Raw genomic sequence first — 114,389 nt, forward strand, 5'->3', positions numbered from 1 at the left:
AAACTCTGGAGTTAATGCGTGAAGCTGCAACTTGTCGCCGTGGGAACGAAAATGCCGGACTGGGTACAAACCGGTTTTACCGAGTACCTGCGTCGTTTTCCGAAAGATATGCCTTTTGAACTGATTGAAATTCCGGCGGGAAAACGCGGCAAGAACGCGGATATCAAGCGCATACTCGACAAAGAGGGTGAGCAAATGCTGGCTGCCGCAGGTAAAAACCGCATTGTCACCCTAGATATCCCAGGCAAGCCCTGGGACACGCCGCAGTTAGCCGCTGAACTGGAACGCTGGAAGCTGGATGGCCGCGATGTCAGCTTGCTGATTGGCGGGCCGGAAGGGTTATCGCCTGCCTGTAAAGCGGCGGCAGAACAAAGCTGGTCACTTTCGGCGCTTACCCTCCCCCATCCGCTGGTTCGCGTACTGGTCGCAGAGAGTCTGTACCGGGCGTGGAGCATTACCACCAACCATCCTTATCACCGTGAGTGATATGGTAGCCTTAAGTAGAAAACGCAGCGGATGAAATTACAGAACTCTTTTCGCGACTATTCGGCAGAGTCCGCGCTGTTTGTGCGCCGGGCGCTGGTCGCCTTTTTGGGGATTTTGCTGCTAACCGGCGTGCTCATCGCCAACTTGTATAATCTACAAATTGTTCGCTTTACCGATTACCAGACCCGTTCTAATGAAAACCGCATTAAGCTGGTGCCTATCGCCCCCAGCCGCGGCATTATCTACGACCGTAACGGTATCCCTCTGGCGCTCAACCGAACTATCTATCAGATAGAGATGATGCCGGAGAAAGTCGATAACGTGCAGCAGACTCTGGACGCCCTGCGCAGCGTGGTTGACCTGACCGATGACGATATCGCCGCGTTTCGAAAGGAGCGTGCACGTTCGCACCGTTTTACCTCTATTCCGGTAAAAACCAACCTGACTGAAGTTCAGGTGGCGCGTTTCGCCGTTAACCAGTACCGTTTTCCTGGTGTGGAAGTTAAAGGCTATAAACGTCGTTACTATCCCTATGGCTCAGCGCTGACCCACGTTATCGGTTATGTCTCGAAAATTAACGATAAAGACGTCGAGCGACTGAATAATGACGGCAAACTAGCCAACTATGCCGCAACACATGATATCGGCAAGCTGGGGATTGAACGTTACTACGAAGATGTTCTGCACGGCCAGACGGGTTATGAAGAAGTTGAAGTTAACAACCGCGGTCGCGTCATCCGCCAGTTAAAAGAAGTATCGCCGCAGGCCGGGCATGATATTTACCTGACGATTGATCTCAAGCTCCAGCAGTACATTGAAACACTGCTGGCGGGCAGTCGTGCCGCTGTTGTGGTCACCGATCCGCGTACAGGTGGCGTGCTGGCGCTGGTTTCCACGCCAAGTTACGACCCTAACCTGTTTGTTGACGGTATCTCCAGCAAAGATTATTCCGCGTTGCTGAACGACCCGAACACACCACTGGTGAACCGTGCCACGCAGGGGGTTTATCCGCCAGCGTCGACGGTTAAACCTTATGTGGCGGTTTCGGCATTAAGTGCAGGGGTAATCACCCGTAATACCAGCCTGTTTGATCCTGGATGGTGGCAATTGCCGGGGTCTGAAAAGCGTTATCGTGACTGGAAAAAATGGGGCCACGGTCGCCTGAATGTCACTAAATCGCTGGAAGAGTCAGCAGATACCTTCTTCTATCAGGTTGCCTACGATATGGGCATCGACCGCCTTTCTGAATGGATGGGTAAATTTGGCTACGGTCATTACACCGGTATCGATCTGTCGGAAGAACGTTCCGGTAATATGCCGACCCGCGAATGGAAACAGAAACGCTTTAAAAAACCGTGGTATCAGGGTGACACCATTCCGGTCGGTATCGGTCAGGGGTACTGGACAGCGACCCCTATCCAGATGAACAAAGCACTGATGATCCTGATTAACGACGGTATTGTGAAGGTTCCGCATTTGCTGATGAGCACCGCCGAAAATGGCAAACAAGTGCCATGGGTACAGCCGCATGAACCGCCGGTAGGCGATATTCATTCTGGTTACTGGGAACTGGCGAAAGACGGCATGTTTGGTGTTGCTAACCGTCCTAACGGTACGGCACATAAATACTTTGCCAGCGCGCCCTACAAAATTGCGGCGAAATCCGGTACCGCGCAGGTCTTCGGCCTGAAGGCGAACGAAACCTATAATGCGCACAAAATTGCCGAGCGTCTGCGCGACCACAAACTGATGACCGCGTTTGCGCCGTATAACAATCCGCAAGTCGCTGTCGCTATGATTCTGGAAAACGGCGGGGCTGGCCCGGCGGTCGGTACGCTGATGCGCCAGATCCTCGACCATATTATGCTTGGTGACAACAACACCGATCTGCCTGCAGAAAACCCGGCGGTTACTGCTGCGGAGGACCATTAATCATGACGGATAATCCGAATAAAAAAACATTCTGGGATAAAGTCCATCTTGATCCCACAATGCTACTGATCTTACTGGCATTACTGGTCTACAGCGCCCTGGTAATCTGGAGCGCCAGCGGCCAGGACATCGGCATGATGGAGCGTAAAATCGGCCAGATCGCGATGGGGCTGGTCATTATGGTGGTGATGGCCCAAATTCCGCCGCGCGTTTATGAAGGCTGGGCGCCCTATCTCTATATCATCTGTATTATTTTGCTGGTAGCGGTAGATGCCTTTGGGGCCATCTCCAAAGGCGCTCAACGTTGGCTGGATCTCGGTATCGTTCGTTTCCAGCCCTCGGAAATCGCCAAAATAGCTGTGCCGCTCATGGTGGCTCGCTTTATCAACCGTGACGTTTGCCCGCCGTCGTTAAAAAATACCGCCATCGCGCTGGTGCTGATTTTTATGCCCACGTTGCTGGTGGCAGCGCAGCCTGACCTGGGAACGTCAATCCTCGTTGCGCTTTCCGGTCTGTTTGTACTGTTTCTCTCCGGACTTAGCTGGCGCCTGATTGGCGTTGCAGTGGTACTGGTGGCAGCATTTATCCCAATCTTGTGGTTCTTCCTGATGCATGATTACCAGCGCCAGCGCGTAATGATGCTACTCGACCCGGAATCAGACCCACTTGGCGCGGGCTATCACATTATTCAGTCTAAAATTGCTATTGGCTCCGGCGGATTACGCGGTAAAGGCTGGCTGCACGGTACCCAGTCACAGCTTGAATTTCTGCCCGAACGCCATACCGATTTTATCTTCGCGGTACTGGCGGAAGAATTGGGATTAGTGGGTATTTTGATTCTGCTTGCTCTCTATATTCTGCTCATCATGCGCGGACTGTGGATTGCAGCCAGAGCACAAACTACCTTTGGTCGCGTCATGGCTGGCGGCTTAATGCTGATATTATTCGTTTATGTCTTCGTAAATATTGGTATGGTAAGCGGTATTCTGCCGGTTGTAGGGGTTCCACTCCCGCTGGTCAGTTATGGAGGATCGGCGCTCATAGTGCTGATGGCTGGGTTTGGGATTGTGATGTCAATCCACACCCACAGGAAAATGTTGTCGAAAAGCGTGTAAGAGGTGCGAATGCGTAAGCAGTGGCTCGGGATCTGCATCGCGGCAGGAATGCTCGCGGCATGTACTAGCGATGATGGTCAGCAACAGACGGTAAGTGTGCCGCAGCCTGCGGTATGTAACGGCCCTATAGTTGAAATTAGCGGGGCGGAACCACGTTTCGAACCACTGAACGCGACGGCAAATCAGGATTATCAACGCGACGGCAGAAGCTACAAAATCGTGCAGGACCCTTCACGCTTTAGTCAGGCGGGCCTTGCAGCCATTTATGATGCCGAACCTGGCAGCAATCTGACAGCATCTGGCGAAGCATTTGATCCAACGCAGCTGACGGCGGCGCATCCAACGCTCCCCATCCCCAGCTACGCCAGAATCACCAACCTGGCTAATGGGCGGATGATCGTGGTGCGCATTAACGATCGCGGTCCCTACGGCAACGACCGTGTGATTTCACTTTCACGCGCGGCAGCTGACCGTCTTAACACCTCGAACAATACAAAAGTTCGTATCGATCCTATTATCGTCGCCCAGGATGGTTCATTTTCTGGCCCAGGCATGGCTTGTACTACCATTGCCAAACAGACTTACGCCCTGCCTGCGCCGCCCGATTTAAACGGCGGCAGCGGAACAAACTCTATGTCTGTCCCGCAGGGTGATATTCTCCCGGTCAGCAACTCAACGCTGAAAAGCGAAGATCCGACCGGCGCGCCGGTAACCAGCAGCGGCTTCCTCGGCGCGCCGACTACCCTGGCGCCCGGCGTACTGGAAGGCAGCGAACCGACGCCTGCACCACAGCCCGTTGTCACCGCTCCTGCAACAACATCTGCAATGGTGACACCGCAAGCCGCTTCGCAAAGCGCCAGCGGTAACTTTATGGTGCAAGTGGGGGCCGTTAGCGATCAGGCACGCGCGCAACAGTATCAACAGCAACTGGGACAACAGTTCGGCGTACCCGGTCGCGTGACCCAAAACGGCGCGGTCTGGCGTATTCAGCTTGGTCCATTCGCCAACAAAGCTGAAGCCAGTGCCTTGCAGCAACGTTTACAAACCGAAGCCCAATTACAGTCATTTATTACCACCGCGCAATAACGTAAAGCAGGCATCTGAAATGTCAATTTCTGTAAATGACGTTAACAAAGTCACGCGGAAAGTCAGATGCCTGGCGGTAGTGCATTTGCTATAGTAGGGCACTTATTTTAAATTCCATCACGGATGTCGTAGTTCAGACCATGAATACCATTTTTTCCGCTCGTATCATGAAGCGCCTGGCGCTCACCACGGCTCTTTGCACAGCCTTTATCTCTGCTGCACATGCCGATGACCTGAATATCAAAACCATGATCCCGGGTGTACCGCAGATCGACGCGGAGTCTTACATCCTGATCGACTATAACTCCGGCAAAGTGCTCGCCGAGCAAAATGCGGATGTCCGTCGCGACCCTGCAAGTCTGACCAAAATGATGACCAGCTACGTTATCGGTCAGGCAATGAAAGCAGGTAAATTCAAAGAATCTGATTTAGTGACCATCGGCAATGACGCCTGGGCCACCGGTAACCCGGTGTTCAGAGGTTCTTCGCTGATGTTCCTCAAACCTGGCATGCAGGTACCGGTTTCTCAGCTTATCCGTGGTATCAACCTGCAATCTGGTAACGATGCTTGTGTTGCCATGGCTGACTTCGCCGCCGGTAGCCAGGATGCTTTCGTTGGTCTGATGAACAGTTACGTTAACGCCCTGGGCCTGAAAAATACCCACTTCCAGACTGTACACGGTCTGGACGCTGACGGTCAGTACAGCTCCGCGCGTGATATGGCGCTGATCGGTCAGGCCCTGATTCGTGATGTCCCTAACGAATACGCTATCTATAAAGAGAAAGAGTTTACCTTTAACGGTATTCGCCAGCTCAACCGTAACGGCCTGCTATGGGATAACAGCCTGAATGTCGACGGAATCAAAACTGGCCATACTGACAAGGCGGGCTACAACCTTGTCGCCTCCGCAACGGAAGGTCAGATGCGTCTGATCTCCGCAGTCATGGGCGGACGCACGTTCAAAGGCCGTGAAACCGAAAGTAAAAAACTGCTGACCTGGGGCTTCCGTTTCTTCGAAACGGTTAACCCACTGAAAGTTGGCAAAGAGTTCGCCTCTGAACCGGTTTGGTTTGGTAATACTGACCGCGCTTCGTTAGGGGTTGATAAAGACGTTTACCTGACCATTCCGCGTGGCCGCATGAAAGACCTGAAAGCCAGCTACGTGCTGAACAGCAGTGAACTGCATGCGCCGCTGCAAAAGAACCAGGTCGTTGGCACCATCAACTTCCAGCTTGATGGCAAAACTATCGAACAACGCCCGCTGGTGGTGTTACAGGAAATTCCGGAAGGTAACTTCTTCGGCAAAATCATTGATTACATTAAATTAATGTTCCATCACTGGTTCGGCTAAAAATTGAACACTTGAAAGTGTAATTTCCGCCCCCATATACTAAGCATCAGTAAAAAACTCCCGCCCTCTGGCGGGAGTTGCTATTTAATTACGTTACGCCGGAGCTGACATGAAAACCAAACTTAACGAACTGCTTGAATTCCCTACTCCTTTTACCTACAAAGTAATGGGGCAGGCGTTACCTGAGCTGGTTGATCAGGTGGTTGAAGTGGTACAGCGCCATGCGCCAGGTGACTACAACCCAACGGTAAAACCAAGCAGCAAAGGCAACTACCACTCGGTATCTATCACTATCAACGCCACTCATATCGAGCAGGTTGAAACTCTGTACGAAGAACTGGGCAAAATCGATATCGTCCGTATGGTTCTGTAATTCGCTTCTCCGTTACCCGGCCTCTGGTCGGGTAACTCCCCTCCCCTCGCTGTGATATAATTTTCCCCACTTTTACTCATTCTCCACGGAGATGCCGTTTTGTATCAGGATAAAATTCTTGTCCGCCAGCTCGGCCTTCAGCCTTACGAGCCTATTTCTCAGGCTATGCATGAATTCACCGATACCCGTGATGAAAATACCCTTGATGAAATCTGGTTGGTTGAACACCATCCTGTATTCACCCAGGGACAAGCAGGTAAAGCGGAACATATTTTAATGCCGGGTGATATTCCGGTGATCCAGAGCGATCGCGGCGGCCAGGTAACTTATCACGGGCCGGGGCAACAGGTGATGTATGTATTGCTTAACCTCAAACGCAGGAAGTTGGGCGTGCGTGAACTGGTGACCTTGCTCGAACAAACGGTAGTGAATACCCTGGCCGAGCTGGATATTGAAGCGCACCCTCGGGCTGATGCTCCAGGTGTCTACGTTGGGGAAAAGAAAATTTGTTCGCTCGGATTGCGTATTCGCCGCGGCTGTTCATTCCACGGTCTGGCATTAAACGTCAATATGGATCTTTCGCCATTTTTACGTATCAACCCTTGTGGTTATGCCGGGATGGAAATGGCAAAAATATCGCAATGGAAACCTGATGCGACCACCGATAATATTGCACCACGCTTACTGGCAAATATTTTAGCGCTACTCAAAAATCCTGACGTAGAATATATCCCTGCTTAATTCTCCCTCATAAATGACCCAAATCATATTGGGTCATTGTAGTCAGCGTGTTCCAATACTTCGCGGGAACTGATGCTATCGAATGTGTTTTGAAAAAGTATCGTTACATAGAGTTCACAGCGCCGAACGATAAAATGGCACAAACCAACAACAATTTTACATTTTCGCGACCGCTTTGGCTGCTTTCTGGGCCGTTTCAATGATATACTGCCAGTCGTTAATTCAAAAATAGTTGATAATTACAACAATCTATTGAATTGAAACGCTTTCCTTCGTAATTCGCAACTGGAACACGCACGCTATGAGTAAACCCATTGTGATGGAACGCGGTGTTAAATACCGCGATGCCGATAAGATGGCCCTTATCCCGGTTAAAAACGTGGCAACAGAGCGCGAAGCCCTGCTGCGCAAGCCGGAATGGATGAAAATCAAGCTTCCCGCGGACTCTACACGTATCCAGGGCATCAAAGCCGCAATGCGCAAAAATGGCCTGCATTCTGTCTGTGAGGAAGCCTCCTGCCCTAACCTGGCAGAATGCTTCAACCACGGCACAGCAACGTTTATGATCCTCGGCGCCATTTGTACCCGCCGTTGTCCATTCTGTGACGTTGCCCACGGTCGCCCGGTCGCCCCGGATGCCAACGAGCCGGTAAAACTGGCACAGACCATTGCTGATATGGCGCTGCGTTATGTGGTTATCACCTCCGTTGACCGCGATGACCTGCGCGATGGCGGAGCCCAGCACTTTGCGGATTGCATTACTGCCATCCGGGAAAAAAGCCCGGAAATCAAAATTGAAACTCTGGTGCCGGATTTCCGTGGTCGTATGGATCGTGCGCTGGATATTCTGACCGCCACGCCGCCAGATGTATTCAACCACAACCTGGAAAACGTACCGCGTATTTACCGTCAGGTACGCCCGGGCGCAGATTACAACTGGTCGCTAAAACTATTGGAACGCTTTAAAGAAGCGCATCCGGAGATCCCGACCAAATCCGGTTTGATGGTGGGACTGGGTGAAACCAATGAAGAGATTATTGAAGTCATGCGCGATCTGCGCCGCCATGGTGTAACCATGTTGACGCTGGGGCAATATCTGCAGCCAAGCCGCCATCACCTGCCGGTACAACGCTACGTTAGCCCGGATGAGTTTGATGAAATGAAGGCCGAAGCGCTGGCGATGGGCTTTACCCATGCTGCATGCGGTCCGTTTGTCCGCTCTTCGTATCACGCCGACTTGCAGGCGAAAGGGATGGAAGTTAAGTAATCGTGTAATAATTGCTTACATCTGTCTGATAAAAAACCCGCTATCTGAAGCGGGTTTTTTTATCGAACAAGATATTGAGGGAGCGTCCTGCTCGCCACGTCACTCTTTATGAGAGAGCTTTTCAGCCTGAATATCAACGTCTGCGCCTTTTTTAGCCGCAGCGTCATCATCATTCATCGCTTTCTTGAACCCTTTAATGGCCGCTCCCAGGTCTCCGCCCAGCGTACGTAACTTCTTAGTCCCAAACAGCAGAACGACCAGCGCCGCAACTACCAGCAGTTTGGTAATACTAATCTCACCCATAGATACCTTCTTGACATAAAACTGGCAACAGAACGCGCCTTAAAAACCAGAGAATATTAACGGTCATTCGACGCGCGCACACAATAGCAATCTGTAACAAGGTGAATCAAGCGCCGAGTAAAAAAACATCATAATAATTGCGGCGGCGCAAAGCGACGGTTGTTTAAGACGGGAAGTTGCGCGCGCACCTGACGCACACGTTCGGGCGTCACTTCCGCCATAATGAGCGCAGGCATTTCTGCCGCTGCCGCAATGGTGATGCCAAAGGGATCTATAATCCGGCTTTGCCCGATATTTTTGTTCCCGCACTCCCCCGCTGCCACCATATAACAGGTGGTATCCAGAGCACGAGCGGCTAGCAAGGTTGACCAGTGGTGCTCTTTGAGTGGCCCGCGAACCCAGGCCGCTGGCAGGATCAGGATTTCCGCGCCCTGTAATGCCAGGGCTAATGCCAACTCTGGAAAACGTAAATCATAGCAGGTCATCAGCCCCACTTTCATGCCTTCAACCTCCAGTAAAGGGGCTATTTCATCACCTGCATCCACATGGCGCGATTCCTGAATGGCAAACGCATCATAGAGATGCAATTTGGCATAATGGGCGACAATTTTCCCCGCCTGCAGCGCCACCAGCATATTCCACGCGCGCCCAGGGGTTGAGGGAACATGAATCGTCAGAATCGTCGTCATCATGTTACGTTTACTTTCCCGCAGTAAACGTCCGAGGAATTCCCCTTCCAGCAACTGTGCCGATTTAACTGACAAATTCGGGTCAAGATCGTCGCGCGCCAGAAGCGCTTCCGGCAGGACAAACAGCGATACGTCGTTTTCCGCCGCCTGTGCCATTAACGAAGCGCAAATCTCAGCGTTCTTTTCCCATATTGATGTAACAGCAAATTGTCCTGCGGCAACCAGCATTGCCACCTCCTGTCAGAGTTGTAAAATTCGCCAACGACGAATATTCGGCGTTAAACTTATCACTCATACAAATCAAATAGCAGGATTTAGCTGTGTTACAACTCCTTTTAGCAGTTTTTATTGGTGGTGGTACGGGAAGCGTGGCGAGATGGATGTTAAGTATGCGGTTTAACCCACTGCACCAGGCTATTCCACTCGGAACTCTGGCAGCAAACCTGATTGGGGCATTTATCATAGGAATGGGGTTTGCCTGGTTTAGCCGCATGACTAATATCGATCCGGTGTGGAAAGTATTAATCACCACTGGTTTTTGTGGCGGGCTAACGACCTTCTCAACATTTTCGGCAGAAGTGGTGTTTTTATTGCAGGAGGGGCGTTTTGGCTGGGCGCTACTGAACGTCTTCGTTAACCTGTTAGGTTCCTTTGCCATGACCGCACTGGCTTTTTGGCTATTTTCAGCATCAACCGCACACTGAAGACCAAAAAAAACCCGCTGAATAAGCGGGTTTTGAATTCTTGCTGACGTATCTTACAGAGCGATTACGTTTGCAGCAGAAGGGCCTTTGGCACCGTTAGTGATTTCGAACTCTACGCGCTGACCTTCAGCAAGAGTTTTAAAACCATTAGTCTGGATTGCAGAGAAGTGTACGAACACATCTTTGCTGCCGTCTTCCGGAGTAATGAAACCGAATCCTTTGGACTCATTAAACCACTTAACGTTACCTTTAATCTTAGACATCAAAATTACCTTTACATGAAAAATAGACACAAATGCTGTGTCGGTTATCAGTACACCAATTGTGGTACGCTTTGTCCAGTGCAACTTTACTAAAAAGTGATAAAAGTCGCGTTATTTTTGATGTTGATTTCATTACATGCTGATTTTTAAGGCTTTTGTTAAAACGTGACTTGTCTAAAACTGAAACCGTATCCAGGCAAAGTAAACATTGCCATTGTTGTAAGTGCCAGGGATATAGGTCATCTGAAAAGTTGCAGGGCCATAGCCCACAGAAGCCAATGGCAGTATCAGCGGAACAGGTATGTAGTTCCAGTTATCACGCGCCGTCACACCAGCGGTGAATCCCAGACCGACATGAAAGTTTTCATCGGCAAGCGGTCGCCAGGTACTTTCCCAACCGTATCCGGCAATGGGCTCCCATTTATTCCACGAATCCTTAAACGCCATCGCGTACAAACCGTGCCAGTTGCCTTTCTCATCCCAACGTGACTGACCAAAACCGCCACCCCACGGTCTTTCGTTATAGCGATCGGTTTTTTCTTTGTCATAAGCGAAACGTGCATGCCAGGTAATGGCGGGAATATACAGATCATAATGTTCTGGCCGCTGCCAGGTTTCTGCGACATTATCTTTAAATGTCGCAATCCATTGCTCTGCACTAGCAGAAACTTCTTCAATGCTGATTAACTGAATAAAAGTAAAGGAAAATACGGTAACACATTTACTAGCGCCCATTAGCAACCACAGGAAACTTATCAAAAATATATTACCAGCATAGCCAAAGAAAAATAAATACAACCTTAACAAGGCAAACATAAAGAATAATCCGAGCGTCTGAAAAATTTATTTCATGAAATTTACTAATAAAACCATCGGATTATTCCGGAGACTAAGAAATATTTTCAGCTAAAGAACAACTCATACAAATAAAAATCACACCCATAAAAACATTTATCATTCACTTATTTTTCAATTAGATACAATAAAGCCATCAATAAAATCATTGTTTGCATTGCCACATGATACGCATACAAGATTATTTTTTGGACGTACAAAATACCATAAAACAATTAACAAAATTGCATCAATTACTCATCGGTTTATAAACATCATTATGTTGTATTTACTCCCCCTAAAATAAATTTTGTTATCCAGGTATAAAAACAGCAACATCAATGTCTTAATGACAGCTTTCTTGATTTCAATCAGCACCTGATGTCAATTTATTCGGCATATTTTTTTCTTATTTTAGGATTTTTTTATTATTTATTGTAGATTCTGGAGACAGGAAAGAATATGCAGACATTTATTGAACTCCTTATTGGGGTTGTCGTTATTGTGGGTGTAGCTCGCTACATCATTAAAGGGTATTCCGCCACCGGGGTGCTATTTGTTGGCGGCCTGCTACTGCTGATCATCAGCGCTATAATGGGACACAAAGTTTTACCTTCCAGCCAGACTTCCACTGGCTACAGCGCCACAGATATCGTTGAATACATTAAAATATTACTGATGAGCCGTGGCGGCGATCTCGGCATGATGATCATGATGCTGTGTGGCTTTGCCGCTTATATGACCCACATCGGCGCGAACGATATGGTTGTCAAACTGGCATCAAAACCGCTGCAGTACATTAACTCCCCTTACCTGCTGATGATTGCCGCCTACTTTGTCGCCTGTCTGATGTCACTGGCAGTCTCTTCCGCAACCGGTCTTGGCGTTTTACTGATGGCAACGTTGTTCCCGGTGATGGTGAACGTTGGTATCAGTCGCGGCGCGGCAGCTGCCATTTGTGCCTCACCAGCAGCAATTATTCTCGCACCAACATCTGGTGATGTGGTGCTGGCAGCACAGGCTTCTGAAATGCCGCTGATTGATTTCGCCTTCAAAACAACACTTCCTATCTCAATTGCCGCGATTATCGGCATGGCGATTGCCCACTTTTTCTGGCAGCGTTATCTGGACAAAAAAGAGCACATCTCTCATGAAATGTTAGATGTCAGCGAAATCACAACCACCGCGCCTGCGTTTTACGCCATTCTGCCGTTTACACCGATCATTGGCGTGCTATTTTTTGACGGTAAATGGGGTCCGCAATTGCACATCATCACCATTCTGGTGATCTGTATGCTGATTGCCTCTGTTCTGGAATTTCTTCGCGGCTTTAATACGCAAAAAGTCTTTTCGGGCCTCGAGGTGGCTTACCGCGGCATGGCTGATGCCTTCGCTAACGTAGTAATGTTATTAGTTGCCGCAGGGGTTTTCGCTCAGGGCCTTAGCACCATCGGCTTTATCCAGAGCCTGATCTCAATCGCCACCTCGTTCGGTTCGGCGAGCATAATCCTGATGCTGGTGCTGGTTATCCTGACAATGCTGGCAGCAGTCACCACGGGTTCCGGCAATGCGCCTTTCTATGCCTTTGTTGAGATGATCCCGAAACTGGCACACTCTTCCGGCATTAACCCGGCGTACCTGACAATCCCGATGCTGCAGGCATCAAACCTGGGGCGCACGCTTTCGCCAGTCTCTGGCGTGGTGGTTGCCGTTGCCGGGATGGCTAAAATATCACCTTTTGAAGTGGTTAAACGCACCTCGGTGCCGGTGCTTGTTGGGCTGGTGATTGTCATTGTGGCAACAGAGTTGATGGTGCCCGGTACTACCGCCGCGGTTGCTGGTAAGTAATTTCCCAAGCCGGAGGAGCGCGTCCTCCGGCACTCTCTTCATCCGCTGTGGTAAATGCGCTGCGGCCGACCGACTTTGCCGTGAACAATCTCGGCGATGATCAGATGTCGGCTGGCGCAATATTCAAGATAACGTCTCGCGGTGGTGCGGCTTATGGTCAAAGCCTGCGCTACTGTCTCAGCCGTATGTTGCACACCAGGCTCCTTGAACAGTTTTCTCACTGCGTTTAGCGTCAACGCGTCAATGCCAGTTGGCAGCTCATCCTTTGGTTCACCGCGAGCGTAAGCGTTGAACATCTCATCAATTTGCTTCTGACTGGCGCTATCAATACTTTCCAGCATGTGTCTACGCTGGCGATAACGAGTTAATGTCTGCCCCAGACGCTCATAAGCGATTGGCTTGATTAAATAATCAAACACACCGCAGCGCACAGCCTCAGATACCGTTTCCATATCGCTGGCGGCAGTGGTAAACACCACATCGCCGGGGTAATGCGTCTGCACCAACTCATGCAACAAATTAATGCCTCTACCATCAGGGAGATAGTTATCCAGCAAGATAAGCCCCGGCTTAAAACGCTCGATCATCATTCGGGCCTGCGCCAGGTTTCCCGCCAGCAATATCTGACTGAAGCCGGGAATGTGACGAATATATTCCGCATGCATTTCTGCCAACGGTGTTTCGTCCTCAACGATCAATAGGGTTAATGGAGCTGTCATCAGGTTTCACTTTCGGAATATAGATTGAAAATAAAGTACCGCAGGGATCATTCTCTTCGAGAGTGATAACACCACCGCAGCGCGTTACATAGCTGGCAATAAGATACAACCCAATGCCATGCTCACCGGGTTCATCAGCACGCGTACTGACGCCCTGCTCAAATATTTTGTCGCGAAGAGACTCTGGAATGCCGCAGCCCTGATCGGCCACTTCAATTACCACGTCGTCGCCTTCATCGCTCAGGTATAATTCGACTGTCTTATTCCCTTCATCACTATGCAGACTGGCTTCGAAGGCATTATCGAGTAAGTTGCCCACTATCGCCGCAAATTCAGTGCTGTCCAGCCCTTGCGGCAGTTGTGAAAGTTGGCTGCCTGGAACAATCGTCATTTTTAGCCCCAGCTCCCGGGCGCGCTGCACTTTACCAAAAAGAAGCCCCGCCACCTGGCGGTCGGCAAATGCTTCACGCAGACTATCAATAAGTTGCTGCTGAGCCCGGGACTCCCCCTGAACCATCGCCAGCACACGATCATACTCTTTCATCTGCAACAGACCATTGAGCGTAGACATCCAATTGAGATGTTCATGACGTAGTGTGCGCAGGCTTTCGACATATTGTTTAATTTGCGTCAGTTGCGCATTAAGGGTAGATATTTCGTCTTTACTACGAAAACTAATAATTGCACCTAGCAAATCATCACCAGAACGAATAGCTTCGCGGTTAGCAATAACGCTCAGACCATTAAAATTCGCCACCACATCCTGACGTTTTTCATCAATTTGTTCGGTAAAAAAATCAGCCGGTCTGACAACCTCTGCAATAGGTCTGCCCAGCCACTGCCGTCCGGGGGAACTCAGCCCCAACATTTTTCTTGCGTTGCGGTTGATGGCAGTAATATGCCCATACGGGTCCACCGCAATCAGCCCTTCATAAACCGAACTAAAAAGCGCCTCTTGCTGGCGGACCACGCGCGCAATCTGCTTTGGTTCCATCCCCATCATCTGGCGGCGGATATGCGCAGCTAAGAACCACGACAGCAGCATCAGAATGCCTAACAGCACGACAAACACGCCCACCATCGGTAATAAAAACTCTGCCCGCCAGCTATCGATTTTACTTACCAGATACCCCACCGACACCACGCCAATGACTTTGCCATCGTCATCAAAGATCGGCGTTTTGGCGCGCATTGCCATACCTATCGACCCTTTGCCGGTGATGAAGTAACTCTCCCCTCTTTCCAGCGCTCCCGGTTTGGTAAACTGCATGGGGTAACCAATCTTTTCCGGATTAGGATGGTAAAGGCGGATCGAATCCCGGTCACCAATCACCACATAATCGAAGTCGGTGTCTCTTTGCAATTTGTTGGCGATAGTCGCCAGCCGTTTGTAGTCACGCATTTTCACTGCGGTGATGATACTGTCATTGGAGGCAATAATTTTCGCCTGATTCATTGCCATGTCACGAACATGAAGCGTTAAATAGTCCTCAAAGCTGGCCGTAAAATATTGCGCCAACGCAGCGATGACAAATATCGAGAACACCAAAATCAGCAAAAAAATACGCAACGGGAACGCCAGTCGTTGGAAAAAAGCAAACTGTTTATTCTCATTAAACTGCAACATTGTTTTCCTTGCGGGGTAAGCCCTGTTTTTTGGCGGATGTAATTAAAATGTTGAATCTCGATTTATAAATATCAAATATGATCGTGACAAATTTCATTCATTAAATCAATTAAATCAATTAAACCTACGGGTCAATTCGTAATTACATTAATTAAAAAACTTAAAACCATTAAATAAATAAAAAACCACTAACTCTATGTGAAATAAATCAAAATTTCACGATGCAATACTCCTTAGGATGTATGGCGAAAGGAGAAACAGAAATACCTCACTCACAACCCTTTCTCTCAACTGAAAATAAAAGGTTATCAATTTGCTACATCGAACAACATTTGTTGCAAATCGATAACAACATGCACCTTCAGGATACTATTTATTATGTTCGGCAATGATATTTTCACCCGGGTAAAACGTTCAGAAAATAAAAAGATGGCGGAAATTACCCACTTTCTGCATGAAAATGATTTGAGTGTTGACACCACGGTCGAAGTATTTATTACCGTAACCCGTAACGACCGCCTTATTGCCTGCGGCGGAATTGCCGGAAATATCATTAAGTGCGTCGCTATTAGTGAATCAGTTCGTGGTGAAGGACTGGCGCTGACATTAGCCACCGAACTGATAAACCTCGCCTATGAACGGCACAGCACGCATCTGTTTATTTATACCAAAACCGAATACGAGGCGCTGTTCCGTCAGTGCGGTTTCTATACGTTAACCAGCGTACCTGGCGTGATGGTGTTGATGGAAAATAGCGCCACACGTCTGAAACGCTATGCCGAATCGCTGAAGAAATTCCGTCATGAAGGGAAGAAGATTGGCTGTATCGTCATGAACGCCAATCCCTTTACTAACGGCCACCGTTATCTGATTCAACAAGCTGCGGCACAGTGCGACTGGCTGCATCTGTTTTTAGTCAAAGAAGACTCTTCACGCTTTCCCTATGACGACCGGTTAGATCTGGTGTTAAAAGGCACCGCCGATATTCCGCGCCTGACCGTGCATCGCGGCTCCGAGTACATCATCTCCCGTGCCACGTTCCCCTGCTACTTCATTAAAGAACAGAGCGTCATCAACCATTGTTACACCGAAATTGACCTGAAAATTTTCCGTCAGTACCTCGCGCCCGCGCTGGGCGTTACTCACCGCTTTGTTGGTACTGAACCCATTTGTCGCGTGACCGCTCAGTACAACCAGGATATGCGCTACTGGCTGGAAACACCGACCATCTCCGCACCGCCCATCGAACTGGTTGAAATTGAGCGACTGCGTTACCAAGAACTGCCGATATCCGCTTCCCGGGTACGTCAACTGCTGGTGAAAAACGATCTCACGGCTATCGCGCCACTGGTCCCGGCACCCACTCTGCATTACTTGCAGAATCTGCTTGAACACGCCCGCCAGGACGCGGCAGTTCGTCAAAAGACCCCCGCATAAGAAACAGGTGAAAAATGAAAATAAACCAGCCCGCCGTTGCAGGCACCCTTGAGTCTGGGGATGTGATGATACGCATCGCCCCACTCGATACGCAGGATATCGACCTGCAAATCAACAGCAGCGTTGAGAAACAGTTTGGCGATGCGATTCGCACCACCATTCTGGACGTTCTCGCCCGCTATAACGTGCGCGGCGTACAGCTGAATGTCGATGACAAAGGCGCACTGGACTGCATTTTACGTGCACGACTGGAAGCCTTGCTGGCACGCGCCAGCGGTATCCCGGCGCTGCCATGGGAGGATTGCCAATGATTTCCGCTTCGCTGCAACAACGTAAAACTCGCACCCGCCGCAGCATGCTGTTTGTGCCTGGCGCCAATGCCGCGATGGTCAGCAACTCCTTCATCTACCCAGCTGATGCTCTGATGTTCGACCTCGAAGACTCCGTGGCGTTGCGTGAAAAAGACACCGCACGTCGCATGGTCTACCACGCGCTGCAACATCCGCTGTATCGCGATATTGAAACCATCGTACGTGTTAACGCACTGGATTCTGAATGGGGCGTTAACGACCTGGAAGCCGTCGTTCGCGGTGGCGCAGACGTTGTGCGTCTGCCGAAAACCGATACCGCTCAGGACGTTCTGGATATCGAAAAAGAGATCCTGCGTATTGAAAAAGCTTGTGGTCGTGAACCAGGTAGCACGGGGCTGCTGGCGGCGATTGAATCACCGCTGGGCATTACCCGCGCGGTGGAAATCGCTCACGCTTCCGAGCGTTTGATCGGTATCGCCCTCGGTGCAGAAGACTACGTGCGCAACCTGCGTACAGAACGCTCTCCGGAAGGAACTGAACTGCTGTTCGCTCGCTGCTCTATTTTGCAGGCCGCACGTTCTGCGGGTATTCAGGCGTTCGATACCGTCTATTCCGACGCCAACAACGAAGCTGGATTCCTGCAAGAAGCCGCCCACATCAAACAACTGGGCTTTGACGGCAAATCGCTGATCAACCCGCGTCAGATTGATCTGCTGCACAACCTCTACGCTCCAACCCAGAAAGAAGTGGATCACGCACGCCGCGTCGTAGAAGCCGCTGAAGCCGCCGCTCGCGAAGGCCTTGGCGTCGTTTCCCTGAACGGCAAGATGGTTGACGGTCCGGTTATCGATCGCGCCCGTCTGGTGCTCTCCCGTGCAGAACTTTCCGGCATCCGCGAAGAATAAGGCAATCAAAATGACGCAGAAAATTGAACAATCTCAACGACAAGAACGGGTAGCAGCCTGGAATCGTCACGCTGAATGCGATCTTGCCGCTTTCCAGAACTCGCCGAAACAAACCTATCAGGCTGAAAAAGCGCGCGATCGCAAACTGTGCGCCAACCTGGAAGAAGCCATTCGTCGTTCTGGTTTGCAAGATGGTATGACCGTCTCCTTCCACCATGCTTTTCGTGGTGGTGACCTGACCGTCAATATGGTGATGGACGTCATCGCGAAGATGGGCTTTAAAAACCTGACCCTGGCGTCCAGTTCCCTGAGTGATTGCCATGCGCCGCTGGTAGAACATATCCGTCAGGGCGTGGTAACCCGCATTTATACCTCCGGTTTACGCGGCCCACTGGCAGAAGAAATCTCCCGTGGCCTGCTGGCTGAACCGGTGCAAATCCACTCCCACGGCGGTCGCGTGCATCTGGTACAGAGCGGCGAACTGAACATCGACGTCGCTTTCCTCGGCGTCCCGTCCTGCGATGAATTCGGTAATGCCAACGGCTACACCGGTAAAGCCTGCTGCGGCTCCCTCGGCTATGCAATGGTTGATGCCGACAACGCAAAACAGGTCGTGATGCTCACCGAAGAACTGCTGCCTTATCCGCATAATCCGGCAAGCATTGAGCAAGATCAGGTTGATTTGATCGTCAAAGTTGATCGCGTTGGCGATGCCGCAAAAATCGGTGCTGGCGCAACCCGTATGACCACTAACCCGCGCGAACTGCTGATTGCCCGCAGCGCTGCGGATGTGATTGTCAACTCTGGCTACTTCAAAGAGGGTTTCTCCATGCAGACCGGCACCGGCGGCGCTTCGCTTGCGGTAACCCGTTTCCTGGAAGACAAAATGCGTAGCCGCGATATTCGCGCCGACTTCGCCCTCGGTGGCATTACCGCAACGATGGTTGATCTGCACGAAAAAGGTCTGATCCGCAAACTGCTGGATGTGCAGAGCTTTGACAGCCACGCTGCGCAATCGCTGGCCCGTAACCCGAATCACATCGAAATCAGTGCCAACCAGTACGCTAACTGGGGCTCTAAAGGCGCATCGGTTGATCGTCTCGACGTGGTGGTACTGAGCGCGCTGGAAATTGATACCCAGTTCAACGTTAACGTGCTGACCGGCTCTGACGGTGTGCTGCGTGGCGCTTCCGGCGGTCACTGCGATACCGCAATTGCCTCTGCGCTTTCCATCATAGTTGCGCCGCTGGTGCGCGGTCGTATCCCTACTCTGGTGGATAATGTGCTGACCTGCATTACCCCAGGGTCCAGCGTCGATATTCTGGTCACCGACCACGGCATCGCTGTTAACCCGGCACGTCCGGAACTGGCAGAACGTCTGCAGGAAGCAGGCATAAAAGTGGTTTCTATTGAGTGGCTGCGCGAACGTGCGCGTCTGCTGACCGGTGAACCACAGCCGATTGAATTCACCGACCGCGTCGTTGCCGTCGTGCGCTACCGCGATGGCTCGGTGATTGACGTTGTGCATCAGGTGAAGGAATAAGCCATGCACCTGCTCCCTGAACTCGCCAGCCACCATGCGGTTTCAATTCCCGAGTTGCTCGTCAGCCGGGATGAAAGGCAAGCACGGCAACACGCCTGGCTCAAGCGCCATCCTGTTCCACTGGTCTCCTTTACCGTGGTTGCGCCGGGCCCGATTAAAGACAGCGAGGTCACACGCCGAATTTTTAATCATGGCGTGACAGCCTTGCGCGCTTTAGCCGCAAAGCAGGGCTGGCAAATTCAGGAGCAGGCTGCACTGGTTTCCGCCAGCGGGCCGGAGGGCATGTTGAGCATTGCCGCTCCAGCTCGCGACCTCAAGCTCGCCACCATTGAGCTTGAACATAGTCATCCTCTCGGGCGTTTATGGGATATCGATGTCCTGACGCCCGAAGGCGAAATTCTCTCCCGCCGCGATTATTCGCTGCCGCCTCGCCGCTGCCTGCTATGCGAGCAAAGCGCAGCCGTCTGCGCGCGCGGGAAAACCCACCAACTGACCGATTTACTCAACCGCATGGAGGCGCTGCTGAACGATGTCGATGCCTGCAACGTCAACTAAAACCACAAAGCTTGCTGCGTCATTAATCAATGAATACGCCCTGCTGGGCTGGCGCGCCATGCTGACTGAAGTCAATCTGTCACCGAAACCAGGCCTGGTAGATCGCATTAACTGCGGTGCGCACAAAGATATGGCGCTGGAAGATTTCCACCGTAGCGCACTGGCGATCCAGGGCTGGTTACCCTGTTTCATTGAATTTGGTGCCTGTAGTGCAGAAATGGCACCGGAAGCGGTACTCCACGGATTACGCCCAATTGGTATGGCCTGTGAAGGCGATATGTTCCGCGCCACTGCGGGCGTAAACACGCATAAAGGCAGTATTTTTTCTTTAGGGCTACTGTGCGCGGCGATTGGCCGTTTGCTTCAGCTCAACCAGCCGGTAACGCCCACAACCGTTTGTTCGACGGCGGCAAGTTTCTGCCGTGGTCTGACCGAGCGCGAACTGCGTACCAATAATCAACAACTGACCGCAGGTCAACGGTTGTACCAGCAACTTGGCCTTACCGGCGCGCGCGGTGAAGCCGAAGCAGGTTATCCACTGGTGATCAACCACGCCCTACCGCATTACCTCACTCTGCTGGATCAGGGGCTAGATCCTGAACTGGCATTGCTCGATACCTTGCTCCTACTGATGGCTACCAACGGCGATACCAACGTTGCATCGCGCGGTGGTGAGGGGGGCCTGCGCTGGCTACAGCGCGAGGCGCAAACACTATTGCAAAAAGGGGGCATTCGAACCCCCGCCGATCTCGATTATCTCCGGCAGTTCGACAGGGAGTGTATCGAACGAAATCTCAGTCCAGGCGGCAGTGCCGACCTGCTGATCCTTACCTGGTTTTTAGCACAGATTTAATAATTTAAGCACTTGATAAATTTGGAAATATTAATTTTCGGAGAACCCGTATGTCTTTAGCAAAAGATAATATATGGAAACTATTGGCCCCACTGGTGGTGATGGGTGTCATGTTTCTTATCCCTGTCCCCGACGGTATGCCGCCGCAGGCATGGCATTACTTCGCTGTGTTTGTGGCAATGATTGTCGGAATGATCCTCGAGCCAATCCCGGCAACAGCGATCAGTTTTATTGCGGTTACTATTTGCGTGATTGGCAGTAATTACCTGCTCTTTGACGCCAAAGAATTAGCTGACCCAGCGTTTAATGCGCAAAAACAGGCGCTGAAATGGGGGCTGGCTGGTTTTTCCAGTACCACAGTCTGGCTGGTATTTGGCGCATTTATCTTTGCATTAGGATATGAAGTTTCTGGATTAGGCCGTCGTATTGCCCTTTTCCTGGTGAAATTCATGGGGAAACGCACGCTGACGTTAGGTTATGCGATTGTCATTATCGACATTCTGCTGGCACCGTTTACACCGTCCAACACCGCGCGTACCGGGGGTACGGTTTTCCCGGTCATTAAAAACCTGCCGCCGCTATTTAAATCATTCCCGAACGATCCGTCCGCGCGTCGTATTGGCGGCTATTTGATGTGGATGATGGTCATTAGTACCAGTCTTAGCTCCTCTATGTTTGTCACTGGTGCAGCACCAAACGTGCTGGGTCTGGAGTTCGTCAGCAAAATTGCCGGTATCCAGATTAGCTGGTTACAGTGGTTCCTCTGCTTCCTGCCGGTTGGGGTTATCTTGCTTATCATTGCGCCGTGGCTTTCCTACGTGCTGTACAAACCGGAAATCACACACAGTGAAGAAGTGGCAACCTGGGCGGGTGATGAACTAAAAACCATGGGGGCGTTGACACGTAGAGAATGGACGCTGATTGGCCTTGTGTTGCTCAGCTTAGGTTTATGGGTATTTGGCAGCGAAGTGATTAATGCCACTGCGGTTGGCCTGCTGGCTGTTTCGCTGATGCTGGCGCTGCACGTTGTGCCGTGGAAAGACATTACCCGTTATAACAGCGCATGGAACACGCTGGTCAACCTGGCAACGCTGGTCGTCATGGCTAATGGCCTGACTCGTTCCGGATTTATCGACTGGTTCGCCAGCACCATGAGTACGCATCTGGAAGGTTTTTCGCCAAATGCGACGGTTATCGTCCTCGTGCTGGTGTTCTATTTTGCTCATTACCTGTTTGCCAGCCTGTCAGCGCACACCGCAACCATGCTGCCGGTCATTCTGGCGGTCGGTAAAGGTATTCCGGGCGTACCGATGGAACAACTGTGTATTCTGCTGGTGCTGTCTATCGGTATCATGGGCTGTCTGACCCCATATGCTACTGGCCCAGGTGTGATTATTTACGGCTGCGGCTATGTGAAATCAAAAGATTACTGGCGTCTTGGGGCTATCTTCGGGGTGATTTATATTGCCATGCTGCTTCTGGTAGGCTGGCCGATTCTCGCCATGTGGAACTAATACGTTCGCCAAACGCTGAATAAATCACCGCGCCCGCCAGGTTAGCCAACCTGGCGGGCTTTTTTATGATTTAATAGATAGTATTCAGTGCATGTATGAGTTCCACACCCACTATGAAAATATTCTGGCGTAACGCCGCTTTACTGGCGGCTTCTCTGCTCCCCTTATCTTCTGTCAACGCCGCTGCATTACAGGCAAAACAGTATGGCGATTTTGATCGTTACGTTTTAGCTCTTTCCTGGCAAACCGGGTTTTGCCAGAGTCAGCACGACCGAAATCGTAACGAACGCGATGAGTGTCGACTGCAAACCGAAACGAGCAACAAGGCCGATTTTCTGACCGTACATGGTCTGTGGCCAGGATTACCTAAATCGGTTGCTGCGCGTGGCGTTGATGAACGCCGCTGGATGCGCTTCGGCTGCGCCACTCGCCCAGTCCCAAACCTGCCGGAAGCTCGCGCCAGCCGGATGTGTTCTTCACCGGAAACAGGGTTATCGCTGGAAACAGCAGCTAAATTGAGTGAAGTTATGCCGGGCGCAGGTGGTCGTTCCTGTCTGGAACGTTATGAATACGCGAAACACGGCGCCTGCTTTGGTTTTGATCCGGACGCTTACTTCGGGACGATGGTACGTCTGAATCAAGAGATCAAAGAGAGCGCAGCCGGAAAATTCCTCGCTGATAACTACGGTAAAACCGTGAGCCGCAGTGACTTTGACGACGCCTTTGCCAAAAACTGGGGGAAAGAGAACGTCAAAGCGGTCAAGTTAACGTGCCAGGGTAATCCGGCGTATTTGACTGAAATCCAGATTTCAATCAAAGCTGATGCCATCAATGCGCCGCTCTCGGCAAGCTCATTCTTGCCACAACCTCACCCTGGCAACTGTGGCAAAGCCTTTGTGATTGATAAAGCAGGTTATTGAGATCCAGCGCAGCGGACGTTGATCCATCACGAAAATTTATCCCTTACGCTGTTTTTCGATTAAGATTTATACAAATCGCTCAGCATTAAGGAATTACCTGAATGTGATGTAAATCACTTCAAAGAGTGAGCAACAGTCAGTATCATCATATGAGCTAAACCCTCGCCGCCTGACGGTGAGGGTTTTCTTTTGGGTATGTTTATCTGCGACAATCGCAGTACCGACGACATGGAGTAAAAATGTCCAGACCAACAATCATCATTAACGACCTGGATGCCGAACGCATCGATATTCTGCTGGAGCAACCTGCCTATGCCGGTTTGCCAATCGCCGACGCGTTAAACGCAGAGTTGGATCGCGCCCAAATGTGTTCGCCAGAAGAGATGCCGCACGATGTGGTGACGATGAACAGTCGGGTTAAATTCCGCAATCTTAGCGATGGCGAAGTCCGTGTGCGTACACTGGTGTATCCGGCAAAAATGACCGACAGTAATACTCAACTTTCCGTTATGGCTCCGGTTGGTGCCGCACTGCTGGGGTTGCGCGTTGGCGATACCATCCACTGGGAACTTCCGGGCGGCGTTGCTACCCACCTTGAAGTGCTGGAACTCGAATACCAGCCTGAAGCCGCTGGCGACTACCTGCTTTAATCCCATCTGCACAAGCGTTATTCGCTTTGCCCGGAGGATGCTTCTGCATCCTCTTTCCGCTCAAATATCAACCAGACTTATCATTTTGCTCTTCACCGCTGCGTTCTAATCTGAACAAGTTATCCACCAGCGGATCCCCCTATGAGCGAAGCTCTCGGTATTACTGCGTTTTATATATTCATTGCAGCAATTCTTGTTGTGGCAGTGCTATATCTTGAGCAACGCTGGTAGTAGCTGACTTAATCCATTTTCCAGATCAATTGCTATCCCAGATCAAATCAACTTCGCAAATCATAGAATCATAATCAATAATATGCTGTTATATGTTCATGCAATAGCAAGGAGGGAATGCTTATGTACAAAACAATCATTATGCCAGTAGACGTATTTGAAATGGAATTGAGCGACAAAGCCGTTCGTCACGCTGAATTTCTCGCCCAGGATGATGGCGTAATTCATTTACTCCATGTATTACCGGGCGCCGCAAGCCTTAGTCTGCACCGTTTTGCTGCTGATGTGCGTCGTTTCGAAGAACATTTGCAACATGAAGCCGAAGAACGCTTACAGACAATGGTCGGCCATTTCAATATTGATCCATCCCGTATCAAACCACATGTCCGTTTTGGTAACGTGCGAGATGAAGTGAACGAGTTAGCTAAAGAACTGGATGCGGATGTTGTGGTTATCGGTTCGCGAAATCCATCGATTTCAACCCATCTGTTAGGTTCCAACGCTTCCAACGTGATCCGTCACGCCAATCTGCCAGTATTAGTCGTTCGTTAACAAATTAACGCATTTATGACGCCCTGCCCTGAGCAATCCCGGCAGGGCGTTTTTTATAAAAAAAGCCGCCAGGTTTGACCCCGGCGGCTAAGCAATTGCAGGTGAATCTTACTTCTTCTTATGCAGTTTTGGTGCGAATCAGGTAGTCAAAAGCGCTCAGAGAGGCTTTAGCACCTTCGCCAGTAGCGATGATGATCTGCTTGTACGGAACCGTCGTACAGTCACCGGCAGCGAACACGCCTTTGACGTTGGTTTCGCATTTCGCATCAATGATTATCTCACCCATACGATTACGTTCTACTGCGCCTTCCAGCCAGTTGGTGTTCGGCAGCAGACCAATCTGGACGAAAATACCAGCCAGTTCGATGTTGTGAATATCGCCACTGACACGATCACGATATTCCAGACCTACGACTTTGCTACCGTCGCCTTTCACTTCCGTGGTTTGCGCATTCAGAATGATGTCGACGTTTTTCAGGCTGCGCAGTTTGTCCTGCAGAACCTGGTCGGCTTTCATTTCTGGGGCAAATTCCAGCAGCGTTACGTGTTCAACAATCCCTGCCAGGTCGATTGCCGCTTCCACACCGGAGTTACCGCCGCCGATAACCGCTACGCGTTTGCCTTTAAACAGTGGGCCGTCGCAGTGCGGGCAGTAGGTCACGCCTTTGGTGCGATACTGATCTTCGCCCGGAACGTTCATGTTGCGCCATTTTGCACCGGTCGCCACGATAATGCTGCGAGCTTTCAGTACCGCGCCGGAAGCCGTTTCAATCTGATGCAAGCCGCCTTCAACCGCTGCCGGAATCAGTTTGCTGGCGCTCTGGCTATCAATCACATCAACATCGTATTCATCAACGTGAACCTTCAGCGCGCCTGCCAGTTTTTGGCCTTCGGTTTTCGGCACAGAGATGTAGTTTTCGATATCAACAGTATCGAGGATCTGACCGCCAAAACGTTCGCCCATCAGACCAGTACGGATGCCTTTACGTGCGGAGTAAATTGCTGCCGCAGCCCCTGCCGGGCCAGAACCGACAATCAGCACATCGTAAGCGTCACGCTTGTTCAGCTCTTCTGCTGCACGTTTTTCAGCGCCAGTATCGATTTTGGCGACGATTTCGGAAATAGTCATGCGGCCCTGACCAAACTCTTTCCCGTTTACGAACACTGCCGGAACGCCCATCACGTTGCGATCGGTGATTTCGTTCTGGAAGGTGCCGCCGTCAATTGCAGTGTGCTTGATGCGCGGGTTCAGTACGCTCATCAGGTTCAGCGCTTGCACCACGTCCGGGCAGTTGTGGCAAGAGAGCGAATAATAAGTTTCGAATTCAAAATCACCGTCAATGTTGCGGATCTGCTCCAGTAGAGACTGCGCTTCTTTCGACGGATGACCACCGGTCCACAGCAGCGCCAGTACCAGCGAGGTGAACTCATGACCCAGCGGGGAGCCTGCAAAACGCGGCCCCTGGTTGGAACCTGGGTTGGTGATCAGGAAAGACGGCTTACGCACCGGCAAGCTGTTATCTTCTTTAAAGGTGACTTTGTCTGACAGTTCTGCGATTTCAGCCAACAGTTCCTTGATTTCTGCCGATTTAGCGCTGTCATCCAGCGTGGCAATTAACTCAACAGGCTTGGTCAATTTCTCAAGGTAAGCCTTGAGTTGAGTTTTCATATTTGTGTCGAGCATGTTTATCTCCTGGGCTTTAAACATCATCATGCAAGCGGCCTTCATCGGCTACCTGGATGCAGCTTGCATCATGATGCGGGGAAGAAAATCGGGTGCCGCAGCACCCGAAGAATTAGGTGAATTTCCGAAGTATTTCGCGCCGGAGTTGGTAGCGCGAAAGACGAAGGAAATTTAGATTTTACCAACCAGGTCCAGAGACGGAGCCAGAGTTGCTTCACCTTCTTTCCATTTAGCCGGGCAAACTTCACCTGGGTGAGAAGCTACATACTGAGCAGCTTTGATTTTACGCAGCAGGTCAGACGCGTCACGGCCAATGCCTTCAGCGGTAACTTCGATTGCCTGGATGATACCCTGCGGGTCAACAACGAAGGTCGCACGGTCAGCCAGACCTTCATCTTCACGCATGTTGTCGAAGTTACGGGTCAGGGCGCCAGTCGGGTCGCCGATCATCGCGTATTTGATTTTCGCGATGGTTTCAGAGCTGCTGTGCCATGCTTTGTGGGTGAAGTGAGTATCGGTAGATACTGCGTATACGTCTACGCCCAGTTTCTGCAGTTCTTCGTAATGGTCTGCAACGTCGCCCAGTTCGGTCGGGCATACGAAAGTAAAGTCAGCCGGGTAGAAGAAGAAGACGCTCCAGCGGCCTTCGGTATCTTTCTCGGTGATTTCGATGAATTCGCCGTTTTTGAATGCCTGGTTTTTAAAAGGTTTAATTTTGGTGTTAATCAAGGACATCTATACTTCCTCCGTGTTTTCGATGAGATGTAAGGTAACCAATTTTTGCCGATTCGGCTAATGCGTTTCCATTATCAAATCGATAAGTTTTACCTTACAACCTTCGTAAGACAACTTTGTGAACTTTGCACCGCCAGCGGCGATAAAAGTAAAATGGGCCTCCTTTCCAGGTGGCCGCGTAACCTGAACTACCCTTTGGTATCTTCAGCGCCTGTTCAGCAGGCTGCGGTGTTGCGATGACGACCGCAATGCCGAGAGGGATTACAACACCCTCATAAACAAAGGGCAATCACCTGTTCTAAGCTCTTACCTATGACAGTGATAGGTTATGCCTTTTACTCAAATTTTGCACTGACTGAAAAGGACAAATTAATGTTAAAAAAGATAATTTTTTTTACCCTGCTACCGGGAATCGTTTACGCCGAAGAGCTTCCCGCCCCCGTAAAAGCGATTGAAAAACAGGGGATTACGATTATTAAATCGTTCGATGCGCCAGGCGGTCTGAAAGGTTATCTGGGGAAATATCAGGACATGGGGGTCACTATCTACCTTACGCCAGACGGTAAACATGCCATCTCTGGCTATATGTACAACGAAAAGGGAGAAAACCTCAGTAACGCTCTTATTGAAAAAGAGATTTACGCGCCTGCCGGACGCGAAATGTGGCAGCGTATGGAACAATCAAACTGGCTACTTGACGGTAAAAAAGACGCGCCGATCGTGGTTTATGTTTTTGCCGATCCTTTCTGCCCATATTGCAAACAATTCTGGCAACAAGCACGCCCGTGGGTTGATGCCGGTAAAGTACAGATTCGTACTTTGTTGGTTGGCGTGATAAAACCAGAAAGCCCCGCCACCGCAGCGGCAATCCTCGCGTCTAAAGATCCGGCAAAAACGTGGCAAGAATATGAAGCATCTGGCGGCAAATTAAAGCTGAACCTCTCCGGGAACGTTACACCTGAACAGATGAAGATTCTCAGTGCCAACGAGGCGTTGATGGACGAACTGGGTGCAAATGTCACCCCTGCGATTTATTACATGAGCCCAGAAAAAACATTACAGCAGGCTGTTGGATTACCAGATAAAAAGACCTTAAACATTATTATGGGGAATAATTAACATTCAATTCATGGATAACTGAAATACATATCACTTTTCAGTTATCCAAATAATAGCAAGTATTGCTCACCTCACGCATATCAACTATGCTAGTTTAGAAAAACTTAATCATAGATTAAGTAAAACAACATAATATATTGAAATACATAAAGCCATATCATTGACTTGATGAATGTTATGAAAACAAGTATATGAATGGAGTACATCATGGCTAATCTTTACGACCTAAAAAAATTTGATTTAAACTTACTTGTCATTTTTGAGTGCATCTATCAACATCTCAGTATTAGCAAGGCAGCTGAATCGTTATACATAACACCTTCTGCAGTAAGCCAGTCTTTACAACGTCTACGAGCGCAATTTAATGATCCCTTGTTTACTCGATCCGGTAAAGGGATTGCACCAACAACAACGGGTTTAAATTTGCATCATCATCTTGAGAAAAACCTTAAAAATCTTGAACAAACCATCAACATTGTCAATAAATCTGAGCTAAAGAAAAAATTTATTATTTACGGCCCGCAACTTATTTCCTCAACGAACAGTAGCCTTTTGATCGGATGTCTCCGACAAGATTCGTCCGTAGAAATTGAACATCATGACATTATGATGTCAGCAGAAAGTGCCGAAGATTTATTAGCTTATCGCAAAGCAGATCTGGTCATCACATTAACGCCAGTTATCAGTCGCTCGGTGAGCTGTGTACCTTTTCAATCGATACGCAATACACTTATCTGTAGTTCATCCCATCCGAGAATAACGGAATACAGCAGCCGCGAAGAAATTCTTGATGAAGAGTTTACTTTTCTGATATCAAAAGCATCTGGACTTGAAGATTTTCAGATGGAAATAGAAGCGCTTCTGACAAACCGAAAAATAGCATTCCGTAGTTCTTCACTGTTTACTATCATCAATACTATTGCGGTAACCGATTTATTGGGCATTGTTCCCGTTGAGTTATATCGCAGCAATCAAAAGAACCTACAATTAAAACAAATAAAGCTAGAGCAAAACCTACCCTCTAATACGCTTTATATCTCCTATAACAAATCATCATTAAACAATCTGGGATTCTCCCGATTTATTGATCGCTTAAATGATAATTTATCCTGAACACCGTTCAATAAGGACAATGCTCCTCATAAAAAATTCAGCCGATGAATATAAAATGAGATATCTTATTTTAATTTGTTACTACTATAATCAGAAAACTATCGCACTATTCTCCAGATCACGTTAAGAGAGCGTTTTCAGATGTCCATTTATAAAATTCCGCTTCCGCTCAATATTCTGGAAGCTGCACAAGAGCGTATTACCTGGACACTCAACACCCTACCCCGCGTTTGTGTCTCATTTTCTGGCGGTAAAGATTCAGGCTTAATGCTTCATCTAACCGCGAATCTGGCCAGAAAAATGGGAAAAAAAATATACGTTCTGTTTATCGACTGGGAAGCACAGTTTTCTTTAACTATTCACTATATTCAGTCCCTACGAGAGCAGTATGCTGATGTCATTGAAGAATTTTATTGGGTAGCGCTGCCTCTTACGACGCAAAACTCTCTTTCTCAGTATCAACCCGAATGGCAATGCTGGGAACCTGATGTTGAATGGGTACGCCTGCCCCCGGAAGATGCGATAACCGATCCGACATTTTTCTCGTTTTATCAACCGGGTATGACGTTTGAACATTTCGTGCGTGAATTTGCCGAATGGTTTTCGCAAAAACGTCCGGCGGCCATGATGATCGGCATCCGGGCTGACGAGTCCTATAACCGTTTCGTTGCTATCGCCAGTTCGAATAAACAGCGTTTTGCCGACGATAAACCCTGGACTACGGCCGCACCAGGCGGTCATAGCTGGTACATTTACCCCATCTACGACTGGAAAGTGGCTGATATCTGGACCTGGTATGCAAATCATCAAAGTCTCTGCAACCCACTGTATAACCTAATGTATCAGGCAGGCGTCCCTCTGCGTCAGATGCGAATTTGCGAACCTTTTGGCCCAGAGCAACGGCAGGGATTATGGCTCTATCACGTTATCGAACCGGATCGCTGGGCTGCTATGTGCGCACGAGTCAGCGGTGTAAAAAGCGGCGGAATTTACGCCGGACATGACAATCATTTCTATGGGCATCGGAAAATCCTCAAGCCAGAGCATTTAGGCTGGCAAGAGTATGCATTATTGCTGCTCGATAGCATGCCGGAGAAAACAGCTGAGCATTACCGCAATAAAATCGCCATTTATTTGCACTGGTATCAGAAAAAAGGCATCGAGGTTCCACAAACCCAGCAAGGGGACATTGGCACGAAAGATATCCCCTCCTGGCGGCGAATATGCAAAGTTTTACTCAATAACGATTACTGGTGCCGGGCATTATCATTTAGTCCTACGAAAGCGAAGAACTATCAGCGTTATAACGAACGGATAAAAGGAAAACGTCAGGAATGGGGGATACTATGCAACAACGATTAACGCAGGATTTAACCCAATTTCTCGCCAGCTTGCCGGAAGACGATCGCATCAAAGCGATTAATGAAATCCGCATGGCGATCCATCAGGTTAGCCCCTTTCGTGAAGAGCCCGTGGATTGCGTTCTGTGGGTTAAAAATAGCCAACTCGTGCCGAATGATTACAACCCCAATAATGTGGCACCGCCAGAGAAGAAGCTGCTAAAAAAATCCATTGAAATTGATGGTTTTACCCAACCTATCGTGGTGACTAACACTCAATCTGACACAATGGAGATTGTTGATGGCTTTCACCGTCATGAAATTGGTAAAGGATCTAACACGTTAAAAACGCGCTTAAAAGGGTATTTACCGGTTACCTGTCTGGGAGGGGATCGTAACGAGCGCATCGCTGCAACAATTCGCCACAACCGCGCTCGTGGACGCCATCAAATCACCGCCATGTCAGAAATCGTCCGTGAACTCAGCCAGTTGGGATGGGACGATAATAAAATTGGCAAAGAACTGGGAATGGACAGCGACGAAGTGCTGCGCCTGAAGCAAATTAACGGCCTGCAAGAGTTGTTTGCCGACCGTCAATATTCCCGCGCCTGGACTGTCAAATAACTAAAGCTGGCGCAGGCGTTCAGCTGCTGCCAGCAACGTCGATTCCTTCTTGGCAAAACAGAGACGAATCAGTTTATGGGGGAAGGGATCGGCGCAAAATACCGATAGCGGGATCGCCGCCACGCCATGCTCCCGCGTCAGCCACTGGCAAAACTCAACATCATCCAGCGTAGACACGGCGCTGTATTCCACCAGCAAAAAGTAAGTACCTTCGCAGGGTAGTATCTCCAGCCGACTTTCACTTAAGGCGTTCACCAGAATATCGCGTTTCTGCCTATAAAAGTCCGGTAACGCAAGATAATGCTCAGGTTCTGCACGTAGCATATCCGCAAGCGCCAGCTGCGCCGGGGTATTGATCGAAAAGGTCAGATATTGATGCACTTTGCGGATTTCGGCGCTGATGGGCGCAGGCGCAACGCAATAGCCCACTTTCCAGCCGGTCATATGATAGGTCTTGCCAAATGAAGAAACTGCCACCGCCCGCTCACGCAACTGCGGATGCGCCAGCACGCTGGCATGGCCCTGCTGTGAAAAGTTGATGTGCTCGTACACTTCATCACTAATAACAAAAATCTCGTGCCCGGCAATTGCCTGCCACAAAGCGGCGAAATCAGCCTGCCGCCAGACGGTGGCGCTGGGATTATGCGGCGTATTGAGGATCACCAGTCGGGTGCGCTCGCTTAACAATGCGGCAAATTCCTGCCAGTCAACGCGAAAATGCGGAGGTTGCAGTGCAATACGCTTCACTATTCCCCCCGAAAGCGCGATGGCGGGGGCGTAACAGTCATAGCTGGGATCAAAGCAAATCACTTCATCACCATTGCGCACCAATGCGGTAATCGCTGCATATAACGCTTCCGTCGCCCCTGCCGTTACGGTGATATCGCTATCGGCATCTGGTTGATAGCCATACAGCCGCGCGGTTTTCTCAGCAATCGCCTCGCGTAATGCCTGCACGCCGGCCATGGGCGCATATTGATTTGCCCCTTGGGCAACGTGGTACGCCAGCCGCTCCTGTAAATAGCGCGGACCATCAAAATCAGGAAAGCCTTGCGACAGGTTAATCGCCTGGTGTTGCTGCGCCAGTGCGCTCATCTGGGTGAAAATAGTGGTGCCAAGTTGTGGAAGTTTGCTTTGTGGAATCAGAGGGTTATTTGTCATTTTTATTGTACCTGACGAAGTTGCGTGTTGAAGGCACTATAACACGATGCTAGTATTTGGCAATCAAGACGTTTAGATGTCTAAATAAAACAATAAGGACAACACAACATGCCTCACAATCCCATCCGCGTCGTCGTCGGCCCGGCTAACTACTTTTCTCATCCTGGAAGTTTCAATCACCTGCACGATTTTTTCACTGATGAACAACTTTCTCGCGCGGTGTGGATCTACGGCGAACGCGCCATTGCTGCGGCGCAAACCAAACTTCCGACAGCGTTTGAACTGCCGGGGGCAAAGCATATTTTGTTTCGCGGTCATTGCAGCGAAAGCGATGTACAACAACTGGCGGCTGAGTCCGGTGACGATCGCAGCGTGGTGATTGGCGTCGGGGGCGGTGCACTGCTCGACACCGCGAAAGCCCTCGCCCGCCGTCTCGGTCTGCCATTTGTTGCCGTTCCGACGATCGCCGCCACCTGCGCTGCCTGGACACCGCTCTCCGTCTGGTATAACGACGCCGGACAGGCGCTGCATTATGAGATTTTCGACGACGCCAATTTTATGGTGCTGGTGGAACCGGAGATTATCCTCAATGCGCCGCAACAATATCTGCTGGCGGGGATCGGTGACACGCTGGCGAAATGGTATGAAGCGGTAGTACTGGCCCCGCAACCAGAAACGTTGCCGCTAACCGTGCGTCTGGGGATTAATAACGCGCAGGCCATTCGCGACGTCTTGTTAAACAGTAGCGAGCAGGCGCTTGCCGATCAGCAAAATCAGCAGTTAACACAATCATTTTGCGATGTGGTGGATGCCATTATTGCCGGAGGCGGAATGGTCGGTGGTCTGGGCGATCGTTTTACGCGTGTGGCGGCGGCCCATGCCATGCACAACGGTCTGACTGTACTGCCGCAAACCGAGAAGTTTCTCCACGGCACCAAAGTTGCCTACGGTATTCTGGTGCAAAGCGCCTTGCTGGGCCAGGATGATGTGCTGGCGCAATTAACCGGGGCGTATCAGCGTTTTCATCTGCCGACTACGCTGGCGGAGTTGGAAGTGGATATCAATAATCAGGCGGAGATCGACAAAGTGATTACCCACACCTTACGTCCGGTGGAATCCATTCATTACCTGCCAGTCACGCTGACACCTGATACCTTGCGTGCAGCGTTCGAAAAAGTGGAATCGTTTAAAGCCTGACGTACACATTTAGCAGCAGCGCGCGCCGCCTTTTCCACCGTAGCGCGCGTCCTGCCGCTCACGGAAAAACTCCTCGTAGGTCATCGGCGTTTGATCAGGATGGTTAACCCGCATATGTTCGACATAGTTGTCGTAATCAGGCATACCGATCATCAGCTTCGCCGCCTGACCTAAATATTTTCCGGCTTTTGCCAGTGAATCAAACATCTAAACCTCCGGTAATACAAATGCCCTCCTGAATTATGAGGGCTTAATTGCTATCAACACGCTCGGGCTGAGAGTAAGGGGAACGCTCGGCACATTCCCCCACACTCTGACTTTAGTGCGCGCCTTTCGCCTGCGCCACGATCTCCTCGACATTTTCCGGCATTGGCTCATACGGCGTTTCTTTCGCCGTTGGCTTCGGCTCTTTCAATGCCGCCAGTGCCGTCTTAATCGAGAACAGTGCCAGAACCACCACGACCACCATAAAGAAGATGGTTAACCCAGCATCCAGACGGTTGTTGAACACCAGTTGCGCCAGTTGTGACTCAGTATACTGCGACGGAATATTGCCGCTGTCGATCATTGCCTGGAACTTGTTAGCAATCGCCAGGAAGCCGACTTTCGCATCCGGGCTAAACGCTTTCTGCCAGCCTGCGGTCAGGGTACAAATCAGCAACCAGGCCGTTGGTACCAGCGCCACCCAGGCGTAACGTTGACGTTTCATTTTGAACAGCACTACGGCACAGAGCATCAGCGCCATCCCTGCCAGCATCTGGTTGGCTATACCAAACAGCGGCCACAGAGTGTTAATACCGCCCAGCGGATCGACCACCCCCTGATGCAGGAAGTAGCCCCACGCCAGTACGCACAGCGCCGTTGCCAGCAGGTTAGCAGGCAGTGAATCGGTCCGTTTCAGACCCGGAGACACCACGCCCAGCAGATCCTGCAACATAAAGCGCGCAGCACGCGTCCCTGCATCCACCGCCGTCAGAATAAACAGTGCTTCAAACAGAATGGCGAAGTGATACCAGAACGCCACATCCATCATGCCGCCCAGCGCGCCGTGCAGAATGTAGGCCATCCCCACCGCCAACGTCGGCGCACCGCCCGCACGGGAAATGATCGACTGTTCACCCACTTCGCTGGCAATCTGGTTTAGCGTATCCGGGGTAATCGCAAAGCCCCAGCTACTCACTACCTGCGCGGCAGAAGCGACTACATCCGCCGTCCCTGCCGGAGCCAGCACCGCCATCGGGCTGTTCATGGCGAAGTAAACGCCCGGATCGATGATACAGGCGGAAACCAGCGCCATAATCGCCACGAAGGATTCCATTAACATCCCGCCGTAGCCGATAAAACACGCCTGCCCTTCGTTCGCCAGCATCTTCGGCGTAGTGCCGGAAGAGATCAGCGCATGGAAGCCAGACACCGCGCCACAGGCGATGGTGATAAACAGGAACGGGAACAGGTTGCCGGTCCATACCGGGCCAGTGCCATCAACAAATTTGGTCAGCGCAGGCATGGTCAGCGTCGGACGCATGATCAAAATGCCTACCGCCAGACCGACGATAGTCCCGATTTTCAGGAAGGTAGAGAGGTAGTCACGCGGAGCCAGCAGCAACCACACCGGCAGCACCGCCGCCACAAAACCGTAACCCACCAGCATCCAGGTCAACTGCACGCCGGTAAAGTCAAAGTACGGCGCCCAGGTCGGGCTTTCTGCCACCCAGCCGCCAGAGATAATGGCGAAAATCAGGAACACCAAACCGATGACCGACACTTCGCCAATACGCCCCGGACGCAGATAGCGCAGGTAGATCCCCATAAACAGCGCCAGCGGAATGGTAAACGCAACGGTATACGTTCCCCACGGGCTATGAGTCAGGGCTTTCACCACGATCATCGCCAGCACCGCCAGGATAATGACCATGATCATAAAGCAGGCTACCAGCGCAATCACCCCGGCGGTTGGCCCCATCTCTTCTTTGACCAACTCACCCAGCGAACGACCGTCACGGCGCGTAGAAACAAACAGCACCATAAAGTCCTGCACTGCACCAGCGAGAACCACCCCGGCAAGCAGCCAGATCATCCCCGGCAGGTAGCCCATCTGCGCTGCCAGCACTGGCCCCACCAGCGGGCCTGCTCCGGCAATAGCCGCAAAATGGTGACCGAACAGCACTTTCTTGTCTGTCGGTACATAGTCCAACCCATCGTTATGGCGCACTGCTGGCGTCATACGCGTCGGGTCAACCGCCAGCACATTTTTGGCGATATACAGACCATAAAAACGGTAAGCGATCAGATAGACACAGACCGACGCCACCACAATCCACAGTGCGTTGATCTGTTCCCCACGATTTAAAGCAATGTATCCCAGAGCAAATGCTCCCATTACAGAGAGCACTGTCCAGACGAGGTATTTCCCTGATTTGTTCATAGTTGTTATCCGTGTGCGTGTCCATAGAGATGTTACATTTTGTTTCTATAACATCTTTGTACAATTTAACAACACAGCAACCATGTAAATCGGAGTTGAAACCAATATTTAACTTCACAATGTTAACTCGATCACTCCGTTAACCGAGTTTTCCAACAATCTCATTTAATTCTGTCGGGCTCATCCCAAAACTGCCGTACCCAGCCGACAAGTGCAGCAACGCCGCCCCTGTTCATCGAAAACGACGATTTCCCAACTCTGATTTTGCCGCCCAAGATGCAACGGCTGGCAGACGCCGCGTACCTTGCCTTCAGACACCGGGCGATGATGGGTGGCGTTAAGTTCCGTGCCCACCACACACTGTCCGTCGCGGGTCATCATAAATCCGGCCATCGATCCCAGCGTTTCCGCCAGCGCTGCCGACGCGCCGCCATGCAGCAGGCCAAACGGCTGATGAGTATGGGTATCAACCGGCATTTCGGCTTCCAGCACATCATCGCCCAGACGGGTATACACAATTCCCAGATGCGCCACCAATGTGTTATCGCTGGTGGCGTTCAGTTCGTCGAGCGTTAAATGGCGTTTCCAGATCATGCTTATGCCCCCAGCGTTGAGCCGCCATCTACCACGATATCCTGTAGGGTGATATGGCTGGCGAGATCGGAAGCGAGGAACAAAATCGTGTTGGCGATCTCTTGTGGACGGGCAATTTTCCCCAGCGGAATACCGAGTTTAAACTGCTCGCCAAAGCCACGAATACGCTGCTCTTCGGCGTCATCGCTCACCCACAGCGTGCGTTGCATATCGGTGTCGGTTGAACCCGGCGAAACCACATTACAGCGCACACCGCTACCCGCCAGTTCCAGTCCGACGCTCAACGCCAGGCTTTTCAGCGCCGCTTTCGACGCGCCATAAGCACTCATGCCAATACGCGGCGTGTGCGCAGCGTCGGACGCCACAGTGACAATCGCCCCGCCCCGTTGGCGACGAAACTGATTCATGGTCTGCTGGAACAGGTTAAACGCACCGCCGACATTGACCGCAAAAGTCTGTTGCCAGTCTTCCTTACTGAGCTGATCGGTCGCGCCCATGCGCAAAATTCCCGCCGCATTAACCAGCACGTCCAGTCGCTCCGTTTCAGCTAACAGTCGCTGACATACCTGCGCCACCAGCGCAGCATCGGCAACATCCATCACTTCGGTCGCAAAGGGATATTGCTCCTGAGCGAACGCTTGATCAAAACCTGTAACTTTTGCTCCCGCTTCAACAAATGCCAGCGCCGTGGCGTAGCCGATACCTTTCCCCGCGCCGGTTACCCAGACATTTTTACCGCTGAAATCCATCATTTCACCTCGCGGGAGAGTAGCTTCCACCAGGCGTCGATGGTCGGGTTTTTCGCCAGCATGACAAAGTCGATATCACCATGCACTTTGCGCCAGCGCGCCGCCAGCGCCATCATGCGCACCGAATCCAGACCGTAGTCGATCAGGTTGTCGTCATCGAACGGTTCATCGGACTCGTCCAGCAACGGCAGGATCACCTCACGCAGCGCCGCTTTGCTGGCGGGGACAGGTGCTGGCAGTAATTCTTCAGTCATCACCACCCGGCCAGACCGTCCGGCCACATATTTCAGCGACATCAAATGCTCGTCACGGCTGAAATCGGCCAGCGCATCCGCCACCATAAACGGTTTAATATCGCGCATAAATGCGTCGGTTGCGGTGGTCATACAGCCAATGTGGGCATATACCCCGGTAATAATCAGCTGGTTACGTCCACTCTCTTTGAGCATTTGCTCCAGCGGAGAACGATGAAACGCGCTGTAGCGCCACTTCACCAGCACCGTGTCGTCGGCATCTGGCGTCAGGCGATCCACCACCTTTTGCTGTTCCGGCGAGCGGGTCAGGCCCGGCCCCCACATATCATTCAACAGCGCCCGATCTTCATCGCTCTGATCTTTCGGCTGGGCAGTGTAATAAACCGGAATATTGTGCTGTTTGCAGTAGTCGCGCAGCGCCGCAATATTGGCGATCACCTGCTCCATCATCGGGCAGTTCTCACCCCAGAAGCTGACAAAATAGTCCTGCATATCATGGATTAACAACGCGGCACGTTGCGGTTCAAAGGCCCAGTCGACTTTATTCTGCGGAATATCGTGAGACTCCGGCAGCGCGTAAGCCTGTAATTTTGGAATAGCCATCGTGTTCTCTCCTTCAGGCTGAAGCGCGTGACGCCAGCCACTGACGTAATTGTTTTTTATCGACTTTCCCGACCGCCGTCAGCGGAAGTGAATCTACACACTCCACGCGATCCGGTAATTTAAATTCGGCAATACCCTGTTCGCGCAGGAAACGACGCACCTGCACCGCGCGCAGCGGCTCTTTTACCACCAGATAAGCACAGCTTTTTTCGCCCATCAGCTCATCTTCCATACTGACCAGTGCGGCGTAGATCACCGCCGGATGGCGCAGCAGCAGGTTTTCGATCTCTTCGGCAGCGATCTTCTCGCCGCCACGGTTGATCTGATCTTTCTCGCGCCCCTGCACGGTGATGTAACCCTCTGGATCAATAGAGATCAGATCGCCGGAACAGTAAAAACCGTTGGCATCAAAGGCGCTGGCATTGTGCTGCGGGCTTTTGTAATAACCGCGGAAGGTATACGGCCCGCGCGTCATCAGGCGTCCAACTTCCCCTTGCGGCAGTGGATTTCCGTCAGCATCTGCAACCCACACTTCGTCATCCGGGCACATTGGGTAGCCCTGGGTATGGATAATTTTCTCCGCGCTATCATCAAGTCGGGTGTAGTTCACCAGCCCTTCCGCCATGCCGAACACTTGCTGCAACTGGCAGCCAATCTCTGCGGGAATACGCGCCGCAAGCGTGGCAGAAAGACGCGCACCGCCGACCTGTAACAGTTTCAGCGAGGCAAGCTGCGCCCGGCTTTCGCCTTCGATCAACGCCTGCAACCACAGACTGACTGCCGGCGGCACCAGCGCGGTAACGTTAACCTGATGTTTTTCTATCAATGGGAAACAGAGCGTGGCGCTGGGATCGGCCGCCAGAACGACAGTGCCGCCAGCGAGAAACACACCCAGCGATCCTGGTGAACTCATGGCGTAGTTATGAGCCGCCGGGATCGCGCACAGGTAGCGCGTCTGTTGTGTGAACTGACAAATCTCGACGCTACGGCGCACGCTGTAGTAATAGTCGTTATGGGTACGCGGGATCAGTTTCGGTGTGCCGGTAGTGCCGCCGGAAAGCTGGAAATAGGCCACTTCATCAGCAGGTGATGGCGTGGCAGTAAAATCCTCTGCCGGATGGTTAATCGCATCCTGCAAGTTATGCTCACCGCTGTCGTTGTGCAGTTGCACCACGCGAATGGAGGAATGTTCTGTGACGAAAGTATTGAGGAAATCATCCCCGCTAAACAGCGCATGTTGGCGATCGGCAATCAGCAATGTGGGTTCAATCTGGCTGGCATAGGCGTTCAGTTCACTACGCTGATGGCTGAACAGCGCCAGCACCGGCGCAACGCCCAGTTTCAGCAGCGCGAAAAAGGTAATATAAAGTTCAGCGACGTTACCCAGTTGTACCAGCGCGGTTTCACCAGGTTTAATGCCCTGACGGCGCAAACTACAGGCGAGGTTATCCGCCGCCTGATTCAGCTCCCGGTGACTCAACTGCCGCTCGCCGTCGATAACCGCGATGCTATCACTCGCGGCGTGGCGGGTCAGAATGTCGGTCAGCGGCAAATCCTGCCAATAACCTTTTTCCCGATAGCGACGGGCAAACTCTTCCGGCCAGCGGGTGAATGGAATGCTCATCCTCGCTCCTTAATGCAATCCAAAAACGTTCAACATGGTAGAAAGTTTGACGCCTGTTTCGCGCCACTCACCCAACGGTGACGACGCAGGCACAATCCCCGCTCCGGCAAACAGACGCACCTGATTTTCCCGCAGCTTCGCGCAGCGGATAGTCACCACCCACTCGCCGTTACCTTCGCTGTCACACCAACCCACAATGCCGCCAAACAGCTCGCGGTCGAACGGCTCCAGATCAGCAATAACCTGGGTCGCGGCCTGATGAGGGAAACCACTCAGCGCGGGGGTCGGATGCAGCAGGCAGGCCAGAGTCAGTGCGTTTTCTTGCGAATTCGCTTTACCTTCAAAGGGAGTTGCGAGATGCCACAGCGTCGGCGTGGTGATCAATTGTGGAGAGGAGGGAACGTGTAACTCACTACTGCGTTCGCGCAGTACCTCTTTCATCGCCTGAGTCACTAGTTCATGTTCATGGCGATCTTTTTCTGACGCCAGCAGACGATTACCCGCTTCGCGATCGAGCACGTCATCCGGCTGACGACGCGCGGAACCGGCTAACGGAATAGAGCTAAAACGCTCGCCGTCTTTGCGCAGCAGCAGTTCCGGGCTGGCCCCGAGCAGAACGCCACCATCAGCCAATGGCACATGGAAGTTGTAACTAACCGGGTTTTGCGCAATCAACCGTTCCAGCAATACGCCGCTATCAATGGAGGCGTCAGTGGTGATATCAATCAACCGTGACAACACCACTTTGTCGACCTGCGGCGTGGCGGTAAGAGCGGCGGCGCGGGCGACCATCTGTTCAAACGTGGCTTGTTCCGGAATTGCCTGGCGTTCAACCACGTTCAGCGACTGGCTGCGGGTGAAACGGCGTGCGGAAGCTTGTTTTTCCTTACGGGAGAACGACTGCCAGGATTCAGGGATATACAGCGACGAAGGCTGACGTGGATCGAAGGGAATCGCCCCGACCATTACCGGATTTTTGATGCCCCGCGCTTTGGCATCGGCAAACAGCGCGGCGAGTTTTTGCTGGAAGGGACTGTCGGGCGAATCCCCGTTCACAGCTGGTTCATCGAAGCGGGCGAAACATCCTGACGTCGTAAAACTGCGGTACGGCGACATAAAGAAAAAGCGATTGGGCGCAAGTGTTGCCATGGTCTGCTGTACTTCCTCAGCCAGTGACGTATCCATATCATCCTCCACAAAATGATAAAGGCTTTAATAATGATTATCATTTATATTTTCGGTCGCTAACCTAAAAGCAAACGCGCACTATGTCAACTCTTGAGGTAACGCAATCTGCAACTCGGGGTTGCATCTGGTTGTCGTTACAATGAAAATGAGAAGCATTAACTTCATTAATAACAGGACGCTGATTTGTGAGACTCGCCCCGCTCTACCGCACCGCTCTTCTACTAACAGGCTTTTTACTTTCAGGAATATCCGCAGTGCAGGCCGCCGACTGGCCGCGTCAGGTGACTGACAGCCGCGGCACTCATATGCTGGAAAGCCAGCCACAGCGCATCGTCTCAACCAGCGTCACGCTGACGGGTTCGTTGCTGGCGATTGATGCCCCAGTGATTGCCAGCGGCGCGACCACGCCAAATAACCGCGTCGCGGATGACCAGGGCTTTTTACGCCAGTGGAGCAAGGTGGCGAAAGAACGCAAACTGCAACGGCTCTATATCGGCGAACCGAGCGCCGAAGCCGTTGCCGCGCAAATGCCGGATCTGATTTTAATTAGCGCAACAGGCGGGGATTCGGCGCTGGCGCTGTATGATCAGCTTTCCACCATCGCCCCGACATTAATCATCAATTACGACGACAAAAGCTGGCAGTCGCTGTTAACGCAACTTGGCGAAATTACCGGGCATGAGAAGCAAGCGGCAGAGCGGATTGCACAGTTTGATAAGCAACTGGCGGCGGCGAAAGAGCAAATCAAATTACCGCCGCAGCCGGTCACTGCCATTGTCTATACCGCCGCTGCACACAGTGCCAATCTCTGGACGCCGGAATCAGCACAAGGGCAGATGCTGGAACAACTCGGCTTTACGCTGGCGAAGTTGCCCGCAGGGTTAAACGCCAGCCAAAGCCAGGGCAAACGCCATGACATCATTCAGCTTGGTGGGGAAAATCTGGCGGCAGGGTTAAATGGCGAGTCACTAATCCTGTTCGCTGGTGATCAGAAAGATGCCGATGCAATTTATGCCAATCCACTGCTCGCGCACCTGCCTGCAGTACAAAACAAGCAGGTTTATGCGCTGGGAACCGAGACGTTCCGACTGGATTACTACAGCGCCATGCAAGTGCTGGAACGACTTAAGGCGCTGTTTTAAGCATTAACTGTCGGACGCTGTCACCTGCGGCGGCGTCTGGCGAAAACGCCGCAACTCCACCAGCACCAGCAACAACAACACGCCGATAATCAACAAAGCAAAACCGCTCGCGCTTGCGGAAGCCACCGGTGTCATCATCGCTCCCAAACCGCCCAGCAGCGCCGCGCCTATGGCATCGCCCGTCACGTTCTGTGCCGTCCACAAACCGTTAATCCGCCCTAACATCGCTTCCGGCGTCTGTGTTTGCAGCATTGTATATTGCAGCAACGAACTGACCGCGCTCAGCCAGCCGAACAGCGCCAGACAAACCACGCCTAAAATCCACATCGGCATCAGGCCAAACAGACCAATGGCGAGGAACGATCCCAGCGTGGAGAGCAACATCAACAACCCTGGTCGCGCGCTATGTGCCAGCTTCCCGCTGGTTAATGCGCCGATAGCCGCGCCGAGCGGGATCGCCGCATAGAGAAAACCAATCTGTGCCGCCGACATCTGCCAGTTGGTAGCCAGCGCCGGATACAGTACCCGCACCGCGCTCGCCATCGTCAATAAACCACCCAGCAGCGCAATGCCGCCCACCAGCGGACTGGCGAGCAGAAAACGAAATCCTGCCAGTAATGATTTCAACGGATGCTCACGCGGCTGCGGTGGCGGTGGCAACGCCGGAAGGCTTAACAACGGTAGCAAGGTAATAAACGTGCCCGCCGCCGCCAGCCCATAGTTCCAGGCTACACCGCCAGTCGCCAGCAGTATGCCGCCCATCATGGGCGAAATCACCGATCCCAGCCGCACGGTCAACATGGTGATCGCCCCGGCCTGCATTAAATTTTCACGCCCTACCAGTGCAGGTGTCGCCGCCAGTAGCGCCGTAACGCCAAGTGACGCGAAAAAGCCATCCCATAATCCGAGTAAATAGATTGCCAGCAAAGACGGCTCCGGCAGCAGCGCGTTCAGGCACAGTCCAATGAAGCCAATGCCACAGGTGCCGCGCGCCAGCAGAATCACTTTTTTGCGCTCATAGCGATCCGCCAGCACGCCGCCGACCATCAAACCGACAAACATCGCGCCGCCGGTCAGCGTCACCGAAAGCCCCACCTGCCAGGTAGAATGCGTCATCATCTGGATCTGCACCGGCACCGCGACGCCGAGCAAACCCAGAGAAACAATAGAGATAAAACGAGCGAGGAATACTGCGCGAAACGCCGGGTGCGTTTTCAACAGGCTGAGGTTAAGCAGCCAGGATTGTTTATTCATTACAATGCCTTGCCATCAAATATTTTAAATACCTATTCTTAGGCTGCACATGCTAACATATCCAAATAAGATCGATAACGATAATTAATTTCATTATCATGGAAGTTCGTATGTCTGGTTCTGTTGCCGTGACACGCGCCATTGCCGTGCCCGGATTGCTGTTATTACTGATTATCGCGACGGCATTAAGCCTGCTCATTGGGGCAAAATCACTCCCCGCTTCCGTCGTGCTGGAGGCCCTCTCCGGCACCTGCCAGAGCGCCGACTGCACTATCGTGCTCGACGCGCGACTGCCGCGTACCCTGGCCGGATTGCTGGCGGGCAGTGCGCTTGGGCTTGCCGGGGCGTTAATGCAAACCCTCACCCGAAATCCACTTGCCGATCCTGGTTTACTTGGCGTGAATGCCGGAGCCAGCTTTGCCATTGTGCTGGGTGCGGCGCTGTTTGGTTACTCATCCGCGCAGGAACAACTGGCGATGGCCTTCGCCGGGGCGTTGGTGGCCTCGTTGATTGTAGCCTTTACCGGCAGCCAGGGCGGCGGGCAATTAAGTCCGGTGCGTTTAACCCTGGCGGGCGTGGCGCTGGCGGCGGTGCTGGAAGGGCTGACCAGCGGCATCGCCCTGCTTAATCCTGACGTCTACGATCAACTGCGTTTCTGGCAAGCCGGTTCGCTGGATGTTCGTAATCTACACACTTTAAAAGTGGTGCTGATCCCGGTGCTGATCGCCGGAGCAACTGCGCTATTACTGAGTCGCGCGCTGAACAGTTTAAGCCTTGGCAGTGACACCGCGACGGCGCTGGGCAGTCGCGTGGCGCGCACACAGTTGATTGGTCTGCTGGCGATTACCGTGCTTTGTGGTAGTGCGACGGCGGTAGTTGGCCCGATTGCCTTTATTGGCCTGATGATGCCGCATATGGCGCGTTGGCTGGTAGGTGCCGATCATCGCTGGTCGCTGCCCGTCACGCTACTCGCTACCCCTGCCCTGCTGCTGTTTGCCGATATCATCGGGCGTGTGATTGTGCCCGGCGAGCTGCGCGTTTCCGTGGTCAGTGCCTTTATTGGTGCTCCGGTGCTGATCTTCCTCGTGCGACGTAAAACACGAGGTGGCGCATGATTTACGTCTCTCGCCGATTAATCATCACCTGCTTACTGCTGATTACCGCCTGCGTGGTGGCGAGTGTCTGGGGATTACGCAGCGGTGCCGTCACGCTGGAAACCTCGCAGGTATTCGCCGCGCTGATGGGTGATGCGCCGCGCAGTATGACGATGGTGGTCACCGAATGGCGTTTACCACGCGTGCTGATGGCGTTGTTAATTGGCGCGGCGCTGGGCGTCAGCGGCGCGATTTTTCAGTCGTTGATGCGTAACCCACTCGGCAGCCCTGACGTAATGGGCTTTAACACCGGAGCGTGGAGCGGCGTGCTGGTGGCGATGGTGCTGTTTGGTCAGGACCTGACGGCTATCGCGCTGGCAGCAATGGCAGGGGGTATTGTCACGTCACTGCTGGTCTGGCTGCTTGCCTGGCGTAACGGCATCGACACCTTTCGGTTGATTATTATCGGCATCGGCGTCCGCGCCATGTTGGTGGCCTTTAATACCTGGCTGCTGCTGAAAGCGTCTTTAGAAACGGCGCTAACCGCAGGATTATGGAATGCCGGATCGCTCAACGGCCTGACGTGGGCAAAAACCTCGCCTTCCGCGCCCATCATTATATTGATGCTCATTGCCGCCGCCTTACTGGTACGGCGAATGCGCTTGCTGGAGATGGGCGATGACACCGCCTGCGCGCTGGGCGTCAGTGTCGAACGTTCGCGTCTGTTAATGATGCTGGTGGCGGTGGTGCTTACCGCTGCGGCAACGGCGCTTGCCGGGCCGATTTCCTTTATTGCTCTAGTCGCGCCGCACATTGCCCGACGCATTAGCGGCACCGCTCGCTGGGGGCTGACCCAGGCGGCGCTGTGCGGAGCGCTGTTACTGCTGGCAGCCGATCTCTGCGCTCAGCAACTGTTTATGCCGTATCAACTTCCGGTTGGTGTCGTTACCGTCAGCCTCGGCGGTATTTACCTTATCGTCTTGTTAATTCAGGAGTCTCGCAAAAAATGACCGAATCAGTAGCCCGTTTGCGCGGCGAACAGTTAACCCTCGGATATGGCAAATATACCGTTGCGGAAAATTTGACTGTAGAAATTCCTGATGGTCACTTCACGGCAATTATCGGGCCAAATGGCTGCGGTAAATCCACGTTACTGCGTACCCTAAGCCGCCTGATGACGCCTGCTCACGGGCATGTCTGGCTGGATGGCGAGCACATTCAACATTACGCCAGCAAGGAGGTAGCCCGTCGGATTGGTCTGCTGGCACAAAACGCCACCACGCCGGGAGATATCACCGTGCAGGAGCTGGTGGCGCGTGGGCGTTACCCGCATCAACCGCTGTTTACCCGCTGGCGCAAAGAAGATGAAGAGGCGGTAACGAAAGCGATGCAGGCCACGGGAATCACCCATCTGGCGGATCAAAGCGTGGATACCCTCTCCGGCGGACAACGCCAGCGAGCGTGGATCGCGATGGTGCTGGCCCAGGAAACGGCGATTATGCTGCTTGATGAACCAACGACCTGGCTGGATATCAGTCATCAAATTGATTTGCTGGAACTGCTAAGCGAACTGAACCGTGAGAAAGGCTATACCCTGGCGGCAGTGCTGCACGATCTTAATCAGGCCTGTCGTTACGCCAGCCATTTGATTGCGTTGCGGGAAGGGAAAATTGTTGCTCAGGGAGCGCCGAAAGAGATTGTTACTGCTGAATTGATCGAGCGCATTTATGGTCTGCGCTGCATGATTATTGACGATCCAGTTGCCGGAACGCCGCTCGTGGTGCCGCTCGGACGAACGGCACCTTCAACCGCGAAGATTTAAACTAAGTGGTCTGCCATCATGGCATCCTGTTTTCTGGATGCCATCGCATGGCGCAACAGCACGCCACCACAAGCCACCATACCGCCGATCAACGCGGAAAGGATCACAATAATCGCTTTGCCCGGACCGTCTTTTTTCACCGGCAATGACGGACGCAACTGATATTTAAACGGCGTAAAATCAACATCGTTGACATTTGCTTTTGTTAATTGTTCTACAAGATACTGACGATTACGTAATTCACCGTTCAGTTCCGCAACGTCAGTAACCGCTTTTTCAATTTCCAGTTTGCGTTCAATACCGTCTGCGCCGAGAGAAATAGAAAAATCAGGGTCATCTTTTACTGCCTGACCATTACTGTAAACAGGTTTTTTAATGCCTGCTGCATTAGCAATATCGAGTGAATAATTGAGACGCTGAATGTTTGCATCAAGTTGGTTTTTCGTTTTAATGCGATCCTGCGCCAGCTTTTCTTTTTCAAACTGGGTTTTGATTTCCAGTTTATTACGTACGTTTTCTATCGACTCTTTCACCACCAACGCAGAGATATAATCGATATACCCGGCCAACACTTTCTGTGCCTCTTCACTGGTGGGTGCGGTGAAACTTAGCGTCCAGGAGGTATACAATGACGGTTCATCTTTTTTCTTACTGGCATTGTCATCCACCGCTTTCATTTTTTCGCTCAATGCGACAATTGCGCGATGCAAATCTAGTTCGTCGATTTTCGCCTCTTTCAATTGGTCCATCACATAAGGTGATGAACGCAAGTACTCTTCCAGCAAGCTAACAGACTGAAACTTCTTGATAAACAGGTTAAATGCTTCTGTACGATCAATTTTGATATCCAGATCCAGTACCCGAAGGTTAGTAAATGTTTTCTCCAGATCTTGCCATTGCACAGGTTCTGCCGGCGTTATAACCGCCGCACTGGTCCATTTTTGCGGTAGGATAAATGACACCAGCAACCCGATACAGGCAAAGGCAAAAACGACAGCCATGATCTGTTTTTTTGCGTGCCATAAAACTTCGATAAGATTAAGTAAATCAATTTCATTATTACCGGCTGGTGCCAGATGATAATCGGGAAAATGCGAGTCGCTTTCCTGCTTAATATTCAGTGTTGACATACGGTATAACCTGAAAATGAGTCCAATGAGGGTAAATTTCCACGGCGCACACTTTACCAGTTGGTGAGAATTATCCGAAGCTGAACTTTGTAAATTCAACGCAGCAAACGCAATGTTTGGCGCATTTTCAGACAAACCACTCAGTAAATATTAATACGATAAATAACAAAATCCATAATTATTTATCGTAATTATGGATTTGCATTTAAGATAAAGTTATTTATTTAGCGTCGCACGAATAATTGGTCCAATTTTTTCAAATGCGATTGGAGAAATAATATCCACATGCGCGCAATCCTGGCGATAAATATCCAGCTTTGCTATCCACGGCGACCAGGCGCGTTCGGGGCTCATACCTTCCTGAAGTGTACGCTCCGCAACAAACAGCGTAGCTTTGCCATCAAACGGTTCACTATGGGCGGTGGTTAATAGCCGCACTGCATCGGCATAATTGCCTTCAATGGTGGTAAACAACTCTGTCGACGCCGTTCCCTGCTGGGCTGCCAGAAAGGCCTCGCGCTCGCGGTTAATCTCCGCCAGCACTTCCGGATCCAGGCCATTGGCTTCTTTTTCCTGCCAGTTTTGCGTTTCTGGCGGCCAGGTATCCAGCAAGCCAAGAAATGCCACCTGTTCGCCACGGGCACGCAGCCGCGCCGCAATACCCTGCGCCAGCGTACCGCCCAGCGAATACCCCAGCAGGTAATAAGGACCGTGCGGTTGTTGCTCAAGTAACGTTGCCAGATGCGCTTCGCAGACTTCATCCAGATTTTCCGCCGTCTGCATGGGTCCATAAGGGCGCGGCGACTGAATACCGATAATCGACCATTGTGGATCGAGATAACGCGAGAGCACGCTAAACTGCCAGGCAAAACCGGATGCCGGATGGAAACAAAACAGCGTCGGGCCATTACCTTCACGCAACGGCAGAATGGTTTCAAATCCCATGCGCCAGGAGCTGTCTTCTTCACCATCAATAATCGTTGCCAGTTTGGCGACGGTTGACGCGACCATCACCTGCCCCGGCGTCACCTGGCGAGCAAACTGCCGACTTAACTGCGCTGCCAGTTTCATTGCCAGTAGTGAATGACCGCCAAGCGCAAAGAAATCAGCATCGGCATCCTGCACGTCACAACCCAGCAACGACGCGAATGCCGCGGCGATAATCGTTTCACTGCCCGCTTTCGGCGCACGCCCCGGCGCTTGTGCCTTCAGTTCAGGCAACGGTAAGGCTTTGCGATCCAGTTTGCCATTGGCGCTAAGTGGTAACTGTGGAAGTTGCAGCAGAACCACGGGCACCATATGCGGTGGCAATGTTTCGCGAAGCTGCGCCTGCAATGCGCTGGTATCCAGCGGCAGGCCTGATTGCGACACCAGATAGCCCACCAGTTGACGCGCATCACCACCAGTGGCTGCCGCCTGGTTAATTACACAGGCATGAGTAACAGCCTGTTCGACATCCGGCAGCGCCTGCATCACGCGGTCGATTTCGCCCAGTTCGATACGCTGCCCGCGAATTTTTAGCTGATCGTCACTGCGCCCGAGGTACTCCACCGCGCCGTTATCCAGCCAGCGGGCAACGTCTCCAGTACGGTACATCCGTTCACCTGGGGCAAAAGGATCGGCAATAAAGCGGCTGGCGGTCAGATCGGGTCGTCCAAGATACCCCTGCGCCAGTTGAATGCCGGTGAGATAGAGATCACCCGCCACACCCGGCGGCACCGGATGCATCATCGCATCGAGAATGCGCAGGCCCGTGTTCCACACCGGATAACCAATCGGCACGCTGCTGCCGCGCACCTGTGCCAGTTCCTCGCCAAAAGCCGGATACCAGCTGACATCTACCGCCGCTTCCGTCGGGCCATATAGATTATGCAACGGCGCGCTGGTTAACTGTTGCCATTCGCGGCATAAATCAGCCGGTAAGGCTTCACCACTACAGAAAACCTGTTTCAACGTCGCGCAACTCTGGCGAGCGGTTTGCGGAGTCAGCGATGCAACAAATGCCGCCAGCATCGACGGCACAAAGTGCGTGGTCGTTACGCCATATTCGGCAAAGAATTGCTGCATAGCGAGCGGGTCGCGGTGCGCTTCCGGTTCAGCCATCACCAGTTTAGCCCCGGCAATAAACGGCCAGAAAAACTCCCACACCGAGACATCAAAACTGCACGGCGTTTTTTGGGCAACGACATCTTCGCCCGTGAGCGGGTAATGATTTTGCATCCAAAGCAGGCGGTTAACGATAGCCGTCTGCCCGACCATTACCCCTTTTGGCCTGCCAGTGGAACCGGAGGTGAAGATGATATAAGCCGTGTGGTGCGGTTGTGAAAGTTGCAGCGGCGCACTGCTCTGTGCGGTAAGCGGGGCGTTATAGCAAAGGCTGGTTAAATCTGGAACATCAGCAAAGCGCGGCAGTTGATCGTCGGTGGTGATTAACAGCGACGGACGCGCATCTTCCAGCATCATTTTCAGGCGATCGTCCGGATAGCCGGTATCCAGCGGTAGCCAGGCTGCACCAGCCTCAACAATTGCATGTAGCGCCAGGGTCAAAAAGACCGAGCGCGGTAATGCCACCGCCACGCTGTCGCCTGGTTTAACGCCGCGCTTACGCAGCAGATTCGCCAGCGCCACCACCTGCTCGCGCATTTCCCGATAGCTAAACTGGTAACGCGCATCAACCAGCGCCGGAGCATCCGGTGTTTTTGCCGCTTGTTCTGCCACCAGCGCGCTCAGCGTGGTTTCTGGAATCTCAACCTGAGTGGCGTTGATCTGCGCCAGCTGCGCATACTCACCTGGCAGCATAATATCGACATCGCCGCACAACAGCGCTGGATCCGCGGCGAACTGGGCGATCAGCATTTTCAGGCGTTCAGCATGCTGGATTAACGTTGGCTCATCGTAACGCTGTTTATTGGCGAGGATCTCAATACTCAAATCACCGTGTTCATCCGGGAACAGCGCCAGTTCAAGGTCATTAACCGGACCGGTTGCCAGGGTATGGGTTTGCGCCTGAACACCAGGAATATCCAGTTGATAATCAAATACCTTGATATTGAGTACCGGACCGAACAACGGTTCCTCTCCCACCGCGCGTCCGCTGTCACGGACAATCTGTTCTGCATCGTAACGTTGATGGCGACGCATTTTTTTCAGTTGAGCCGCCAGTCGGGTTGCCAGTTCCGGCAGCGTTTCTTGCGCCGCAATGTGAATACCCAACGGCAAAACGTTGAGCACAGGTCCGGTAGCCGTCAGCGCCGCCGACCCCAGTCGACGCATAAAGATAAATCCGGCGGCGTAGTCCATGCGGTTGCACAATCGCCCCAGCCACAAAGCCGCCAGCGCAAGGGCTAAATCGGTACGCTGCACACCTGACAGTTGCATAGCCAGCTGGCGGAATTCCCCGTCAGTAAATTCCAGTTTCAGGCGCAGAATATCTGCCGAAGCGCTGCGCCCCGGTAAAGGTGCCGGGGAAAGTGACGCGGGCGGCGGCAGTTGACGACGCTGTTCCGCCCAGAATGCCGCATCACGATGCCAGGCCTCGCTTTCGCGGTATTGCTGGTACTCTTCCACCACATCAGCGAAAGGCGTAAACGGCGAAGCAGGCGTTGGTTCGCCACGCAGCCATGCGCGGTAAATGTTGGTGATCTGGCGGGTAATGGCCGGGAAACTGAAGCCATCGACCAGCAAATGGTGATAACGCTGATACCAGTACCAGCGGTTATCCGCCACCTGTATCAACTGATGAAAGACCAGTGGTTTACCGCTATCGACGCGCAGATTTTGTTGCAAATCTGCCTGCATTAATGCCTGCGCAGTACCGTGCGGATCAATGTTGGTTCTCAGGTCGATAATTTCTGGCAGTTCGAACGTCAGCGCATCATCGACCCACTGCCAGACTTCGCCGTTATCTTCCGTAAAACGCATCCGCAGCGTATCAGCTTGCGCTAATCCGGCAACCACCGCGCGGGCCAGTAATGGCGCATCAACCTCTCCGGTTAACTCAACGTAATGCGCCACGCTCCAGGCGGAGGGTAAATCCGACAGTTTTTCTGCCATCCAGATGCCGGGCTGTGCGGCGACCAAAGGTAAATGCTGGCTCATTGCGCCTCCTGCAACTGGGTGAAATTCGCCGGTGTCAGAGTACGCCAGTGGGCTTCCAGCCACTGCTGGCAGGACACCTGTGACTGCGGCTGGCACACAATGTCCCAGCCTGCCGGTAAGGCGCATTGTTGCGGCCACAGACTGAATTGCCCCTGCGCATTGCGCAAAATGTAAAACGCTCCCTGTGGATCATCGAAGGGATTACTGAATGCCATATTCAACTCCTGTCATGGAAAAGTGGTTGCCAGAGGTCGATTAGCCCCTGCATCAAGCCACCGCGCCAACAAAGCGCATCATGTCCGCCGTCAACCTGACGCCAGAAAATGGATTCTTTTATGGGGTGTAATTGCGCATACAGCGCCTGATTGGCCCGCATGATCATCGGCTCGCGAATACCCGCTTCCAGCACAATGCGCAGACCTTCGGCGCTAACTTCACCAGCTTTTAGCTGTTCAAGTAACACGCCCTCTTGCTGCCCGCCCCGATGCGGCCACCAGTACGATCCTGACTGGCTTAATACACAACCAAAGCGTTTAGGCCAGTGCAGTCCGGCATACAGCGCGGAAAGCCCACCAAAACTCTGTCCGGCGACCACGGTGCGATCGGCGCGATCGCTAAAAGGGGCAATAGCTTTCACCAGGGGTAATAACTCTTGCTGTACTGCCAGCCAGAAATCGGCATTACACGGCAGTTCGTGGGCGCGGTGCGTGGTGTCGATAGCGTCGATCAACACATACACGGCGGGAGGAAGTTGCTGACGATGGGTCAGCGAAGTCAGCACAGGCCAGACGGGCATACTCTGCGCCCAAAATTCGCCATCAAGCAAAACTGCCAGCGGGCGTTCTCCTGCTGTTACATCTCCGGTGGTAAAAATCCATACACGGCGTGAATTTTTCAACCGTTCACTTTTCCAGATAATTTCTTTGGCAGGTATTTCTGGCGCTTGCGGACAATCCCAACCAGGTTGCAGGGGCGCTTGCGGCATTTCGAGTGCAGAAACAGCGTGCCCTCGCCCGCCTTTCCAGCTTTGTGGATTCAGCGGATCGGCTATCGCCTGAGGTAATAGTTTTCGCCAGCCTTCACGCAATTCGAGGCGATCAGGGGATGGTGCAGAAAAAATGTCATCGCGTTCGGTGGGAACAAAACAGTAGCTGCCGCGCCATTCGGCATTGAGTTGTGTCGTCCACAGCCAGACATCGGTACCTGCAATTCGCTGCATCGACTGGGGGCGGCTATTTTGATGGTGATCGGTGACGCCAGTGATGTAGACCCATACGCGCTTTATCGTCGAGTAGTCTTCAGAACCTTGTGGATCACGCCACCAGAAAGTGACCTCAAACATTTCGTCATTAAGACGCTGCCATTCAGGGCCATGTTTCGACTGCCACCAGCTATCACTTCCCACCTTTAACGCCGCCACATCATAACCTTATGTTTATTGTGATTTTTTTCATTGATTGCAGAAATATATTGATAATATTATTGATAACTATTTGCATTTGCAATAGCGTAATGGCGCGCCGTGGGAAGCGCGGACATTTATTAACCAACTGCACTGCGTGTCTTTCAGGATCAAAGGTTTTCGCGGTAGCGGGATGCGTCGTGTTGATGACGACCATGCCCGACAGTTGCAATTCGTGGCAAAAATGCAGGAATAAAACAATGAACAAGAAGATTCATTCCCTGGCCTTGTTGGTCAATCTGGGGATTTATGGGGTAGCACAGGCACAAGAGCCAACTGATACTCCTGTTTCACATGACGATACCATTGTCGTTACCGCCGCAGAGCAGAACTTGCAGGCGCCTGGCGTTTCGACCATCACCGCAGATGAAATCCGCAAAAACCCCGTTGCCCGCGATGTGTCGGAAATCATCCGTACCATGCCAGGCGTTAACCTGACCGGCAACTCCACCAGTGGTCAACGTGGTAATAACCGCCAGATTGATATTCGCGGCATGGGGCCGGAAAACACGCTGATTTTGATTGACGGCAAGCCGGTCAGCAGCCGTAACTCGGTGCGTCAGGGCTGGCGTGGCGAGCGCGATACCCGTGGTGATACTTCCTGGGTGCCGCCTGAAATGATTGAACGTATTGAAGTTCTGCGTGGTCCGGCAGCTGCGCGTTATGGCAACGGCGCGGCGGGCGGCGTAGTTAACATCATTACCAAAAAAGGCAGCGGCGAGTGGCACGGCTCATGGGATGCGTATTTCAACGCCCCGGAGCATAAAGAAGAAGGTGCCACCAAACGTACCAACTTCAGCCTGACCGGTCCGCTGGGCGATGAATTCAGCTTCCGTTTATATGGCAACCTCGACAAAACCCAGGCTGACGCGTGGGATATCAACCAGGGCCATCAGTCCGCGCGTGCCGGTACATATGCGGATACGCTGCCCGCCGGGCGCGAAGGGGTGATCAACAAGGATATTAATGGCGTAGTTCGCTGGGACTTCGCGCCTCTGCAATCACTCGAACTGGAAGCAGGCTACAGCCGCCAGGGCAACCTGTATGCGGGCGACACACAGAACACAAACTCCGATTCCTATACCCGCTCGAAATATGGTGATGAAACCAATCGCTTGTATCGCCAGAACTACTCACTGACCTGGAACGGCGGCTGGGATAACGGTGTGACCACCAGCAACTGGGTACAGTACGAACACACGCGTAACTCGCGTATTCCGGAAGGTCTGGCGGGCGGCACCGAAGGGAAATTTAACGAAAAAGCGACACAGGATTTCGTCGATATCGATCTTGATGACGTGATGTTGCACAGCGAAGTTAACCTGCCGATTGATTTCCTCGTTAACCAGACGCTGACGCTGGGTACGGAGTGGAATCAGCAGCGGATGAAGGACTTAAGTTCCAACACACAGGCGCTGACCGGAACGAATACCGGTGGTGCTATTGATGGCGTGAGCGCCACCGACCGTAGCCCATATTCAAAAGCAGAAATTTTCTCGTTGTTTGCCGAAAACAACATGGAGCTGACTGACAGCACCATCGTAACGCCGGGGCTGCGTTTCGATCATCACAGCATTGTTGGCGATAACTGGAGTCCGGCGCTGAACATATCGCAAGGTTTAGGCGATGACTTCACGCTGAAAATGGGCATTGCCCGCGCCTATAAAGCGCCGAGCCTGTACCAGACCAACCCGAACTACATTCTCTACAGTAAAGGTCAGGGCTGTTACGCCAGCGCGGGCGGCTGCTATCTGCAGGGGAACGATGACCTGAAAGCGGAAACCAGTATCAACAAAGAGATTGGTCTGGAGTTCAAACGCGACGGCTGGCTGGCGGGCGTCACCTGGTTCCGTAACGATTATCGCAATAAGATTGAAGCGGGCTATGTGGCTGTAGGGCAAAATGCGGCTGGCACCGATCTCTATCAGTGGGATAACGTGCCGAAAGCGGTGGTTGAAGGTCTGGAAGGATCGTTAAACGTACCGGTTAGCGAAACGGTGATGTGGACCAATAACATCACTTATATGCTGAAGAGTGAAAACAAAACCACGGGCGACCGTTTGTCGATCATCCCGGAATATACGTTGAACTCAACGCTGAGCTGGCAGGCACGGGAAGATTTGTCGATGCAAACGACCTTCACCTGGTACGGCAAACAGCAGCCGAAGAAGTACAACTATAAAGGTCAGCCAGCGGTTGGCCCGGAAACCAAAGAAATCAGTCCGTACAGCATTGTTGGCTTGAGCGCGACCTGGGATGTGACGAAGAATGTCAGTCTGACCGGCGGCGTGGACAACCTGTTCGACAAGCGTTTGTGGCGTGCGGGTAATGCCCAGACCACGGGTGATTTGGCAGGCGCCAACTATATCGCGGGTGCTGGCGCGTATACCTATAACGAGCCGGGACGTACGTGGTATATGAGCGTTAACACTCACTTCTGATGCTAACGTCAGATTGTTGACAAAGCGCGCGTCGTTCATGCCGGATGCGGCGTGAACGCCTTATCAGGCCTACAAAATCTTGCCAATTCAATATATTGCAGGACCACGTAGGCCTGATAAGCGTAGCGCATCAGGCAGTTTTGCGTTTGTCATCAGCCTCTAATATGGTCGACATGAAAACTACGCATACCTCCCTCCCCTTTGCCGGACATACGCTACATTTTGTTGAGTTTGATCCGGCGACTTTTCACGAGCAGGATTTACTCTGGCTGCCGCACTACGCGCAACTGCAAAACGCTGGACGGAAACGCAAAGCCGAACATTTGGCCGGGCGGATCGCTGCTGTTTATGCGTTGCGGGAATATGGCTCTAAATGTGTTTCCGCAATCGGCGAGCTACGCCAACCTGTGTGGCCTGCGGGGTTAAATGGCAGTATTAGCCACTGCGGGACTACGGCATTGGCAGTGGTATCCCGTCAACCGATTGGCATTGATATTGAAGAAATTTTTTCTGCGCAAACTGCGGCAGAATTGACAGACAACATTATTACGCCAGCGGAACACGAGCGACTCGCAGACTGCGGTTTAGCCTTTTCTCTGGCGCTGACACTGGCATTTTCCGCCAAAGAGAGTGCATTTAAGGCAAACAAGATACAGGCCGCTCCAGGTTTTCTGGATTATCAGATAATTAGCTGGAATAAACAGCGGATCATTATTCGACGAGAGGATGAGCAGTTTGCTGTGCACTGGCAGCTTAAACAAAAGATAGTCATAACGCTGTGCCAACACGATTAATTGACAACATCTGGTACGGTTCGCCCGCAGCCATCACTGACCGCGGGCGAAAGTGTAAAGCAGGTGCCTTACCACCCTGACCTGACAACCGGATATGCGGGGATTACTCCCCGCACAACGGCTACTTCTTCGGTTCGTAAGCGAGAACAGCCTTAAACTCAATATTACGTTCCTTTACGGTGAACTCACACAGCGAGTCTCCGACCAGAAGCGTAAATCCCAGCACTGTTAAGCACAGCACTATGACTGCCACAAGGGCATATTTCGTCAGCATGTTTATATTGCCTCCATGCGAAGAAGGGACTACCATCCGAGTTGTTGAGGTTCGGAGTGGCAGCCCCAGGGTTGATAGAAATATCTCCTGGGGCTTCATCTTTCCAGACCTCAGAGTAAACCTGAAACCGGAAAGCTTCAGGCACCCGCAGTTATCTTACCCTTCCTTAGCAAAATTACTGTTCATTTATACAGTAAATCCTGTTTCGGACTTCTGTCGGCAAAACTGATCATTGCCCTTAAAACGAAATCGCCCGCAGCCAATGCTGACCGCGGGCGAAAGTGTAAAGCAGGTGCCTTACCACCCTGACCTGACAACCGGATATGCGGGGATTGCTCCCCGCACAACGGCTACTTCTTCGGTTCGTAAGCGAGAACAGCCTTAAACTCAATATTACGTTCCTTTACCGTGAACTCACACAGCGAGTCTCCGACCAGAAGCGTAAATCCCAGCACTGTTAAGCACAGCACTATGACTGCCACAAGGGCATATTTCGTCAGCATGTTTATATTGCCTCCATGCGAAGAAGGGACTACCATCCAAATTGTCTGGTTTGGAGTGGCAGCCCCAGGGTTGATAGAAATATCTCCTGGGGCTTCATCTTTCCAGACCTCAGAGTAAACCTGAAACCGGAAAGCTTCAGGCACCCGCCGTTATCTTACCCTTCCTTAGCAAAATAGCTGTTTGTTTATACAGTAAATCCTGTTTCGGACTTCTGTCGGCAAAACTGCTCATTGCCCTTAAAACGAAATCGCCCGCAGCCATCACTGACCGCGGGCGAAAGTGTAAAGCAGGTGCCTTACCATCCTGACCTGACAACCGGATATGCGGGGATTACTCCCCGCACAACGGCTACTTCTTCGGTTCGTAAGCGAGAACAGCCTTGAACTCAATATTACGTTCCTTCACCGTAAACTCACACAGCGAGTCTCCGACCAGAAGCGTAAATCCCAGCACCGTTAAGCACAGCACTATGACTGCCACAAGGGCATATTTCGTCAGCATGTTTATATTGCCTCCATGCGAAGAAGGGACTACCATCCAAATTGTTCAGGTTTGGGTAGGTAGCCCCAGGGTTGATAGAAATATCGTCCTGGGGCTTCATCTTTCCAGACCTCAGAGTAAACCTGAAACCGGAAAGCTTCAGGCACCCGCCGTTATCTTACCCTTCCTTAGCAAAATAACTGTTTATTTATACAGTAAATCCTGTTTCGGACTTCTGTCATTCATTATCCGATCCGCAACTGGGCCAGGCTTTTTTTCTGCCCTCCCAACTCGTCAAAATTCTCCTCCGCCAGCCAGCTCTGCAGCACCTTGCCACATTGCGGCCATTCGCTATCAATAATCGATAACCAGTCGCTGTCACGGTTACGCCCTTTGCGCACGATTTTCTGCCGGAAACGACCTTCAAAAACAAAACCTAAACGTTCAGCAGCGCGGCGTGATGCCAGATTAAGCGAATCACATTTCCACTCCACGCGCCGATAATTATGAGCAAAGGCGCATTGCAAAAGTAACCAGATCGCTTCTGTACCGAGCACGCTATTTTTCATTCGCGGAGACCAGGTAACATGGCCGATTTCAACCGAACCATGTTCGCGTTCGATTGCCATAAAACAGACCAGCCCAACGGCCCGCGCAGAACGATTATCAACCACGGCAAAGGGCACCAGTGAAAGATCATTCACTTTGCCAGCAATCCATGACTCGGTAGCAGCAACACTTGCCGGACGACTGCTGGCAAGCCACGTCCAGTCACGCTCGTCTGGCGCCTGAGCATATGCATCAAACAGATCGCCTGCGTGACGTTGCGCGTCTAGTGGCTCCAGTCGACACCATTGTCCTTCCAGTAAATGACGCGGTAAAACCGCTGCACCTTGCCAGTCCGGCAGCGCATCGCCGACCGTCTGTCCATATTGATTAATTTCCGGCACGACCTTCCCCTTTTGCTGATGTTTTAAACTGTTATATCAGTTCGCAATCACAACAAGAAAGAAACATTCCAGAACTTCCGCATCTCGCCCAGCCGCTCCCACTTCTATACTGAAATGAAAACGCCAACATAAGAGAAACCTATGCCATTACCCAATTTTCATGTTTCTGAACCTTTTACCCTCGGTATTGAACTGGAAATGCAGGTGGTTAATCCGCCGGGCTATGACTTAAGCCAGGACTCTTCAACGCTGATTGACGCGGTTAAAAATGAGATCACTGCCGGAGAGGTAAAGCACGATATCACCGAAAGTATGCTGGAGCTGGCGACGGATGTTTGCCGTGATATCAACCAGGCTGCCGGGCAATTTTCAGCAATGCAGAAAGTCGTATTGCAGGCAGCCGCAGACCATCATCTGGAAATTTGCGGCGGTGGCACACACCCGTTTCAGAAATGGCAGCGTCAGGAGGTATGCGATAACGAACGCTATCAACGAACGCTGGAAAACTTTGGCTATCTCATCCAGCAAGCGACCGTTTTTGGTCAGCATGTCCATGTTGGCTGCGCCAGTGGCGATGACGCTATTTATTTGCTGCACGGCTTGTCACGGTTTGTGCCGCACTTTATCGCCCTTTCCGCCGCGTCACCGTATATGCAAGGAACGGATACACGCTTTGCCTCCTCACGACCCAATATTTTTTCCGCCTTTCCCGATAATGGCCCGATGCCGTGGGTCAGTAACTGGCAACAATTTGAAGCCCTGTTTCGCTGTCTGAGTTACACCACGATGATCGACAGCATTAAAGATCTGCACTGGGATATTCGCCCCAGCCCCCATTTTGGTACGGTGGAAGTTCGGGTGATGGATACCCCGTTAACTCTTAGCCATGCGGTAAATATGGCAGGATTGATTCAGGCTACCGCCCACTGGTTACTGACGGAACGCCCGTTCAAACATCAGGAGAAAGATTACCTGCTGTATAAATTCAACCGTTTCCAGGCCTGCCGTTATGGTCTGGAAGGCGTCATTACCGATCCGCACACCGGCGATCGTCGGCCTCTAACGGAAGACACCTTGCGTTTACTGGAAAAAATCGCCCCTTCCGCACATAAAATTGGTGCGTCGAGTGCGATTGAGGCCCTGTATCGCCAGGTTGCCAGCGGCCTGAATGAAGCACAATTGATGCGCGATTTCGTCGCCGATGGCGGCTCGCTGATTGGGTTGGTGAAAAAGCATTGTGAGATCTGGGCCGGTGACTAAGCCGGGAATTGCCTTACAGAAGAATATCCCTGACAATGGTGTTTTAACTTACATTTAACAATGTTATGAAACACCCTTTAGAAACCTTGACCACCGCAGCTGGCATCTTGCTGATGGCTTTTCTCTCTTGCCTGCTGCTGCCCGCCCCCGCACTGGGGCTGACGATGGCCCAGAAACTGGTGACCACGTTCCGTCTGATGGATCTGAGTCAACTTTACACTTTGTTATTTTGCCTGTGGTTTTTAGTGCTGGGCACTATTGAGTATTTTGTTCTGCGCTTTATCTGGCGACGCTGGTTCTCGCTGGCGGATTAAACGTCGATTATCGTCGTGCTTCGCGGCATACTTTGCTTATTCTCCTTCGCCTAAAGGAACGTTTATGGATAAGCAATCACTGCACGAAACGGCGAAACGCCTGGCCCTTGAGTTACCCTTTGTCGAGCTTTGCTGGCCGTTTGGCCCGGAGTTTGATGTCTTTAAAATTGGCGGCAAGATTTTTATGTTGTCGTCAGAACTGCGCGGCGTTCCCTTTATCAATTTGAAGTCCGATCCACAAAAATCCCTGTTAAATCAGCAGATATATCCAAGCATTAAGCCTGGGTATCACATGAATAAAAAGCACTGGATTTCGGTCTATCCCGGCGAAGAAATCTCCGAAGCGTTACTTCGCGATCTGATCAACGATTCATGGAATTTAGTGGTTGATGGCTTAGCTAAACGCGATCAAAAAAGGCTGCGCCCTGGCTAAAACGTAAATCTATAGCGCATTTTTCTCGCTTACCATTTCTCGTTGAACCTTGTAATCTGCTGGCACGCAAAATTACTTACACATGGAGTCTTTATGGATATCATTTCTGTCGCCTTAAAGCGTCATTCCACTAAGGCATTTGATGCCAGCAAAAAACTTACCCCGGAACAGGCCGAGCAGATCAAAACTCTACTGCAATACAGCCCATCCAGCACCAACTCCCAGCCGTGGCATTTTATTGTTGCCAGCACTGAAGAAGGCAAAGCGCGTGTTGCCAAATCCGCCGCCGGTAATTATGTGTTCAACGAGCGTAAAATGCTTGATGCCTCGCACGTCGTGGTGTTCTGCGCGAAAACTGCGATGGACGATGCCTGGCTGAAGCTGGTTGTTGACCAGGAAGATGCCGATGGCCGCTTTGCCACGCCGGAAGCGAAAGCCGCGAACGATAAAGGTCGCAAGTTCTTCGCCGATATGCATCGTAAAGATCTGCATGATGATGCAGAGTGGATGGCAAAGCAGGTTTATCTCAACGTCGGTAATTTCCAGCTCGGCGTGGCGGCTCTGGGTCTGGACGCGGTACCCATCGAAGGTTTTGACGCCGCGATCCTCGATGAAGAATTTGGTCTGAAAGAGAAAGGCTATACCAGTCTGGTGGTTGTTCCGGTAGGTCATCATAGCGTTGAAGATTTTAACGCGACGCTGCCGAAATCTCGTCTGCCGCAAAGTATCACCTTAACCGAAGTGTAATTATCCTGACAGCCGGGAACCCATCCCGGCTCAGATTGCTAACAAAGTGCGCTTTGTTTATGCCGGATGCGGCGTGACCGCCTTATCCTGCCTACAAGTTCGTCCAGTTCATTCAAGGTAGGCATGATAAGCGTAGCGCATCAGGCAATTTTATATTTGCCATCAGCTCTCGCAGGAAATTCCCCCTCAGATTCTCCTGATTTGCATAACCCCCTTTCAGCCGTCATCATAGGCCGCTGTTGTATATAGGAGATGTTATGCAGGATTTAATATCCCAGGTTGAAGATTTAGCGGGTATTGAGTTTGATCACACCACCTCGATGGTGATGATTTTCGGTATTATTTTTCTGACCGCCGTTGTAGTGCATATTATTTTGCACTGGGTGGTACTACGTACCTTCGAAAAACGTGCCATCGCCAGCTCACGGCTGTGGCTGCAAATCATTACCCAAAATAAACTCTTCCACCGTTTAGCTTTTACCCTCCAGGGGATTATCGTCAATATTCAGGCGGTATTCTGGCTGCAAAAAGGCACTGAAGCAGCTGATATTCTGACCACCTGCGCGCAGTTGTGGATCATGATGTATGCGCTGCTTTCTGTCTTCTCGTTGCTGGATGTTATTTTGAATCTGGCGCAGAAATTCCCGGCGGCAAAGCAGTTGCCATTAAAAGGGATATTTCAGGGGATTAAACTGATCGGCGCGATTCTGGTCGGCATTTTGATGATCTCACTGCTGATTGGTCAGTCGCCAGCAATTCTGATCAGTGGTCTTGGCGCGATGGCCGCCGTGCTGATGTTGGTGTTTAAAGATCCGATCCTCGGTCTGGTGGCCGGCATTCAGCTTTCCGCAAACGATATGCTGAAACTGGGCGACTGGCTGGAAATGCCAAAATACGGCGCGGATGGCGCAGTAATTGATATTGGTTTAACCACCGTCAAAGTGCGCAACTGGGACAATACTATTACCACTATTCCCACCTGGTCGCTGGTATCTGACTCTTTTAAAAACTGGAGCGGGATGTCAGCATCCGGTGGGCGACGTATTAAGCGCAGTATCAGTATTGATGTCACCAGTATTCGTTTTCTTGATGAAACTGAAATGCAGCGGCTGAATAAAGCGCATTTGTTAAAGCCTTATTTAACCAGCCGCCATCAGGAAATTAATGAGTGGAATCGCCAGCAAGGTTCTACGGAGTCGGTATTAAACCTGCGCCGAATGACCAATATTGGAACCTTTCGTGCCTATCTGAACGAATATCTGCGTAACCATCCGCGGATTCGTAAAGATATGACCTTAATGGTGCGCCAGTTAGCTCCGGGCGATAACGGTTTACCGCTTGAGATCTACGCGTTTACTAATACCGTGGTATGGCTGGAATATGAAAGCATTCAGGCTGATATATTCGACCACATATTTGCGATCGTCGAAGAGTTTGGTCTGCGACTTCATCAGTCGCCAACCAGCAATGATATTCGCTCCCTGGCGGACGCATTTAAGCAGTAATTAAAAGCCGCTCTCATCGAATGGATGAGAGCGGCTTCAGATTGTTGTCATCGTGTTGTCGGATGCAGCGTGAATGCCTTATCCAATCGGCACTATTATTTCGCTTTCCGACGCAGCGTTTTAAACGCCACAAACAGGAATACAATCCACACCGGCAGCAGAATTGCCGACAAGCGCATATCATCCATCGTGCACATCAGCAGCAAAATCATGCCGAGGAAGGCAATGCAGAGATAGTTGCCGAACGGATAAAGCAGCGCCTTAAACTGTGTTTCACGCCCCTGACGTCGCATCGCCGCGCGAAAACGCAGATGCGCCAGACAGATCATAATCCAGTTCAACAGCAGCGTTGCTACCACCAGCGCCATCAGCAGACCAAACGCTTTTTGCGGCAGCAGATAGTTAATCAGCACCACCAGCGAAGTGATCGCTCCGGAAAGCATCAGTGAGTTGATCGGCACGCCGCGACGGCTGACGCGAGTCAAAAACTTCGGCGCATTACCCTGCACAGAAAGACCAAACAGCATCCGGCTGTTAGAGTAAACCCCGCTGTTGTACACCGATAATGATGCCACCAGAATAACGAAGTTCAGCGCAGAAGCCACCACGTTGCTGTCAAGATTATGGAAAATCATCACAAACGGGCTACTGTTGGATTTCACTTCCACCCACGGATAGAGTGCCAGTAAAACCACCAGTGAACCGATATAAAACAGCAAGATGCGATACACCACCTGATTCACTGCTTTAGGGATGCTTTTTTCCGGATCGCGCGCTTCAGCGGCAGTAATACCAATCAGTTCCAGCCCTCCGAAGGAGAACATAATCACCGCCAGCGACAAAATCAGCCCATTCCAGCCGGTGGCAAAGAAACCACCGTAGCGCCAGAGGTTGTCGATACTGGCTTTCTCACCGCCATGACCAGAAAACAGCAGCCACAGGCCAAATCCGATCATGCCGATAATCGCCAGCACTTTAATCAGCGCAAACCAGAACTCAGTTTCACCATATAAGCGCACGTTCACCAGGTTAACGGCGTTGATGATAATAAAGAAGGCGGCAGCCCAGATCCAGGTGGGGACATCCGGGAACCAGTACTGCATATAGATGCCCGCAGCGGTCAGCTCTGCCATTCCCACCAGCACGAACATCACCCAGTAGTTCCAGCCAGAAAGGAAGCCCGCAAACGGTCCCCAGTATTTATAGGCAAAGTGGGCAAATGAACCGGATACCGGCTCTTCGACCACCATCTCGCCAAGCTGGCGCATAATCAGGAAAGCGATGATCCCGGCGACGCCGTAGCCCAGCAATACAGCCGGACCCGCCATCTGAATCGCCGGGCCAATGCCAAGAAACAGACCAGTACCAATAGCGCCGCCCAGCGCAATCAGTTGAATATGACGGTTATGTAATCCGCGATGAAGCGTCGGCTCTTGATTCGACGCAGTATCTTCCGATACGGTTGACGCGTTTTTCACGCCTTTCCCCTGTGTGTCTTTTTTGTTGAGGGGCACCTTTTAACATTTAGTGCCCATCGTCGCAAGACACAATCCACACAGTTAAACCGGGTATCCTTCCCCGGCTCTACTTTTATTTCCAAACCCGATGCCGATGCAGCCACATCAGCTTATACGCCGCCGGGATAATAAACAGCGATAGCAGAGGTGCGGTGATCATGCCGCCAATCATCGGCGCGGCGATGCGGCTCATCACCTCTGAACCCGCTCCCGTTCCCCACAGAATCGGCAGCAGACCAGCGATAATCACCGCCACCGTCATCGCTTTCGGGCGCACGCGCAGTACCGCGCCGTGATACAACGCCTCATCCAGCTTCTGCTCGCTGAATGTTTGCGGATTATTCAGCGACGGCTCGGCCTCTATGGCGTGACGTAAATACATCAGCATCACCACGCCAAATTCGGCGGCGACCCCGGCAAGGGCAATAAAACCGGTACCCGTCGCCACGGAAAGATGAAAACCCATCCACCACAGCAACCAGATACCGCCCACCAGCGCAAACGGTACGCTGCTGATAATCAGCAACGCTTCGCCCACGCGACGGAACGCCAGATACAACAGCACGAAGATGATCATCAACGTCATCGGCACCATGAGTTTCAGCTTATGGTTGGCGCGCTCCAGCAACTCGAACTGCCCGGAGAATGCCACGCTGGTGCCCGGTTTTAACTGCACTTTCTCGGCAATCGCTTTTTGCAGATCGTGAACCACCGACACCATGTCACGATCGCGGGCATCGATATAAATCCAGCTCGTCGGGCGCGCATTCTCGGTTTTCAGCATCGACGGTCCGGTAGAGACTTTAACGTCGGCCACGTCTGCGAGGGTAATTTGCTGCTTCATCGGCGTCAGGATCGGCAGCTGACGCAGCGCCTGCGGACTATCGCGCCAGCTTTGCGGATAACGCAGATTAATTGGATAACGGGCAATCCCTTCCACCGTTTCGCCAACCATCGCCCCGCCCACCGCAGAAGTCACAAACAACTGCACATCCGCCACCGTCATACCGTAACGCGCGGCCTTTTCACGGTTAATTTCAACGTTGATATAGCGCCCACCTTCCAGACGCTCGGCAAGAGCAGAAGCCACGCCTGGTACCGTTCGCGCCACTTCTTCAATTTGCTCCGCCATCGCGTCGATATCCGCCAGCACAGTGCCGGAAACTTTAATGCCGATGGGGCTTTTAATGCCGGTTGAGAGCATATCGATACGGTTACGAATTGGCGGCACCCACAGATTCGCCAGCCCCGGCAGACGCACGGTGTTATCCAGTTCCTCAATGATTTTGTCCATCGTCATGCCTGGCCGCCACTGATCCTGCGGCTTAAGCTGGATGGTCGTTTCGACCATCTCCAGCGGAGCAGAATCGGTGGCGGTTTCCGCTTTCCCGGTTTTGCCAAATACCCGCGCCACTTCAGGTACGCTCATAATCAGCTTGTCGGTTTTTTGCAGCATGCTCGCCGCCTCCGCTGCGGAAATCCCTGGCAGCGTCGATGGCATATACAACAAGTCGCCTTCATTGATCTGCGGTAAAAATTCCCCGCCAACTTTATTGAGCGGCCAGATAACCGTCAGCACCGAAAGTGCCGCCACCAGCAGCGTGGTTTTTGGCCAGTGCAATACTTTCAGCAACAGCGGATGATAAATACGAATCAAAAAGCGATTGAGCGGGTTACTGCTTTCTGGCGGAATTTTGCCACGGATCCAGTACCCCATCAGGATAGGGATCACTACGATCGCCAGCAGCGCCGCCCCCGCCATCGCATAAGTTTTGGTGAACGCCAGCGGGCCAAATAGACGCCCTTCCTGCCCTTCCAGGGTGAAGATCGGGATAAACGACAGCGTGATAATCAGCAGACTGATAAACAGCGCCGGACCTACTTCAACAGATGCATCGGTGATCACCTGCCAGCGCGTTTTATTATCCAGCGTGGCGTCAGGATGCTGGTGCTGCCACTCTTCGAGCCGTTTATGCGCATTCTCGATCATGACGATAGCGGCATCGACCATCGCCCCGACGGCAATCGCAATGCCGCCCAGCGACATAATATTGGCATTCAGCCCCTGGAAGTGCATGACAATAAAAGCAATACACAACCCCAGCGGCAACGAAATAATCGCCACCAGCGCCGAGCGCACATGCCAGAGAAACAGCGCGCAGACTACCGCCACCACAATAAACTCTTCCAGCAACTTGCCGCTGAGGTTGTCGATGGCGCGGTCAATGAGCTGGCTGCGATCGTATGTTGTAACTATCTCCACGCCTTCCGGCAGACTGCTTTTCAGCGTTTCCAGCTTGTCCTTCACGGCGGCGATCACTTCACGGGCGTTTTTGCCGGAGCGCAGGATCACCACCCCGCCAGCCACTTCGCCTTCGCCGTTCAGTTCGGCAATGCCCCGGCGCATTTCCGGTCCAATCTGGACCTTTGCAACATCACGCAGATAAACAGGCACGCCATTTTCACTGGCTTTTAAAACGATATGATTAAAGTCGTCGAGCGTTTGCAGATAGCCGCTGGCGCGCACCATATATTCCGCTTCCGCCAGTTCGATCGACGAACCGCCCGCTTCCTGGTTTGAAGCATCCAGCGCGCTTTTTACTTCGGCGAGACTGATGCCATATTGCGCCAGGCGCTGGGGATCGATAACCACCTGATACTCTTTTACCACACCGCCCACCGACGCCACTTCCGCAACGTCAGGGATGGTTTTTAGCTCATATTTGAGAAACCAGTCCTGCAATGAGCGTAAATCGGCCAGATCATGCTTACCGCTGCGATCCACCAGTGCATATTCATAGATCCAGCCAACACCCGTGGCATCTGGCCCCAGCTCGGCGCTGACTCCCGCAGGCAGCTTACCCTGTACCTGGTTGAGGTACTCCAGCACCCGCGAGCGCGCCCAGTACGGATCGGTGCCATCTTCGAAAATGACATACACATAAGAGTCGCCAAACTGCGAGAAACCGCGCACCGTCTTCGCGCCAGGCACCGACAACATGGTGGTGGTCAGCGGATAAGTCACCTGATTTTCAACGATTTGCGGCGCCTGACCGGGATAGCTGGTTTTAATAATCACCTGCACATCGGAGAGATCCGGCAGCGCATCCACTGGCGTGTTAATGATGGTCCAGGTACCCCAGATACTTAGAAACAACGCGCCCATCAGCACCAGAAAACGGTTCGCCACTGAGCGACGAATAATCCATTCAATCATTGGTTATTCCCTCAATGCGCATGGGTAGCACTTTCAGAGCGCATCCGCTCCAGTGCGCCAGAAATATTGGCTTCAGAATCAATCAGGAACAGGCCGCTGGAAACCACCTTTTCACCTTCTGCCAGACCAGAGCGTAACGCGGTGACGCCTTGCGATGCCTGGAAAACGGCAACGCGTTTCGGTACAAAGCGTCCGTCGGCATCAACGGTAATCACCCGCTGTTCGTTGCCGGTATCAATCAGCGCCTGTGACGGAATGAGCAGCATCGGTTCGCTGGCAGTGTTGAGTTGCAACCAGGCGTTCATGCCCGGTTTTAGCGCCTCGTCGGCGTTGTCGACTTCCAGACGCAGCTGCAGCGTGCGGGTCGCGGCATCCACGCCGGGTAGCTGCGTCCATTTGCGGATGGTGAGTGTTTTATCGGGTCGCGCCGGAACGGTGAGCGTAAACTGCGAGGCATCTTTCACCAGCCAGGCGATGGATTCCGGGATCGCAGCAGTGACCCACACCGGGTCCATACCCTGAATTTTCGCGACCACGTTATCTTTGGCAATATTCATACCCGCGCGCAGATCAAACGCGGTGATCACGCCATCAATGGGCGCTTTGAGCGTAAAGCGAGTCTGGATTTTTTGCGTGGTAATCAGGCGGCGAATATCCGCCTCCGGCATTCCCGCCAGTCTCAGCCGCTCAAGAATGCCTTCAGTCTGGGTCGCCGTACCGCCGGTTTCGCGCAGCAGTAAATACTCACTCTGCGCTTCCACCCAGTCGGGAATGGTCAGGTCGAGAAGCGGTGTGCCCTTTTGCACTTTATCGCCCACGGTAAGCGGATACACCTTGTCGACAAACCCGGCGGCGCGAGCCTGCACAATGGCATACTGATACTCGTTGTAACTGACATTCGCCGGAAAACTCTGGGCAAAAGTCAGCGGCCCGCGCGTGACGGTAGCCGTTTTCACCCCCAGATTTTGCGTCTGGGTCGGGTCAATGCGCACACCAGACGCAGAACTCTCTTCATCGGCATATTTCGGCACCAGATCCATATCCATAAACGGCGATTTACCTGGTTTATCGAACCGCGTATTGGGATACATCGGGTCGTACCAGAATAAGACTTTACGTTCTGCGGTCGACGTTTTTTCTGCGGGCGGTTCAGCTTGGGCAAACCAGGTAAAACCTGCCGCAGAAATAATACCGCCCGCGATCATGCTGCCGATAATAAGCGCGATTTTTTTCATCTCATTAAACCTGGGTTACTGGCTGACTTTAATATCCTGTAATAAAGAAAGGTTGCCCTGCTGGACAAAATTAAACGCCACTTTGTCGCCGGTTTTAATTTCACTCATTTTCGTCTGCGGGGTGATAGTAAAGCGCATGGTCATCTCCGGCCAGTTCACGGCAGCAATCGGATCGTGATGGATGGTGATTTTTTTGCTTTCCAGATCAATACCTTTTACCACGCCAGTGGCGCTAATAACCTGTGGTTGTGCTTCGCTCATGGTTTCATGATGATGTTCGTTAGCCTGGGCATTAAAGCCAATAACGGTAAACAGACTGAACATTGCGACTTGCAGTGCTTTTTTCATTTATTCTCTCCTGGAGTTAAAAATTACTACTGCCAACCGCCACCAAGTGCGGTATATAAAGAAATTTCGTTAACCTGACGGGCATAATTCAGGTCGAGTAAAGTTTGTCGGGTTGCAAATAAAGAACGCTCGGCATCCAGCACTTCCAGATAACTTACTGCGCCGTGCTGATATAATGCCCGCGCCCGTTGCAAAGTAATTTGCAGCGACGCGAGATAACGCTGCTGGGCGCTAATTTGATCGTTCAGGCTTTGACGTAATGCCAGCGCATCTGCCACTTCTTTAAAGGCGTTCTGGATTTTTTGTTCATAATTCACCACCGACTGCTGCTGGCGAATTTCGGCGATATCCAGATTGGCCTGGTTGCGTCCGGCATTAAAAATGGGGATCTCAATTTTGGGTATAAAATTCCACATCCCGCTGCTGGCGTTAAATAATGACGATAGATCGCTACTGGCGGTCGATATTCCGCTGGTCAGGCTTATAGACGGGAAAAATGCCGCACGCGCAGCACCAATATTGGCATTGGCCGCCATTAACGTGTGTTCAGCTTCCATAATATCCGGGCGCTGCAATAAGATTTGCGACGACAATCCCGCCGGTAATTGAACGCTTTGCAGGCTGTCGCTGTTTACTGTCTGCGCTTGCGGCAGCTTGCCGTAGCTTCCCAATAACAGTTGCAATGCATTATTCGCCTGCGCCAGTTCACCCTGACGTTTAGCGATGTCGCTGCGGGTACTTTCAATCACCCCGCGAGCCTGTTCCAGCGCCAGAACATTGCTGCTACCGGTTAATAGTTGTTTTTCGACAAACGCATAGGACTGCTGATAATTACGCAGCGTTTCTTCGGCTATTTGCAATTGCGCATACGCCAGCTGCTGATTGAAATAGCTTTGCGCGACATTAGAAACCAGCAGAATATGCACCGCGCGCTGAGCTTCCTCAGTAGCTAAATAATTTTGTCGCTCGGCTTCGCTCATGTTCTTTAAGCGACCGAAAAAATCGAGGTCAAAGCTGGCGTTAAGGCCAGTCGAGAACTCCCGCGTCGTGGCGGAATCGCCTTTAAGATTGCCGCTCCAGCTGCCGCTGCCCTCGCCATTGAGCTGTGGGTAGCGGTCGGCATCAGTCAGACGATATTGCGCCCGCGCTTCCTGCACTTTCAGCGTCGCCATGCGCAAATCCCGGTTATTCACCAGCGCCTCGCTAATCAGCGTCTTCACCTGATTATCAACAAAAAAGGTGCGCCAGCCCGCGTTCTGGTAGTTATCCACTGCGTTAACCAGGCCGTTCTGGCTGAGTGAGAACTGCTGCGGCACGGGCATTGCCGGACGCTGATAATCCGGTGCCAGTGAGCAACCGCTTAGCGCAAGGGCCACACAAAGTGTCAGGAATTTACAATGAGACATAGGCGCATAATTTCTGGTGATTTTATGCCGCCAACTTTACTCGCCAGGCTCTGATTTTCCGGTGACAGGAAAATGACAAAATTGTCATTTTGCCAATAAGCGATTGCCATCTGATCCCGCTACTCTAGAATTGCCCGGGCAACATGCGGAGGATATATGAAACTGTTGATTGTCGAAGATGAAAAGAAAACCGGAGAATACTTGACCAAAGGGTTAACCGAAGCCGGTTTTGTGGTCGATTTGGCCGACAACGGGCTGAATGGCTACCATCTGGCGATGACCGGTGATTATGACCTGATAATCCTCGATATTATGCTGCCGGACGTGAACGGCTGGGATATCGTGCGCATGTTGCGTTCCGCCAATAAAGGGATGCCGATTCTGTTGCTTACCGCGCTTGGCACCATTGAACATCGCGTCAAAGGGCTGGAGCTGGGAGCGGATGACTATCTGGTGAAGCCGTTCGCTTTTGCTGAACTGCTGGCGCGGGTGCGCACTCTACTGCGGCGCGGGGCGGCGGTGATTATCGAAAGTCAGTTTCAGGTTGCCGATTTGATGGTCGATCTCGTCAGCCGCAAAGTCACCCGCAGCGGCACGCGCATCACTTTGACCAGTAAAGAATTTACTCTGCTGGAGTTTTTCCTTCGTCATCAGGGCGAAGTGCTGCCCCGCTCGCTTATCGCCTCGCAGGTGTGGGACATGAATTTCGACAGCGACACCAACGCCATTGATGTGGCGGTGAAGCGGCTGCGCGGCAAAATCGACAACGACTTTGAGCCAAAGCTGATTCAAACCGTGCGCGGCGTAGGCTATATGCTTGAGGTGCCGGATGGCCAGTAAGCCATTTCAGCGCCCGTTTTCGCTGGCAACCCGCCTGACCTTTTTTATCAGCCTGGCCACCATCGCGGCGTTTTTCGCCTTTGCATGGATCATGATCCACTCAGTAAAAGTGCATTTTGCCGAGCAGGATATTAATGATTTAAAAGAGATTAGCGCCACCCTTGAACGCGTACTTAATCACCCTGACGAGACGCAAGCCCGACGCTTAATGACGCTGGAAGATATCGTCAGTGGTTATTCCAACGTGTTGATTTCCCTGGCAGATAGCCAGGGTAAAACGGTGTATCACTCCCCCGGTGCGCCGGATATCCGCGAGTTTACGCGTGACGCCATACCCGATAAAGACGCGCGGGGCGGCGAGGTGTATCTCCTTTCCGGCCCGACGATGATGATGCCAGGCCACGGTCACGGGCATATGGAACACAGCAACTGGCGGATGATTAACTTGCCGGTTGGCCCGCAGGCGGACGGCAAACCGATTTATACGCTCTACATCGCGCTTTCGATCGATTTTCATCTTCATTACATAAATGATTTGATGAATAAACTTATTATGACCGCATCGGTAATCAGCATCCTGATCGTCTTTATCGTGCTGTTGGCGGTACATAAAGGTCACGCGCCGATCCGCAGCGTCAGCCGTCAAATCCAGAATATCACCTCGAAAGATCTCGACGTTCGCCTTGACCCGCAGACCGTGCCGATTGAGCTGGAACAGTTGGTACTGTCGTTCAACCATATGATCGAGCGTATTGAGGATGTCTTTACCCGCCAGTCCAATTTCTCAGCGGACATCGCCCACGAAATTCGCACACCAATTACGAATCTCATTACGCAAACGGAAATCGCCCTCAGCCAGTCGCGCAGCCAGAAGGAGCTGGAAGATGTGCTCTACTCTAATCTCGAAGAGCTGACCCGAATGGCGAAAATGGTCAGCGATATGCTGTTTCTCGCCCAGGCCGATAACAACCAGTTAATCCCCGAAAAGAAAATGCTCAACCTGGCGGATGAAGTCGGCAAAGTGTTCGATTTTTTCGAGGCGTTAGCGGAAGATCGCGGCGTGGAGTTGCGATTTGTTGGCGACGAATGTCAGGTTGCGGGCGATCCGCTGATGCTGCGTCGGGCGTTAAGCAACCTGCTTTCTAATGCCCTGCGTTATACGCCAACCGGAGAGACAATTGTAGTGCGCTGTCAGACGGTCGATCACCAGGTGCAAGTTACCGTCGAAAACCCCGGTACGCCCATTGCGCCCGAGCACTTACCACGATTGTTTGACCGCTTCTATCGCGTTGACCCTTCCCGTCAGCGAAAAGGTGAAGGTAGCGGTATTGGCCTGGCGATAGTGAAATCAATTGTTGTGGCGCATAAAGGCACGGTTGCGGTAACGTCAGATGCGCGAGGGACAAGGTTTGTGATTGTGCTGCCGGAGAGGGAGTGATTGTTCACATAGTGCAATGGATATTATTTGAATTGAGAATTTGATATTTCGCCGGGATAAAAAGCGTAAAATCCGTTTCGTGCAGATGGTGAGTTTTATCAGGGTATGGCGGTAGCGTAACTGCCTTTGGATAATATATATAACATGAATGTATTACCCGGATAACTTCACCAGCTAAATATATTCTTGAGATTAAAATATCGTATATTAATCGTATGGATGAAAACCCTGTTAATTTTTAACGAATTATGAGTAATATAATATGAAAAAAATCATAGAACAGATAAAACCATTTTGGACAAAATATGATTCTTTGTCAGAAAACGATATGATGTTGTTAGAGTCTAATTTCACGCATCGTTTGCCAGAAAATATGAGAGAGTTTTTTCTGTGGTCTAACGGTGGAGCAGGTAAATTTTACAATATTTACATTTCCTTGTGGCCATTAAAAGAAATCAAGGAATTAAATGATGGTTATTTAATCAATCATTATCTAGGTGAACAGTTCATGGCTTTTGGTTCTGATGGTGGGCCGATATGTTTTTTACTGGATTATCGTAATCCAGAGCATACCAGAATATCTTCCGTAAATTTTGGTGACCTGGATATAGATGAAGTAAAACAAATAGCAATTTCATTCGATGTTTTTTTAGAATTGGCAAGAAATGGAGAAATTATAAGTAATAATTTGTAGTCAAGCAATCATCTCTCATACTGGAAATTGTCGAGGAAAGCAGAGGAAATATTTTCATGAATAAGACACGTCGTCATTAATCTTTTGACGCAATATAAAGCATTTAAGGCTGGATTAATGCGTAAGATAAGAAAATCAGTCAGAAATAACGACTCTCTCATTTAAGATTTTCATAATCTCATTCAGTTATCTTGAGTATAAGAATATGGAAAAAGTTAATTATATATCGCTATCACTCATTCAAAAAATAGATGATCGCTCTCGTTTTGGCTCTAAATCTGAACTCTGTATATATGGTGAAAACACAGGAATTACAATTCCTGCAGATTATCTTGAAACTGCAATTTTATTAGATGACGGTCGTTATTTACTTTTTGTGACTGAGGATGTGCCTTATGAAGAATCTCTTGAACTGCTATTAATAGATATAAAACAGGATATTCAGGAACAAATGACTATTGCGGTCCCTTATGGTAGCGGAACCTTACGTGAAATGAGATTATATGAAAACCATATCGAATTTAGTTATTTTTCTGATGAAACATGGAGAGTGGAAGTTTCGTCATCGCGTTTTTTCAGGCTTCCTTTTCAGTATGGTTTTTTAGTAACACGTCATCCATTTCGTTTGAGCTATTTTATTCATATCAAGTTGTTTCGGTGAAATTGACACAATCTCATATAAAAAGGATTACGAATGGCAACTGCCAGGATAAATGTTTTTTGCACGAACGAGGAACTGTCTAATTGGCTCGCGATTGTAGCCTCAAAATACCAATTACATTCAATTTGGTTTACACTACAAGATGAATACTCTAAGCAATTAAATATTTTAACAGAAAAGATCCCTGCTGTAGCACATCGAATTTATCTTATGCCCAACATTAAACCTAACAATAAAAGAATAAAGTTTAGTAGCATTGATCGTTATTATGGTTGGATTGAAATAAAGCCGGGGCATTTAGTTGAGTATAATGGGGCAAAGATTTTACAACTTACTGAAATTAATACTGCTGATTCTGAGGATAAATTAATATGCTTATGTAAAGTCATTCACTGGCTTAAACGACAGATTATAGCCAATGAATTCTCCGGTGTAACGGGAAAGAACATCATTTATGGCGGAGAAACTATTTATCCTCATATTCTTTATACGCATCAAGCCAAATCTCTTTTTTATGATAAAGTTATCTGGAAACAAGACTTTTTATTCAATTCTGTATATGAGCCATTTATTCCTTAGAACTTTCAGCAAACAATCTTAATCACTATGAATATGACTAAAAAAGAAGCATTAGAATTCCTTGTTCTAAATCAACCCATGTATTAAAAGCATTGTTTTAGTCAACCAGGAAATGTTCCAATAAAATACACAATTCAAGAGCATAATAACCATGCAATCTACCAATAGCGAATCCCCTTATAAATTTGCGAACAAACTACTGATTGGCCTGTTAGCATGCATGCTATACAGAATAATTTCCATCATAATTACAATCATTTATACCTATTTTACTGTTCCTCATAAAGTACATATATCAACGAATATTTATATATTTTTTTCTTTCTTATTTATATCATTGATATTTTTTGTCGTCACCTTCACATCTAGTAAAAAAGTGGCAATTATAATTGCAACGCTATCGATAATATTATTAGGAGTCGAAACCTTTAATTCAGGATTGCCATATCGCGCTTTATCAATGATGTTTTCAGCCATGCTTTCATATTTCTTTATATTTTTATGTAATTTTAAAGATAAAGAAAATTCTAAACATAAAAACGTCCTGAAAGTTGCGTGCGCAATTTTGTACGTTTTTTATCTTTTTTATGAGCACGAATTTTTCAGGAATGTCTCTTTGATTATTTTTTCCTTTGTTATTTTAATGTTCTTTATTTCCCGGTTGAATATTAAACTTTAATAGTCGAAAGAGAAATGAAGTTAACCTTCCTGTACCCACAGCAACGCCGTCTTTTTGTTCAGCACGGGGAAAATGATCTCCCCTGCTCACCTCCTCCAGGCACTTCCACTACATGATGACCTGATCGGTGCCACCGCTCCTCTTCACTATGACGTTAACCTCCCCTCCTTGACACCACGCTTTTGTCTACATTCTACGCAATCGGCAGCTTTTATAACCAGTGTAAAAATAACGTGCCGCAATAGTCATACCTATTAACGGTAAAAAGCTGTCACAATTCATAAAAAACCTTAATATACGCCACCCTAAACATAACCAGCGTTAATGTAAGGTTTTTGTGTGGACTGGCTTCTTGATGTTTTTGCTACCTGGCTCTACGGCTTAAAAGTAATCGCGATAACGTTAGCGGTCATAATGTTCATCAGCGGGCTGGACGATTTTTTCATTGATGTCGTCTACTGGGTACGCCGCATTAAGCGCAAGTTGAGTGTTTATCGCCGCTACCCGCGAATGAGTTACCGCGAACTGTATAAGCCGGATGAAAAACCATTAGCGATTATGGTTCCGGCGTGGAACGAAACAGGCGTCATCGGCAATATGGCCGAGCTGGCAGCGACCACGCTCGACTACGAAAACTATCATATCTTTGTTGGCACTTACCCCAACGACCCTGACACTCAGCGTGATGTTGACGAAGTGTGCGCTCGCTTCCCGAACGTGCACAAGGTGGTCTGCGCGCGTCCTGGCCCCACCAGTAAAGCAGACTGTCTGAACAATGTGCTGGATGCCATTACCCAGTTTGAACGTAGCGCCAATTTCGCCTTTGCTGGTTTTATCCTGCATGATGCTGAAGACGTGATTTCGCCAATGGAGTTGCGTCTGTTCAACTATCTGGTCGAGCGTAAAGATCTGATTCAGATCCCTGTGTATCCGTTCGAACGCGAATGGACGCACTTCACCAGCATGACCTATATCGATGAGTTTTCAGAACTGCATGGCAAAGATGTTCCGGTGCGTGAAGCTCTCGCCGGACAGGTGCCTAGCGCAGGCGTCGGTACCTGCTTCAGCCGCCGCGCCGTGACCGCGCTGTTAGCCGACGGTGACGGTATCGCTTTCGACGTGCAGAGTCTTACTGAAGATTACGACATTGGTTTCCGCCTGAAAGAGAAAGGTATGACGGAAATTTTTGTCCGTTTTCCGGTGGTGGACGAAGCCAAAGAACGCGAGCAGCGTAAATTTTTACAGCACGCGCGGACATCAAACATGATCTGCGTGCGCGAATATTTCCCCGATACCTTTTCGACTGCGGTTCGGCAAAAGTCTCGCTGGATCATCGGCATTGTTTTCCAGGGTTTTAAAACTCACAAATGGACCTCCAGCCTGACGCTGAACTACTTTCTCTGGCGCGACCGCAAAGGGGCAATCAGTAACTTTGTCAGCTTCCTCGCGATGCTGGTAATGATCCAGCTTTTGCTGTTGCTGGCGTATGAAAGCTTGTGGCCTGATGCCTGGCATTTCCTTTCTATCTTCAGCGGCAGTGCATGGTTTATGACCCTGCTGTGGCTAAACTTTGGCTTGATGGTTAACCGCATTGTGCAGCGGGTGATTTTTGTCACCGGCTACTACGGTTTGACACAGGGCCTGCTTTCCATCCTGCGTCTGTTCTGGGGCAACCTGATTAACTTTATGGCTAACTGGCGCGCGCTGAAACAGGTTCTTCAGCACGGCGATCCGCGTCGCGTGGCGTGGGATAAAACGACGCACGATTTCCCCAGCGTGACTGGCGATACCCGTTCGTTGCGCCCATTAGGTCAAATTCTGCTGGAAAATCAGGTCATCACCGAAGAGCAACTCGATACAGCACTGCGTAATCGTGTCGAAGGTTTACGTCTCGGCGGTTCGATGCTAATGCAAGGATTGATCAGCGCCGAACAACTGGCGCAAGCGCTGGCTGAACAAAACGGCGTGGCGTGGGAATCCATCGATGCCTGGCAGATCCCTTCTTCGCTGATTGCCGAAATGCCGGCCTCCGTGGCGCTACATTATGCGGTGCTGCCGCTGCGTCTGGAAAATGATGAGTTAATTGTCGGTAGTGAAGACGGTATTGACCCGGTTTCTCTGGCAGCGCTGGCGCGTAAGGTCGGACGGAAAGTACGTTACGTCATTGTTCTGCGTGGACAAATTGTCACTGGATTACGTCACTGGTATGCACGTCGGCGCGGCCACGATCCACGGGCAATGTTGTACAATGCGGTTCAGCATCAGTGGCTCACGGAACAGCAGGCCGGTGAAATCTGGCGGCAATATGTGCCGCATCAGTTCCTGTTCGCCGAAATACTGACCACGCTCGGTCATATTAATCGTTCAGCCATTAACGTGTTGTTATTGCGCCATGAACGCAGTTCTCTGCCGCTCGGCAAGTTTTTGGTCACCGAAGGCGTTATCAGCCAGGAAACGTTGGATCGCGTACTGTCAATTCAACGCGAATTACAAGTTTCGATGCAATCATTATTACTCAAAGCAGGTTTAAACACAGAACAGGTTGCGCAACTGGAGTCCGAAAATGAAGGAGAATAACCTTAATCGCGTCATCGGATGGTCTGGTTTACTGCTGACGTCTTTATTGAGTACCAGCGCACTCGCAGACAATATCGGCACCAGCGCAAAAGAGCTGGGGCTGAGCGACTATCGCCATTTTGTTATTTATCCCCGTCTCGATAAGGCGCTGAAGGCACAGAAAAATAACGACGAAGCAACCGCCATCCGCGAATTTGAATATATACAACAGCAGGTGCCGGATAATATTCCGCTGACGTTATATCTGGCGGAAGCTTATCGCCATTTTGGTCATGATGACCGCGCGCGATTATTGCTTGAGGATCAACTGAAACGTCACCCAGGGGATGCCCGGCTTGAGCGAAATCTGGCGGCAATTCCAGTGGAAGTGAAAAGCGTCACTACTGTTGAAGAGTTGCTCGCCCAGCAAAAAGCGTGCGATGCTGCACCGACCCTGCGTTGTCGCAGTGAAGTCGGGCAGAATGCGCTGCGGCTGGCGCAGTTGCCTGTCGCCAGAGCGCAACTGAACGATGCAACGTTTGCCGCATCGCCGGAAGGAAAAACGCTGCGAACCGATCTGCTGCAACGGGCAATCTACCTGAAACAATGGTCGCAGGCAGATACGCTATACAATGAAGCACGCCAGCAGAATACATTAAACGCGGCAGAGCGCCGTCAGTGGTTTGACGTTCTTCTTGCCGGAGAACTGGACGATCGGATCCTTGCTCTGCAATCAGTGGGGATCTTCACCGATCCACAGTCGTACATTACTTACGCGACCGCGCTGGCTTATCGTGGCGAAAAAACACGTCTCCAGCGTTATCTCGCTGAAAACACGCCGCTGTTTACCACGGACGCACAAGAGAAAAGCTGGCTCTATCTGTTATCGAAATACAGCGCCAATCCCGTGCAGGCATTGGCGAATCATCAGGTACAGTTTGCCGATAACCGCCAGTATGTTGTTGGCGCAACGCTACCGGTGCTGTTAAAAGAAGGTCAGTACGACGCGGCGCAAAGACTGCTCGCTACCCTCCCCGCCGATGAAATGCTTGAAGAGCGTTATACCATCAGCGTGGCGACCCGTAATAAAGCAGAAGCGCTGCGTCTGGCACGATTGTTGTATCAGCGAGAACCGGCAAATCTTACCCGACTGGATCAACTCACCTGGCAACTGATGCAGGCCGGGCAATCACGCGAAGCTGCCGATTTATTATTGCAACGCTATCCCTTTCAGGGCGATGCGCGTGTCAGCCAGACTTTAATGACACGGCTGGCTTCTCTGCTGGAAAGTCATCCTTACCTGGCGACGCCTGCAAAAGTGGCGATTTTATCGAAACCCTTGCCGCTGGTGGCGCAACGTCAATGGCAAAGCCAGTTACCGGGTATTGCGGATAATTGCCCGGCAATCGTTAGTTTGCTTGGGGATATGTCACCTTCTTACGATGCTGCCGCCTGGAACCGCCTGGCGAAGTGTTATCGGGAAACACTTCCCGGCGTGGCGTTATATGCATGGCTTCAGGCGGAAAAAAGGCAACCGAACGCCTGGCAACATCGCGCCGTGGCTTATCAGGCTTACCAGGTGGAAGATTACAGCACCGCCCTGGCGGCCTGGGAGAAAATCAGACTTCACGAAATGAGCAATGAGGATCTGCTCGCCGCCGCCAATACCGCTCAGGCGGCGGGAAATGGCGCGGCTCGCGATCGCTGGCTTCAACAGGCAGAACAACGCGGGCTGGGAAACAATGCCCAATACTGGTGGCTGCATGCGCAACGTTATATCCCAGCTCAGCCAGAACTCGCACTGAACGATCTCACTCGCTCAATTAACATTGCGCCTTCTGCCAATGCTTACGTCGCGCGGGCAACGATTTATCGGCAACGTCATAATGTCTCAGCGGCAGTGAGCGATCTGCGCGCCGCGCTTGAACTGGAGCCCAATAACAGCAACACCCAGGCGGCGCTCGGCTACGCCCTGTGGGATAGTGGTGATATCGCGCAGTCGCGGGAGATGCTGGAACAGGCGCATAAAGGACTACCGGACGATCCGGCACTGATCCGACAACTGGCCTACGTGAATCAACGTCTGGATGATATGCCTGCGACGCAGCACTACGCACGGCAGGTGATTGATGACATTGATAATCAGGCGCTGATTACACCGCTAACGCCGGAACAAAATCAACAACGCTTTAATTTCCGTCGTTTGCATGAGGATACCGGTCGCCGCTGGAGTTTTAATTTTGATTCCTCTATCGGGTTACGCTCAGGGGCAATAAGCTCGGCAAGCAATAATGTCGGCGGTTCGGCGCCAGGTAAAAGCTATCGCAGTTACGGGCAGCTGGAAGCGGAGTACCGCATCGGGCGCAATATGCTGCTGGAAGGCGACCTGCTCTCGGTTTATAGCCGCGTCTTTGCCGATACCGGAGAAAACGGAGTGATGATGCCGGTGAAAAATCCGATGTCAGGCACCGGATTGCGCTGGAAGCCGCTGCGCGATCAGATCTTTTTCCTCGCCGTTGAACAGCAGTTCCCACTAAACGGGCAAAATGGCGCCTCCGACACCATGCTGCGTGCCAGCGCCTCGTTCTTTAACGGCGGAAAATACAGCGATGAGTGGCACCCGAACGGTTCTGGCTGGTTTGCGCAAAACCTGTATCTCGATGCGGCGCAATATTTTCGTCAGGATATTCAGGCGTGGACGGCAGATTATCGAGTTAGCTGGCACCAGAAGGTAGCGAACGGGCAGACTATTGAACCTTACGCTCACGTACAAGGTAACGGCTATCGGGATAAAGGTACTCAGGGCGCGCAGGTGGGCGGCGTCGGCGTTCGCTGGAACATCTGGACCGGCGAGACGCACTACGACGCCTGGCCGCACAAAGTCAGTCTCGGCGTCGAATATCAACATACCTTTAAGGCGATTAATCAACGTACAGGGGAGCGCAACAACGCGTTTCTCACCATTGGAGTGCACTGGTAAATGCGTAAGTTAATTTTCGTATTGCTGACACTTTTGTTGGTCAGTCCTTTTTCCTTTGCGATGAAAGGTATTATCTGGCAGCCACAAAATCGCGATAGTCAGGTCACCGACGCCCAGTGGCGTGGGTTGATGAGTCAGTTGCATTTGCAAGGATTCGACACCCTGATTCTGCAATGGACCCGTTACGGCGATGCGTTCACCCAGCCAGAACAGCGGGCATTATTGTTTAAGCGTGCCGCAGCTGCGCAACAAGCTGGCCTGAAGCTGATTGTTGGTTTGCATGCCGATCCGGAATTTTTTCTGCATCAGAAGCAGTCGTCCGCGGCGCTGGAGAGCTATCTTAATCGCTTGCTGGTCGCCGATCTCCAGCAGGCCAGATTATGGAGCGCCGCACCCGGCGTTACGCCGGATGGCTGGTACATCAGCGCGGAAATTGACGACCTGAACTGGCGCAGCGAAGCCGCCCGTCAGCCATTGCTGAAGTGGTTAAACAACTCACAACGGCTGATCAGCGATGTTTCGGCGAAACCGGTTTATATCAGTAGCTTTTTCGCCGGAAACATGTCGCCCGATGGCTATCGGCAAATGCTTGAACAAGTGAAATCTACTGGCATCCACGTCTGGGTTCAGGATGGTAGCGGCGTCGATAAACTTACTGCCGAACAGCGTGAGCGTTATCTGCAGGCCAGTGCCGATTGCCAAACTTTCTCCCCCGCCAGCGGCGTTGTTTATGAACTGTTTGTCGCCGGTAAAGGTAAAACCTTTGAAGCAAAACCAAAACCGGATGCAGAAATTGCTTCGCTGTTAGCGAAACGTTCCTCCTGCGGCAAAGACACGCTCTATTTCTCCCTGCGCTATTTGCCTGTCGCTCACGGCATTCTTGAGTATTAATGATTTAAGGGAGCAACTTTGCTTGCTCCTTTCCTTTTCACTTTCCTGGTCAGAATCCTGTAAATATTAATTGGACACAAATAATCGGTGTAGCCACTACTCAGAGGCATTATATAATCATATTCATGCCACCATATAATCTTTAAATAAGAACAATTACTCATCAGTTGCATTAGTATATTCCTTTACACGGAAATATACTTTTATCTAATACACAAAGAGAGTCAATGATGAGTAAAATTACAGGTGTTTTAGTTGATAACCATATCTATGATATTAAAAATGATATGAAGGGTGGTTACAATTTTCCTAATAGCCTGTTCCCAGGCGCCACCTTCAAGATGGTCATTGATAATGACCCCGTTAATAATGACAAGGTAATATGGAGCTGTAGCACTGATGCAGGCAATAATGCTCTGGCGGTTAGTCAGGATGGCACAGTGACTTTTCCGAATGTAGATGAAAGGTGCGTTTGGAAGATTTTTGCTATTTTTGCCACTGATAAAATAACGAATAAATCCGCCGGCGCTTATACTTTTCTCGTGAAGCGTTTTTTCAAATACAGCATTGAAAATTATAAATCAGTTAAAAATATTTTACCGTGGATTGAAAACATGAACGGAGAATTTCCTGAAGCGCAGGATATCGACAGTTACGATTATAATGATCATAATTCAGGACATATTATCAAGCGAGAAGTTAACGCAGGACTTTTCCAGGAATGGGGCAATGTAGCTAATAGTGGATGGAACACAAATAGTGAGTATGCAGGTATTTGTAGAATTTACGCTTTTAATAAAGAAAATAATACTTATTATTGGCTGAAAAATGATGGGGTCAGACAGGAATTGAGCGGGGGGTTCACTGCTCAGGCAGTTGCATCCTACAGTGAACCCATCGACTGATTGTGCTTTTTGTCCACTATCACTTGAATTATTGCAGCGTAAAAAAGCAGCCCATATAAACATACGGGCTGATGCATTTTATTAAACTCGAACGAAACTATTTTTAATGTGGTGCGCTTCGTGACAATAAGTTAATCACCAACACTCCGGCACAAATCAACATCATGCCTATAATGGCTGGCAGATCCAACCGTTGGCCGAAAAATCCCCAGGAAAGTAAACTAATCAGGACGATACCGACTCCTGACCAGATAGCATAAGCAATCCCTGTAGGAATATAAGCCAGCGTCTGAGCTAATAACCAGAATGATGCACAGTAACAAATAATTGTACCAACAGAGGGCCATAACCGTGTAAACCCCTCTGAAAACTTCATTAAGGTTGTACCAATGACCTCTGCAAGTATTGCACCACCAAGATAAATATAAGGGTTCATAGCCTATTCTTTCCTGTTAATACCGAAGAGAATTGTACTACAGTTTGAACTTAACTCACTGGTTTCTGCTGGTGCATTCATTGACGTTCTTCATCAGTGCTTCAGGAAATGGGCGGATGGGAATCCATAGAAATAGTGCGTAGATATGCTCACCTTGCGCCTAATCATTTGACGGAGCACGCGAGGAAAACTGACGACATTTTTGGTGATGATGTCCCAAAGATGTTCCATTTCTGAAATTATGGGGAAATAAAGAAGGCGTAACTGATTGAATTGTAATGGCGCGCCCTGCAGGATTCGAACCTGCGGCCCACGACTTAGAAGGTCGTTGCTCTATCCAACTGAGCTAAGGGCGCATTACACCGCGAGATGCTGTAATCGCGTGAATTATACGGTCAACCCTTGCTGAGTCAATGGCTTTTGAACCGGTTGCTGAACAAGTGTACGGCGGTGTCTATTTATCTCACCATGAGAGCAAGGAAACACATATCCGCCCTCAGTCTGGGACAGGTAAACCTGTTTTCATTGATAAAGAGTACAATTTTCTTACGTTACGAAAAATTGTGCGTTTATATGAGCCGGGTAACTATCAAACCAGCAACTCTCTGTTGCCAAAAAAACAGCGGATTACAGATAGTCCAGAAAACGAAACCTGACAGCGCGCCCCGCTTCTGACAAAATAGGCGCATCCCCTTCGACCTACGTAACAGATGGAATCCTCTCTCTGATGGCAGCAAAGATTATAGATGGTAAAACGATTGCGCAGCAGGTGCGCTCTGAGGTTGCTCAAAAAGTTCAGGCGCGTATTGCAGCCGGACTGCGGGCGCCGGGACTGGCCGTTGTGCTGGTGGGTAGCAACCCTGCATCGCAAATTTATGTCGCAAGCAAACGCAAAGCTTGCGAAGAGGTGGGATTCATCTCCCGCTCATACGACCTTCCGGAAACCACCAGCGAAGCAGAGCTGCTGGAGCTTATCGATGTACTGAATGCCGACAACACCATCGATGGCATTCTGGTACAACTGCCATTACCGGCAGGTATTGATAACGTCAAAGTGCTGGAACGTATTCACCCGGACAAAGACGTGGACGGTTTCCATCCTTACAACGTCGGTCGTCTGTGCCAGCGCGCGCCGCGTCTACGTCCCTGCACTCCGCGCGGTATCGTCACGCTGCTTGAGCGTTACAACATTGATACTTTCGGCCTCAACGCCGTGGTGATTGGCGCATCGAATATCGTTGGTCGCCCGATGAGCATGGAACTGCTGCTGGCAGGTTGCACCACCACCGTGACTCACCGCTTCACTAAAAATCTGCGTCATCATGTAGAAAATGCCGATCTGTTGATCGTTGCCGTCGGTAAGCCGGGCTTTATTCCAGGTGACTGGATCAAAGAAGGCGCAATTGTGATTGATGTCGGCATCAACCGTCTGGAAAATGGCAAAGTTGTGGGCGACGTAGTGTTTGAAGACGCGGCTAAACGCGCCTCCTGGATTACGCCTGTCCCCGGCGGCGTTGGCCCGATGACGGTTGCCACGCTGATTGAAAACACGCTACAGGCGTGCGTTGAATATCATGATCCACAGGGTGAGTAACATGGCGACATTTTCTTTAGGTAAACATCCGCACGTTGAGCTGTGCGACTTGCTGAAACTGGAAGGCTGGAGCGAAAGCGGCGCGCAGGCGAAAATCGCGATTGCAGAAGGCCAGGTAAAAGTCGACGGCGAAGTTGAGACGCGTAAACGTTGCAAAATCGTCGCCGGTCAGACTGTGAGTTTTGCGGGTCACAGCGTACAGGTTGTTGCCTGAGCCCACTTCGGCCTGCCTGTACGCAGGCCGATTCTCTTTTCAGACCTTTGCCCTCTTCGTCGCTTTCATACAGGCTGATAGCGTCGACATTTTGCCGAAGCGATCATCATGCCAACCGTTATTACCCACGCAGCCGTTCCCCTATGCATTGGTTTAGGGTTGGGTTCGAAAGTCATCCCTCCGCGTCTGTTATTTGCCGGAATCGTCCTGGCGATGCTGCCCGATGCCGATGTATTGTCGTTTAAATTTGGCGTTGCTTACGGCAATGTTTTTGGTCATCGCGGGTTTACCCATTCGCTGGTGTTTGCGTTTGTTGTCCCGCTGTTATGTGTGCTGATTGGACGTCGATGGTTCAGGGCTGGGCTGATTCGCTGCTGGCTGTTTTTAACCGTCTCATTGCTATCGCACAGCTTGCTGGATTCGGTAACCACTGGCGGTAAGGGCGTTGGCTGGCTGTGGCCGTGGTCAGATGAACGCTTTTTCGCTCCCTGGCAGGTGATTCAAGTCGCGCCGTTTGCGTTGTCTCGTTACACCACGCCGTACGGACATCAGGTGATAATTTCTGAATTGATGTGGGTGTGGTTGCCGGGGATGGTGCTGATGGGAATGTTGTGGTGGCGCAGGCGATAACCGGATGCGAGAACTCGCATCCGGCAATAGCGCAATTACTTACGACGCCAGGTGGTCCCTTGCGGGCCATCTTCCAGCACGATCCCCATCTCATTCAGACGGTCACGCGCCGCATCTGCCGCCGCCCAGTCTTTCGCTTTACGGGCATCCAGACGCTGTTGAATTAACGCTTCAATCTCAGCCACTTCGCTGTCGTCTGCCTGCGCACCGCTTTGCAGGAACGCTTCCGGTTCTTGCTCCAGCAGGCCCAATACAGCGGAAAGTTTACGCAGGTGAGATGCCATTGCGTTCGCCGCTGCCATATCTTCTGCTTTCAGACGGTTCACTTCACGCGCCATATCAAACAGCACGGAATAGGCTTCCGGGGTGTTGAAATCATCGTCCATCGCTTCAATAAAGCGCGCTTCAAACGCTTCGCCACCAGCAGGAGCAACGGTTTTGTCTGTACCGCGCAGCGCAGTGTAGAGACGCTCCAGCGCCGCACGCGCCTGCTTCAGGTTCTCTTCGCTGTAATTCAGCTGGCTGCGATAGTGGCCCGACATCAGGAAGTAACGCACGGTTTCCGCGTCGTAGTATTTCAGCACATCGCGCACGGTAAAGAAGTTACCCAGCGATTTGGACATCTTCTCGCGGTCAACCATCACCATCCCGGAGTGCATCCAGTAGTTCACATACTGACCATCATGGGCACAGGTGGACTGGGCGATTTCGTTTTCGTGGTGTGGGAACATCAGGTCAGAACCGCCGCCGTGGATATCAAAGTGGTTACCCAGCTGCTTGCAGTTCATTGCCGAACATTCAATGTGCCAGCCAGGACGGCCCGCGCCCCACGGAGACGGCCAGCTCGGTTCGCCCTCTTTCGACATCTTCCACAGTACGAAGTCCATCGGGTTGCGTTTGTCGTCGACCACGTCAACGCGCGCGCCTGCCTGCAGCTGGTCGAGATCCTGACGCGACAGCACGCCATAAGTCGGATCGGTCGGGACGTCGAACATCACGTCGCCGTTGTCCGCCACATAAGCGTGACCTTTGGCGATCAGTTGTTCAGTGAGTTCAATAATTTCTGCGATATGGTGCGTCGCGCGCGGCTCCATATCCGGGCGCAGAATGTTCAAAGCATCAAAATCTTTGTGCATTTCGGCGATCATGCGATCCACCAGCGCCACAAAGCTTTCGCCATTTTCATTGGCGCGCTTGATGATTTTGTCGTCGATATCGGTAATGTTACGCACATACTTCAACTTATAGCCGAGGAAACGCAGGTAACGCGCAACCACGTCAAAGGCAACAAAGGTACGCCCGTGACCGATATGACAGAGATCGTAAACGGTGATTCCACACACGTACATGCCGACTTCCCCGGCGTGAATAGGCTTAAATTCCTCTTTTTGGCGTGTCAGAGTATTGAAGATTTTTAGCATCGAAGATTCCGTTTAGACATGTGTGGGTAATTGAGTTGCGTATAATACCCATATTTCCCGCGCGAATCAGCATACATTGCGAGATGATCCGATCGTGCGGTTATGCTATAACACCACCCTATATATGACCCGAACCGGGTTGAAGCACCAATCAAACGGAACAGGATGCAAAAATGGTTACTTTCCACACCAATCACGGCGATATTGTCATCAAAACTTTTGACGATAAAGCACCTGAAACAGTTAAAAACTTCCTGGACTACTGCCGCGAAGGTTTTTACAACAACACCATTTTCCACCGTGTTATCAACGGTTTTATGATTCAGGGCGGCGGTTTTGAGCCGGGCATGAAACAAAAAGCCACCAAAGAGCCGATCAAAAACGAAGCCAACAACGGTCTGAAAAACACCCGTGGTACGCTGGCAATGGCCCGTACTCAGGCACCGCACTCTGCAACTGCCCAGTTCTTCATCAACGTGGTTGATAACGACTTCCTGAACTTCTCCGGCGAGAGCCTGCAAGGTTGGGGTTACTGCGTGTTTGCTGAAGTGGTTGAAGGCATGGACGTAGTCGACAAAATCAAAGGTGTCGCTACCGGTCGTAGCGGTATGCACCAGGACGTGCCAAAAGAAGACGTTATCATTGAAAGCGTGACCGTTAGCGAGTAATCGTGGCGACACTCTTTATTGCAGATCTTCATCTCTGCGTGGAAGAACCGGCGATCACCGCCGGTTTTCTGCGTTTTTTAGCGGGAGAAGCACGCAAGGCCGACGCGCTGTATATCCTTGGCGATCTGTTTGAAGCCTGGATTGGCGACGACGATCCCAGCCCGTTTCATCGCCAGATGGCGGCTGCGATCAAAGCGGTATCCGATTCCGGCGTTCCCTGTTATTTCATTCATGGCAACCGTGATTTTCTGCTCGGCAAACGCTTTGCCCGTGAAAGCGACATGAGGTTATTGCCGGAAGAAAAGGTGCTCGAACTTTATGGTCGTCGGGTATTGATTATGCATGGTGACACGCTGTGCACTGACGATGTGGGTTATCAGGCTTTTCGCGCTAAAGTCCACAAACCCTGGTTGCAAACGCTATTCCTCGCCCTGCCGTTGTTTGTGCGCAAACGTATTGCCGCGCGAATGCGAGCAAACAGTAAAGAAGCCAACAGCAGTAAATCGCTGGCGATCATGGACGTTAACCAAAACGCGGTGGTCAGTGCGATGGAAAAACATCAGGTGCAATGGCTGATTCACGGGCATACCCATCGCCCGGCAGTGCATGAGCTCATCGCCAATGCGCAACCGGCTTTTCGCGTGGTACTCGGTGCCTGGCATACGAAAGGTTCAATGGTGAAAGTCACGGCAGATGACGTTGAATTAATTCATTTTCCCTTCTGAACACGAATGAATAGATTCTGAAAAAGCGCCGGACTAACGCAACCTGTATATCTTTTTCTGAGCCAGCAAGGTAATAAATCCCTGAGTGAAATAACAACAGGGAATATTATTATGCAACGCTGCAACGGATTTTTGATTTCTGGCATCGCCCTTACGGCAGGTGCACCTCTGTGTATTAGCTGGTTCGGTCTTGTCGGCTTCTATTTTGGCGCATTGTCACTGGTAGCTGCGGCGGTCATTTCGTGGATAGTCTATTTCTGGCTCATTTATTTAGTACTCACCCGCCCTCACAACCAACGCTTTGTAGAAAGATTTATATTGATTGTTGGTATTTGCTTTTTTCCGTGGAGCATTGTGCTGATATGGGCATTCTTTGCCAGTTCAGCCAGAGCGCATAATCAACACGCAGAGCAGACTAAAAACTCAACAACTGACGGTTAATTCCGCCTACGCAACCGTTTTCCTTGCTCTCTTTCCGTGCTATTCTCTGTGCCCTCTAAAGCCGAGAGTTGTGCACCACAGGAGTTTTAAGACGCATGTCTTCCCGCAATAATCCGGCGCGTGTCGCCATCGTGATGGGGTCCAAAAGCGACTGGGCTACCATGCAGTTCGCCGCCGAAATCTTCGAAATCCTGAATGTCCCGCACCACGTTGAAGTGGTTTCTGCTCACCGTACCCCCGATAAACTGTTCAGCTTCGCCGAAAGCGCCGAAGAGAACGGTTATCAGGTGATTATTGCGGGCGCAGGCGGCGCTGCACACCTGCCGGGCATGATTGCCGCCAAAACGCTGGTGCCAGTGCTGGGCGTGCCCGTACAGAGCGCCGCACTGAGCGGTGTCGATAGCCTCTACTCCATCGTACAAATGCCGCGCGGCATTCCTGTAGGTACGCTGGCGATTGGTAAAGCAGGCGCGGCAAACGCGGCGTTACTGGCAGCACAAATTCTTGCGACTCATGATAAAGAACTGCACCAGCGTCTGAATGACTGGCGCAAAGCCCAGACCGACGAAGTGCTGGAAAACCCGGACCCTCGAGGTGCGGCATGAAACAGGTTTGCGTCCTCGGTAACGGGCAGTTAGGCCGTATGCTGCGCCAGGCTGGCGAACCGTTAGGCATTGCTGTCTGGCCGGTCGGGCTGGACGCTGAACCGGCGGCGGTGCCTTTTCAACAAAGTGTGATTACCGCTGAGATCGAACGCTGGCCGGAAACCGCATTAACCCGCGAGCTGGCGCGCCATCCGGCATTTGTGAACCGCGATGTGTTCCCGATTATTGCCGACCGTCTGACTCAGAAGCAGCTTTTCGACAAGCTCCACCTGCCGACCGCACCGTGGCAGTTACTTGCCGATCGCAGCGAGTGGCCAGCGGTGTTTGATCGTTTAGGTGAGCTGGCGATTGTTAAGCGTCGCACTGGTGGCTATGACGGTCGCGGTCAATGGCGTTTACGCGCCGATGAAACCGAACAGTTACCGGCAGAGTGTTACGGCGAATGTATTGTCGAGCAGGGCATTAACTTCTCTGGTGAAGTGTCGCTGGTTGGCGCACGCGGCTTTGACGGCAGCACGGTGTTTTATCCGCTAACGCATAACCTGCATCAGGACGGTATTTTGCGCACCAGCGTCGCTTTCCCGCAGGCCAACGCACAGCAGCAGGCGCAAGCTGAAGAGATGTTGTCGGCGATTATGCAGGAGCTGGGCTATGTGGGCGTGATGGCGATGGAGTGTTTTGTCACCCCGCAAGGTCTGTTGATCAACGAACTGGCACCGCGTGTGCATAACAGCGGTCACTGGACGCAAAACGGTGCCAGCATCAGCCAGTTTGAGCTGCATCTGCGGGCGATTACCGATCTGCCGTTACCGCAACCGGTAGTGAATAGTCCGTCGGTGATGATCAACCTGATTGGTAGCGATGTGAATTATGACTGGCTGAAACTGCCGCTGGTGCATCTGCACTGGTACGACAAAGAAGTCCGTCCGGGCCGTAAAGTGGGGCATCTGAATTTGACCGACAGCGACACATCGCGTCTGACCGCGACGCTGGAAGCGCTGATCCCATTACTGCCGCCGGAGTATGCCAGCGGCGTGATGTGGGCGCAGAGTAAGTTCAGTTGAGCCATATCGGGTGGCTAATTCTCGTCACCCGTCACCTCATTTCAGCCGATGCCACGGAATCAGATTATCCATTAACACCGCCAACAAAATACTAACCAGCAATCCGTTACTTAATAATGGGCGAAGCGTTAATGGCAGATCCTGTAAATAGACAGGCGGTAATCCCATTAAAAAGATCCCAACAAATAACGGTAGTGCGAGTCGATAAACATTACGCGCCGTAAAGTTAATTTGTTGGCTAAAAAGTAGCGCAGAAAAGAGTAATGGCAAATAAGACACTAACATTACCGCACTCGTTACCGGCAGCGGAATACTGCTGAATAAGCGCGTCAGTGGCGGAGTCATCGCTACCAACAAACAAATCGCACTACCGTAGAGAAATGAACGACGTGTCGCATCGCCAGTTTGCGTTAATAAACCAATAGACGAAACGAACGGCGAAAAGGGAATAATAGCCATCGGCACCGTCACCAGCGTCATCACCCCTGTGACCACGAAACTTCGACGATAACGTCTGTTTCCCGCCCCTTGTTGTGGGTAAAAAATATCAGTACCCCGGACTGCGCCATAAGTATTGCTGATATTAACCAGACCGGTAATTACCGCCGTCACAATAATCCCTGGGGATAACTTGCCTCCGCTCCCCAAGGGAAACCATTGCCAGTGCAGTTCAGAATGAATGATTGGCGATGAAGGAAAGCAGAAACGCCAAAGTAGCCAACCTAGTATTGTCCCCACCAATACCCCATAACGTGCCAAACGCTGGGGAAGAAAAATAATCATCGCCAGCACCAGACACATTACCGCTACCGACAGAGCAAACGCTGGAAACTGAATTTTAAAATTTGGGTCGGCAATACCAAACGGCAAACCTAACATTCCCTTAAAGAAGATAGTGGTAAGCTGCGCACCCAGCATCAACATAAAAACGACCATCACGGTTGGGGTGAACAAGCGTGCCAGACGGTGACCTAACCCACTAATACCAATTAAAATAGTCAGTACGCCGGAAATCGCAATTCCTGCTACCAGACTATTGGCAATATCATTGAGCGGTGTACCTCGCGATGATTCACCCAACGTGATGGTGAGGATCGTTCCCCACCATAAACCTCCAGGCCCTTCCATAATAGCGCGGCGATGACCGAAAAATGCCTGAGCGATACAGGCTAATGCGGTTGCCAGAAATGCATATTGCGTCAGTGTCAGCAAACAGCTTTGCGGTAGCTGAAATGCCGAAAGCAACGTTGGCGGAACCACTACGGTGTTACAAAAAATGAAGAAAAACCACTGAAAACCAGACAACATATTTTCGCGGTTAAATGAAATATTAAACATAGGAACACCTGTTAAAATCGCGCCAACTGCTATCATTTATCGAATACAGATAACTTCATTCCCCACCAGCCAGGTATTAAAAACCTTGTCTGCAGCATATTTTAATTTAGCAGTAAGGGGTAATCCACGCTAATCCCTCTTCCGTAGTGGTCTTCGGTTTATATTCACATCCTACCCACCCATCGTAGTTTGATTGCGCAATTACCGTAAAGAGATATTCGTAATTAATTTCTCCGGTTCCCGGTTCGCCGCGATGTGGATTATCGGCAATTTGCAGGTGACCAATTTTATCGGCCCACTGAGTCATGGTATTGGTTAATTCACCTTCCATCCGCTGCATGTGATAAATGTCATACTGAATTTTCAAATTGCAGCAACCAACATCATCAATCAATTTCAGCGCCTGCCGAGTTCCGGTGAGATGGAAACCAGGAATATCAAAATGGTTAATAGGTTCAATCAGTAATAAAATATCTTCTTTCATCAGCATATTCGCGGCATAACGCAGGTTTTCTACAAGCGTTGCGTGAATCTGTTCACTGCTGAAACCAGCCGGCGTTTTACCGACCAGACAGTTAATTTTTTTATTACCCAATGCACGAGCATAACGAATCGCTGCTGCTACGCCATCCCGAAACTCTTCTTCACGGCCAGGAATACAGGCAATACCCCGCTCGCCCGCCGCCCAGTCACCTGCCGGTAAATTGTGCAACGTATGCTCGAGTTTATTACTCGCCAGCACCTGTTTTAATTCTTCAATGTCGTAGTCATAAGGGAACATAAATTCAACGCCGCGAAAACCACACTGTGCAGCTTTCTCAAAACGGGCGAGAAAATCATATTCACCAAATAACATCGATAAATTAGCAGAGAAACGTAACATTATTTATCTCCCTTATTCATAGTGCATGAAGCAGGTTTCAGTCGGTGCATCCGCTGCGTTATCGGCGATATCTTCAAATTCCATGACGTTATCCAGTTCACTGCCCATCGAAATATTGGTTACACGTTCCAGCATAATTTCCACCACCACCGGGACACGGTACTGCGCCATTAAGGCTTTCGCCTGTTCAAAGGCTGGAGCAATATCTTCCGGTTTGAAAACGCGAATCGCTTTACAACCTAAACCTTCCGCTACTTTCACGTGGTCAACGCCATAACCGTTCACATCACTGGAGTTAATATTTTCGAACGCGAGCTGTACGCAGTAATCCATATCAAATGCGCGTTGTGACTGACGAATCAGGCCGAGATAGGCGTTATTCACCAGCACATGGATGTACGGAATGTTGAACTGTGCGCCAACGGCTAATTCTTCAATCAGGAACTGGAAGTCGAAGTCACCGGAAATCGCCACCACATTACGTTCTGGATCAGCAGCACACACGCCCAGCGCAGCCGGAATGGTCCAGCCCAGCGGGCCTGCCTGACCACAGTTGATCCAGTGACGGTCTTTAAAGACATGCAGCATTTGCGCCGCAGCGATTTGTGACAGGCCGATGGTGGTGACATAGCAAACATCACGTCCAAAGGCTTTGTTCATCTCTTCATACACGCGCTGCGGTTTCACCGGCACGTTGTCGAAATGGGTTTTGCGCAGCAAAGTGCGTTTGCGCTGCTGGCACTCAGCAACCCACTCTTTACGACACGGCAGACGACCCGCTTTTTGCATCTCCTGGGCCACTTCAACCAGCAGCGTCAGCGCCGCTTTGGCGTCGGAGACAATGCCGAGATCCGGACACAGCACGCGGCCAATTTGCGTCGGTTCAATATCGATATGAACGATTTTGCGCCCTTCGGTGTATTTCTCTACCGAACCGGTATGACGGTTAGCAAAACGGTTACCGATACCAAACACCATGTCCGACGCCAGCAACGTTGCGTTACCGTAACGATGCGCGGTTTGCAGACCCACCATCCCGGCCATCAGTTCGTGATCGTCCGGAATACAGCCCCAGCCCATCAGCGTTGGGATCACCGGAACGCTGGTCAGTTCGGCAAACTGTTGTAACAGCGCCGCGGCATCGGCGTTGATCACCCCGCCCCCGGCAACAATCACCGGACGTTCGGCCTGAATTAACATTTCTACCGCTTTTTCGATCTGCATACGGCTGGCTGCAGGTTTGTAGACTGGCAGCGGTTCGTACATATCAGGATCAAACTCGATTTCCGCAACCTGAACGTCGAACGGTAAATCCACCATTACCGGACCCGGACGCCCAGAACGCATCAGGTGAAATGCCTGTTGCAGCACACGAGGCACCAGCGCCGCTTCACGAACTGTAACCGCCATTTTGCTGACCGGTTTAGCAATTGCTTCAATATCTACGGCCTGAAAATCTTCTTTATGCAGACGGGCTCTCGGTGCCTGGCCGGTGATGCACAAAATAGGAATGGAATCAGCAGAAGCGGAATAGAGCGCGGTGATCATGTCAGTGCCTGCTGGTCCCGAAGTTCCCAAACAAACGCCGATATTCCCAGCCGTTGCGCGGGTATAGCCTTCCGCCATGTGCGACGCACCTTCCACGTGACGCGCCAGAATGTGACGAATACCGCCGTGCTTACGCATCGCTGAGTAGAACGGATTGATTGCAGCTCCCGGAACGCCGAAGGCGGTGGTGATACCTTCTTTCTCCAGCACATACATTGCCGCGTCAACGGCTCTCATTTTTGCCATTTTATTCCTACCTCTATTAATTGGAAAAATTTTCCAACTTTCAAATTTTGTCAAAAAAACCCGCTCCGCAGAGCGGGATGCGACAGACACTATGGATGTGCTTTCAGTCCCAACGCCGTGCTGATATCGCGGGCGGTGTCTCTGACCAGCTCACCCTGACTGACAAAACGATCTTCTGTCAGTCTTGATGAAGGCCCGGAGATGGAGATAGCGGCAACAACACTACCTACATCATCGTAAATTGCAGAAGCTATGCAATTCAGGCCTACAACATGCTCTTCTTTATCTACGGTATAGCCCAGTTCACGCGCTTGTTCCAGGTCCTTCAGCAAGGTAGGCATATCCACAAGCGTCGTTGGCGTAAACTGCTGCAAACCGGTTTGCAGAATGATGCTCATCAACTCCTCTTCCGCCAGCGGATAAAGCAGCGCCTTGCCCGCACCGGAAGCATGCAGCGGCAGACGACTGCCCAGCGGCGCACACATCCTGACCATCGATTTACACTCTAACTGACCAATTAATACCGCTTCATTGCCGTTACGAATCGCGACATTGACCGTCTCGCCGGAAAGCAGCATCAGGCGGCGCATAAACGGCCCGGCAACGGAGAGGACATCACGGTTATGGATGTACGCCGCGCCGACGTTAAAGACACCTAATCCTATATGCCACCAGCCTAACTGACTGTCCTGATAGACAAAATCCGCTGCCTGTAAAACCTTTAACAGGCGAAAGGTCGTCGAGAGCGGCAAATCCAGATTGAGAGAAATATCGCTAACCGACGAACTTCCTCCACTTTTTTCCAGATATTGCAGAATCGCAATTCCCCGCTCTAACGCCTGTGCGCCCTTCTGTGCCACAGGCTCCGCCTGTCCTGGCCTGCCGCGCCGTCTAACTTCCGTCATACCTACGTTAACTCCGACCTACAAGTGAGCATAAACAATGAACAATTAGTTTATCTTATGCAAGTCGGTTGCAGGCGTCACGCAAAACAGAGTTCCTGCTCAGGAATACTTTCAACATCACAGTTGTCACTGCCGCCGCGATCGATAGTCAGAAAATCGGTGACGCGCTGCCAGGCGAAAAGCGGGTGATGCCAGACGTTACGATGATAATTCACCCCCTGCTCACCGTTGGTGATAAACGCCCGCAGCGTTGACAGGTCTGGTTTATCGTCACCTGACGCCACGACCACTACAAACACTTCACCTTTCATCGGGATAAATGCCTGAGTACCCAGCGGATGACGTTCGAGTTCGTGGATGGTCAGCGGCAGATTCGCCGGTTGCGCGCGGTTAATGCTGATAAGCGTACGGTCTTGCTCAAGAATCTCAACCAGCGCCAAATCGTGATAGCGCTCCACCAGGCCATTGTTAATATGGAAAAAATCCCGTTGCTGCGTTTCGATAACGTCGCCATAAGCACAGAAGGCTTCCTGACTTAACGGTAATACCTGAAGTTTCATCTTTTTGTCCTTGTAACATAATTCCGTTCAACCACCGCCGACCGATCAGCCAGGTTTCAATAACAGGCAATCTAAAACCTTAAGAGAACAACATCAATACAAAAGTTGGAATATTTTTCCAAAACTAGATTTAGCCCACAAATCACGCAGGGTTATCATGTGAAAATACAGGTAAATCAAAGGACAGGAAAATCACGCAACCTGCGGATTTAAAAGGGGATACCTGAAGATGTTTGATCCAGAAACTTTGCGGACTTTCATTGCTGTTGCCGAAACGGGAAGTTTTTCAAAAGCGGCAGAACGATTATGTAAAACGACGGCGACCATCAGTTATCGCATTAAGCTTCTGGAAGAGAATACCGGAGTAGCGCTGTTTTTCCGCACGACTCGCAGCGTGACGTTGACAGCGGCTGGCGAACATCTGCTTTGTCAGGCCAGAGACTGGCTGAGTTGGCTGGAAAGCATGCCGAGCGAGCTACAACAGGTGAATGATGGCGTGGAACGCCAGGTGAATATCGTCATCAACAACCTGCTCTATAATTCCGAGGCCGTCGCCCAGTTGCTGGCGTGGTTGAATGAACGTTACCCCTTTACCCAGTTTCACATCTCCCGACAAATCTATATGGGCGTCTGGGACTCGCTATTGTACGAAGGTTTTTCACTGGCTATCGGCGTCACGGGAACAGAAGCACTGGCAAATACTTTTAGCCTTGATCCCTTAGGTTCGGTGCAATGGCGCTTTGTCATGGCGGCAGATCATCCACTGGCAAAGGTTGAAGAGCCGCTAACAGAAGCGCAATTGCGGCGCTTTCCGGCGGTCAATATTGAAGACAGCGCCCGCACCTTAACCAAACGCGTCGCCTGGCGTTTGCCGGGACAAAAAGAGATTATTGTTCCTGATATGGAAACGAAAATCGCCGCCCATCTGGCGGGCGTTGGCATTGGTTTTTTGCCAAAATCACTTTGCCAGTCGATGATTGATAATCAACAACTGGTCAGCCGGGTCATCCCGACGATGCGCCCGCCTTCGCCATTGAGTCTGGCATGGCGTAAATTTGGCAGCGGCAAAGCGGTGGAAGATATTGTGGCCTTATTTACCCAGCGCAGGCCGGAAATCAGTGGATTTTTAGAAATTTTCGGCAACTCACACAGTTAAAAATCAAGTTTCCTTGCGCGTTGGCGCGTAAAATAGCGCGCAAGCTGATTTGAGGTTCACTTTTTACTATGCAAGAGAGACACACGGAACAGGACTATCGTGCCCTGCTGATTGCTGATACGCCCATTATTGATGTTCGCGCCCCCATCGAGTTTGAGCAAGGCGCAATGCCCGCCGCTATCAATCTGCCGTTAATGAATAATGATGAACGCGCCGCCGTTGGCACCTGCTATAAACAGCAAGGGTCTGACGCGGCGCTGGCGCTGGGGCATAAACTGGTGGCGGGTGAAATTCGTCAGCAGCGCATGGAGGCCTGGCGGGCAGCGTGTCTGCAAAATCCGCAAGGTATTCTCTGCTGTGCCCGTGGCGGTCAACGTTCACATATTGTGCAACGCTGGCTGCATGAAGCGGGGATTGATTATCCGCTGGTGGAAGGCGGTTATAAGGTACTGCGCCAGACTGCGATTCAGGCGACCATTGAACTGGCACAAAAACCGATAGTGCTGATTGGCGGTTGTACTGGCAGCGGTAAAACGCTGTTAGTGCAACAACAGCCGAACGGTGTTGATCTGGAAGGGCTGGCGCGCCATCGCGGTTCTGCTTTTGGTCGCACATTGCAGCCGCAACTTAGTCAGGCGAGTTTTGAAAACCTGCTGGCTGCCGAAATGCTAAAAACAGACGCCCGTCAGGATCTGCGCCTGTGGGTGCTGGAAGATGAAAGCCGGATGATCGGTTCGAATCACCTGCCGGAATGCCTGCGCGAGCGAATGACTCAGGCGGCGATTGCGGTGGTAGAAGATCCGTTTGAGATCCGTCTTGAACGCCTGAACGAAGAGTATTTCTTGCGTATGCATCATGATTTTACCCACGCGTACGGCGACGAACAGGGCTGGCAGGAGTATTGCGAATACCTGCATCATGGGCTTTCAGCGATTAAGCGTCGGCTGGGGCTACAGCGCTATAACGAACTGGCTGCAAGGCTGGATGCAGCGCTGACAACGCAACTCTCAACCGGCACAACCGACGGTCATCTGGCCTGGCTGGTGCCGCTGCTTGAAGAGTATTACGACCCGATGTATCGCTATCAGCTTGAGAAAAAAGCGGAAAAAGTTGTCTTTCGCGGTGAGTGGGCGGAAGTGGCGGAATGGGTTAAGGCGCGGTGATGGGCGGTATTCTGAAACGGCGATTGTCGTGAAAACAGAATGGTTGCACCAGAATACAGATATAAAAAAACCGACATGACAGTCGGTTTTTTTATTTTTCCGCCCAAGACTTGGTGGTTCCGGGCAGAAATGAAACAGTCCTCATCTAGCAAGTGAATTATAAGTCAGGATGCCTACATATTCAAACAGCTATGTTGGCGATACAATCCCGACGCTAGTAGCAAGACTGCCGGATGCGGCGTAAACGCCTTATCCGGCCTACACAATCTTGCAAAATCAATATATTGCACGATCCTCGTAGGCCTGATAAGCGTAGCGCATCAGGCAATCTAACGCCTGTCATCACCCCGCAAACTGCCTGAACAGCGCCTTACCCTTAACCAGTCGCGCGCCGAGCCAGCCGCCGCAAAGTGACAGCAGCAGTGCACCGCTGCACGGCAGCACAATCCACAACCGCCAGTCCGGTTCCCACGGGAAGTCGAACACTTTCGCCTGCAACACTGCCAGCGCCGTTTCCGCACCAGTTGCGGCCACCAGACCAGAAACAAACCCGAGCATGGCGAACTCACTCCACAATGTTGTGCGCAGCAGTTTTTTGCCCGCGCCTAGGGTGCGCCACACCACCAGCTCCTGATGACGCTGACGCATTCCCACCTGCACCTGTGCCAGCAACAGCAACATACCGCAGGCGGTGACCAGCACTACCATCACTTCCAGCGCCCGACTTACCTGCTCCAGCACCTGACCGACCTGTTTTAAAATCGCGCCAATGTCTAACAGGCTAATGGTCGGGAACTGACGGTTGAGTTGCGTCAACATGCCGTTGCCATTCTCCCAGCGGAAACTGGTGAGCCAGCTTTGCGGCTGTCCATCCAGCGCCCCTTCAGGGAAAATAAAATAGAAATTAGGCCGCAGACTTTCCCAGTCCACTTTGCGCAGGCTGGTCACTTTAGCGCGGAACTCCTGGGTATCGCCCATAAAAGTCACGGTATCGCCGAGGGCAACGTTTAAGCGTTTCGCCAGCCCCTCTTCCATCGACACTTCATCGGCTTTTGGCGGCCAGTTACCGGCGACAATCGGATTATGATCGGGCCGCGTATTTTGCCAGGTAAGATTGAGTTCGCGGTTAAGCGCCTCATCGTCATTACCTTCTGTCGGCTTGTCGTTAATCGCCGTCAGCCGCGCCCGCACCACCGGATAAAACGATTCCGGGACTATCTGATGTTCCGCGAGGAACGCTTTTAGCGGCGTAACCTGTTCTGTGGCGATGTTGATTAAAAAGTAGTTCGGGCTTTCTGGCGGTAGCTGCTGCTGCCAGCGGTCGAGCAGATCGCCACGCAACACTAGCAGCAGCGCCAGCAGCATAAAGGAGAGCGAAAAAGCCGAAAGCTGGCTTAACGTTGACCACGGCTGACGTAACAGGCGGCTGACCGCCAGGCGCAGAGGCAGCGATTTCAGCGTCATGCGGCGAAGTACATTCAGCAGCATCCAGCCCAGCACACCGCACAGCAAAGCCAGCACCACCGCGCCCGCCAGCACCGCCCACAGCAGCATACTGCCGCCCATCAGCCCGACGAGCAGCAGCACAACCACCACAGTGACAACCGGCAGATAAAACTTCAGCGGCCAGACGTTCGCTACCACATCATTACGTAGTACGCGTAAAGGCTGCGTTGCCAGCAACAGGCGGTACGGTCGTAGCCCCACCAGCAGCGAGATGACTGTCATGGTGCCGAGCGCCCACAGCCACGGCCAGAGGCTGGCAGGCGGTAGTGCGGCAGGCAGAACGGGCTTGAGCAGTACCATCAATACGCTTTCGAACAACAGGCCAATCGCCCCGCCGGTAACGGCTGAAAGCACCAGAATCATCAACCACTGACCGACGATTAACTTACGCAGTTGCGCTCGCCCTGCCCCCAGCGTTTTGAGGATCGCCACCAGATCGTAGCGACTGCGACAGTAATGATTCATCGCCACCGCCACCGCAGCCACTGCCAGCAGCAAGGTCAGAAGCGCCGAAAGCAGCAGGAACTGTTGCGAGCGTTCCATCGAGCGCCCCAGCGCGCCTTCGTCCTGTTCCAGACCGTACCAGCGTTGTTCGGGTTTAAGCTGGGGTAACAGCCATTTCTCATAGCCGTCGAGCTGATTCTCGCTGCCACCAAATTTATAGCGCCAGGTGACCCGACTCCCCGGCTGCACGGCTCCGGTTTTATCGACATCCGCCAGATTCATCATCAGGCGTGGGGCTATCTGGAAGGGGTTAAAACCGGAATCCGGTTCCTGAATCACTTCTCCGGCGATCCGCAGCGTGGCATCGCCCACGTCGATGGTATCGCCGATTTTCAGGTTAAGCAGTGCCATCAGGTGTGGGGCCAGCAACACGCTGCCCGCCTGCGGTTTCAGGCCAGGGGGATTAGTTTGCAGATCGCCATACATCGGGTAGATCTCATCCACCGCTTTGACGTTCGCCAGCTGCGGTGTGTCGCCTGCAAATGTCATCGTGGCGAAAGTCAGCTGCTTGCCGACTTTCAGGCCGCGCTTTTGCGCTTCCTCCAGCCACGCTTGCGGCACTTCGCGCGAACTGCGCAACGCCCGATCGCCCGCCATAAACTCCCGGCTTTGCTGGCTTAAACCTTTCTCCATGCGATCGCTGATATTGCCCAGCGCCAGCACGCAGGCCACCGCCAGGCTTAGCGCCAGCCAGACAATTAATAGCGACGGCGAGCGCCATTCGCGCCAGAACCAACGTGCAATCATGCTTCCTCCTGCAACTGCCCGTTCACCAGCCGTAAGCAGCGGTCGCAGCGTGCCGCCAGTTGCAGGTCGTGGGTCACCATAATCAACGTGGTGCCATGCTCACGGTTAAGGGAAAACAGCAGGTCGGCAATTTTATCGCCCGTCTGGCGGTCAAGGTTGCCGGTAGGTTCATCAGCAAATAGCACATCTGGCCGACCGTTAAAGGCACGCGCCAGCGCGACACGTTGCTGTTCGCCGCCGGAAAGCTGTGCCGGAAGATGATCAAGACGTTTGCCCAGCCCTAACTGTTCGAGCAATGCTTTCGCCCCGTTACGACTTTCCGCGCTACTCTCACCGCGCAGCAGCGCCGGAAGCTCGACGTTTTCCAGCGCGTTAAGGGTCGGAATTAACATAAATGACTGAAAAACAAAGCCTACATGCTTCGCGCGCAACTTTGCCCGCGCTTCTTCGTCCATATTATGTAGCGGTTGTCCTACCAGATTCACTTCGCCACTGCTGCCGTCATCCAGCCCGGCGAGGATCGCCAGCAAGGTTGACTTACCCGATCCCGACTCGCCCACCAGCGCGATGGTTTCGCCACGTTTGACAACCAGCTCAACTCCGGTGAGGATGGAGAGTTCATGCTCCCCCTGACCGACGGACTTCTTAAGATGATGAACTTCAACAATGTTTTCCGCTGGCATTTGCCCTTCCTGTTCCTGGTCCTGTTAACTTTCCGTGCCGCCGCAGCGGACACGTTATTAATTCTGGGTGATAGCCTGAGCGCCGGGTATCGAATGTCTGCCAGCGCGGCCTGGCCTGCCTTGTTGAATGATAAGTGGCAGAGCAAAACGTCGGTAGTCAATGCCAGCATCAGCGGCGACACCTCGCAACAAGGGCTGGCGCGCCTTCCGGCTCTGCTGAAACAGCATCAGCCGCGCTGGGTGCTGGTTGAACTGGGCGGCAATGACGGTTTGCGTGGTTTTCAGCCACAACAAACCGAGCAAACGCTGCGCCAGATTTTGCAGGATGTCAAAGCCGCCAACGCTGAACCATTGTTAATGCAAATACGTCTGCCTGCAAACTATGGTCGCCGTTATAATGAAGCCTTTAGCGCCATTTACCCCAAACTCGCCAAAGAGTTTGATGTTCCGCTGCTGCCCTTTTTTATGGAAGAGGTCTACCTCAAGCCACAATGGATGCAGGATGACGGTATTCATCCCAACCGCGACGCCCAGCCGTTTATTGCCGACTGGATGGCGAAGCAGTTGCAGCCTTTAGTAAATCATGACTCATAAAGCAACGGAGATCCTGACAGGTAAAGTTATGCAAAAATCGGTCTTAATTACCGGATGTTCCAGTGGAATTGGCCTGGAAAGCGCGCTCGAATTAAAACGCCAGGGTTTTCATGTGCTGGCAGGTTGCCGGAAACCGGATGATGTTGAGCGCATGAACAATATGGGATTCACCGGCGTGTTGATCGATCTGGATTCGCCAGAAAGTGTTGATCGCGCAGCCGACGAAGTGATCGCCCTGACCGATAATTGTCTGTATGGGATCTTTAACAATGCCGGATTCGGCATGTATGGCCCCCTTTCCACCATCAGCCGTGCGCAGATGGAACAGCAGTTTTCCGCCAACTTTTTCGGCGCACACCAGCTCACCATGCGCCTGTTACCGGCTATGTTGCCGCACGGTGAAGGGCGTATTGTGATGACCTCATCGGTGATGGGATTAATCTCCACGCCGGGCCGCGGCGCTTACGCGGCCAGTAAATATGCGCTGGAGGCGTGGTCAGACGCACTGCGCATGGAACTGCGCCACAGCGGAATCAAGGTCAGCCTGGTTGAGCCAGGTCCCATTCGTACTCGTTTCACCGACAACGTCAACCAGACGCAAAGCGATAAACCGGTCGAAAACCCCGGCATCGCCGCCCGCTTTACGTTGGGGCCGGAAGCGGTGGTTGCCAAAGTGCGCCATGCTTTTATCAGCGAGAAGCCGAAGATGCGCTATCCGGTGACGCTGGTGACCTGGGCAGTCATGGTGCTTAAGCGCCTGCTGCCGGGGTGCGCGATGGACAAAATATTGCAGGGGTGAGTTGAAGCGCGCGCTTAAGCCCCCATGTCAAAGAAAATATCGACAACAGAGAGCGACTCCATGTCCGTAGAAAATATTGTCAACATTAACGAATCTAACCTGCAACAGGTTCTTGAACAGTCAATGACCACACCTGTGCTGTTCTATTTTTGGTCTGAACGTAGCCAGCACTGTTTGCAGTTAACCCCAATTCTGGAAAGCCTCGCGGCGCAGTACAACGGGCAATTTATTCTGGCGAAGCTGGACTGCGACGCTGAGCAGATGATTGCCTCCCAGTTTGGTCTGCGCGCGATTCCGACCGTGTATCTGTTCCAGAACGGGCAACCGGTAGACGGCTTCCAGGGGCCGCAACCGGAAGAGGCGATCCGCGCCCTGCTGGATAAAGTGCTGCCGCGTGAAGAAGAGCTGAAAGCGCAGCAGGCGATGCAACTGATGCAAGAAGGCAATTACACCGACGCCCTGCCATTGCTGAAAGACGCCTGGCAGTTGTCGAACCAGAACGGGGAGATCGGCCTGCTGCTGGCAGAAACGCTGATTGCGCTGAACCGTTCTGAAGATGCAGAAGCCGTGCTGAAAACCATTCCGTTGCAGGATCAGGACACCCGCTACCAGGGGCTGGTGGCGCAAATCGAACTGCTGAAGCAGGCGGCAGATACGCCGGAAATTCAACAGTTGCAACAGCAGGTGGCGGAGAACCCAGAAGATGCCGCACTGGCGACGCAACTGGCACTGCAACTGCATCAAGTTGGGCGCAATGAAGAGGCGCTGGAGTTACTGTTTGGGCATCTGCGTAAAGATCTCACCGCCGCAGACGGTCAGACGCGTAAAACGTTCCAGGAGATCCTCGCTGCGCTGGGTACGGGGGATGCACTGGCGTCGAAGTATCGCCGCCAGCTGTATGCGTTGTTGTATTGATTTTCCGTTGATCGGCGCATGAACCACAACGCCGGATGCGATGCTGCGCATCCGGCATCACATTATTTCTTCTTCAATTGCGTCACCACCAACTGGTGGCGCGAATTGTAAAATTTACGATAGGTTAAATAACAGGCAATAATGGTCGACAGGCTGGCGGTTGAGAGCAACATAAAGGTCACCATAATCTGATATTTAATCGCCTTCACTGGATCAATCCCGGCAAATATCAGCCCGGACATCATTCCCGGTAAACTCACTAAGCCAACCGTTTTTGCTGAATCGACCGTCGGAATTAAAGCCGCGCGAATACTGTCGCGAATCAATATCGCTGAAGCCTGTTTCGGCGTCGCCCCAAGACTCAGTTTCTCCTGAATCTGTTGCTGTTCGCTGATAAACCGCTGCCCGAGATTGTTATAACACAGCCCGACTGCCACCATCGCGTTACCGGCTATCATCCCGGCAATAGGGATCACCTGCATCGGGATAAATTCAATCGACCCTGAGAGAATCAGCACCGCCAGGGTAATTCCCGCCCCGACCGTAATGGCAATAAACGATGAGATAAACGCTTTAGCAATATATTTACTGCGTTTTTGCGCATTCCACGCCGCATTAAAGCAGATAAATAACACCATCAATAATGTCAGGCTGGCATCATCAACGCTGAAAATATATTTCAATACATAGCCGACAATAATCAGCTGAATTATCGCGCGCCCCACACTCCAGAGAATATCTTTCTCCAGCGCCAGTTTTTCTTTATGGCTAATTAAGATTGCGACAACCACCAGCATTAATGCCAGTGCCAGTGACTCGTTGGTAATATTATGCGTGTTCATAGCGTGCTTCCTGCATTTCTCCGGCATGCGGTTGCAGTGTAATCACTTTATCCGCATGATTAATTTCGTCTTTATCGTGCGTCACCCACAACACAGCAATATTTTGCTCACGTACATAGCGGTGGATCATCTCATTGACGTTGCGTTTGTTGCTTTCATCCAGCGCACTGGTGATTTCGTCGAGCAATAAAACCTTCGGCATAAATTGTAGGTTACGAATCAATGAGATGCGTTGTTTTTCACCACCAGATAGCTCGGCGATATTTTTCGTCAAAATGGTGTCAGGCAAGGAAAAACGTTCGAGAAAATCGAGAAAAATGGCCGGGTCAGGCTGCTGGTTACGGATCTGCCAGGGAAAGATCAGGTTATCGTAGACCGTGTCGCCAAACAGAGCCGGCGTCTGGGCGCAGTAAGAAACTTGTTGGCGATAGGTTTCTGGCTTTAGTGTGCTGACATCCTCACCTTCAAACAGTAACGTTCCGCAGGTCGGGCTGATTAATGAAGCAACTATTTTTAGTAGCGTACTTTTACCGCAGCCAGAAGGGCCGGTAATTAACTTAAATTCGCCAGCACGCAGCGAAAAATTGATGTTATTGAGAATCTTCGTATCGCCCGCCTGATATCCAACATTTTGCAGTTGGAGCAAAAGACTATTTTCCTGCATTACCCATCCCTTTTTCTGATTTTTACTAAAAACAGTTTATCCTCCGCAAGAATAAGGGGGAACTCTCTTTCAGTAATCAGGTATAATTTGTTTAATCAAGCAGCAACTTTGCTCTTTATGGACGGTACAACAGGAGGTTTTTCCGATGCTTATTTTTATCCCGATTCTCATTTTTGTCGCGCTGGTGATTGTTGGCGCGGGCGTCAAAATCGTGCCGCAGGGCTATCAGTGGACGGTAGAACGATTTGGTCGTTATACCAAAACGTTACAGCCGGGGCTAAGTCTGGTGGTGCCGTTTATGGACCGCATTGGTCGTAAGATCAATATGATGGAGCAAGTGCTCGACATCCCATCCCAGGAAGTTATCTCGAAAGATAACGCCAACGTCACTATCGACGCCGTTTGCTTTATTCAGGTGATTGATGCCCCGCGCGCGGCTTATGAAGTTAGCAATCTGGAACTGGCAATCATCAACCTGACCATGACCAACATCCGTACCGTTCTGGGTTCGATGGAACTTGATGAAATGCTCTCTCAGCGCGACAGCATTAACTCGCGTCTGCTGCATATTGTCGATGAAGCCACTAATCCGTGGGGGATAAAAGTCACCCGTATTGAAATTCGCGATGTGCGCCCACCGGCTGAACTTATCTCTTCAATGAACGCGCAGATGAAAGCGGAACGTACCAAACGCGCTTACATCCTTGAAGCAGAAGGGATTCGTCAGGCGGAAATTCTCAAAGCCGAAGGTGAAAAACAGTCACAAATCCTGAAAGCGGAAGGTGAACGTCAGTCGGCATTCTTACAGGCCGAAGCACGTGAACGTTCTGCCGAAGCGGAAGCCCGCGCGACCCAAATGGTGTCTGAAGCCATTGCTTCTGGTGACATTCAGGCGGTGAATTACTTCGTGGCGCAGAAATACACCGAAGCGTTACAGCAGATTGGTTCCTCCAGCAACAGCAAAGTGGTGATGATGCCATTAGACGCCAGCAGCCTGATGGGATCGATTGCCGGGATTGCTGAACTGGTGAAAGACAGCGCGAACGAGCGAAATAAATCATGATCGAGATGATAGTTATCCATCCGCATATTTTTTGGCTGAGTCTCGGCGGTCTGCTGCTGGCAGCCGAGATGTTGGGCGGCAATGGTTATCTGTTGTGGAGCGGTGTCGCGGCGGTGATTACTGGCCTGGTGGTCTGGTTGCTGCCGCTGGGTTGGGAGTGGCAAGGGGTGATGTTTGCCGTCCTGACGCTACTTGCCGCCTGGCTGTGGTGGAAATGGCTGGCACGAGGCGTGCGCGAACAAAAGCACAGTGACAGTCATTTAAACCAGCGCGGACAGCAATTGATCGGCAGACGATTTGTGCTGGAATCACCGTTAGTCAACGGGCGCGGTCATATGCGCGTCGGCGACAGTTCATGGCCCGTCAGCGCCAGCGAGGATCTCGGTGCAGGTACGCATGTTGAGGTGATTGCGATTGAAGGGATAACGCTGATCATCCGTGCGGTCATCGCCTGATGCGACGCTGACGCGTCTTATCATGCCTACAAATCTGTGCCTGAACGTAGGCCGGATAAGGCGTTTACGCCGCATCCGGCAGTCGCGCACCGACGCCTGATGCAACGCGGGCGCGTCGGCCGCCTCCGCCATATTAACTGGCATTGGCAAATTACTCGTCACTGCCTTTATTCATGTTTTTTTGGTCTTCATCCGGATAGTGTTTTTTTAGATATTCCAGGACGTTTTTATTGACCTTGTGTTGGGTATACACCCACCCTTTCCAGTAATCAGGCTGGTCCAGGTAAACTTCTGGCGGAATGGTGAAATCAGAAAGCGTTAACCATTCGGCTAACAGATCGGGGTTTCTCTTCTGGATCAACTGCAACAGCATGATCAGCGACATGGCAGAGGCAGGAGCCGTACTATCGCCGCTTAAATACTTCCACACCGTAGAGCGATTCGAACGAAAAAGGATGGGGAGCAGCGCCCTGTCCAGATTCATTTCATTAAAAATCTTCTCAAATTCATTCATTTAATTTTCCTGCCTGGCGTAAACCTCTTAAAAATTGAGATTTATCAAAGAAACGCATTCTAGCACACATCAGGAACAGCTTCACGTTTAGCCCAGAAACAACATTTATTTCGCTTATCAAAACAAGTCTTTACTCTTTTTTACATTGAAAGAGCACAAAATGATTTTCTATTTTATTTATATAAGAAACATTTTTTGTTTCTTATTGGTGGTGTTTACGCTTACACCAACCAAAAATGCACTTTACATCACACAAATGGCGGCGTAGATTTCGATTAAATTGCAACGTAGTTTATTTCTTAAAATAATATTATTTGTTTCTTATAGAAACACTAATGCGGCTTATTTTGCACGAGAGAAAATGAATGAAAACTGTAAACGTAGCTTTACTGGCACTCATAATTTCAGCAACATCCAGCCCTGTTGTTTTAGCTGGTGATACCATTGAAGCGGCGGCAACAGAGCTTTCAGCCATTAACTCTGGCATGTCGCAATCGGAGATTGAGCAGAAGATTACCCGCTTTTTAGAACGCACAGACAACAGCCCCGCTGCGTATACCTATTTGACTGAACATCACTACATCCCTTCTGAAACATCTGATACCACTCAGACTCCCCCTGTCCAGACAGATCCTGACGCAGGACAAAAAACCGTTGCCGCTACAGGTGATGTACAGACAACTGCCCGTTATCAGAGCATGATCAACGCCCGACAGTCTGCGGTAACTGATGCCCAGCAAACGCAAATTACAGAGCAACAGGCGCAGATCGTAGCCACACAAAAAACGCTCGCTGCGACTGGAGATACGCAAAATACCGCGCATTATCAGGAGATGATTAATGCCAGACTGGCGGCTCAAAATGAGGCTAATCAGCGCACTACCACTGAACAAGGGCAGAAAATGAATGCGCTGACAACCGATGTGGCAGCACAACAGCAAAATGAAAGGACTCAATACGATAAACAAATGCAAAGTCTGGCGCAGAAGTCAGCCCAGGCACATGAGCAAATTGAAAGTCTGAGACAAGATTCCGCACAAACGCAGCAACAGTTAACCAACACCCAAAACCGGGTCGCTGATAACAGCCAGCAGATTACAACGCTCAATAACAATTTCAGTTCGCTGAAAAACGAAGTTGAAGATAACCGTAAAGATGCTAATGCGGGGATCGCGTCAGCCATTGCCATTGCCTCACAGCCGCAGGTGAAAACCGGTGATTTAATGATGGTGTCAGCGGGAGCAGGAACGTTCAACGGTGAATCTGCGGTGTCTGTCGGAACATCTTTTAATGCAGGAATTCATACGGTAATTAAAGCGGGAGTCTCAGCGGATACACAATCTGATTTTGGCGCAGGTGTCGGCGTGGGATATTCGTTCTAATTTTAATAGCAATTTCTTATTCGCAATTATCCGCACATTATTTAAGGTTAACAATGATGAATAGCACCATTAAATCGTTTTCCCTGCTGGCGGTTATATTACTGGCTGGCTGTAGCTCCCCCACTTCCCGCATCGCAGATTGCCAGGCGCAGGGCGTCAGTCATGACACCTGTTATCTCGCAGAACAACAGCGTCAGGCGGCTATTTTAAATGCATCCGAGGCGCAGGCATTTAAAAATGCAGAAGCCGCACAACATGCCCAGGCCGCTAAAAAAACCATTTATAAAGGATTTGGCCTTACCTTCAGAATGAGCAGTAAGAACTTCGCTTATCTCAATGATTCATTATGTGCCATAGATGAAGATAATAAAGATGCCACCGTATATCAGTCGGGTCTGTATAACGTCATTGTTTATCATCACACAGGAAAAGTCGCCTTAATGAAAGAAGGCCAGTTTGTGGGCTATTTAAAATGAAGGAGCAAAAGAAAATAGCCATGACGCATATTATGATTATCGGTGCGTTTATTTTTGCCTTCCTGCAAGTGGTGTTATTAGCCTCCCTGGTTCACGCTGTGAATGTTAACAACGAAATCCAGGAAGGCTTATTTCAGTCGGGGCGCATTATGGTAGAAAGTTTGCAGCATATTCTTTCGATGCAAACAGGGATTAACTGATTTTCACCCCGCCCGATGATGACAGCAGCCGGAGAGATTTTCGATAATCGGGCAGTCGGCGCTGTCATCGCCGGGGCAGGCATTCGCCAATGCCAGTAGCTGGTCGCGCATGGCTTGCAGCTCTTCAATATGTCGCTCGATCTCCGCGACTTTCTCCAGCGTGCGCCGTTTTACATCGGCGCTATGACGCTGCGGGTCGTTAAACAGATTCACCAGTTCGCCGCTCTCTTCCAGGTTAAAGCCCACCTGGCGTGCCTGGCGCAGTAAGGTCAGTTCGTTGAGATGCTGCTGCGTATAGGTACGATAACCGTTTTCGCTGCGCATCGGCGGTGTCACCAGTCCCTTCTCTTCATAGAAGCGAATGGCTTTGCTGGTCAGGCCGGTAATTTTTGCCACATCGCTAATGTTCATCGTTCGCGCAACGCCTCCTGTGCTTTGTTAAAGGGTTTCAACAGATAATCCAGCACGCTTTTTTTACCCGTGCGGATATCGACCGTCGCCACCATACCGGGGAATATCGGAAACTGCTGTTTATGTTTATTTTCCAGATGGTTGCTGAAGGTGCGAATGTACACTCGATAGTAATAAACATCGCGCCGTACTTCATCCTGAATGGTGTCCGGTGAAATCACCGCAACTTCTCCTGGTAAGCCGCCATAGATGGAGTAATCGTAAGCGGTTATTTTCACCAGTGATTTTTGCCCCGGATGGATAAACGCCACATCGCGCGGGGAGATTTTCGCCTCAATCAGCAGTTGCTCATCCAGCGGCACGATGGTCATGAGTTTACCACCTGGGGCGATGACGCCGCCAACCGTAGTGACGTCAATGTCTTTGACAATGCCACGCACCGGCGCGGTAAAATCCAGCCTGGTGAGAGAGTCTTCCCGCCCGCGGATCACCGAACGCTGGGTTTCGACCTCTTCGTTGGCTTTTGCTAACTCTTCCCGTGCCTGAACGTAATATTGCGTGCGCACGTCGCTGAGTTTGTTTTCCAGTTCATTGGACTGGCGTTGCAAACGCAGCACTTCGACGCTGCTCGCCGCCCCCTGTTTCACCAGCGGCTGGGTCATCGCCAGTTCGCGATTGACCAGGCTAATTCCTTGTGTCAGCCCGGTGGTGGCTTTGTTCAGCCCGTCGCGGCGAGTGTTGTACAACGCCGTTTCCGACTCGATAAGCTCGGGGAATTTATTCAGTTCGTCGGGGAACACCAGCGGTTTATTGCTGACTTCCGCCCGCAGCCGTGCCGAGGTTGCCAGCGCCGCGTACAGCCGCGACATTGCTTCCTGCACGTCGGATTCGGTTTTGGTGCGGTTAAGCTGCGCCAGCGGCTGGCCTTGCTCAACAATATCGCCCACCTTCACGTCGAGATGATACAAAATCCCGCCTTCCAGCGACTGCACCACCTGTTCACGCCCGGAAGGTTCTACGGTGCCGCTACCGGTAGTGACTTCATCAAGCTGGAAATACCACGCCCAGCCGAGAAAACAGAGCAGCATGACGACGGTCACACGTACCGCCAGCGCCGAGCGCGGCAGGCGGGGTTCAGTCAGGCCACGGTTATATTGCAGTTGTCCGTTCATGCGGCAGACCCCTTATTCTTCTCCTGCAACACCACCCGTCGCGCCGTGGGTTCGCCCTGTTCACGCAAAATGGCCTCTTTCGCACCATCCATCACAATCCGCCCCTGATCCATCACGATTATCCTGTCCACCAGTTGCAGCATCGCCGTGCGGTGAGTGGCGATAACCAGCGTGCGATGGCCAATCCACTGTTTCAGTTGTTCGATTAAGTGCGCTTCCGCCATTTCGTCCAGCGAAGCGCTGGGTTCGTCGAGCAGGACGATATTCGGTTGAGAGATGAGGAGCCGCGCCAGCAACAGCGTTTGCCGCTGACCACCAGAGAGGCCAAATCCCCCTTCCTGAATCATGTAGTTGAGGCCGTTTTTCTGCTTCTGCACAAACGGCAGCGCCCCGCTGAGGGTTAACGCGCGTTCGATATCTTCATCGCTGGCTTCCGGCATCCCCATGGTGAGGTTTTCCCGCAGCGAGCCGAAGAACAGTCGTCCGGTCTGGCTGAGCAGCCCCATGTCGCGGCGCAGATCCGCCGGATCAAGCTGCCCAATACTGATGTTATCCAGCAGCACCTGCCCCTGCTGGGCGATACGCATTCCGGCGAGCATTTGCAGTAGCGTCGATTTACCCGCGCCGTTGCGGCCAAGAATGGCGATTTTCTCTCCGGCCTGAATGTTGAGTTTGCCAATCGCCACATCGGCAATCTTCTCTTCTTCGTCGTAATAAAACACCGCGTTGCTGAACTGATAATTGCCGTGCAGCACCGCTTTATGCACCAGTTTGCCGTGCTCCGGCTGATCCACCGGGCGCTTCATCAGTTCATCAAGCCCGTTACGCGCCACTTTCGCCTGCTGCCAGCGCGAGAGCACGCCGGATATCTGCGACAGCGGCGCAATAGTGCGCGAAGCCAGGATCGTCGTCCCGACCAGCGCGCCGGTGGTCATGTCACCATTCATCACCATAAAGCAGCCCACCAGCAGTACCACCACGTAGACGATGGACTGCACTTCCTGCGTCCAGGTAAGCAGCAGCCCGGTGAGAAAACGTTGCCTCATGCTGATGGACGAGGCCACGTCGTTGGTGTGGTTCCACTGATTCTGAAAACGCTGCTCGGCGCGCAGCAGTTTAATGTCTTCAATCGACTGCACCGCTTCCACCAGCGTAGCGTTGCGTACCGCTGACTCGCGCATCCCTTCGTTCGCCAGCCGCGCCAGCGGGCGTTGAATCAGCAGACCGGGGATCACCAGTAATGGCAGCGCCAGCAAAACCACCAGCACCAGCCAGCCGCCGATCATCCACAGAATAAAGACAAACAGCAGGAAGAACGGCAGATCCGCCACCGCGCCAATGGTGGTGGAAGTGATCAGCTCCCGCACCGATTCCAGTTCGCGGATCTGCGAGATAAACGATCCGGTGGATTTCGATCGCACGTTGTTTTTCAGCCGTAATGCGTGACCAAAAACGCGATCCGAAATGCGCAGATCCGCCCGCTTGCCAATCATATCTGAGAGGTGCGTGCGCACCATGCGCATACAGAACTCAAACAGAATCGCCATCATCACCCCGGCGAACAGCACCCACAGCGTCGGGTACGATTGCGCCGGAACGACGCGGTCGTAAACCTGCATCGAGAAAATCATCGCCGCCAGCGCCAGCACGTTCGCCACCAGTGAGGCCAGCATAATATCGCCGTAGCGCCGCCAGTCTTTCAGCGACAGACTCCAGAACCAGTTCGCCTGATACGGGCGAATGTAGTCATCCACCCGCGCATCAGGGATGGCGCTAAGCGGGCGCAGTAGCGCCAGTTCGACGATTTTATCTTCAATATCAGCGACGTTCAGCGTGGTTTCCAGCCCTTCGTCACCGCTGAACTGAACGCTGATATTGTCGTGATTGTCGCGGCGGGTGATTACGCCAATCTGCTGATTATCAAAAACCGCAATCAGCGGCAGCCGCCACGGGTTAAGCGAATCGGCAGAAAACTCCACCAATCGCAGCCCCATTCCCAATTGCCGCGCCATATCGGTGAGCAACTCTTCCCGTTTGCTGTCGCGCTCCCAGTTGACGGTCGCGCGCACGTTCTCCTGTGAAAAATCAAGGCGATAATAGCGCGCCACGGCGATCATCGCCTCCAGCCAGGCTTCCACGGACTGGGCATTTTTTTTCATTATCTACACCACCATCAACTGATGATTCGCCAGCAAAGTGGCGAGGTCGGTATGCACGCCCGTCAGCGTGACCACGTTAGTTGCCGCAAAAGTGCCGCCCGTGCCGTCGCGGTCGATCTGCACGATGGTGTCGCTGCCGCTCTGGGTGACTTTGACAAAATCACTGATGTTTCCGGCCTGCGCATCCAGCGTTGCCACGCCGTTGACGTAGCTGGCTTTGCCGTTGCCGGTATAGCCGCTGCCCTGTAACAGCTCGCGGATATCAATGCGATCGGTGTCGGCGGTGCCTTCCCATGTCCCTACCGTAAAGCCATTCACCACGTCCGAGCCATTGCCACCAGTGGCGTCGCTGGCGTTGAGCAGTTTATAGAGCAAGGTGTCATGGCCCCCGTTGCCGATGTTGATGGTGTCGTTACCGCCGCGCCCTTCCAGTTGGTTATCGCCGCTGCTGCCCGTCAGGGTGTCGTTAAAGTTGGAGCCGGAAATGCCTTCGATATTGGTAAATGTCGAGGTGTTAAAGCCGGTCGCCTGGGCAGTGGTGGTGCTTAAGTTGGCGGTGATCCCCACTGTGGAGAGGCGGAAATCGACCACGTCCATTCCGCCGTTCGCCAGCCAGGTCCCGGTGCCGGAGCTGTACACCCAGCCGCCGGAACCGTCGTAGGTGTCGGTGCCAGCAGTAGCGAAGAAGGTGTCGTTATAGCCCGTGCCGACGAACTTACCGTTGTTGCTCGCCGTGCCTGCTTCGGCGCTGAGATCGTAAGCGTGGGTAGCATCAGTGGCATGTAAACCGCCCCAACTGGTATTCACCGTCTGGTCGATATTGCTGGCAGTGGTGC

At 51.4% G+C, this 114,389-nt stretch carries 113 protein-coding genes, 1 tRNA gene and 4 pseudogenes (2 of these 118 cut by a window edge); 70 read left to right on the plus strand and 48 right to left on the minus strand.

Features of this window, described 5'->3' with window-relative positions; translation table 11 throughout:
- The 9 genes from rsfS to lipA all read left to right on the plus strand — a co-directional run.
- Nucleotides 1–15 carry the end of a ribosome silencing factor gene (rsfS, locus tag FEK50_RS01585; protein WP_001161662.1) on the plus strand. It extends 303 nt beyond the left edge of the window, so the window shows 15 of its 318 coding nt (coding positions 304–318); its start codon lies beyond the left edge, outside the window; it ends in the stop codon at nt 13–15.
- A 3-nt stretch (nt 16–18) separates the two neighbouring features.
- A complete protein-coding gene (gene rlmH, locus FEK50_RS01590; RefSeq protein ID WP_000776104.1) occupies nt 19–486 on the plus strand; it encodes a 23S rRNA (pseudouridine(1915)-N(3))-methyltransferase RlmH in 468 nt (155 codons plus the stop codon).
- A gap of 30 nt (nt 487–516) precedes the next feature.
- Nucleotides 517–2,418, plus strand: coding sequence for a peptidoglycan DD-transpeptidase MrdA (mrdA, locus tag FEK50_RS01595; protein ID WP_130219433.1), 1,902 nt, complete (start codon nt 517–519; stop codon nt 2,416–2,418).
- 2 nt (nt 2,419–2,420) lie between these two features.
- Nucleotides 2,421–3,533 (plus strand): peptidoglycan glycosyltransferase MrdB, encoded by a 1,113-nt coding sequence (gene mrdB / locus FEK50_RS01600; RefSeq protein ID WP_000131717.1) that lies wholly within the window; start codon nt 2,421–2,423, stop codon nt 3,531–3,533.
- A gap of 9 nt (nt 3,534–3,542) precedes the next feature.
- Complete coding sequence (gene rlpA / locus FEK50_RS01605) at nt 3,543–4,619, plus strand: endolytic peptidoglycan transglycosylase RlpA (protein ID WP_131161035.1); 1,077 nt, start codon at nt 3,543–3,545, stop codon at nt 4,617–4,619.
- A 140-nt stretch (nt 4,620–4,759) separates the two neighbouring features.
- Nucleotides 4,760–5,971, plus strand: a complete 1,212-nt coding sequence (gene dacA, locus FEK50_RS01610) for a D-alanyl-D-alanine carboxypeptidase DacA (protein WP_064528971.1) — start codon at nt 4,760–4,762, stop codon at nt 5,969–5,971.
- Between the two features lie 109 nt (nt 5,972–6,080).
- A complete protein-coding gene (ybeD, locus tag FEK50_RS01615; protein ID WP_130206481.1) occupies nt 6,081–6,344 on the plus strand; it encodes a DUF493 family protein YbeD in 264 nt (87 codons plus the stop codon).
- A 99-nt stretch (nt 6,345–6,443) separates the two neighbouring features.
- The gene (lipB, locus tag FEK50_RS01620) at nt 6,444–7,085 is read left to right on the plus strand and encodes a lipoyl(octanoyl) transferase LipB (RefSeq protein ID WP_130206479.1); all 642 of its coding nucleotides are present in this window, start codon (nt 6,444–6,446) and stop codon (nt 7,083–7,085) included.
- Between the two features lie 301 nt (nt 7,086–7,386).
- Entirely contained in the window at nt 7,387–8,352 is a 966-nt protein-coding gene (lipA, locus tag FEK50_RS01625) for a lipoyl synthase (RefSeq protein WP_000042625.1), read from the plus strand.
- Nucleotides 8,353–8,451: 99 nt separating this feature from the next.
- Here lipA and tatE read toward each other — a convergent pair whose 3' ends face one another.
- Together tatE and FEK50_RS01635 are read right to left on the minus strand one after the other, a co-directional pair.
- On the minus strand, nt 8,452–8,655 hold the full coding sequence (gene tatE, locus FEK50_RS01630) for a twin-arginine translocase subunit TatE (protein WP_064528973.1): 204 nt from the start codon (nt 8,653–8,655) through the stop codon (nt 8,452–8,454).
- 128 nt (nt 8,656–8,783) lie between these two features.
- Entirely contained in the window at nt 8,784–9,572 is a 789-nt protein-coding gene (locus tag FEK50_RS01635; RefSeq protein ID WP_130206477.1) for a deaminated glutathione amidase, read from the minus strand.
- Between the two features lie 92 nt (nt 9,573–9,664).
- Between FEK50_RS01635 and crcB the strand changes: the two genes are divergently transcribed.
- Nucleotides 9,665–10,048 (plus strand): fluoride efflux transporter CrcB, encoded by a 384-nt coding sequence (gene crcB / locus FEK50_RS01640; protein ID WP_130206475.1) that lies wholly within the window; start codon nt 9,665–9,667, stop codon nt 10,046–10,048.
- A 53-nt stretch (nt 10,049–10,101) separates the two neighbouring features.
- On the opposite strand, the gene cspE is transcribed toward crcB, so the two are convergent.
- On the minus strand, nt 10,102–10,311 hold the full coding sequence (cspE, locus tag FEK50_RS01645; protein ID WP_000034825.1) for a transcription antiterminator/RNA stability regulator CspE: 210 nt from the start codon (nt 10,309–10,311) through the stop codon (nt 10,102–10,104).
- A 174-nt stretch (nt 10,312–10,485) separates the two neighbouring features.
- Nucleotides 10,486–11,046, minus strand: a complete 561-nt coding sequence (pagP, locus tag FEK50_RS01650; protein ID WP_130206473.1) for a lipid IV(A) palmitoyltransferase PagP — start codon at nt 11,044–11,046, stop codon at nt 10,486–10,488.
- Nucleotides 11,047–11,607: 561 nt separating this feature from the next.
- Here pagP and dcuC point away from each other — a divergent pair.
- The gene (gene dcuC, locus FEK50_RS01655) at nt 11,608–12,993 is read left to right on the plus strand and encodes an anaerobic C4-dicarboxylate transporter DcuC (protein ID WP_130206471.1); all 1,386 of its coding nucleotides are present in this window, start codon (nt 11,608–11,610) and stop codon (nt 12,991–12,993) included.
- A gap of 38 nt (nt 12,994–13,031) precedes the next feature.
- Here the strand turns inward: dcuC and dpiA are convergent, their stop codons facing one another.
- Nucleotides 13,032–13,712: a two-component response regulator DpiA gene (gene dpiA, locus FEK50_RS01660; protein ID WP_130206469.1), complete on the minus strand. Its 681-nt coding sequence runs from the start codon at nt 13,710–13,712 to the stop codon at nt 13,032–13,034.
- The gene (dpiB, locus tag FEK50_RS01665) at nt 13,681–15,339 is read right to left on the minus strand and encodes a sensor histidine kinase DpiB (RefSeq protein ID WP_131161034.1); all 1,659 of its coding nucleotides are present in this window, start codon (nt 15,337–15,339) and stop codon (nt 13,681–13,683) included. The genes dpiA and dpiB overlap by 32 nt, the downstream gene beginning before the upstream one ends.
- A gap of 378 nt (nt 15,340–15,717) precedes the next feature.
- On the opposite strand from dpiB, the gene citC reads away from it, so the two are divergent.
- The 10 genes from citC to uspG all read left to right on the plus strand — a co-directional run bounded on the left by citC (nt 15,718) and on the right by uspG (nt 24,810).
- Complete coding sequence (citC, locus tag FEK50_RS01670) at nt 15,718–16,776, plus strand: [citrate (pro-3S)-lyase] ligase (protein WP_130206465.1); 1,059 nt, start codon at nt 15,718–15,720, stop codon at nt 16,774–16,776.
- Nucleotides 16,777–16,790: 14 nt separating this feature from the next.
- Nucleotides 16,791–17,087 (plus strand): citrate lyase acyl carrier protein, encoded by a 297-nt coding sequence (citD, locus tag FEK50_RS01675; protein ID WP_000700703.1) that lies wholly within the window; start codon nt 16,791–16,793, stop codon nt 17,085–17,087.
- Nucleotides 17,084–17,992: a citrate (pro-3S)-lyase subunit beta gene (gene citE, locus FEK50_RS01680; protein ID WP_000622357.1), complete on the plus strand. Its 909-nt coding sequence runs from the start codon at nt 17,084–17,086 to the stop codon at nt 17,990–17,992. Before citD ends, citE begins: the two co-directional genes overlap by 4 nt.
- Before the next feature lie 10 nt (nt 17,993–18,002).
- The gene (citF, locus tag FEK50_RS01685) at nt 18,003–19,535 is read left to right on the plus strand and encodes a citrate lyase subunit alpha (RefSeq protein ID WP_096987655.1); all 1,533 of its coding nucleotides are present in this window, start codon (nt 18,003–18,005) and stop codon (nt 19,533–19,535) included.
- 3 nt (nt 19,536–19,538) lie between these two features.
- On the plus strand, nt 19,539–20,090 hold the full coding sequence (gene citX / locus FEK50_RS01690) for a citrate lyase holo-[acyl-carrier protein] synthase (protein WP_000550408.1): 552 nt from the start codon (nt 19,539–19,541) through the stop codon (nt 20,088–20,090).
- A complete protein-coding gene (gene citG / locus FEK50_RS01695) occupies nt 20,065–20,943 on the plus strand; it encodes a triphosphoribosyl-dephospho-CoA synthase CitG (RefSeq protein ID WP_131161033.1) in 879 nt (292 codons plus the stop codon). Before citX ends, citG begins: the two co-directional genes overlap by 26 nt.
- 50 nt (nt 20,944–20,993) lie before the next feature.
- Nucleotides 20,994–22,457, plus strand: a complete 1,464-nt coding sequence (citT, locus tag FEK50_RS01700; RefSeq protein WP_130206459.1) for a citrate/succinate antiporter CitT — start codon at nt 20,994–20,996, stop codon at nt 22,455–22,457.
- 113 nt (nt 22,458–22,570) lie between these two features.
- Nucleotides 22,571–23,377 carry a ribonuclease I gene (rna, locus tag FEK50_RS01705; protein ID WP_130206457.1) on the plus strand — a complete coding sequence of 269 codons (807 nt, stop codon included), beginning with the start codon at nt 22,571–22,573 and terminating at the stop codon, nt 23,375–23,377.
- 239 nt (nt 23,378–23,616) lie between these two features.
- Nucleotides 23,617–24,027: a nucleoside diphosphate kinase regulator gene (gene rnk / locus FEK50_RS01710; protein ID WP_130206455.1), complete on the plus strand. Its 411-nt coding sequence runs from the start codon at nt 23,617–23,619 to the stop codon at nt 24,025–24,027.
- 354 nt (nt 24,028–24,381) lie between these two features.
- Nucleotides 24,382–24,810 carry a universal stress protein UspG gene (uspG, locus tag FEK50_RS01715; protein WP_130206453.1) on the plus strand — a complete coding sequence of 143 codons (429 nt, stop codon included), beginning with the start codon at nt 24,382–24,384 and terminating at the stop codon, nt 24,808–24,810.
- Between the two features lie 118 nt (nt 24,811–24,928).
- Here the strand turns inward: uspG and ahpF are convergent, their stop codons facing one another.
- Nucleotides 24,929–26,494, minus strand: a complete 1,566-nt coding sequence (gene ahpF / locus FEK50_RS01720; RefSeq protein ID WP_130206451.1) for an alkyl hydroperoxide reductase subunit F — start codon at nt 26,492–26,494, stop codon at nt 24,929–24,931.
- Here ahpF and FEK50_RS24140 point away from each other — a divergent pair.
- On the plus strand, nt 26,493–26,669 hold the full coding sequence (locus FEK50_RS24140; RefSeq protein WP_165383272.1) for a hypothetical protein: 177 nt from the start codon (nt 26,493–26,495) through the stop codon (nt 26,667–26,669). The two genes, ahpF and FEK50_RS24140, sit on opposite strands and share 2 nt — an antisense overlap.
- Here FEK50_RS24140 and ahpC read toward each other — a convergent pair.
- Complete coding sequence (ahpC, locus tag FEK50_RS01725) at nt 26,666–27,229, minus strand: alkyl hydroperoxide reductase subunit C (protein WP_000052796.1); 564 nt, start codon at nt 27,227–27,229, stop codon at nt 26,666–26,668. The two genes, FEK50_RS24140 and ahpC, sit on opposite strands and share 4 nt — an antisense overlap.
- A 372-nt stretch (nt 27,230–27,601) precedes the next feature.
- Here ahpC and dsbG point away from each other — a divergent pair, with 372 nt between their 5' ends.
- From dsbG to FEK50_RS01745, 4 genes are all read left to right on the plus strand, one after another.
- Nucleotides 27,602–28,348: a thiol:disulfide interchange protein DsbG gene (dsbG, locus tag FEK50_RS01730; RefSeq protein ID WP_131161032.1), complete on the plus strand. Its 747-nt coding sequence runs from the start codon at nt 27,602–27,604 to the stop codon at nt 28,346–28,348.
- A 207-nt stretch (nt 28,349–28,555) separates the two neighbouring features.
- The gene (locus FEK50_RS01735) at nt 28,556–29,461 is read left to right on the plus strand and encodes a LysR family transcriptional regulator (RefSeq protein ID WP_130206447.1); all 906 of its coding nucleotides are present in this window, start codon (nt 28,556–28,558) and stop codon (nt 29,459–29,461) included.
- Nucleotides 29,462–29,602: 141 nt separating this feature from the next.
- Nucleotides 29,603–30,823, plus strand: coding sequence for a phosphoadenosine phosphosulfate reductase (locus tag FEK50_RS01740; RefSeq protein WP_131161031.1), 1,221 nt, complete (start codon nt 29,603–29,605; stop codon nt 30,821–30,823).
- Nucleotides 30,796–31,425, plus strand: a complete 630-nt coding sequence (locus tag FEK50_RS01745; RefSeq protein WP_130258600.1) for a ParB/RepB/Spo0J family partition protein — start codon at nt 30,796–30,798, stop codon at nt 31,423–31,425. Before FEK50_RS01740 ends, FEK50_RS01745 begins: the two co-directional genes overlap by 28 nt.
- Here the strand turns inward: FEK50_RS01745 and ybdL are convergent, their stop codons facing one another.
- On the minus strand, nt 31,426–32,586 hold the full coding sequence (gene ybdL, locus FEK50_RS01750; RefSeq protein ID WP_130260248.1) for a methionine-oxo-acid transaminase: 1,161 nt from the start codon (nt 32,584–32,586) through the stop codon (nt 31,426–31,428).
- Nucleotides 32,587–32,694: 108 nt separating this feature from the next.
- Here ybdL and hcxA point away from each other — a divergent pair, with 108 nt between their 5' ends.
- Nucleotides 32,695–33,783, plus strand: a complete 1,089-nt coding sequence (gene hcxA, locus FEK50_RS01755; RefSeq protein WP_131161030.1) for a hydroxycarboxylate dehydrogenase HcxA — start codon at nt 32,695–32,697, stop codon at nt 33,781–33,783.
- A 9-nt stretch (nt 33,784–33,792) separates the two neighbouring features.
- On the opposite strand, the gene FEK50_RS01760 is transcribed toward hcxA, so the two are convergent.
- The 7 genes from FEK50_RS01760 to entC all read right to left on the minus strand — a co-directional run bounded on the left by FEK50_RS01760 (nt 33,793) and on the right by entC (nt 41,217).
- Entirely contained in the window at nt 33,793–33,990 is a 198-nt protein-coding gene (locus tag FEK50_RS01760; RefSeq protein WP_000460431.1) for a YbdD/YjiX family protein, read from the minus strand.
- A 112-nt stretch (nt 33,991–34,102) separates the two neighbouring features.
- The gene (gene cstA / locus FEK50_RS01765; protein WP_131161029.1) at nt 34,103–36,208 is read right to left on the minus strand and encodes a pyruvate/proton symporter CstA; all 2,106 of its coding nucleotides are present in this window, start codon (nt 36,206–36,208) and stop codon (nt 34,103–34,105) included.
- A 180-nt stretch (nt 36,209–36,388) separates the two neighbouring features.
- Nucleotides 36,389–36,802, minus strand: coding sequence for a proofreading thioesterase EntH (entH, locus tag FEK50_RS01770; protein WP_131161028.1), 414 nt, complete (start codon nt 36,800–36,802; stop codon nt 36,389–36,391).
- Between the two features lie 2 nt (nt 36,803–36,804).
- The gene (gene entA, locus FEK50_RS01775) at nt 36,805–37,551 is read right to left on the minus strand and encodes a 2,3-dihydro-2,3-dihydroxybenzoate dehydrogenase EntA (RefSeq protein WP_131161050.1); all 747 of its coding nucleotides are present in this window, start codon (nt 37,549–37,551) and stop codon (nt 36,805–36,807) included.
- Complete coding sequence (gene entB, locus FEK50_RS01780) at nt 37,551–38,408, minus strand: enterobactin biosynthesis bifunctional isochorismatase/aryl carrier protein EntB (protein WP_053265668.1); 858 nt, start codon at nt 38,406–38,408, stop codon at nt 37,551–37,553. The genes entA and entB overlap by 1 nt, the downstream gene beginning before the upstream one ends.
- Before the next feature lie 13 nt (nt 38,409–38,421).
- Nucleotides 38,422–40,032, minus strand: a complete 1,611-nt coding sequence (gene entE, locus FEK50_RS01785) for a (2,3-dihydroxybenzoyl)adenylate synthase EntE (protein WP_131161027.1) — start codon at nt 40,030–40,032, stop codon at nt 38,422–38,424.
- A 9-nt stretch (nt 40,033–40,041) separates the two neighbouring features.
- The gene (entC, locus tag FEK50_RS01790; RefSeq protein ID WP_130260251.1) at nt 40,042–41,217 is read right to left on the minus strand and encodes an isochorismate synthase EntC; all 1,176 of its coding nucleotides are present in this window, start codon (nt 41,215–41,217) and stop codon (nt 40,042–40,044) included.
- 188 nt (nt 41,218–41,405) lie between these two features.
- On the opposite strand from entC, the gene fepB reads away from it, so the two are divergent.
- Nucleotides 41,406–42,362, plus strand: coding sequence for a Fe2+-enterobactin ABC transporter substrate-binding protein (gene fepB / locus FEK50_RS01795; protein WP_131161026.1), 957 nt, complete (start codon nt 41,406–41,408; stop codon nt 42,360–42,362).
- A 3-nt stretch (nt 42,363–42,365) separates the two neighbouring features.
- On the opposite strand, the gene entS is transcribed toward fepB, so the two are convergent.
- Nucleotides 42,366–43,616 (minus strand): enterobactin transporter EntS, encoded by a 1,251-nt coding sequence (entS, locus tag FEK50_RS01800; protein WP_131161025.1) that lies wholly within the window; start codon nt 43,614–43,616, stop codon nt 42,366–42,368.
- 110 nt (nt 43,617–43,726) lie between these two features.
- Here entS and fepD point away from each other — a divergent pair, with 110 nt between their 5' ends.
- The 3 genes from fepD to fepC are packed head-to-tail and all read left to right on the plus strand — an operon-like array spanning nt 43,727 to nt 46,532.
- A complete protein-coding gene (fepD, locus tag FEK50_RS01805) occupies nt 43,727–44,731 on the plus strand; it encodes a Fe(3+)-siderophore ABC transporter permease (RefSeq protein WP_131161024.1) in 1,005 nt (334 codons plus the stop codon).
- Nucleotides 44,728–45,720 carry an iron-enterobactin ABC transporter permease gene (gene fepG, locus FEK50_RS01810; protein ID WP_130206425.1) on the plus strand — a complete coding sequence of 331 codons (993 nt, stop codon included), beginning with the start codon at nt 44,728–44,730 and terminating at the stop codon, nt 45,718–45,720. The genes fepD and fepG overlap by 4 nt, the downstream gene beginning before the upstream one ends.
- A complete protein-coding gene (fepC, locus tag FEK50_RS01815; RefSeq protein WP_000140646.1) occupies nt 45,717–46,532 on the plus strand; it encodes an iron-enterobactin ABC transporter ATP-binding protein in 816 nt (271 codons plus the stop codon). Before fepG ends, fepC begins: the two co-directional genes overlap by 4 nt.
- Here fepC and wzz(fepE) read toward each other — a convergent pair.
- The 4 genes from wzz(fepE) to fes form a co-directional block, all read right to left on the minus strand.
- Nucleotides 46,529–47,662 (minus strand): LPS O-antigen length regulator Wzz(fepE), encoded by a 1,134-nt coding sequence (wzz(fepE), locus tag FEK50_RS01820; protein ID WP_131161023.1) that lies wholly within the window; start codon nt 47,660–47,662, stop codon nt 46,529–46,531. The two genes, fepC and wzz(fepE), sit on opposite strands and share 4 nt — an antisense overlap.
- A 216-nt stretch (nt 47,663–47,878) precedes the next feature.
- Nucleotides 47,879–51,760, minus strand: a complete 3,882-nt coding sequence (gene entF, locus FEK50_RS01825; RefSeq protein ID WP_131161022.1) for an enterobactin non-ribosomal peptide synthetase EntF — start codon at nt 51,758–51,760, stop codon at nt 47,879–47,881.
- Nucleotides 51,757–51,975, minus strand: coding sequence for an enterobactin biosynthesis protein YbdZ (gene ybdZ, locus FEK50_RS01830; protein WP_131161021.1), 219 nt, complete (start codon nt 51,973–51,975; stop codon nt 51,757–51,759). Before ybdZ ends, entF begins: the two co-directional genes overlap by 4 nt.
- A 2-nt stretch (nt 51,976–51,977) precedes the next feature.
- Entirely contained in the window at nt 51,978–53,180 is a 1,203-nt protein-coding gene (gene fes / locus FEK50_RS01835) for an enterochelin esterase (RefSeq protein WP_131161020.1), read from the minus strand.
- Nucleotides 53,181–53,422: 242 nt separating this feature from the next.
- Between fes and fepA the strand changes: the two genes are divergently transcribed.
- Entirely contained in the window at nt 53,423–55,663 is a 2,241-nt protein-coding gene (fepA, locus tag FEK50_RS01840; RefSeq protein WP_130260257.1) for a siderophore enterobactin receptor FepA, read from the plus strand.
- Nucleotides 55,664–55,836: 173 nt separating this feature from the next.
- Complete coding sequence (gene entD, locus FEK50_RS01845) at nt 55,837–56,457, plus strand: enterobactin synthase subunit EntD (RefSeq protein WP_131161019.1); 621 nt, start codon at nt 55,837–55,839, stop codon at nt 56,455–56,457.
- A 121-nt stretch (nt 56,458–56,578) separates the two neighbouring features.
- On the opposite strand, the gene hokE (FEK50_RS01850) is transcribed toward entD, so the two are convergent.
- Entirely contained in the window at nt 56,579–56,731 is a 153-nt protein-coding gene (hokE, locus tag FEK50_RS01850; RefSeq protein WP_000956465.1) for a type I toxin-antitoxin system toxin HokE, read from the minus strand.
- Nucleotides 56,732–57,081: 350 nt separating this feature from the next.
- Nucleotides 57,082–57,234, minus strand: a complete 153-nt coding sequence (gene hokE / locus FEK50_RS01855; RefSeq protein ID WP_000956465.1) for a type I toxin-antitoxin system toxin HokE — start codon at nt 57,232–57,234, stop codon at nt 57,082–57,084.
- On the opposite strand from hokE (FEK50_RS01855), the pseudogene FEK50_RS24780 reads away from it, so the two are divergent.
- Nucleotides 57,203–57,452, plus strand: a pseudogene (locus tag FEK50_RS24780) (hypothetical protein); the annotation flags it as partial. The gene hokE (FEK50_RS01855) and the pseudogene FEK50_RS24780 overlap by 32 nt on opposite strands.
- Nucleotides 57,453–57,583: 131 nt before the next feature.
- On the opposite strand, the gene hokE (FEK50_RS01860) reads toward FEK50_RS24780, so the two are convergent.
- Nucleotides 57,584–57,736 (minus strand): type I toxin-antitoxin system toxin HokE, encoded by a 153-nt coding sequence (hokE, locus tag FEK50_RS01860; protein ID WP_000956465.1) that lies wholly within the window; start codon nt 57,734–57,736, stop codon nt 57,584–57,586.
- Here hokE (FEK50_RS01860) and FEK50_RS24785 point away from each other — a divergent pair.
- Nucleotides 57,705–57,956, plus strand: a pseudogene (locus FEK50_RS24785) (hypothetical protein); the annotation flags it as partial. The gene hokE (FEK50_RS01860) and the pseudogene FEK50_RS24785 overlap by 32 nt on opposite strands.
- A 4-nt stretch (nt 57,957–57,960) precedes the next feature.
- On the opposite strand, the gene FEK50_RS01870 reads toward FEK50_RS24785, so the two are convergent.
- Nucleotides 57,961–58,665, minus strand: a complete 705-nt coding sequence (locus FEK50_RS01870) for a GNAT family protein (protein ID WP_131161018.1) — start codon at nt 58,663–58,665, stop codon at nt 57,961–57,963.
- A gap of 141 nt (nt 58,666–58,806) precedes the next feature.
- Between FEK50_RS01870 and FEK50_RS01875 the strand changes: the two genes are divergently transcribed.
- The 5 genes from FEK50_RS01875 to ybdG all read left to right on the plus strand — a co-directional run bounded on the left by FEK50_RS01875 (nt 58,807) and on the right by ybdG (nt 62,924).
- Nucleotides 58,807–59,925, plus strand: a complete 1,119-nt coding sequence (locus tag FEK50_RS01875; protein WP_130206409.1) for a YbdK family carboxylate-amine ligase — start codon at nt 58,807–58,809, stop codon at nt 59,923–59,925.
- A gap of 65 nt (nt 59,926–59,990) precedes the next feature.
- Nucleotides 59,991–60,239, plus strand: coding sequence for a DUF1158 domain-containing protein (locus FEK50_RS01880; protein WP_130206407.1), 249 nt, complete (start codon nt 59,991–59,993; stop codon nt 60,237–60,239).
- Between the two features lie 64 nt (nt 60,240–60,303).
- The gene (locus tag FEK50_RS01885) at nt 60,304–60,672 is read left to right on the plus strand and encodes an MmcQ/YjbR family DNA-binding protein (protein WP_130206405.1); all 369 of its coding nucleotides are present in this window, start codon (nt 60,304–60,306) and stop codon (nt 60,670–60,672) included.
- Between the two features lie 93 nt (nt 60,673–60,765).
- On the plus strand, nt 60,766–61,419 hold the full coding sequence (nfsB, locus tag FEK50_RS01890) for an oxygen-insensitive NAD(P)H nitroreductase (protein ID WP_131161017.1): 654 nt from the start codon (nt 60,766–60,768) through the stop codon (nt 61,417–61,419).
- 257 nt (nt 61,420–61,676) lie between these two features.
- A complete protein-coding gene (ybdG, locus tag FEK50_RS01895; protein ID WP_130206401.1) occupies nt 61,677–62,924 on the plus strand; it encodes a mechanosensitive ion channel YbdG in 1,248 nt (415 codons plus the stop codon).
- Between the two features lie 95 nt (nt 62,925–63,019).
- Here ybdG and pheP read toward each other — a convergent pair whose 3' ends face one another.
- The 5 genes from pheP to cusC form a co-directional block, all read right to left on the minus strand.
- Nucleotides 63,020–64,402 (minus strand): phenylalanine transporter, encoded by a 1,383-nt coding sequence (pheP, locus tag FEK50_RS01900; RefSeq protein WP_112006421.1) that lies wholly within the window; start codon nt 64,400–64,402, stop codon nt 63,020–63,022.
- A gap of 112 nt (nt 64,403–64,514) precedes the next feature.
- On the minus strand, nt 64,515–67,658 hold the full coding sequence (gene cusA, locus FEK50_RS01905) for a Cu(+)/Ag(+) efflux RND transporter permease subunit CusA (protein WP_131161016.1): 3,144 nt from the start codon (nt 67,656–67,658) through the stop codon (nt 64,515–64,517).
- Between the two features lie 11 nt (nt 67,659–67,669).
- Nucleotides 67,670–68,893 carry a Cu(+)/Ag(+) efflux RND transporter periplasmic adaptor subunit CusB gene (cusB, locus tag FEK50_RS01910; RefSeq protein WP_131161015.1) on the minus strand — a complete coding sequence of 408 codons (1,224 nt, stop codon included), beginning with the start codon at nt 68,891–68,893 and terminating at the stop codon, nt 67,670–67,672.
- A gap of 15 nt (nt 68,894–68,908) precedes the next feature.
- A complete protein-coding gene (gene cusF / locus FEK50_RS01915; protein WP_000709870.1) occupies nt 68,909–69,241 on the minus strand; it encodes a Cu(+)/Ag(+) efflux RND transporter periplasmic metallochaperone CusF in 333 nt (110 codons plus the stop codon).
- A gap of 26 nt (nt 69,242–69,267) precedes the next feature.
- Nucleotides 69,268–70,647, minus strand: a complete 1,380-nt coding sequence (gene cusC, locus FEK50_RS01920; protein ID WP_131161014.1) for a Cu(+)/Ag(+) efflux RND transporter outer membrane channel CusC — start codon at nt 70,645–70,647, stop codon at nt 69,268–69,270.
- 156 nt (nt 70,648–70,803) lie between these two features.
- Here cusC and cusR point away from each other — a divergent pair, with 156 nt between their 5' ends.
- From cusR to FEK50_RS24390, 6 genes and pseudogenes are all read left to right on the plus strand, one after another.
- Nucleotides 70,804–71,487, plus strand: coding sequence for a copper response regulator transcription factor CusR (cusR, locus tag FEK50_RS01925; RefSeq protein ID WP_000770953.1), 684 nt, complete (start codon nt 70,804–70,806; stop codon nt 71,485–71,487).
- A complete protein-coding gene (gene cusS / locus FEK50_RS01930) occupies nt 71,477–72,925 on the plus strand; it encodes a Cu(+)/Ag(+) sensor histidine kinase CusS (RefSeq protein ID WP_131161013.1) in 1,449 nt (482 codons plus the stop codon). The genes cusR and cusS overlap by 11 nt, the downstream gene beginning before the upstream one ends.
- Nucleotides 72,926–73,187: 262 nt before the next feature.
- Nucleotides 73,188–73,619 carry an SMI1/KNR4 family protein gene (locus FEK50_RS01935; protein ID WP_131161012.1) on the plus strand — a complete coding sequence of 144 codons (432 nt, stop codon included), beginning with the start codon at nt 73,188–73,190 and terminating at the stop codon, nt 73,617–73,619.
- Nucleotides 73,620–73,658: 39 nt separating this feature from the next.
- A pseudogene (locus FEK50_RS24380) lies at nt 73,659–73,784 on the plus strand (ISAs1 family transposase); the annotation flags it as partial.
- Nucleotides 73,785–73,824: 40 nt separating this feature from the next.
- Entirely contained in the window at nt 73,825–74,280 is a 456-nt protein-coding gene (locus tag FEK50_RS24385) for a hypothetical protein (protein ID WP_240780239.1), read from the plus strand.
- Nucleotides 74,281–74,313: 33 nt separating this feature from the next.
- On the plus strand, nt 74,314–74,859 hold the full coding sequence (locus FEK50_RS24390) for a hypothetical protein (protein ID WP_240780238.1): 546 nt from the start codon (nt 74,314–74,316) through the stop codon (nt 74,857–74,859).
- A gap of 306 nt (nt 74,860–75,165) precedes the next feature.
- Here the strand turns inward: FEK50_RS24390 and FEK50_RS24145 are convergent, their stop codons facing one another.
- Complete coding sequence (locus FEK50_RS24145) at nt 75,166–75,336, minus strand: hypothetical protein (protein ID WP_165488979.1); 171 nt, start codon at nt 75,334–75,336, stop codon at nt 75,166–75,168.
- 541 nt (nt 75,337–75,877) lie between these two features.
- Between FEK50_RS24145 and nrfB the strand changes: the two genes are divergently transcribed.
- The 4 genes from nrfB (at nt 75,878) to FEK50_RS01970 (ending at nt 82,870) form a co-directional block, all read left to right on the plus strand.
- Nucleotides 75,878–78,115, plus strand: a complete 2,238-nt coding sequence (nrfB, locus tag FEK50_RS01955; RefSeq protein WP_130206385.1) for a cyclic di-3',5'-guanylate-activated glycosyltransferase NrfB — start codon at nt 75,878–75,880, stop codon at nt 78,113–78,115.
- The gene (nfrA, locus tag FEK50_RS01960) at nt 78,102–81,074 is read left to right on the plus strand and encodes a bacteriophage adsorption protein NfrA (RefSeq protein WP_131161010.1); all 2,973 of its coding nucleotides are present in this window, start codon (nt 78,102–78,104) and stop codon (nt 81,072–81,074) included. Before nrfB ends, nfrA begins: the two co-directional genes overlap by 14 nt.
- Complete coding sequence (locus FEK50_RS01965) at nt 81,075–81,965, plus strand: DUF4434 family protein (RefSeq protein WP_131161009.1); 891 nt, start codon at nt 81,075–81,077, stop codon at nt 81,963–81,965. It abuts the gene before it with no gap.
- Nucleotides 81,966–82,192: 227 nt separating this feature from the next.
- Nucleotides 82,193–82,870 (plus strand): hypothetical protein, encoded by a 678-nt coding sequence (locus FEK50_RS01970; RefSeq protein WP_131161008.1) that lies wholly within the window; start codon nt 82,193–82,195, stop codon nt 82,868–82,870.
- A 103-nt stretch (nt 82,871–82,973) separates the two neighbouring features.
- On the opposite strand, the gene emrE is transcribed toward FEK50_RS01970, so the two are convergent.
- Complete coding sequence (emrE, locus tag FEK50_RS01975; protein ID WP_001070440.1) at nt 82,974–83,306, minus strand: multidrug efflux SMR transporter EmrE; 333 nt, start codon at nt 83,304–83,306, stop codon at nt 82,974–82,976.
- A gap of 93 nt (nt 83,307–83,399) precedes the next feature.
- On the opposite strand from emrE, the pseudogene FEK50_RS01980 reads away from it, so the two are divergent.
- A pseudogene (locus tag FEK50_RS01980) lies at nt 83,400–83,543 on the plus strand (integrase); the annotation flags it as partial.
- 42 nt (nt 83,544–83,585) lie between these two features.
- Here FEK50_RS01980 and FEK50_RS01985 read toward each other — a convergent pair.
- Nucleotides 83,586–83,662: transfer RNA gene (locus tag FEK50_RS01985), tRNA-Arg, on the minus strand.
- A 57-nt stretch (nt 83,663–83,719) separates the two neighbouring features.
- Here FEK50_RS01985 and FEK50_RS01990 point away from each other — a divergent pair.
- From FEK50_RS01990 to FEK50_RS02005, 4 genes are all read left to right on the plus strand, one after another.
- Nucleotides 83,720–83,962 (plus strand): hypothetical protein, encoded by a 243-nt coding sequence (locus FEK50_RS01990; protein WP_130206377.1) that lies wholly within the window; start codon nt 83,720–83,722, stop codon nt 83,960–83,962.
- A gap of 71 nt (nt 83,963–84,033) precedes the next feature.
- Nucleotides 84,034–84,900 carry a bifunctional methylenetetrahydrofolate dehydrogenase/methenyltetrahydrofolate cyclohydrolase FolD gene (gene folD, locus FEK50_RS01995; protein ID WP_130206375.1) on the plus strand — a complete coding sequence of 289 codons (867 nt, stop codon included), beginning with the start codon at nt 84,034–84,036 and terminating at the stop codon, nt 84,898–84,900.
- A 1-nt stretch (nt 84,901) separates the two neighbouring features.
- On the plus strand, nt 84,902–85,114 hold the full coding sequence (ybcJ, locus tag FEK50_RS02000; RefSeq protein ID WP_130206373.1) for a ribosome-associated protein YbcJ: 213 nt from the start codon (nt 84,902–84,904) through the stop codon (nt 85,112–85,114).
- 108 nt (nt 85,115–85,222) lie between these two features.
- Nucleotides 85,223–85,744, plus strand: coding sequence for a metal-dependent hydrolase (locus FEK50_RS02005; RefSeq protein WP_131161007.1), 522 nt, complete (start codon nt 85,223–85,225; stop codon nt 85,742–85,744).
- 35 nt (nt 85,745–85,779) lie between these two features.
- Here FEK50_RS02005 and cysS read toward each other — a convergent pair whose 3' ends face one another.
- The gene (gene cysS, locus FEK50_RS02010) at nt 85,780–87,165 is read right to left on the minus strand and encodes a cysteine--tRNA ligase (RefSeq protein ID WP_000912345.1); all 1,386 of its coding nucleotides are present in this window, start codon (nt 87,163–87,165) and stop codon (nt 85,780–85,782) included.
- Between the two features lie 173 nt (nt 87,166–87,338).
- On the opposite strand from cysS, the gene ppiB reads away from it, so the two are divergent.
- From ppiB to purK, 5 genes are all read left to right on the plus strand, one after another.
- Nucleotides 87,339–87,833, plus strand: a complete 495-nt coding sequence (gene ppiB, locus FEK50_RS02015) for a peptidylprolyl isomerase B (protein WP_000256002.1) — start codon at nt 87,339–87,341, stop codon at nt 87,831–87,833.
- A 2-nt stretch (nt 87,834–87,835) separates the two neighbouring features.
- Nucleotides 87,836–88,558 carry a UDP-2,3-diacylglucosamine diphosphatase gene (gene lpxH / locus FEK50_RS02020; protein WP_131161006.1) on the plus strand — a complete coding sequence of 241 codons (723 nt, stop codon included), beginning with the start codon at nt 87,836–87,838 and terminating at the stop codon, nt 88,556–88,558.
- Nucleotides 88,559–88,669: 111 nt separating this feature from the next.
- Complete coding sequence (locus FEK50_RS02025; RefSeq protein ID WP_130260270.1) at nt 88,670–88,999, plus strand: hypothetical protein; 330 nt, start codon at nt 88,670–88,672, stop codon at nt 88,997–88,999.
- A 95-nt stretch (nt 89,000–89,094) separates the two neighbouring features.
- Nucleotides 89,095–89,604 (plus strand): 5-(carboxyamino)imidazole ribonucleotide mutase, encoded by a 510-nt coding sequence (purE, locus tag FEK50_RS02030; RefSeq protein ID WP_001295318.1) that lies wholly within the window; start codon nt 89,095–89,097, stop codon nt 89,602–89,604.
- Nucleotides 89,601–90,668 carry a 5-(carboxyamino)imidazole ribonucleotide synthase gene (gene purK, locus FEK50_RS02035; protein ID WP_000815528.1) on the plus strand — a complete coding sequence of 356 codons (1,068 nt, stop codon included), beginning with the start codon at nt 89,601–89,603 and terminating at the stop codon, nt 90,666–90,668. Before purE ends, purK begins: the two co-directional genes overlap by 4 nt.
- Before the next feature lie 36 nt (nt 90,669–90,704).
- Here the strand turns inward: purK and FEK50_RS02040 are convergent, their stop codons facing one another.
- The 5 genes from FEK50_RS02040 to allA all read right to left on the minus strand — a co-directional run bounded on the left by FEK50_RS02040 (nt 90,705) and on the right by allA (nt 96,148).
- The gene (locus FEK50_RS02040) at nt 90,705–92,006 is read right to left on the minus strand and encodes a uracil/xanthine transporter (RefSeq protein WP_130206365.1); all 1,302 of its coding nucleotides are present in this window, start codon (nt 92,004–92,006) and stop codon (nt 90,705–90,707) included.
- Between the two features lie 106 nt (nt 92,007–92,112).
- Nucleotides 92,113–92,889 carry a hydroxypyruvate isomerase gene (gene hyi, locus FEK50_RS02045; RefSeq protein WP_131161005.1) on the minus strand — a complete coding sequence of 259 codons (777 nt, stop codon included), beginning with the start codon at nt 92,887–92,889 and terminating at the stop codon, nt 92,113–92,115.
- Nucleotides 92,890–92,901: 12 nt separating this feature from the next.
- Nucleotides 92,902–94,683, minus strand: a complete 1,782-nt coding sequence (gene gcl / locus FEK50_RS02050; protein ID WP_131161004.1) for a glyoxylate carboligase — start codon at nt 94,681–94,683, stop codon at nt 92,902–92,904.
- A gap of 89 nt (nt 94,684–94,772) precedes the next feature.
- A complete protein-coding gene (allR, locus tag FEK50_RS02055) occupies nt 94,773–95,588 on the minus strand; it encodes an HTH-type transcriptional repressor AllR (RefSeq protein ID WP_000141275.1) in 816 nt (271 codons plus the stop codon).
- 77 nt (nt 95,589–95,665) lie between these two features.
- Nucleotides 95,666–96,148, minus strand: coding sequence for an ureidoglycolate lyase (gene allA / locus FEK50_RS02060; protein WP_130206359.1), 483 nt, complete (start codon nt 96,146–96,148; stop codon nt 95,666–95,668).
- A gap of 229 nt (nt 96,149–96,377) precedes the next feature.
- Here allA and allS point away from each other — a divergent pair, with 229 nt between their 5' ends.
- Both allS and mnmH read left to right on the plus strand, forming a co-directional pair.
- Nucleotides 96,378–97,304 carry an HTH-type transcriptional activator AllS gene (gene allS / locus FEK50_RS02065; RefSeq protein WP_131161003.1) on the plus strand — a complete coding sequence of 309 codons (927 nt, stop codon included), beginning with the start codon at nt 96,378–96,380 and terminating at the stop codon, nt 97,302–97,304.
- A gap of 68 nt (nt 97,305–97,372) precedes the next feature.
- Nucleotides 97,373–98,467, plus strand: a complete 1,095-nt coding sequence (gene mnmH, locus FEK50_RS02070) for a tRNA 2-selenouridine(34) synthase MnmH (protein WP_131161002.1) — start codon at nt 97,373–97,375, stop codon at nt 98,465–98,467.
- A 342-nt stretch (nt 98,468–98,809) separates the two neighbouring features.
- Here the strand turns inward: mnmH and ybbP are convergent, their stop codons facing one another.
- A complete protein-coding gene (ybbP, locus tag FEK50_RS02075) occupies nt 98,810–101,224 on the minus strand; it encodes a putative ABC transporter permease subunit YbbP (RefSeq protein WP_131161001.1) in 2,415 nt (804 codons plus the stop codon).
- Nucleotides 101,221–101,907 carry a putative ABC transporter ATP-binding protein YbbA gene (ybbA, locus tag FEK50_RS02080; protein ID WP_032237096.1) on the minus strand — a complete coding sequence of 229 codons (687 nt, stop codon included), beginning with the start codon at nt 101,905–101,907 and terminating at the stop codon, nt 101,221–101,223. Before ybbA ends, ybbP begins: the two co-directional genes overlap by 4 nt.
- Between ybbA and tesA the strand changes: the two genes are divergently transcribed.
- From tesA to cnoX, 3 genes are read left to right on the plus strand one after another with little or no spacing between them, the layout of a single operon-like run.
- Entirely contained in the window at nt 101,878–102,501 is a 624-nt protein-coding gene (gene tesA / locus FEK50_RS02085) for a multifunctional acyl-CoA thioesterase I/protease I/lysophospholipase L1 (protein WP_001295836.1), read from the plus strand. The two genes, ybbA and tesA, sit on opposite strands and share 30 nt — an antisense overlap.
- Entirely contained in the window at nt 102,491–103,300 is an 810-nt protein-coding gene (ybbO, locus tag FEK50_RS02090) for an NADP(+)-dependent aldehyde reductase (protein ID WP_130206351.1), read from the plus strand. Before tesA ends, ybbO begins: the two co-directional genes overlap by 11 nt.
- Before the next feature lie 60 nt (nt 103,301–103,360).
- Entirely contained in the window at nt 103,361–104,215 is an 855-nt protein-coding gene (cnoX, locus tag FEK50_RS02095) for a chaperedoxin (protein ID WP_016159169.1), read from the plus strand.
- Nucleotides 104,216–104,277: 62 nt separating this feature from the next.
- Here cnoX and fetB read toward each other — a convergent pair whose 3' ends face one another.
- Both fetB and fetA read right to left on the minus strand, forming a co-directional pair.
- Nucleotides 104,278–105,057, minus strand: a complete 780-nt coding sequence (gene fetB / locus FEK50_RS02100; protein ID WP_130206349.1) for an iron export ABC transporter permease subunit FetB — start codon at nt 105,055–105,057, stop codon at nt 104,278–104,280.
- Nucleotides 105,044–105,721: an iron ABC transporter ATP-binding protein FetA gene (gene fetA, locus FEK50_RS02105; RefSeq protein ID WP_131161000.1), complete on the minus strand. Its 678-nt coding sequence runs from the start codon at nt 105,719–105,721 to the stop codon at nt 105,044–105,046. Before fetA ends, fetB begins: the two co-directional genes overlap by 14 nt.
- A 145-nt stretch (nt 105,722–105,866) precedes the next feature.
- Between fetA and FEK50_RS02110 the strand changes: the two genes are divergently transcribed.
- Nucleotides 105,867–106,784 carry an SPFH domain-containing protein gene (locus FEK50_RS02110; RefSeq protein WP_000904498.1) on the plus strand — a complete coding sequence of 306 codons (918 nt, stop codon included), beginning with the start codon at nt 105,867–105,869 and terminating at the stop codon, nt 106,782–106,784.
- Nucleotides 106,781–107,239 carry an NfeD family protein gene (locus FEK50_RS02115; protein WP_130260279.1) on the plus strand — a complete coding sequence of 153 codons (459 nt, stop codon included), beginning with the start codon at nt 106,781–106,783 and terminating at the stop codon, nt 107,237–107,239. The genes FEK50_RS02110 and FEK50_RS02115 overlap by 4 nt, the downstream gene beginning before the upstream one ends.
- Before the next feature lie 151 nt (nt 107,240–107,390).
- On the opposite strand, the gene FEK50_RS02120 is transcribed toward FEK50_RS02115, so the two are convergent.
- Nucleotides 107,391–107,753: a hypothetical protein gene (locus FEK50_RS02120; RefSeq protein WP_001001643.1), complete on the minus strand. Its 363-nt coding sequence runs from the start codon at nt 107,751–107,753 to the stop codon at nt 107,391–107,393.
- 365 nt (nt 107,754–108,118) lie between these two features.
- On the opposite strand from FEK50_RS02120, the gene FEK50_RS02125 reads away from it, so the two are divergent.
- From FEK50_RS02125 to FEK50_RS02135, 3 genes are read left to right on the plus strand one after another with little or no spacing between them, the layout of a single operon-like run.
- Entirely contained in the window at nt 108,119–109,135 is a 1,017-nt protein-coding gene (locus FEK50_RS02125; RefSeq protein WP_130206343.1) for a YadA family autotransporter adhesin, read from the plus strand.
- 53 nt (nt 109,136–109,188) lie between these two features.
- Complete coding sequence (locus FEK50_RS02130) at nt 109,189–109,611, plus strand: hypothetical protein (protein ID WP_131160999.1); 423 nt, start codon at nt 109,189–109,191, stop codon at nt 109,609–109,611.
- Nucleotides 109,608–109,811: a hypothetical protein gene (locus FEK50_RS02135; RefSeq protein ID WP_131160998.1), complete on the plus strand. Its 204-nt coding sequence runs from the start codon at nt 109,608–109,610 to the stop codon at nt 109,809–109,811. Before FEK50_RS02130 ends, FEK50_RS02135 begins: the two co-directional genes overlap by 4 nt.
- 3 nt (nt 109,812–109,814) lie before the next feature.
- Here the strand turns inward: FEK50_RS02135 and cueR are convergent, their stop codons facing one another.
- The 4 genes in view from cueR to FEK50_RS02155 are tightly spaced (at most 3 nt apart) and all read right to left on the minus strand, a layout consistent with a single transcriptional unit that may run on beyond the window.
- Nucleotides 109,815–110,222, minus strand: coding sequence for a Cu(I)-responsive transcriptional regulator (gene cueR, locus FEK50_RS02140; RefSeq protein ID WP_001026744.1), 408 nt, complete (start codon nt 110,220–110,222; stop codon nt 109,815–109,817).
- Nucleotides 110,219–111,394, minus strand: a complete 1,176-nt coding sequence (locus FEK50_RS02145; RefSeq protein WP_131160997.1) for an HlyD family type I secretion periplasmic adaptor subunit — start codon at nt 111,392–111,394, stop codon at nt 110,219–110,221. Before FEK50_RS02145 ends, cueR begins: the two co-directional genes overlap by 4 nt.
- Complete coding sequence (locus tag FEK50_RS02150; protein WP_130260283.1) at nt 111,391–113,553, minus strand: type I secretion system permease/ATPase; 2,163 nt, start codon at nt 113,551–113,553, stop codon at nt 111,391–111,393. The genes FEK50_RS02145 and FEK50_RS02150 overlap by 4 nt, the downstream gene beginning before the upstream one ends.
- A gap of 3 nt (nt 113,554–113,556) precedes the next feature.
- Nucleotides 113,557–114,389, minus strand: the 3' portion of a protein-coding gene (locus tag FEK50_RS02155; protein ID WP_131160996.1) for an Ig-like domain-containing protein. It continues 20,836 nt past the right edge of the window; 833 of the gene's 21,669 nt are visible here — the last part of the coding sequence; the start codon falls outside the window, past its right edge; it ends in the stop codon at nt 113,557–113,559.

The sequence above is a fragment of the Escherichia sp. E2586 genome, assembly GCF_005781105.1.
Lineage (GTDB): Bacteria > Pseudomonadota > Gammaproteobacteria > Enterobacterales > Enterobacteriaceae > Escherichia.

Excerpts from the sequence above, each read along its gene's own strand:
- tatE (WP_064528973.1), bottom strand. The coding sequence starts at position 8,655 with ATGGGTGAGATTAGTATTACCAAACTGCTGGTAGTTGCGGCGCTGGTC.
- FEK50_RS24145 (WP_165488979.1), bottom strand. The coding sequence starts at position 75,336 with ATGGCTGAAAACATCATTGATAAAGCGCGATATGGCAATCCTGAATTA.
- mrdA (WP_130219433.1), top strand. The coding sequence starts at position 517 with ATGAAATTACAGAACTCTTTTCGCGACTATTCGGCAGAGTCCGCGCTG.
- FEK50_RS01745 (WP_130258600.1), top strand. The coding sequence starts at position 30,796 with ATGGGGGATACTATGCAACAACGATTAACGCAGGATTTAACCCAATTT.
- citE (WP_000622357.1), top strand. The coding sequence starts at position 17,084 with ATGATTTCCGCTTCGCTGCAACAACGTAAAACTCGCACCCGCCGCAGC.
- FEK50_RS01885 (WP_130206405.1), top strand. The coding sequence starts at position 60,304 with ATGGATAAGCAATCACTGCACGAAACGGCGAAACGCCTGGCCCTTGAG.
- FEK50_RS01990 (WP_130206377.1), top strand. The coding sequence starts at position 83,720 with ATGGCTTTTGAACCGGTTGCTGAACAAGTGTACGGCGGTGTCTATTTA.
- cusC (WP_131161014.1), bottom strand. The coding sequence starts at position 70,647 with ATGTCTCATTGTAAATTCCTGACACTTTGTGTGGCCCTTGCGCTAAGC.
- ybdG (WP_130206401.1), top strand. The coding sequence starts at position 61,677 with ATGCAGGATTTAATATCCCAGGTTGAAGATTTAGCGGGTATTGAGTTT.
- dacA (WP_064528971.1), top strand. The coding sequence starts at position 4,760 with ATGAATACCATTTTTTCCGCTCGTATCATGAAGCGCCTGGCGCTCACC.
- ahpF (WP_130206451.1), bottom strand. The coding sequence starts at position 26,494 with ATGCTCGACACAAATATGAAAACTCAACTCAAGGCTTACCTTGAGAAA.
- FEK50_RS02005 (WP_131161007.1), top strand. The coding sequence starts at position 85,223 with ATGCCAACCGTTATTACCCACGCAGCCGTTCCCCTATGCATTGGTTTA.
- FEK50_RS01935 (WP_131161012.1), top strand. The coding sequence starts at position 73,188 with ATGAAAAAAATCATAGAACAGATAAAACCATTTTGGACAAAATATGAT.
- fepC (WP_000140646.1), top strand. The coding sequence starts at position 45,717 with ATGACCGAATCAGTAGCCCGTTTGCGCGGCGAACAGTTAACCCTCGGA.
- rna (WP_130206457.1), top strand. The coding sequence starts at position 22,571 with ATGAAAATATTCTGGCGTAACGCCGCTTTACTGGCGGCTTCTCTGCTC.
- entB (WP_053265668.1), bottom strand. The coding sequence starts at position 38,408 with ATGGCTATTCCAAAATTACAGGCTTACGCGCTGCCGGAGTCTCACGAT.
- hyi (WP_131161005.1), bottom strand. The coding sequence starts at position 92,889 with ATGTTACGTTTCTCTGCTAATTTATCGATGTTATTTGGTGAATATGAT.
- uspG (WP_130206453.1), top strand. The coding sequence starts at position 24,382 with ATGTACAAAACAATCATTATGCCAGTAGACGTATTTGAAATGGAATTG.
- FEK50_RS24385 (WP_240780239.1), top strand. The coding sequence starts at position 73,825 with ATGGAAAAAGTTAATTATATATCGCTATCACTCATTCAAAAAATAGAT.
- FEK50_RS01965 (WP_131161009.1), top strand. The coding sequence starts at position 81,075 with ATGCGTAAGTTAATTTTCGTATTGCTGACACTTTTGTTGGTCAGTCCT.
- fepA (WP_130260257.1), top strand. The coding sequence starts at position 53,423 with ATGAACAAGAAGATTCATTCCCTGGCCTTGTTGGTCAATCTGGGGATT.
- allS (WP_131161003.1), top strand. The coding sequence starts at position 96,378 with ATGTTTGATCCAGAAACTTTGCGGACTTTCATTGCTGTTGCCGAAACG.
- cnoX (WP_016159169.1), top strand. The coding sequence starts at position 103,361 with ATGTCCGTAGAAAATATTGTCAACATTAACGAATCTAACCTGCAACAG.
- FEK50_RS01735 (WP_130206447.1), top strand. The coding sequence starts at position 28,556 with ATGGCTAATCTTTACGACCTAAAAAAATTTGATTTAAACTTACTTGTC.
- ybbO (WP_130206351.1), top strand. The coding sequence starts at position 102,491 with ATGACTCATAAAGCAACGGAGATCCTGACAGGTAAAGTTATGCAAAAA.
- citD (WP_000700703.1), top strand. The coding sequence starts at position 16,791 with ATGAAAATAAACCAGCCCGCCGTTGCAGGCACCCTTGAGTCTGGGGAT.
- entF (WP_131161022.1), bottom strand. The coding sequence starts at position 51,760 with ATGAGCCAGCATTTACCTTTGGTCGCCGCACAGCCCGGCATCTGGATG.
- gcl (WP_131161004.1), bottom strand. The coding sequence starts at position 94,683 with ATGGCAAAAATGAGAGCCGTTGACGCGGCAATGTATGTGCTGGAGAAA.
- entE (WP_131161027.1), bottom strand. The coding sequence starts at position 40,032 with ATGAGCATTCCATTCACCCGCTGGCCGGAAGAGTTTGCCCGTCGCTAT.
- fetB (WP_130206349.1), bottom strand. The coding sequence starts at position 105,057 with ATGAACACGCATAATATTACCAACGAGTCACTGGCACTGGCATTAATG.
- FEK50_RS24140 (WP_165383272.1), top strand. The coding sequence starts at position 26,493 with ATGTTTATCTCCTGGGCTTTAAACATCATCATGCAAGCGGCCTTCATC.
- lipA (WP_000042625.1), top strand. The coding sequence starts at position 7,387 with ATGAGTAAACCCATTGTGATGGAACGCGGTGTTAAATACCGCGATGCC.
- ybcJ (WP_130206373.1), top strand. The coding sequence starts at position 84,902 with ATGGCGACATTTTCTTTAGGTAAACATCCGCACGTTGAGCTGTGCGAC.
- cusF (WP_000709870.1), bottom strand. The coding sequence starts at position 69,241 with ATGAAAAAAGCACTGCAAGTCGCAATGTTCAGTCTGTTTACCGTTATT.
- entH (WP_131161028.1), bottom strand. The coding sequence starts at position 36,802 with ATGATCTGGAAACGCCATTTAACGCTCGACGAACTGAACGCCACCAGC.
- nfrA (WP_131161010.1), top strand. The coding sequence starts at position 78,102 with ATGAAGGAGAATAACCTTAATCGCGTCATCGGATGGTCTGGTTTACTG.
- FEK50_RS02150 (WP_130260283.1), bottom strand. The coding sequence starts at position 113,553 with ATGAAAAAAAATGCCCAGTCCGTGGAAGCCTGGCTGGAGGCGATGATC.
- pagP (WP_130206473.1), bottom strand. The coding sequence starts at position 11,046 with ATGGGCGCTAGTAAATGTGTTACCGTATTTTCCTTTACTTTTATTCAG.
- dcuC (WP_130206471.1), top strand. The coding sequence starts at position 11,608 with ATGCAGACATTTATTGAACTCCTTATTGGGGTTGTCGTTATTGTGGGT.
- dpiA (WP_130206469.1), bottom strand. The coding sequence starts at position 13,712 with ATGACAGCTCCATTAACCCTATTGATCGTTGAGGACGAAACACCGTTG.
- citX (WP_000550408.1), top strand. The coding sequence starts at position 19,539 with ATGCACCTGCTCCCTGAACTCGCCAGCCACCATGCGGTTTCAATTCCC.
- ppiB (WP_000256002.1), top strand. The coding sequence starts at position 87,339 with ATGGTTACTTTCCACACCAATCACGGCGATATTGTCATCAAAACTTTT.
- entA (WP_131161050.1), bottom strand. The coding sequence starts at position 37,551 with ATGGATTTCAGCGGTAAAAATGTCTGGGTAACCGGCGCGGGGAAAGGT.
- folD (WP_130206375.1), top strand. The coding sequence starts at position 84,034 with ATGGCAGCAAAGATTATAGATGGTAAAACGATTGCGCAGCAGGTGCGC.
- cysS (WP_000912345.1), bottom strand. The coding sequence starts at position 87,165 with ATGCTAAAAATCTTCAATACTCTGACACGCCAAAAAGAGGAATTTAAG.
- citG (WP_131161033.1), top strand. The coding sequence starts at position 20,065 with ATGTCGATGCCTGCAACGTCAACTAAAACCACAAAGCTTGCTGCGTCA.
- hokE (WP_000956465.1), bottom strand. The coding sequence starts at position 56,731 with ATGCTGACGAAATATGCCCTTGTGGCAGTCATAGTGCTGTGCTTAACA.
- FEK50_RS02120 (WP_001001643.1), bottom strand. The coding sequence starts at position 107,753 with ATGAATGAATTTGAGAAGATTTTTAATGAAATGAATCTGGACAGGGCG.
- ybdL (WP_130260248.1), bottom strand. The coding sequence starts at position 32,586 with ATGACAAATAACCCTCTGATTCCACAAAGCAAACTTCCACAACTTGGC.
- hcxA (WP_131161030.1), top strand. The coding sequence starts at position 32,695 with ATGCCTCACAATCCCATCCGCGTCGTCGTCGGCCCGGCTAACTACTTT.
- mnmH (WP_131161002.1), top strand. The coding sequence starts at position 97,373 with ATGCAAGAGAGACACACGGAACAGGACTATCGTGCCCTGCTGATTGCT.
- FEK50_RS02025 (WP_130260270.1), top strand. The coding sequence starts at position 88,670 with ATGCAACGCTGCAACGGATTTTTGATTTCTGGCATCGCCCTTACGGCA.
- citT (WP_130206459.1), top strand. The coding sequence starts at position 20,994 with ATGTCTTTAGCAAAAGATAATATATGGAAACTATTGGCCCCACTGGTG.
- mrdB (WP_000131717.1), top strand. The coding sequence starts at position 2,421 with ATGACGGATAATCCGAATAAAAAAACATTCTGGGATAAAGTCCATCTT.
- cspE (WP_000034825.1), bottom strand. The coding sequence starts at position 10,311 with ATGTCTAAGATTAAAGGTAACGTTAAGTGGTTTAATGAGTCCAAAGGA.
- FEK50_RS01740 (WP_131161031.1), top strand. The coding sequence starts at position 29,603 with ATGTCCATTTATAAAATTCCGCTTCCGCTCAATATTCTGGAAGCTGCA.
- allA (WP_130206359.1), bottom strand. The coding sequence starts at position 96,148 with ATGAAACTTCAGGTATTACCGTTAAGTCAGGAAGCCTTCTGTGCTTAT.
- rlpA (WP_131161035.1), top strand. The coding sequence starts at position 3,543 with ATGCGTAAGCAGTGGCTCGGGATCTGCATCGCGGCAGGAATGCTCGCG.
- ybdZ (WP_131161021.1), bottom strand. The coding sequence starts at position 51,975 with ATGGCATTCAGTAATCCCTTCGATGATCCACAGGGAGCGTTTTACATT.
- FEK50_RS02135 (WP_131160998.1), top strand. The coding sequence starts at position 109,608 with ATGAAGGAGCAAAAGAAAATAGCCATGACGCATATTATGATTATCGGT.
- FEK50_RS02040 (WP_130206365.1), bottom strand. The coding sequence starts at position 92,006 with ATGTTTAATATTTCATTTAACCGCGAAAATATGTTGTCTGGTTTTCAG.
- ybeD (WP_130206481.1), top strand. The coding sequence starts at position 6,081 with ATGAAAACCAAACTTAACGAACTGCTTGAATTCCCTACTCCTTTTACC.
- entS (WP_131161025.1), bottom strand. The coding sequence starts at position 43,616 with ATGAATAAACAATCCTGGCTGCTTAACCTCAGCCTGTTGAAAACGCAC.
- cueR (WP_001026744.1), bottom strand. The coding sequence starts at position 110,222 with ATGAACATTAGCGATGTGGCAAAAATTACCGGCCTGACCAGCAAAGCC.
- dpiB (WP_131161034.1), bottom strand. The coding sequence starts at position 15,339 with ATGTTGCAGTTTAATGAGAATAAACAGTTTGCTTTTTTCCAACGACTG.
- cusR (WP_000770953.1), top strand. The coding sequence starts at position 70,804 with ATGAAACTGTTGATTGTCGAAGATGAAAAGAAAACCGGAGAATACTTG.
- purE (WP_001295318.1), top strand. The coding sequence starts at position 89,095 with ATGTCTTCCCGCAATAATCCGGCGCGTGTCGCCATCGTGATGGGGTCC.
- cusA (WP_131161016.1), bottom strand. The coding sequence starts at position 67,658 with ATGATTGAATGGATTATTCGTCGCTCAGTGGCGAACCGTTTTCTGGTG.
- cstA (WP_131161029.1), bottom strand. The coding sequence starts at position 36,208 with ATGAACAAATCAGGGAAATACCTCGTCTGGACAGTGCTCTCTGTAATG.
- FEK50_RS01880 (WP_130206407.1), top strand. The coding sequence starts at position 59,991 with ATGAAACACCCTTTAGAAACCTTGACCACCGCAGCTGGCATCTTGCTG.
- nfsB (WP_131161017.1), top strand. The coding sequence starts at position 60,766 with ATGGATATCATTTCTGTCGCCTTAAAGCGTCATTCCACTAAGGCATTT.
- fepG (WP_130206425.1), top strand. The coding sequence starts at position 44,728 with ATGATTTACGTCTCTCGCCGATTAATCATCACCTGCTTACTGCTGATT.
- FEK50_RS02130 (WP_131160999.1), top strand. The coding sequence starts at position 109,189 with ATGATGAATAGCACCATTAAATCGTTTTCCCTGCTGGCGGTTATATTA.
- entD (WP_131161019.1), top strand. The coding sequence starts at position 55,837 with ATGAAAACTACGCATACCTCCCTCCCCTTTGCCGGACATACGCTACAT.
- fepD (WP_131161024.1), top strand. The coding sequence starts at position 43,727 with ATGTCTGGTTCTGTTGCCGTGACACGCGCCATTGCCGTGCCCGGATTG.
- dsbG (WP_131161032.1), top strand. The coding sequence starts at position 27,602 with ATGTTAAAAAAGATAATTTTTTTTACCCTGCTACCGGGAATCGTTTAC.
- FEK50_RS02145 (WP_131160997.1), bottom strand. The coding sequence starts at position 111,394 with ATGAACGGACAACTGCAATATAACCGTGGCCTGACTGAACCCCGCCTG.
- entC (WP_130260251.1), bottom strand. The coding sequence starts at position 41,217 with ATGGATACGTCACTGGCTGAGGAAGTACAGCAGACCATGGCAACACTT.
- ybbA (WP_032237096.1), bottom strand. The coding sequence starts at position 101,907 with ATGCCAGCGGAAAACATTGTTGAAGTTCATCATCTTAAGAAGTCCGTC.
- FEK50_RS02110 (WP_000904498.1), top strand. The coding sequence starts at position 105,867 with ATGCTTATTTTTATCCCGATTCTCATTTTTGTCGCGCTGGTGATTGTT.
- FEK50_RS01760 (WP_000460431.1), bottom strand. The coding sequence starts at position 33,990 with ATGTTTGATTCACTGGCAAAAGCCGGAAAATATTTAGGTCAGGCGGCG.
- hokE (WP_000956465.1), bottom strand. The coding sequence starts at position 57,234 with ATGCTGACGAAATATGCCCTTGTGGCAGTCATAGTGCTGTGCTTAACA.
- hokE (WP_000956465.1), bottom strand. The coding sequence starts at position 57,736 with ATGCTGACGAAATATGCCCTTGTGGCAGTCATAGTGCTGTGCTTAACG.
- FEK50_RS02115 (WP_130260279.1), top strand. The coding sequence starts at position 106,781 with ATGATCGAGATGATAGTTATCCATCCGCATATTTTTTGGCTGAGTCTC.
- tesA (WP_001295836.1), top strand. The coding sequence starts at position 101,878 with ATGAACTTCAACAATGTTTTCCGCTGGCATTTGCCCTTCCTGTTCCTG.
- cusS (WP_131161013.1), top strand. The coding sequence starts at position 71,477 with ATGGCCAGTAAGCCATTTCAGCGCCCGTTTTCGCTGGCAACCCGCCTG.
- ahpC (WP_000052796.1), bottom strand. The coding sequence starts at position 27,229 with ATGTCCTTGATTAACACCAAAATTAAACCTTTTAAAAACCAGGCATTC.
- purK (WP_000815528.1), top strand. The coding sequence starts at position 89,601 with ATGAAACAGGTTTGCGTCCTCGGTAACGGGCAGTTAGGCCGTATGCTG.
- FEK50_RS01970 (WP_131161008.1), top strand. The coding sequence starts at position 82,193 with ATGATGAGTAAAATTACAGGTGTTTTAGTTGATAACCATATCTATGAT.
- allR (WP_000141275.1), bottom strand. The coding sequence starts at position 95,588 with ATGACGGAAGTTAGACGGCGCGGCAGGCCAGGACAGGCGGAGCCTGTG.
- ybbP (WP_131161001.1), bottom strand. The coding sequence starts at position 101,224 with ATGATTGCACGTTGGTTCTGGCGCGAATGGCGCTCGCCGTCGCTATTA.
- FEK50_RS02125 (WP_130206343.1), top strand. The coding sequence starts at position 108,119 with ATGAAAACTGTAAACGTAGCTTTACTGGCACTCATAATTTCAGCAACA.
- emrE (WP_001070440.1), bottom strand. The coding sequence starts at position 83,306 with ATGAACCCTTATATTTATCTTGGTGGTGCAATACTTGCAGAGGTCATT.
- FEK50_RS01635 (WP_130206477.1), bottom strand. The coding sequence starts at position 9,572 with ATGCTGGTTGCCGCAGGACAATTTGCTGTTACATCAATATGGGAAAAG.
- rnk (WP_130206455.1), top strand. The coding sequence starts at position 23,617 with ATGTCCAGACCAACAATCATCATTAACGACCTGGATGCCGAACGCATC.
- citC (WP_130206465.1), top strand. The coding sequence starts at position 15,718 with ATGTTCGGCAATGATATTTTCACCCGGGTAAAACGTTCAGAAAATAAA.
- cusB (WP_131161015.1), bottom strand. The coding sequence starts at position 68,893 with ATGAAAAAAATCGCGCTTATTATCGGCAGCATGATCGCGGGCGGTATT.
- citF (WP_096987655.1), top strand. The coding sequence starts at position 18,003 with ATGACGCAGAAAATTGAACAATCTCAACGACAAGAACGGGTAGCAGCC.
- fetA (WP_131161000.1), bottom strand. The coding sequence starts at position 105,721 with ATGCAGGAAAATAGTCTTTTGCTCCAACTGCAAAATGTTGGATATCAG.
- FEK50_RS01875 (WP_130206409.1), top strand. The coding sequence starts at position 58,807 with ATGCCATTACCCAATTTTCATGTTTCTGAACCTTTTACCCTCGGTATT.
- FEK50_RS24390 (WP_240780238.1), top strand. The coding sequence starts at position 74,314 with ATGGCAACTGCCAGGATAAATGTTTTTTGCACGAACGAGGAACTGTCT.